This window comes from Agromyces albus, assembly GCF_004134825.1.
GTDB lineage: Bacteria > Actinomycetota > Actinomycetes > Actinomycetales > Microbacteriaceae > Agromyces > Agromyces albus.
Map to the genome: position 1 here is coordinate 57,672 of NZ_SDPN01000004.1, position 104,700 is coordinate 162,371.

Below are 104,700 nucleotides of genomic sequence, written 5' to 3' on the forward strand. Positions count from 1 at the left end.
ATGCCACCCGCGCGGCTCACGCGGAGAGCATCCGCGAGCTCATCCAGCGAGACAAGAATCACCCCTCCGTCGTGATGTGGTGCATCGCCAACGAACCCGCCTCTTCGGAGGAGGGCGCGCGGGAGTACTTCGAGCCGCTCGTGGAACTCACCCGCACGCTCGACCCGACGCGCCCCGTTACCTTCGCCAATCAAGGCGCTGCCCGGTTCGACAACGACCGCATCGTGGACCTGTTCGATGTCGTCTGCCTCAATCGGTACTTCGGCTGGTACGAGCACACCGGCGACCTCGCGGCTGCCGAGGGCGCTCTCGAGGAAGAGTTGCGCGGGTGGGCGGCGACGCATGACAAGCCGATCGTCATGACCGAGTACGGCGTCGACACCCTCGCGGGCCTGCACAGCGCGCACCCGGGCCCCTGGAGCGAGGAATACCAGATCGACTTCCTCGAGATGTACCACCGAGTCTTCGATCGAGTGGATGCCGTGGTCGGCGAGCAGATCTGGAACTTCGCCGACTTCCAGACCACGAGCGGGGTCTTCCGTGTGGACGGCAACAAGAAGGGCGTGTTCACGAGGAATCGTCGGCCCAAGTCGGTGGCGCGGGCACTTCGGGCACGTTGGATGGCGATGGTTGCGGCGCTCGACGAGCGCACCCCAATACCGAGTGACATTTAGGCAATCGGTTGACAACCTGAAAACCGAGTGCTTCACTGGTTTTCGATCAGCAGTGCCCAGTGTCCATCGACGAAGGAGTCAGACCATGCTCAAGAGATCACGGCTCAAGAGATCACGCGACGGGCGAGGAAGAGCTGTCGGAGCCCTGGCGGCCCTCGCGCTCATCCTGTCCACCGCAGCCTGCTCGCCTGCAGCGGAGTCCGGCGGCGAGGGTGAGGCTGCCACGCTCACCCTCGCAATCCAAGCCGCGCCGCCTTCCCTCGATCCGGCGCAGCTCGACGAGGGGGCCGGAACATTCGTCTGGTCGTCGCTCTTCGACACACTGCTCAAGGTCGACAATGACGGCACCATCCAGCCCAACGCCGCCGAGGCTTGGGAATACTCCGAGGATCTGCTGACCCTGACGCTGACGCTTCGCGACGGCCTGTCGCTCAGCACGGGCGACACGATCACGGCGGAGATGGCGGCCGCGAACCTCGAGCGCACGCGCGTGACCCCCGGTCCGCAGCAGCCGAAGCTCGCCAATGTGGAGTCGATCACGGCACCCGACGACAAGACGGTTGCGCTGAAGCTCACGCAGCCCGACCCGTCGCTGGTCAACTACCTGGCGCAGGCAACGGGCGTCGTCGCGGATGCCGCCACGTTCGACGATCCCGCCGCGGCGCTGCGCCCGGTGGGCTCCGGGCCGTACACGTTGTCGGACACCACGGCCGACGGAACGAGCTACGTGCTCGAGCGTCGAGACGACTACTGGAACGCCGAGGAGTACCCGTTCGAGACGGTGACCGTCAAGGTCATCCAGGACTCGACGGCGATCTTCAACGCGTTGCAGACGGGAGAGGTGACCGCCGCGGCAGTCCAAGCACCACAGCGGGAGCAGGCTGAAGGCGCCGGCCTCACCGTCACCGAGGTGAAATCGGCGGGCACCATGTTGCTGCTGCTCGCCGATCGCGAAGGCACGATCGTTCCCGCCCTAGCAGATGAGCGCGTTCGGAAGGCCATCAACCTGGCGTTCGATCGCGAGCTCTACGTCTCGTCGCTCCTCGGAGGGGTCGCGCAGCCGACCGAGCAGTCCTTCAACATCAATGGCGCCGCGTACGACGCCGCTCTCGAGGGCACCTACGACTACGACCCGGAAGCTGCGCGCGAGCTGCTCGCCGAGGCAGGGTACGCAGACGGCTTCACGCTGAAGATGCCGAGCACGGTCGTCTCGACGACCTTCGAGCCGGCGGTCACCCAGTCGCTCGCCGACATCGGCATCACCGTGGAGTGGGATCCGGTCCCGCCGCAGAACATTGCGAGCTCGCTCACGTCCGCGGAGTACGGCGCAGTCGTGTGGTTCGAGGGAACGAACCTCGCCGGACGAGAGATGGCCAACTACTTCTCACCCTCCGGCTTCCTCAACCCATTCCATTGGCAGACGCCCGAATTCGATCAACTGCTGAGCGACATCGCCAATGAGCGCGATCTGGACGCGCAGGCGGACCTCTACAAGAAGGCGACCGCATACACCGTCGAGAATGCCCTCAACGCTCCCATCGCGTCGATCGGAGCGCTGTGGGCCACGGCAGACGGAATCGAGCTCGCCACCGACATCAACGTGCCGAAGACCGTCCGCATGTTCGCGCCTCCTTCGGACTAGGGCAATCGACCGATGAGCGGGCGCCCGGTCGGGGATCGGGCGCCCGCTCATCGCCGGTATCGCCGCAGGGCGAGCGGATGCCGCGGAGCATCCGTCACACTTCGATAACGACGAAACCGAATTGTGGCAATCGGTTGTCAAACCGGATGGATGGTGGTTTACTGGCCGCTAGACCCGGCGAGTCCGACCGTTCGGCACAGGTTGTCAAGCGGTTGCGCAGATTCGGTTTTCATTCAAAGGAGTATGAACACATGTCGACTTTCCGTACGGATCGCCGGGCCCGCCGGCTGGCCGTCCTCCCCGCGGCCGCCCTCGCCGCGGCCCTGGCGATCACCGGCTGCGCCGGCTCACCGTCTCCTGCTGCGACCGACTCGGCCGCGCCGATCGAGGAGAAGGATCTGGCTGTCGCGGCGGTGTCCGCACCGAACTCGCTCGATCCCGCCCAGGTGGTCGACGGGCAGCAGATGTTCGTGTGGTCGTCGATCCTCGACACCCTCCTGCGGAAGAGTCCCGAGACCGGCGAGCTCGAGCCCGGTGCCGCTGAGGCCTGGGAGTACAACGAGGAAGGCACCGAGCTGACCCTCACGCTTCGCGAGGGGATGACGTTCAGTTCGGGCGACCCCGTCACCGCAGACGCCGTGGCGGCGACGCTGCTGCGTTCGAAGGCCACTCCGGGCAGCGTGCAGAGCCGCCTCGCCGCGGTGGAAGACGTCGTCGCGACTGATGACCTCACTGTCGTCATCACGTTCTCGCACTTCGACCCGCAGTTCCTCGACAACCTCGCTCAGGGGCCCGGCGCCATCGGCGACCCGGCAACGATGGACGAGGAGCGCACCGCGACCGATCCCGTCGGATCGGGTCCGTTCACGCTCGACGTCGCGAAGACCGTACCCGGCAGCAGCTACGTGCTCACGAAGCGCGATGACTACTGGGATGCCGAGAACGTGCCGTTCAAGACCCTGACGGTGAAGGTGCTCCAAGACCCGACTGCGTCCTTCAACGCGCTGCAGGCCGGCGAGATCAACGCTGCGACCGTGCAGTCGCAGCTCGTCGCGCAGCTCAACCCCGATCAGTTCACGATCACCCCGAACGAGGCCGTCGCCGTCGCCTACCTCAACATTCTCGACCGCGGGGGCGAGACCTGGCCCGCGCTCGGAGACAAGCGCGTTCGCCAGGCGATCAACCTCGCCATCGATCGAGAGGGCGTGCTCAAGGGCCTCTTCAGCGACATGGGGCTCGTGACGACCCAGCTGGTGAGCCCCTACGGCGCGATCTACGACGAGTCGCTCAACGAAACCTACGAATACGACCCCGAGGCCGGCAAGGAGCTCGTGGAAGAGGCCGGCTACGCGGGCGAGACCTTCAAGATTCCGAGCACGTTCCTCAGCACGACGATCGAGCCGGTCCTGACGCAGGCGTTCTCGGATATCGGACTCACGCTCGAATGGGTGGCGGTGCCGCCGCAGCAGGCGCAGTCCGCGGCTCGCTCGGGCGAGTACGGCCTGTACTACCAGATCCTCGGGTTCAACTCCGACTCGGCAGACCTCGCGACGACGATCGGCCCGGCAGGGTTCGGCAACCCTCGGGCCTACACCGACCCGACGCTCGACAAGCTCTTCGGCGAGATCGACTCGACCGTCGACTTCGAGGCCGCGCTGCCCGCCTACCAGGAGCTCAACGAGTACGTCGTCGACGAGGCGTTCGTCGCGCCGATCGTCTACATGGGAGCCAACTGGGCGACCGGCGATGGGATCACCTACGCGGGGAAGGCGAACACCCTCTCGACGATCCGCCTGTTCGCCGTCACCGAGTAGCCGCCCGGTGGGGGTGTGCCGGGAGGCGCACCCCCACCCCGAACCTCCGGAGCCAACGATGCCCGTTTACATCATCCGTCGTCTCGGCGCGGGCCTGGTGCTCGCCCTCCTGGTGACGTTCATCACCTTCCTGCTGCTCAGCACGTCGTTCGAGGACGTCGCGCGCACGATCCTCGGCCCCTCGGCCACTCCCGAGGTGACCGAGGCCCTCATCGCCGAGCGCGGGTGGGACAGGCCCGTCTTCGTGCAGTACGTCGACTGGCTGGTCAACGCCGCCCAGGGGAACTTCGGCGTTTCCGTGTACACCTCGCTGCCGGTCGGCCCGACCGTGCTGCAACGCCTGGCGGTCACGCTCTCGGTGATCATTCCGGCTCTCATCCTGACCGTGATCCTCTCGACGATCCTCGGGGTCTGGTCGGCGTCTCGCGGGGGTGCCGTCGATCGACTGGCGCAGGGCATCTCGCTCGTCGGCTACATCGTCCCGGGGCTGCTCCTCGCGATCGGGCTGGTGGTGATCTTCGCGGTGCAGCTCAAATGGCTTCCCGCCACGGGATACACGCCGCCGGGCGAGGATCCAGCCGCGTGGGCCCGCAGCATCACCATTCCGGTCATCGTCCTGGTGATCGGCGGCGTCGCCAACATGGCTGCACAGGTGCGCGGCCGCATGATCGACGAGCTCCGCCGCGACTACGTCCGCACACTGCGCACGCGAGGAACGTCGACGACGTCCATCGTCCTCCGGCACGCCCTGCGCAACGCAGCGAGCCCGGCGTTGACGGTCATGTCGCTCGAGTTCATCGGCATGTTCGGCGGCGCGCTCATCATCGAGAACGTCTTCGCCCTGCCCGGCTACGGCAGCTTCGCCTTCAACGCGTCGCTGCAGGGCGACATCCCCGTGATCATGGGCATCACCGCATTCGGGGTGCTCCTCGTCACTGGCGTCAATCTCCTGACCGACCTGGCCAACGGCTGGCTCAATCCGAAAGCGAGAGTCCATTGAGCAACGAACGGGGACCCATCATGGAGGCGATGACGGCGCCGAGTACCGAGCACATCCTCGCCATCGAGGATGCCGCGGCCACTTCTCGCATCCCGATCTGGAAGCGGCTCCTGAAAGACCCGCAGGCCGTCGTCACCGCCGGCATCCTGGTCATCATCTTCCTCCTCGGGATCCTCACGCCGTTCCTCACGCAACATGGGCCGAACGACGCCGACCTCTCGATGGTCAACGCGCCGGTCGGTACCCCCGGCTACCTGCTGGGCGCCGACGAAACCGGTCGTGACATCTGGACGAGGCTGCTGCACTCGATCAACACCGCGGCGATCTCCGCGATCATCGGCGCGGGCGTGGCGCTCGTGGTCGGCGTCATCGCGGGACTCATCGGAGGCTACTTCGGGGCGGTCACGCGAGCGTCGACCGAGTGGATCTTCAATCTCGTCATGACCTTCCCCGGCATCCTCCTGCTCATCATCCTGATGCCGGTCACCGGCGGCGACTACCGGTTCACGATGCTGATCTTCGGGGTGCTGCTTTCGCCCGGCATCTACCGGATCGTGCGGAACCTCGTCGTCGGGGTGAAGAACGAGCTCTTCGTGGATGCCGCGCGCGTGTCGGGGCTCGGCAATCTCCGCATTCTCCGTCGTCACGTGCTCTTCGTGGTCCGCGGCCCCATCATCATCGCTGCGGCCTTCATGGCCGGATCCGCGATCGCCGTGCAATCCGGCCTCGCGTTCCTCGGCGTCGGCTCCCTGGAGATCCCGAGCTTCGGCGCCATGATCGCGTCGGGCTTCCGCAACCTGTACATCGCGCCCACCCAGTTCCTGTGGCCCAGCCTCCTGCTCGGCGTCATCACGGCCTCGCTCGTGCTGCTCGGGAACGCGCTGCGCGACACGCTCGAAGGTTCGAAGCCCACGCCCGTCAAGGTGGGCATCGGCCAGAAGGTGGCGCCAGGCAATGACGTGAAGGCGCGGGATGCTTCGGCGCTGCTGGAGGTCACCGACCTCGGCATCGCCTACCGCGGCCCCAGTGGTCAGCCTCGCGAGGTCGTTCGCGGCGTGTCACTCTCCGTCGCGCGCGGCGAGGTGGTCGGCGTGGTCGGCGAGTCGGGGTCGGGCAAGACGCAGACCGCGTTCGCGACGCTCGGGGTGCTCCCGGCGGAGGCGATCATCACGCGCGGCTCGATCCTCTTCGACGGCAAGGAGCTCGTCGGGCTCACCGACGCGCGCATGCGACCGCTGCGCGGGAAGGAGATCGCCTACATCCCGCAGGAGCCGATGTCGAATCTCGACCCGTCGTACCGGGTGGGTTCGCAGCTCGTCGAGGGCGTGCGCTCGGCGCTGGGCGTGTCCAAGAAGGAGGCGAAGGAGCGCGTGCTCGCCCTCCTCGAGCGCTGCGGCATCAATGACCCGCATCGCACGTTCGACTCCTATCCGCATCAGATCTCCGGCGGCATGGCGCAGCGCGTGCTCATCGCCGGTGCCGTCGCGAGTCGGCCGCGGCTGCTCATCGCGGATGAGCCGACGACGGCGCTCGACGTGACCGTGCAGGCCGAGATCCTCGATCTCCTCCGCGACCTGCAGTCCGAACTCGACATGGCGATGCTCCTGGTCACCCACAACTTCGGGGTGGTCGCCGACATCTGCGACCGCATCGTCGTCATGCAGAACGGTGCCGTGGTCGAGGAAGGCCCGGCGATCGAGATCTTCCAGAATCCACAGGATGAATACACGAGGATGCTGCTCGGCGCGATCCTCGACGAGAGCGCAGTGCGAGCCGACCCGCCGGCGGCCGCACTGGCGGAAGGAGTTCTGCAATGAGCCTGCTCGAAGTCGCCGACCTGCGCGTCAGCTTTCCCGGCCGCGGCTGGAGGGCCAAACGCGTGGAGGTGCTGCACGGCGTCTCCCTCGACGTCAGTCACGGTGAGACGCTGGGGCTCGTGGGGGAGTCCGGATCGGGCAAGACGACGATCGGTCGCGCCGTGCTCGGACTCGTCAAGCCTTCGGGCGGCGAGATCACGTTCGGCGGTGAGACGATCACGCACCTGAGCGCCCGCGACCGCCGACGCCTCGCCAAGGACATCCAGGTGGTCTTCCAGGATCCGTACACGTCGCTGAACCCATCACTCACGGTCGGCGACATCCTCGCCGAGCCGCTCGTGGTGCAGGGGGCGACGGCGAAAGACGCTCGCGCCCGGGTTCGGACGCTGCTCGATCAGGTGGGACTGCCCGCGGATGCCGCAGAGCGCCTTCCCCGCGAGTTCTCCGGCGGACAGCGCCAGCGCGTGGCCATCGCGCGCGCGCTCGCTCCGGAGCCGAAGCTGATCGTCTGCGATGAGCCGGTGAGCGCCCTCGACCTCTCGACGCAGGAGCGCGTGCTCGACCTGTTCATCGACATCCAGCGATCAACGGGGGTCGCGTATCTGTTCGTCTCGCACGATCTGTCGGTCGTACGCCACATCAGCCATCGCGTCGCGGTGCTGTACCGGGGTGACCTCGTCGAGACGGGACAGGCCGCGCAGGTCACTTCGGCGCCCGAGCATTCCTACAGTCAGCGACTGCTCCTCGCGGCGCCCGTCGCGGATCCCATCCTCCAGCGCGAGCGGCGGGAGGAACGCCGCAGGCTCGCGGCTGCGTGATCCTCGCCGACCTCGGCGGCGTATCCGACGAAGTGCTCCCGCCGTCATCGACGACGGGGGCGCTTCGCAGGCCGTGACCCCGTGCGGCTCACGCTCGTGGAGCCGTTCGTGATCGAGGTGTCAGCCGACGTCGCCCTCTCAGGGCACTCGTTCCGCCACGCCGTGCGATTCGTTCGAATCCGTCCCGAGTTGCATTGACTAAACGGGCGTGGAAGTCGTGTCGGCTCTTCGGGCCGCGATTCCGTGAAGGAAGAGATCGATCCATCGGTCAAGGGTGTCGGTGGGTTGGCCGGCGGGGATGTTGCTGACGAGGAGATAGAAGTCCTCGATTGACAGGTCGGAGCGGACGGCGCGGTCTACGCGGGCTTGATCGATGATCGACTGCAGGGCGGCGCGGCCTCGTTGCAGGTCTGATGCATCGCCCTCGTCGGCGTCGAGAGCGGCTGCGGCGGCTTTCGCGGCTTGGTTGGTCGCGGTTGCGATGACGATGTCCCGTAGGAGCGCGGTGAGCTCGGTGTATGCGGGACTGCCATCGCGCACGGCCGCCGCTGCGGTCTCGCTACGATCCGCCATCTGCGCGAGGAACTCGCTCACAACCGACGCGACGAGATGCACCTTCGTGGGGAAGTGACTGTAAAGGGTGCCGACAGCAACGCCCGCAGCAGCAGCGATCTCATCCATGCCGACGTCGGGACCGTGGAGGGTGATCTGCGCTCGGGCAGCCTCCAGGATCTTCCCGCGATTGCGCCGTGCGTCAGCGCGCAACGGCTTTCCTGGTGGCTGAGTCACGGAGTTAATCCTGTCATGGCTGATCGGCCCGCTTGCAATTACTTGAACAATGGTTCAAGATATAAGTCGAACTACTGTTCAATATAACCGAAGGATCAGACCATGACCACTACCACCACCAAGAAGGTCGCACTCGTCACCGGGGCTTCCTCGGGAATGGGCCACGCATTCGCCATCCAGCTGCACGAAGCCGGGTTCCTGGTCTACGGCGTCGCCCGACGCACCGACCGCATGAACGACCTCCGCGCTCGCGGTATCAAGACCATCGCCATGGACATCACCGACGACGAATCGACCAGCGACGGTGTCCGCCAGATCCTTACCGAAACTGGTCGGATCGACGTTCTCGTCAACAACGCCGGCTACGGGTCCTACGGCGCCGTAGAGGACGTTCCTCTAGAGGAAGCGCGCCGCCAGTTCGAGGTGAATGTGTTCGGCGCCGCTCGTCTAGTCCAGCTCGTGCTCCCGTCGATGCGATCCCACAAAAGCGGCACCATCATCAACATCACCTCCATGGGCGGAAAGATCTACACCCCGTTCGGCGCCTGGTACCACGCCACCAAGTTCGCGTTCGAATCCTTCAGCGACGTCCTCCGCCTGGAAACGAAACCTTTCGGCATCAACGTCGTCATCATCGAACCCGGCGCGATCCGCACCGAATTCAACGGCATCGCCGCCGACAACCTCATCGAAACGTCCGGCAAAGGCCCGTACGCAGACAAGGCCGCGAAGGTGGCGAAGGCAGCCCGGGCTGAGAACACCGCCACGACGTCGCCCCCGGAGGTCGTGGCCAGAACCCTCGTCAAAGCCGCCACCGCACGCCGCCCCAAGACGCGCTATGCCGTCGGGTTCGGCGCCAAGCCCCTCATCTTCACCCGCAGCATCCTCCCCGACCGGGCATATGACGCAATGATCCTTCGCGCCGCCGGAGCCAGCTGACCACGCACCGCCCATCACGGGATCTGGATCGATGAACACTCCGCCGGCAACCGAGACGAGGGTCTTCCCCAGTCGCACACCGTGCCGGGTGCACTCAGGCCTCGGGCGACCCCGCTGTCGGAGCGCCGGTCGACTCGCGCAGCACGAACTCGGTCGGAAGTGGCGGCTCGGCATCGGCGTCGAGGTCGTCGCGGACCTCTGCGAGGAGCCGGCGCATCGCTGCCTCCCCGATCGCGGCCAGCGGGCTCCGGATCGTCGTGAGCGCCGGAGTCGTGAGATCTGAGCCGAAGATGTCGTCGAATCCGATGATGCTGAGCCGCTCGGGCACGCCGATGCCCTCCGCCCGGCACGCGCGCATAAGGCCCAGCCCCATGAGGTCGTTGTAGGTGATGACGGCCGTGACGCCCGAAGCGACGACCCGGCGAAGCGCGCTCGCTCCGCCATCGACCGTCGGTGCCGCGGCAGTGATCTCCACGATCGACAGGCCACGACCGACGGCGTTCTCGAAGAGCGCATCCCAACGGGCTCGGTTCATCCAGGATGCCTCGGGGCCGGCGAGGTACCCGATGGACCGGTGGCCGAGCTGCTTCAGGTGGTCGAGTGCCTCGATGATGCCGGGCGTGACGTCGGGGACGACCGCGGGGATCTCGCCCACGCGTCGGTTCGCGAGCACGAGCGGCTTCGTCGCGGAGAGCTCGAAGATCTGCTCGTCGCTCAATCTCGAGGCGACGAGGAGCACGCCGTCGACCGCGGGCTGAAGACGTTCGGCGGTCGAGAGCTCGATCTCGGCCGACTCCTGTGACTCGGCGAAGACCAGCGTGTGGTCGGTGGCCGAGGCGACGCGCTCTGCTCCGCGCACGAGGTCGAAGTACACCGGATTGGTGATGTCGGAGACGAGGAGCGCGAGGGTGCCCGTGCGCCCGGTGGGCAGCGCCCTGGCCATCGGGTTGATGCGGTATCCGAGGCTCTCGGCGGCGTCGCGAATGCGCCGCTCGGTGCGCACATTGATCCTGCCGGGCTTGTTGAGCGCTCTCGACACGGTGGAGGCGCTCACCCCGGTCAAGCGGGCGATGTCGTAGATCGTGGCAGGTGGTTTCCGGTTGCCATTCCCACGCTCGGTCGACGCTGTCTGCTCGTCCACTCGTCTCCTCGGGGTAGATGCTCTCGCCTGACCATCGTGGCACATGGGCGGGCAGACCACCATGGCAACCGATTGACAAATTCGCCGCCGACCGCTGGAATGGACACCATGTCATCCCAGCACCACCGTGACCCGGATCGGCTTCTTCCGGCCGACCCGCGCACCCGCGACGTTGCTCGCGCACTCTACGAACGCGTCGCCGCGGCCCCGATCATCTCGCCGCACGGGCATGTGCCGGTCGACTGGCTGGCGAACGACACCCCGTTCGCCGACCCGGCATCGCTCCTGGTCAGCCACGACCACTACGTCACCCGGCTGCTGCACGCCGCGGGAGTCGACCTCGCCTCGCTCGGTGTGGGAGGAGAGGCAGCCGATCCTCGACGAGTCTGGATGGCGCTCGCCGAACACTGGCACCTGTTCGCGGGCACCGCGTCGGGCTACTGGCTCGAGGAAGAGCTCTCGCAGGTCCTGCAGCTCGACGAGCCGATGCATCCCGCGAGCGCCGACCGGATCTACGACGAGATCGCGGCGAAGCTCACCACGCCGGCCTTCCGTCCGCGCGCCCTCTTCCGCAGTTTCGGCATCGAGGTCCTCGCGACGACGGATGACCCGCTCGACGACCTGCACGACCACGAACTCCTGCGACAGAGCGATCTGCGAGGACGGGTGATTCCGACCTTCCGCCCCGACCGCTACCTGGATCCCGACGCAGCCGGCTTCGCAGGGCACCTCGAGCGCCTGCTCGCCGCGACCGGCCAGCCGGGTACGTTCGAGGGGTATCTCGCGGCACTGGAATCGCGGCGGGAGCATTTCATCCGCCACGGCGCGGTCTCGGCCGACCACGGCGTCGAGGAGGCGTACACCCTCGACCTCGGCTCCGCGGAAGCCCAGCGGCTGTTCCAGGTGATCGCCGCCGGTGAGGGCGACGCGGATGACCGCCGCGCCTTCCGCGGCCACATGCTCCTGCAGATGGCACGCATGAGCGTCGACGACGGCCTCGTCATGACCATCCACGCCGGTGTGCTCCGGAACCACAACACCGCCACCTACGAACGGTTCGGCCCCGACTCCGGGCACGACCTGCCGGTGCCGACGGACTTCGTGCGTGGCCTGCGCCCGCTGCTCGAACGATTCGGGCTCGAGCGCGACTTCCACCTGGTGCTGTTCAGCGTGGACGAGACGACCCACTCGCGCGAGATCGCCCCGCTGGCGGGCTTCTACCCGAGCGTGTTCATCGGTGCGCCCTGGTGGTTCCTCGACGCGCCCGACGCGATCTCCCGGTTCCGCTCGGCGGTGACGGAGACCGCCGGCTTCTTCCGCGGGTCGGGATTCATCGACGATACGCGCGCCTTCCTCTCGATCCCGGCACGCCACGACACTGCGCGCCGCGCCGATGCGGCGTTCCTCGCCCGGCTCGTCGTCGAGGGGCGGGTGAGCGCGGCATCCGCCGAGCAGATCATCGACGTCCTCGTCGGGCCGCTCCCGAAGCGGGTGTTCAAGCTGTGAGCGAGAGAACTCAACCGCCGCTGCTGGCCCGAGCGTCCGTGGCCGAGGCCCTTCCGGCAACAGCTCCGCCGGTGCGCATCGTCCACCTCGGGCTGGGCGCGTTCTCCCGTTCCCACCAGGCGTGGTACACGGCGCACGCCGACGACGCGAGCGAGTGGGGCATCGCCGCATACGCGGGACGCAGCCGCGACCTCGCCGACCGCCTCACGGCGCAGGACGGCCTCTACACGCTCATCGAACGGGGGCCGGAATACGACCGATTCGAGGTGATCGGCAGCGTCGTCCGGGCGCACGCGGGCGACGACCTTGAGTCGCTCCTGCGCGATCTCGCCGCTCCCGATACGGCCGTGGTGACCCTGACGATCACCGAGACGGGCTACGTCTCGACACCCGACGGGAGTCCGGATCTCGACCACTTCGGCATGGCGCGGGATCTCGAGGTGCTGCGAGCGCTCGGATCCGATGCCGCAGTCGAGCCGACTGCGCGGCCGGTGACGGCGCTCGGCCGACTCGTGCTCGGTCTCGAACTGCGGCGCCGAGCCGGTGGCCCGGCGTTGGCGTTGGTCTCGTGCGACAACCTGCCCGACAACGGCGGCCGCTTGCGACGGGGGATCGAGGGCCTTGCCGCCGCGGCATTCCCAGCGCTACCGGATTGGCTCGCCGACCACGTGTCGTTCGTCTCGACCTCGGTCGACCGCATCACGCCGCGCGTTGAAGCCCGGGACGTCGCCGAGGTCGCTGCGGCGACCGGTCGACTCGACGAGGCGCCGGTCATCGCCGAACCGTTCTCGGATTGGGTGCTGTCGGGGGAGTTCCCCTCCGGTCGCCCCGCCTGGGAGACGGCGGGTGCCACCTTCGTCGCCGATCTCGAACCGTACGAGTTCCGCAAGCTGTGGATGCTCAACGGCGCGCACTCTCTCCTCGCCTGCGCGGGGCTCCTGCGCGGGCACGTCTCGGTCGCCGAGGCGATCGCGGATCCGGAGTGCCGGTCGGCGGTCGAGCGGCTCTGGGACGAGGACGCCCGAAATCTCCCGGCCGGCCTCGGCCTCGACCACTATCGCGATGCGTTGCTCGAGCGATTCTCGAATGCCCGCATCGAGCATCGTCTCGAGCAGATCGCGATCGACTCGCTCGCGAAGCTCCGCGTGCGAGTCGCACCGGTCGCCGAACGAGAGCTCGGCGCCGGCCGCACCGCCGAGGGGTGCGCCACGGTCATCGCCGCGTGGATGGCGGCGATCGAATCGGGCTTCTGCCGAGCGGATGCCGCGGAGCGCGAGATCGCGGATGCGCTGGCCTCGCCGAACCCGCGCGAGGGGCTGCTCGGCCTCCTCAGCGCGAAGCTCGCCGCAGATCCCGTGTTCGCGGCGAAGGTCGAGTGCGAGTTCGCACGGATCGCAGCGCCCGCCGAGGTCACCGCGAAGTGACGCTCGCAGTCGCCGGCGCGGTCGGCGGGCCCAGTCAGCCCTCGTCGACGTCCGGCACGAGCGAGCGCAGGTACGCCGCGACGGTCGCGTCGACGTCGATCGCAGCGCGATCGTAGAGCCATTGCGTCTGCAGTCCCTCCATCACCGCGATGGTCATCGACGCGAGCACGGGGGAGTCCTGGTCGGAGGCGAGCTGGCCTCGCTCACGCAGTTCGTCGAAGAGTCGGGTCAGGAACCGACGCACGTCGCGGTAGCGCTCCGTGAAGTACTCGTGCGCCGGATGCCCCGGGGCGGTCGCTTCCGCGGTGAGCACTGCGTTCAGCTCGACGAGTCCCGCCTGTCGCTCTTGGTCGAGCAGGATCGTGACCATGCCGCGGAGTACCGACAGGGGGTCGCCATTCGGACCGGCCGCGGCATGATCGGCGAGGTACTCCCCGCTCCGGTCGTCCTGCAGGGCGAGCACAGCCGTGAGCAGCTCGTCCTTGCTCGGGAAGTGATGCAGGAGGCCGGTGTGACTGATGCCCGCCCTTCGTGCGATCTCGGCCATGGATGCCCCGTGGAATCCGGATTCCCCGAACGTGCTGATGCAGGCCTCGAGGATCGTGCGCCGCACCTCGGCCGTCTTGGCGTACTGCCGTGCCATCCGACCTCCAGAAAATAGTGAGCTCTTTCGAGAATTATGCTACCTTGAGGTTTGGCAACCGATTGTCACTTCTGCAACGTAGCGAACAGGATCAGCGATGACGACCTTCCCCGACGGCTTCCTCTGGGGCGCATCCACGGCGCCGCATCAGATCGAAGGCAACAACGTCAACTCCGACTTCTGGGCGAACGAAGGCCGCGTGCCGGGTATGGAGCGCAGCGGTGACGCCTGCGACAGTTACCACCGCTATCGGGAAGACATGAAGCTCCTCGCGGATGCGGGGCTCACCGCCTATCGCTTCGGCATCGAGTGGGCGCGCATCGAACCCATCCCCGGTGAGATCTCCCGCGCCGAGCTCGCGCACTACCGTCGCATGATCGACAGCGCGCACGAGTTCGGGTTGACGCCCGTCGTGACCCTGCACCACTTCACGAATCCGCGCTGGTTCGCTGAGGAAGGCGGCTGGCTCGGCGACCGTGCGATCGACCGCTTCCGGTCGTACGTCGACGCGGCCACCGGCATCCTCGACGGCGTCGAGTGGGTCGTCACCATGAACGAGCCGAACATGCTCGCCATGATGACCGGCATGGCGAAGGCGATGCAGGCCCCGGGTGCTTCGAGCGAATGGCAGAGCCCGACCATCGACGAGGAGCGTGGCGACGGCGGCAGCGCGCGGCCACCGCTCCCGGCGCCCGAGCCCGAGATCGGCGCCCGTTTCGTCGAGGCGCACCACGCAGTGCGTGATCTCGTGCGGCAGCGCATCGGCGCGAAGGTCGGCTGGTCGGTCGCGAACCGTGCGTTCGTGGCCCGGCCCGGCGGCGAGGAGAAGAAGCGAGAGCTCGAGTACATCTGGGAGGACCTCTACCTCGAGGCATCCCGCGGTGATGACTTCGTCGGCGTGCAGTCGTACTCGAGCCAGTGGGTGGGCGAGCAGGGCATCGAGCCGTACCCGCCGCATCCCGACAACACGCTGGTCGGCACGGCATACCGGCCCGACGCGATCGGGATCGCCGTGCGCCACACGGCCGAGGTCACCGGCGGTGTGCCGATCGTGATCACCGAGAACGGCATCGCGACCGGCGACGACTCGCGCCGCATCGCCTACACCGAGGGTGCGCTTCGCGCACTCGGCGCCGCGATGGCCGACGGCATCGACATCCGCGGTTACCTGCACTGGACCCTGCTCGACAACTACGAATGGGGTCACTGGGCGCCGACCTTCGGCCTCGTCGCCGTCGATCGCGAGACCTTCGTGCGCACGCCGAAGCCGAGCCTGGGCTGGCTCGGCGAGGTCGCGCAGCGCGGCGGCCTGGTCGACGCGGCCGCCTGAGCGAGGCGGCTGACATGGACGACATGGTGGGCGCGGCGTCGGCTCCGCTGCGCTGGGCGATCATCGGCACCGGACGCATCTCGCGCAGCATGGTGGCCGACCTCCGCGAGCTCGGCGCCGAAGTCACCTGTGTGCACAGCCGGGATCCCGAACGGGCGACCGCGTTCGCGGCCGAGTTCGGGATTCCCCGCTCCAGCGGCGACCTCGACGACGTGTTCGGCGACCCCGACGTCGACGTGGTCTACATCGCGACGCCCTTCGCCACTCACGTGGAGCTCGCCCGCCGCGCCCTGGAGGCGGGCAAGCACGTGCTCGTCGAGAAGCCGATCGCGATGCGCGCCGACGAGGTGCGCGAGCTGTTCGCGCTCGCCCGGCGGCAGCGCCGCTTCCTCATGGAGGCGATGTGGATGAAGTTCAATCCCGCGTTTCTCCTTCTCCGCGACGAGATCGCATCAGGTCGAATCGGCGACGTGCGCGCCGTTCGTGCCGGGTTCGGGGTCCCGTTGCCCGAGGACGGCGGGAGTAAGTGGGATCCCGCGCGGAGTGGCGGAGCGCTGTTCGACAAGGGGATCTACCCGGTGACCCTCGCGCACACCCTGCTCGGGCGGCCCGACGTCGTGACGGCCGTAGGACGGATCCGCGCGGACGGACTCGACCTCGCCGAGCACTTCCTGCTCGGATACGGCGACGGCCGGCACGCCTACGGGTCGAGCTCGATCATCGAGTTCGCCGACCTGTCGGGCGCCATCAGCGGAACGCGCGGGTGGATCGTGCTGCCTCCGCTCTTCTGGACGACCACGACGCTCGAGATCCATGCCGGCGGGTGGGAGCAGCTCGTGGCCTCACCGGAGGTGGTGGAACTCCCGCGAGAGGGCAACGGGTACGTGCCCATGCTTCGTGCCGTCGCGGGCGCGATCGAGGATGGTCGCCTCGAGCACCCCGAGCATGACGAGTACGCGACCGTCGAGGTCTTCGAGACGCTCGAGCGGATCCTGCATGAGGTGCGTCGGTTCGCGGATGCCGCCCAGCCGGCTGGCCGCACGTCGTGAGCACGCTCCCCGAGGTCCCCGAACTCAAGACGACGGTCGAACGGCCACGGCGCTCTCACGACGAGGTGCCCTGGTGGCGCATCCTCCTCCTCGTCGCCGCAACGTTCGGCAGCGGGATGGCCATGATCGTGCCGATGGTGTACTCGCTCGCCGTGCGGCTCGACGAGCTGGCCCCCGGTCGTGCCGACGTGCTCGGCTACATCCTCGGCATCGGGTCGGCGGCGACGCTCGTGCTGGCGCCGCTCACCGGGGTGCTGAGCGATCGCACCCGGTCACGGTGGGGTCGGCGCCGGCCGTACACCGTGCTCGGTCTCGTGCTCGGTCTCGCCGCGGCGCCGATCATGGCGATCGCGCCGAACCTCCCGGTCCTCATCCTCGGATGGGTGATCTCGACCGTCGGGTGGGGAACCGCTGCCGGGTCGATCGGCAACTGGCAGGCCGATCGGCTCCCGGCGAGCCAGCGCGGGAAGGTCTCGGGGATGACGGGGCTCACGATGCAGGTCGCTCCGGTCGTCGGCATCCTGCTCGTCGGCGCCGTGCCCGGGCAGACGCTGCTCATCTTCCTGATCCCCGCGATCGTCGCCGTGGTGCTCGTCGCGCTGTTCGTCGTGTTCGCATCCGAAGCCGATAGCCGGCAGGCGCGGCATCCGGATCGCCTCACCGTCGGCGGGTTGTTCAAGAGCTACCTCTTCGCCCCTCGCGACGTGCCGGACTTCGCATGGAACTGGCTCGGCCGGTTCGTCTTCTTCCTCGGCCTGACCCTCACGACGAGCTTCACCGTGTTCTTCTACGCGCAGCGGCTGGAGGTGCCTGTCGCCGACGTCGCCGGCGTGCTGGCGCTCACGTCCGCGCTCAGCATCGGCACGGCGACCGTCGGTTCGCTGGGCGGAGGTTGGCTCAGCGACCGGATGCGGCGCCGCAAACCGCTCGTCTTCGGCGGCGCCGCGCTGTTCGCCGTCGGCACCGTCGTGGGCGCGTTCGCGCACGACCTCGTCATGCTCGTGACCGCCGCCCTCGTGACCTCGGTCGGGGTCGCACTCTTCTCGGCCGTCGGCCAGGCGCTCGTGCTCGACGTCCTGCCGCATCGCGAGACGCAAGCCGGCCGCTACATGGCGATCACGATGTTCGCGCAGAAGATCCCGGGCGTGCTCGCGCCCATCGCGGCGCCACTCGTGCTGGCGATCGGCGGGGGCGCCCAGAACTTCACCGCCCTCTACCTCGTCGCCGCAGCCCTGGCGTTGGCCGGCGGCACGCTGATCGCGCTCCGCGTCCGCGGCGTGCGCTGAGTCCGGGCTCGGTCACATCGGGCGTCGTTCCGAGAAGCGTCCCGGCTGCGCCATCCGCTCGGTGCCGTCGGGGAAGACGACCCTGGCAGTCGAGCCCGGTGGCACGTCGACCGTGATCTCGAGCTCGGCGTCGTCGAGCCGCCAGCTCGCGGCGATCGTCCCCTGCGGGCTCTCGAACGTGCCGCTCGCCCACGTGAGCGAAGCTCCGAGCACCGGGGCGACGACGAACGACTCCCACGCGATCGAGTCGGGCTCCTGCCGAAGCCCCAGCGTGTGGGTGTGCAGGAACCGGATGACCGCGCCCTTGCTGTAGTGGTTCAGGGACTCGTGTGCCGTGCCATCCGCATCGACGCCGTCCCAGTCCTCCCAGATCGTCGTCGCGCCGCGGTCGAGCATGCCGAGCCACGAGGGGGACGTGCGCTGGAGGAGCACGTCGTAGGCGACATCCGCATACCCGTGGTCGGCGAGCACGGGCAGCAGGTCGGCGGTGGAGAGGAAGCCGGTGCCGAGATGCATCCCGGCGGCTCGGATCAGTTCGACGAGGCGGGCGGCGGATGCGGGGCGGAGGTCGTCGGGGATCAGGCCGAAGCTGAGCGCACGCACGTAGCCGGCTTGCGTGTCGCTGGTGGTGCGGCCGTGGTCGTCGAGGTACTCGGTGCGCCACGCCTCCCGCACATGCGCGGCCAGTTCCAGGTACCGCGTCGCATCGTCCGGACGGCCGAGAACGCGCGCGATCTCAGCGAGCGTCGATGTCGACCGGTACAGGTAGGCGGTCGCTACCTCGCCCTTGTCGGCCATGAACCACGCCATCGGGTTCGACTGCACGGGGTCGATGAGCGAACCGTCATCAGCGCGCTGCTTCGGCTCCAACCACTCGCCCCAGTGGAACGATCCGTCCCAGAGGTACTGCTCGTGCGGTGCGGGCTCGGCTGACTGTTCGACCCGTGACGGATGCCTCGCCGAGCGCGCGATCCCGGCGGCCCACTCGACCCAGCGCACCATGGCGTCCCAGTTCTCTGCGAGGGCCCGGGTGTCGCCGTACGTCTCGTAGAGCAACCACGGCACGGCGACGATCGCATCGCCCCAGCCCGCGGATCCAGTCATCATGGCTGTCTGCGAGGCGAGGTCGACCTTGCTCCTGCGCCCATCGGGCGAGAAGTTCGCGATGCGCCCATCGGGGAGCTGATCGTCGCGCACCGACTGCAGCCACTTGCGACTGAAGCCCGAGATGTCGTAGAGGCGGGCGGCGGTCGGCGCGAACACCTGGTAGTCGCCGGTCCAGCCGAGGCGCTCCCTGGTGGGACAGTCGGTCGGCACATCCACGGCGTTGCCGAGGAAGCTCCACCTCGCCACCTCGTGCAAGCGGTTCAGGTCGTCGTTGCTGCTCTCGAATGCGCCGGCCGGCGCGAAGTCGGTGTGAACAACCTGCATCGACAGCGAGGCGGGGTCGAGGGGCACGTCGCCGCGGTCGATGCGGGCGTAGCGGAAGCCGTGCACGGTGTGGCGGGGTTCGAAGACCTGGTCGCCGCCCGATGAGACGACTTCGTCGCGCTGCCTGAACGGCACTCGAGGGCGCTGCGGGTTGAACCCGTCGAGGTGCGTGAGGGTGAGGTCGCCGTGGGGGTCGAGGTGCTCGCCGTAGTCGATGACGGTGCGAGTGCCGGCGGGGCCCAGGTCGGCGAGACGCAGCCAGCCCGATGCGTTCTGGCCGAAGTCGGCGATCCATGCGCCGCCGGGGCTGCGGGTGAGTGACACGGCAGGAAGTTCGGCGACCCGGCGCACGGGGGGAGCGGGCGACCAGCCGACGGGGGGCGCTTCCACCGCATCCACGAGCACCGGTCGCTCCGAGTCGTACGCCGCGGTCAGATCGGTCGTCTGCCCGTCCATGAGGTCGGCTCGCGTGATCGGACCGACGGAAGAGGTCCAGGTGACGTCGGTCCTCACGACCTGGTTCGTGCCGTCGGCGTAGTCGAGGTGCAGCTCGAGGCGGGCGCCGAGCACGGAGCCCCAACCGGCCGGCTCGCGGAAGGCGCCGACCTGGCCGCGATACCAGCCGTCAGACAGCACCATGTCGACGGTGTTCTCGCCTTGGCGGATCGCCGAGCGGACATCGGATGCCTGTGCGTACACGGTGCGGTCGTACGACGTCGCGCCGGGCGAGAGCTCCGCCGTTCCGGCGCGCACCTCGTTGACGAACGCCTCGTAGACACCGAGCGCGGTCGCGTATACCCGCGCACGTGTCACCGTCCCCTCCGCAGTGAACGTGCCACGTAGTCGGTACGCCGGACGGGTCGCGGGCACCAGGCCCTCCTGCTCGACTGGCGAGATCCACCGAGCAGACCAATCGTCATCGAACAGGCCCGCCTCGAAGGCATGCCATGGGCTCCAGCCGGCAACCGGCTCAGCTCGACCGATCACACGCCATTGGACTCGCTCGGTGCTCCGCAACGGCCGCCACGGCCACTCGATCAGCCGGTGCCCCTGCACCTCCACTGTCGCCTGGCGCGAATCGTCGATCCGAGCCTCGAGCTCGAACTCATCGCCGCTCGACCAGCCGGCCGGGAGCCGCCAGGAGAGGCGCGGCGTGGAGGCGCTCACCGGGAATCCATCGCCACCGCTGTCGATGCTCAGGTCATATGGTGCGGGTGCTGTCATGGCCGCTTCGCCTCCGGTGAATCCATCGGGCAGTTGCCCGGCCACTAGTATGGCAACCGCTTGCCAAAAAGTCCAAAGTCTGTTCTACTGAGTTCCGACCTCAGTCCACTCGATCCCGCAGCGCCGCGCAGGAGGCCCGCCAACATGCTGAAGCCCCGTTCCACCCCCACCAGGGACCTCATCAACCTCGACGGGCTCTGGCTGTTCGCCACCGACTCCTCCGTCGGTGGCTCCCCATGGACGGCGATGCTCGAGACGCAGCTGGAGGCGGCGGTGCCCGCGAGCTACAACGACCTCTTCACCGACCCGGCGATCCGCAACCACGTGGGGTGGGTCTTCTACCAGCGCCGGGTGAGGATCCCCCGCGGTTGGAGCGGCGAGCGGGTCCTCCTCCGCTTCGACGCCGCCACACATGCCGCTCGGGTCTACGTCGACGATGTGCTCGTCGGCAGCCATGTCGGCGGCTACACCCCCTTCGAGATCGACATCACGGATGCCGCGCCCGCCGGCTCGGAGGTTCGACTCACGGTGGCTGTCGACAACCAGCTCACGAACGTGACGATCCCTCCCGGCACCGTCACCGAGACTCACGACGGCCGCCGCCAGCAGCAGTACCTGCACGACTTCTACAACTACGCCGGTCTAGCGCGCTCGGTCTGGCTGCACAGCACGCCGACGACCCGGATCGAGGACATCACCGTCATCACCGACGTGTCCGGGGGCGACGGAATCGTCCGCTACGACGTCGAGACGTCGGCGTCGGCCGACGTTCGCGTCCGCGTGCTCGATGCGCACGGCGCCGTGGTTGCCGAAGGCGCCGGGGCGACGGGCGAGCTCTCCATTCCCGGGGTCACGCTGTGGCAACCCGGCGCCGCGTATCTCTACGACCTCGAGGTCGAGCTCGTCGACGGTGACACCGTCTTCGACAGTTACGCCCAGGCTTTCGGGGTGCGCACCGTGGAGGTGCGTGGCACCGAGCTCCTCATCAACGGCGAGCCGTTCTACTTCACGGGCTTCGGCAAGCATGAAGACACGGCGGTCCGCGGCAAGGGCCACGATGACGCCTACCTCGTCCACGACTTCCAGCTGCTCGAGTGGATCGGCGCGAACTCGTTCCGCACCTCGCACTACCCCTACGCGGAGGAAGTGCTCGAGTTCGCCGATCGACACGGCATCGTCGTGGTCGACGAGACGGCCGCGGTCGGGCTGAACCTCGGCGTGCAGGGCGGCCTCACGGGCGTCGGCCCCAAACCGACGTTCTCGCCAGAGACGTTCAACGACGAAACCAGGTCGGCGCACGAGCAGCACATCCGCGAGCTCATCGCGCGTGACAAGAACCACCCCAGCGTCGTGATGTGGAGCATCGCCAACGAGCCGGCGTCGAACGAGGACGGTGCGCGGGAGTACTTCGCCCCCCTCGTCGAGCTTGCCCGCGAGCTCGACCCGACGCGCCCCCTTACCTACGCCGCGGTGATGTTCGCCACACCCCAGAACGACCAGATCGCCGACCTGTTCGACATTCTGAGCATCAACCGCTACTGGGGCTGGTACGTCTTCACGGGCGATCTCGAGACGGCGGAGCACTACCTCGAACAGGATCTCCGCGGGTGGGCCCAGCGATTCGGCAAGCCGATCATGATGTCCGAGTACGGCGCCGACACCATGCCGGGGCAGCATTCGGTGTGGGACATGCCGTGGAGCGAGGAGTACCAGCGCGACTATCTCGCGATGAACCACCGGGTGTTCGACCGCATCCCCGAGTTCATCGGCGAGCACGTCTGGAACTTCGCCGACTTCCAGACGTCGGCCGGCATCCACCGGGTGGACGGCAACCGGAAGGGCGTGTTCACGCGCGACCGGAAGCCGAAGACCGCGGCCTTCTCCCTGCGCGAGCGGTGGAGCTCGCTCGACGGCCGCAAGCCCGGCGCGCCCGCGGCATCCGACCACTGACCTTCAGTTCGATCACGAGACGCGAAAGACCAACCATGATCATCGACAAGGCCGAAGTCATCGTCACGAGCCCCGACCGGAACTTCGTGACTCTGAAGCTCACGACCGACGATGGCCTCACCGGCCTCGGCGATGCCACGCTCAACGGCCGGGAGCTCGCCGTGGTGAGCTACCTCAGCGAGCATGTGGTGCCACTGCTCCTCGGCCGCGATGCGAGCCGGATTGAAGACGCCTGGCAGTTCCTCTACCGCAGCGCGTACTGGCGCCGCGGCCCAGTGACCATGGCGGCGATCGCCGCAGTCGACATGGCGCTGTGGGACATCAAGGGCAAGGCCGCCGGGATGCCCGTGTACCAGCTCCTCGGCGGAGCCTCGCGGAGCGGCCTGCTCGCCTACGGGCACGCCTCCGGCAAGGACACCGACGAACTCTTCGACTCGGTGCGGGAGCATCAGGAGCACGGATACCGGGCCATCCGTGTCCAGACCGGGGTGCCCGGCCTGAAGTCGATCTACGGCATCGCCTCGAACGCCACCTACGAGGCGAACGCCGGCGTGCGCTACGACCACGAACCCGCCCAGCGCGGCGGCCTTCCGAACGAGGAGGATTGGGACACCCGCAGCTACCTGCGGCACATTCCGACCGTCTTCGAGGCGGTGCGGAACGAGTTCGGGCCCGAGCTGCCGCTGCTCCACGACGGGCATCACCGGATGACGCCGATCCAGGCGGCGCAGCTCGGCAAGTCGCTCGAGCCCTACGACCTGTTCTGGCTCGAGGACTGCACCCCGGCCGAGAACCAGGAGGCCCTGCGCCTGGTGCGCCAGCACACCACGACACCGCTCGCGATTGGCGAGATCTTCAACACCGTCTGGGACTACCAGCAGATCGTCCGCGAGCAGCTGATCGACTACGTACGCAGCGCAGTGACGCACACGGGCGGCATCACCCACCTGAAGAAGGTGCTCGACTATGCGTCGCAGTACCAGATCAAGTCGGGCATGCACGGCCCCACCGACATCTCGCCCGTCGGCATGGCGGCGGCGATGCACCTCGGCCTCGCGATCCACAACTTCGGCATCCAGGAGTACATGAAGCACGGCGAGAAGACCGACGCGGTCTTCCAGCAGTCGTACACCTGGGCCGACGGCTTCCTCCACCCGGGGGAGCAGCCCGGCCTCGGCGTCGAGCTCGACGTCGACGAGGCCGGCAAGTACCCGTACATCCGGGCCTACCTGCCCTACAACCGTCTCGCAGACGGCACCGTCCACGACTGGTGACCGGCACCCCCACCACACGAATCACAACAAGGATCCCCTTCCATGAGCGCCAATGACGAGCTCATCCGCCAGGATGCCGAGCGAATCACGATCGCCGCTGCCACCTCGAGGCCGGTGACCGCCGTGCCCGCCGCCAGCCCGATGACCACGAACCGGCCCAAGGCGGTGCGCTGACCGTGACCGAATTTCCCGAGTCCCGGCACGCCGTGGTCGTGATGGGCGTGTCGGGCTCGGGCAAGACGACCATCGGTCGGTTGCTCGCCGAAGGCCTCGGCGCGGCGTTCGTCGATGCCGACGACCTGCATCCAGACACCAATCGCGCGAAGATGAGCGCCGGCGTGCCGCTCACCGATGACGACCGATGGCCATGGCTGGAATCGGTGGGCCGGGTCATCCGTGACGAGACGCTTGCCGGAGGCTCGATCGTGGCGTGTTCCGCGCTCAAGCGGGCCTACCGAGACCGCATCGCAGCGGCTGCCGACGACGACGTGAGCTTCATCCACCTGACCGGATCGACGGCGACGATCTCCGCCCGCATGCAGGAGCGGCCCGGCCACTTCATGCCTCCCGCGCTGCTCACGTCGCAGCTCGAGACGCTCGAGCCGCTCGAACCGCAGGAACGGGGCGCCACCTTCGCGAACGTCGGCGATCCTCGCGAGGTCGTGTCGCGAATCCGCGACCTGCTATGACGGCACTCGACGCAGGGCCGAGCCGCCGCCGGGAAGGTAGGCGCGCCGAGCCGTTTCGGCTGAGACCGCAGGCCAGTCAGCGTCGCCGACGATGCGCCGAACACGGTCGACCCAGTCTTCGAAGGCTCCCCCGATGCCGAAGGTGGCGCTGACGGGCCAGTCGCTGCCGACCATGGCACGCTCGGGCCCGAAGACGGCGAGCGCATGCTCGATCCAGCCGTCGGCGTGACGCGCGAAGGCAGCCGGGTCGGTGGACTCCGCCGTCATTCCGGAGAGCTTGACGAAGGTGTCGGGGCGCTCGGCGAGCGACTCGATGTTGCGCGCCCAGGCACCCCCGGCCGTGCTGCCGATTCCTTCGTCGACGGGCGGCTTGCCCAGGTGGTCGAGGATCACGGTGAGGTTCGGGGCCACGGCCAGCAGCTCGATCAGCGCTGGCAACTGCGCGTGCCGGATGCACGCGTCGAAGCGCGCGCCGTGAGCCTCGACCACTCGCAGCCCCTCGGCGACCGAGGGGAAGTCTTCAACTGGAATGTCCTGCAGCAGATGCCGGACGCCGACCACGCGAGGGAGTGCCGCAAGTGCATTCAGGTGGTCGGAGACCGCGGATGCCTCGAGCGTCAGGTCTGCGCCGGCGACGATCGCGATGAGCTCGGGCCACTCGCTCTCGTCGACCCATCGCGCCTCGTCGAGCGGGTCGGAACCGCCGGCCTCCACGAAGATCATGCCGGTCGTCGTTCCACCGGCGCGGTCGACCTCTTGGGGCAGCACCGGGCGGTCGAGCTCGGTCCCCGCGAGCCAGGCGTAGGGGAGTCGTCGCGGATCCCAGACGTGCACGTGGCAGTCGATGAGCGTCATCGTGTTCCCTCCATCATCGCTGACCGGGTCGTATGACTCGGGTTCGAAGAGGTTCGCGAGTTGGGCCCGCGTGGCGGCTCCCTGCCAGCCCATCTTCGCCCACCTACAATGGTCACATGAATGGCGTTCGCTCGTCCCCGTCGCCGCGTTCGGCAGGCCACCTTCCGCGGGCGCAGACCGATGTTGTCGTCGATGAGATCAAACGAATGATCATCGAAGGGGCATGGGCTCCGGGTGCCCGATTGCCGATCGAAAAGGAGCTCGCCCTCCAGCTCGGGGTGTCCCGCGGGCCTTTGCGAGAGGGTGTCCGTGCACTGTGCATGATGGGCGTGCTGGAAACGCGGCAGGGTGACGGTACGTATGTGACGTCGCTCGACGCGAGCCTGTTGTTGTCGCCGGTGAGTTTCATGGTTGATCTGCAAGCCGCTCACAGCAGTGTTCATCTGCAGGCTGTTCGTCGAGTGTTGGAGATGGAAGCGGCGGGGTTGGCTGCGTGTGCCATCGACGAGAAGGCCCTTCTCGAGGCCGACGAGACGCTCGACCATTTCGAGTCCCTTCTCAGCGCCTCGGAGATCGACCACGATGCGGTAATGGAGGCCGACATCCGATTCCATCGGATCGTCGCTCACGCCTCCGGCAATCCGGCTCTCGAGGCCCTCATCGAGGCACTGGCGAGCAAAACCGTGCGCACGCGGATGTGGCGAGCCATTGCCGAAGACGGTGCTACGCGCGCCACCCATGCGGAGCACCGCGCTGTTCTTCGTGCCCTCGCGGCACATGATCCGGAAGCCGCACGCTTGTGGATGGGCGCTCATCTGCTGGCTGTGGAAGAGTTCATCCACGAGCGTGAGGTTCGGGGACTTACCGAGGAAGATGCCGCCCTGCCGTCCTAGCGCGTTACAGGTCGCGGGCCGAAGGGAACTGCAGTTGGAGAGTGTCACCAAGAACCGGCAGTCATCCCAAGTGCTGTCTGCGATGGTGGCCCGTGCCTACGGACCGGAGTCGGTGCCTGCCGGCGACTCCTGGTACTCCGAGTTGGGAGACGGCTGGTTCAACATCGCCTACCGCATCACGCTCCGCGACGGGCGAGATGTCGTCTTGAAGGTCGCACCTCCGGCCGACGTCGAGGTGATGACCTATGAACGCGATGCGATGCGCACCGAGCTGAAGACCATCGAACTGCTCAGGCAGCTCGGCGACATCCCCGTTCCGAGGGTCGACTACGCCGACGTCTCGCGTGAAGTCTGCGATGCCGACTACTTCTTCATGGAGCACATCGACGCCGAGAACCTCGCTGCCAGGATGAGCGAGCTGCCGCCAGACGAGGTGCGGAGCCACATGGTCGAACTCGGTGCGATGAACCGGCGCATCAACACCATCGTCGGCCCTGCGTTCGGCTCGATCACCGGACCCGACCACTCGACCTGGGACAGTGCGTTCCTCCAGATGGTCGACGAGCTCCTGGCTGACGGCGAACGGCGCAGCGTCGATCTCGGTGCCACCTCCGACAGCATCCGGCAGCTCATCATCGGCAACATCGACAGCCTCCGCGAGGTCACCGTGCCACGCCTCGTCGAATGGGACCTCTGGCCAGGGAACGTGCTGATCAGCGGCGGGCGCATCAGGGCGGTCATCGACCATGAACGTGCGTTCTTCGGCGACCCCCTCATCGAAGTGGGGTTCGCCGGCACGCAATCAGCGCACTTCGGCGACTCCGACGCGTTCATGGAAGGCTACGGTCACCCCGAACTCTCGACCACGGAAGTCACACGCCGGAAGCTCTACCAGATCCACCTCTGTCTGATCCTGACCATCGAGACCGCCTACCGAGAGTACGGGGACCCGAACCATTACGAGTGGGCCCGCCGACAGTTGGCGGAAAGCCTCGCGGCCTTGTAGAGCCGCGCGTGGGGGCGTGCATCTAGCGAAGCGCTTGTGTTCCGATGACGGAGAGCAACGGCAGCTTCTCGTGACTCTCGCTGCCCGGAATGGCCGTGTAGACGAGCAGCCAATGTGACTGGTCGGGGTCGAGCAGCCTCTGGCACGTCAGCTCCAAGGCGCCGACTTCAGGGTGGATGAAGTGCTTGACGTCGTGGGGGCGGATCCCGATCTCGTGGTCCTCCCACACGCTTCGGAACTCGTCGCTGCGGGCGAGGAGCAGGTCGGCGAGGTGCGCGGCTCGGGAGTCGTGGCCACGGAGGGTGACGATTTCGCGCAGCCCCGAGACGTACATCCGGGTGAGGAACGGATGTTCTTCGGGCGCATAGAGCTGCCGAGCTGCCGGGTCGGTGAACCAGCGGTACCCTGCGCTGCGGGCAGGCCCGGTGTGTCGAGTCGTGTCGCCCGTGAGCGCGACACCCATCGGAGTCTGCCGCAGGGTCTCGCCGAGCTCGGTGACGATCTCCGCCGGAGTGTCGTACAGGCGATCGAAGATGCGCAGCAGGCCGGGGCTGATGTGCTCGCTGACCGCGCCGCGCGTGGGTGGGTTGTGTCCGGCGAGCCGGAACAGGTGGTCACGCTCATCGAGGGAGAGGTGGAGTCCTTGCGCAATGGAGGCGACCATCTGCACGGAGGGCTGGGGTCCTCGTTCCCGCTCCAACCGCGAGTAGTAATCAGTCGACATGTGGCAGAGCGAGGCGACTTCCTCCCGCCGGAGTCCGCTTGTCCTGCGGCGTTGTCCGCGCGGGAGGCCGACGTCTTCGGGTTGCAGCGATTCTCGGCGGCTGCGGAGGAACTCCGCCAATCCCGTCCTGTCGATCACCATGCGTGCCTCCCTCGGTGCTGCTTCCTTCTTACCGCCCGCGCATCTGTGCATCCACGGCTCACCGATCCCCCCTTCTCGAGGCCGGCCGGAGCCTGGCCTTCCGTATCAGGGGATCGAGCGGCCCTGAATAACGCCGCCGTCTTCAACGAGCGTGGAGGCGACCACGCGACGATCAGGAGTGAACATGCCACGAAAGAACATCGACATCACCGTCCCCGACCTCTCCGGGAAGCGCGCCGTCGTCACCGGCGCCAGCGACGGGATGGGGCTGGGAATGGCCGCGCGGCTGGCCGCAGCCGGTGCGGAGGTGCTGATGCCCGTCCGCAACCGGCGCAAGGGCGAGACGGCGATCGCCAGGATCAGACAGTCGGCCCCTGGCGCCGACGTCTCGCTCCGCGACCTCGACCTGTCCTCGCTCGACTCCGTCGCCGTCCTCGGGCAGACCCTGCGAGGTGAGGGCCTGCCGATCCACATCCTCATCAACAACGCGGGCGTCATGACGCCGCCCGACCGGCAGACGACCGCCGACGGGTTCGAGCTCCAGTTCGGCTCCAACCACCTCGGCCACTTCGCTCTCGTCGCTCACCTGCTGCCCCTCCTCACGGCCGGTCGGGCACGCGTGACCTCGCAGGTCAGCATCGCGGCCCGGCGAGGCGCCATCAACTGGGACGACCTGAATTGGGAACGCTCCTACGACGGGATGAAGGCCTACAGCCAGTCGAAGATCGCGTTCGGGCTCTTCGGTCTCGAGTTGGGGCGGCGCAGCAGGACCTACGGATGGGGCATCACCAGCAACCTGTCGCACCCTGGCATCGCCCCGACGAATCTGCTCGCTGCGCGCCCTGAAGTCGGCCGCGACAAGGAGACGCCGGGCCGGAGACTCATCCGCGCCCTCTCCGACCGCGGCATCCTCCTCGGGACGGTCGAGACCGCGAAGCTGCCGGCGCTCATGGCCGCCACCGGCCCAGCGTCCAAGCCCGGCGTCCTTTACGGCCCTCGCGGCCTCGGCGATCTCGGAGGTCCGCCCGCCGAGCAGCAGATGTACTCCCCCCTGCGCAGCGCCGACGACGCCCAGCGCATCTGGAAGATCTCCGAGCGACTCACCATGGCCGCCTTCCCGACCAGCTGACACCTCGAATCGCGCGATCGCCCGTCTGCGTCGGCCGTGGGGTGTTTCGAACTGCTCCTGTACCACTCGGTGGGTCGGTGGGTTGCCGGCCCCTGCCAACCGCCTCAGGGTGAAACCCAGGCGGGCTTCGGCCCGACCGTCAGTGGATCAATGACGATCAAGGAGTTGAAGGATGCGCACACGTCTGACCAAGAGGCTTGGAGCAGCGGGGCTGGGGACACTGGTAGTGCTCGCGATGGCCGCCTCGCCGGCGCACGGCTTCGTACTGCCCGCTGAACCCGTACCGCCCTCCGGGCTGACGGGTCTCGAGCCCACCGGATCCGACATGCCGACCGTCGGAGGCAATCTCGGCAACCAGCATTACTCCGGGTTGACGCAGATCGACAACCGCAACCTCCACGAGCTGGGGCCGACGTGGCGTACGCATGTGTCGGCGGTCGCGCCGGCCTCCGACGATGTCGGCCAGCAGACCACGCCCATCGTCGTGGATGGCGTCATCTATCTCGACACCCCGAGCGGTGGGGTGATCGCGGTCGACGGCGCGACGGGCGAGTCCGAATGGAAATGGGAACCCGCCGAGTTCGAGACGGCCGACACCCGTCGCGGCGTCTCCGCCGGCGACGGCAAGATCTTCACCCTTGCCGACGGCGATCGCGTCGTCGCGCTGGACCAGGGGACCGGCGAAGAAGTGTGGGTGGTCCAGCCCGCCGGGCCGAACGGTGAAGACCTGGGGAGCCTCGACCGAGTCGCGACCGTGTACCACGACGGCATCGTCTACGCCCACGCCGCCAACGGCGATCGCGCCGCAGTCGTGGCCCTGAGCGCGACCGATGGCAGCTATCTCTGGCACTTCTTCGGCGGCCCCGACAGGGGCACTATCTTCACCGACGTCAACGGCAACTCCGTCGATGCTGGCGCGACATGGGGACCAGTCCTGCCGGACGGCACGGATTGCGCCCTCGAAGGCGGATCGACGCCATGGATCCATGGCGCCGTCGACCCCGAGCTCGGCATGTACTACATGACGTTCGGAAACGCCCGCAGCTGCACCTCCTCGCAGAACGGCTCCCTCCGGCCGGGAGACAACCTGTTCTCGAGCACAATGGTGGCGGTCGAGGCCACCACCGGCGAGTACAAATGGCATTACCAGTCCATCCGCCACGATGTCTGGGACATGGACAACGTGCACCCGCCGACGCTCGCCGATGTCGAGATCGGTGGCGAGGAGCGCAAGGTCGTCTTCTACGGCAGCAAGTCCGGTCACCAGTTCGTGCTCGACCGCACCGACGGTCAGCCGGTCCTGCCCGTGGTCGAGAAGCCGATGATCACCGACTCGCGACAGAACCACGCCGAGACTCAGCCGTTCCCCGAGGAGCGCCTGTTGCCCGAGTGCGTCGTCTGGGAGAAGTTGGACCAGGAGAACATTCCGGGGGACCCCTGGCGTGCCGTCCCGAACTACAACGGCTACCAGCCCGACGAGGATGGCAACCTGGTCTTCAATCCGGACAGCTACGTCGCGGCGGACGAGCCGTTCCTGACCTATCCCGACGGCTACCCATCGGACCACCGCCAAGGCTGCATGTACGACCCCCAGTGGGACCTGCCGATCCTGTCGACCACCAGTCAGAACGGCGGCGCCGACTGGTCGAACAACTCCTACAGCCACCGCACGAACCTGGTCTACTACCCGTACGGCACCAACCCCGTCGCGCACTGGAACGGCGCCGCGGCCAACGGCCAGCGCGCCATGGGCCAGTACCAGACCGGCGGCATCCTCGCCTATGAAGCCTCCACCGGTCAGGTCCAGTGGCGCAACCACCTCGGCACAGACATGTCGCACGGCCAGGGCCCCCTGACTACGGCCTCCGACCTGCTCTTCGTCGGACAGATCGACGGTCGGCTCCTCGCGATGGACTCCACCGACGGCGAGGTGCTCTGGGAGTTCCAGACCGGCTCCGGCATCGCGTCGGCACCGATCACGTATGAGGTCGATGGCGAGCAGTACGTCGCGGTGTTCGCCGCTGGCTCGACGAATCCCTACGGGGGATCGGTCACCCAAGGTGACTCGCTGTGGGCCTTCAAGCTCGGCGGCACCTACAGCACGGACTCGGGCAGCCAAGAGGGACCGGACACGGCGCCCTTGTCCATCCGCCGCCCCGTCTCCGGCGCTGCCGTGGCGGGGGAGTCGGTCGGCAACACGGTCTACCTCGCGAGAAGCAGCCGAACGGCCGACACTGCGGCCGCGCGGGACAGCAAAGCGCAGGCGGCCATGCAGCCGACGCACCTCCGCGTGCCCGTCGGCACGACGGTCACCTTCCTCAACCCCGGGGCGGAGACATTCCCGAACTTCCCGAACCAGTTGCCGCATTGCGCGACACAGTTCTTCGAGGGCGAGTTCAACGTGAAGCTGCAGCCCGGAGAGAGCTACCAGCACACGTTCGATCGGGCCGGTGAATACTTCTTCAACGACTGCACCGACCCTCGGCCGACCGGAAAGATCGAGGTCTACCTCGACCCGCAGGATCAGCCGGGGGCGCTGACGTTCACCCCGAGCAGGCTCGATCTCAGCTCCGGAACGGGGATCTTCACGGGGGTGAACGGCAAGGTCACCGCGCACTTCGAGCTTCCGCCTGGGCACGAGTACGAGAGCGGCGCGATCCTGCGGGCCCCGCTCTCGCAGACGCCGATCCCTGCTACGACGGTGACGGCGAACAAGAATCGGCTGATCGTGGAGTTCGAGAAGGCCGACCTCGACAACAATGTGCCCGAGGGCGAGGTCACCCTGACCCTCGTGGCGAACGTCCTCCATGAGGGGGTGCAGAAGCAGCTGATGGCGACCACGACCGTGACGGTCGTCAAATAGGCCGCGCTCGGCCAGCGAATGGCCTGTCGCGCCGTGTCCCATTCGGCGAGACTCGGCCTTGCAGAGATCGGCCCCAAGACGCAGAGTCGCAAGGGCGGCCGCGTGCACGCGCACACGGCCGCCCTTGCATCAACAGAGAGGTTGGCAATGCATCCTGACTCCCTGACGTCCGCTGTTCGGGCACACCGCCCCTCGCGGAGCGCCGCCCGGGCGGTGGCGCCGTGACCGAGAAGGAGCCCGAGGAGTCCATCTACGGGCACACCAACAGCTTCTACACCGTCCCCAACCTCAATCAGGGCGTCCCGCGGGATCCCGGATTCCTGCGCGGCCTGTCGATGGTCGAGATTGTGATCGGGGTGGCATTGTTTGCCCTGCTCTTCTTCGGTGTGATGTACCAGGTGCTGGGCCGGTACGTTCCCGCCATCGGCTGGGTAGGTGCCGGCGAACTCGCACTCCTGTCCATGGTCGGAGTGACCTTCATCACCACCGGGTACCTCGTCGGCCGGAACGGACACATCGTGCTCGAGGTGTTCGACCGGGTGCTCGAGGGCACGAAGCTCTTCGTCGCCCTGCGAATCGTCTCTGCGGTCATCATGGTTGCGACGAGTCTCGCGCTCGCCTACGAGGCGTTCGTGAAGATCGAGAGCGAGTGGGTGCGAGCCAGCGCCGCGATGCACGTCCCGCTGGGCATGCTGTACGTCTTCGCGCTGATCGGCTTCCTTTCGGCCGCGGTGCATTCGGCGTGGAAGATCCCGTATGCGAACCGCCCCGAGCGCAAGCTCGACATCTCCGAGATGGAGGGCTAGGAGTTGGATCTCTGGCTCTACATCGTCCTGCTCGTCGTCCTTCTCCTGCTCAGAGTGCCCGTCGCGTTCGCCATGATCGCGCCCAGCATGCTCTACTTCTACAGTCAGGGTCTCTCCCCGGGGTACGCGATCTCGTCGATCGTCAACGGCATCAACAGCTTTCCGCTGCTCGCTGTGCCACTGTTCATCTTCGTCGGCACCATCGCGAACCACCTGGGCATCGCCACGAGGCTCTACGACTTCGCGAGGGCGTTGCTTCCTCGGCTTCCCGGCAACCTCGCCTATGTCAACCTCGGGACCGCGATCGGATTCTCCTGGATCAGCGGCTCCGCACTTGCGGATGCTGCGTCCACGAGCAAGGTCCAGATCCCGCAGATGCTCAAAGCAGGCTACCCCTACGGGTTCTCGGCGGGTCTGACGGCATCGGGTTCGCTGATGAGCACGGTGATGCCACCGAGCATCCCCGCCGTCCTGTTCGCAGCGACCGCCTCGATCTCCACCGGTGCGCTCTTCGCCGGCTCGATCCTTCCGGCGATCCTGATGGCAGTCGGCCTGGCGGTCTACATCTTCATCTGGGTGCGACTGCATCCGGCCGTCGCCGTGAGTCGCCCGTTCGATGGAACATTGTTCCGCAAAGCGCTCGTGCGCGTCATCGGACCCATGATGCTGCCGATCATCATCCTCGGTGGCATCTTCAGCGGGTGGTTCACCCCGACCGAGAGCGCCGGCATCGCGGCCGGCTACATGCTCGTGCTGGGGGTGATCTACCGGACCCTGTCGTGGAAGGTGTTCTGGCGAGCATCCAAGGAGACGGTCGTCATCTCCGGGGGCATCCTGCTGATCCTCGGTGCATCCAACCTCATGGGGCAGGTGCTGGCACGCGAGCAGGTGTCGCGAAACCTGGGTGAATGGCTCACGGCGCTCACCGACAACCCGATCGTCTTCCTGCTGCTGCTCAACGTGCTGCTGATCCTGCTCGGCATCTTCCTGGAGGCGCCTCCGGTGATTCTGGTGCTCGTGCCGATCCTGATGCCGATCATCGGCCAGTTCGGGATCGACCCGGTGCACCTCGGCGTCATCATGATCCTCAACCTGATGATCGGCTCCTTGACACCACCCGTCGGCGCCGTGCTGTTCGTCGTCGGCTCGATCACGCGGAGGCCGATGGGCGAGCTGTTCAGGGGCATCCTTCCGTTCCTCATTCCGCTGGGGGTCGTGTTGCTGTTGCTGACACTGTTCCCGGCCATCGTCACGATCGTGCCCACGTGGCTCGGCCTGCTGTGACGCCGCCCCTGAAAGGAGCCATCCGTGACCAGGAAGCTGTACGTCCTGAACGGCCCGAATCTCGACATGCTCGGTCAGCGCGAGCCCGAGCTGTACGGCAGTGCGACGCTCGACGACGTCCGAACCGATTGTGAGCGCGTCGCCGGCGAGCTGGACTTCGACGTGTTCTTCGCGCAGTCCAACGCCGAGCACCAGATCGTGGAGTGGTTGCACGATGCGTATCGCGAGAATGCGGCGGTGGTCATAAATCCCGCCGGATTCAGCTTTGGCTCGGTGCCGGTGCTCGACGCGCTCCTCATGCTCGACGCCCCGATCGTGGAGATCCACATCACCAACATCCATGCGCGCGACGCCGCTCATCAGCACTCGCTGATCTCCTCGGCCGCTCGAACCGTGATCGCAGGAGCGGGCGTCTTCGGGTACGAACTCGCGATCCGAGCGGCCGACCGGCTCACGTCGTAGCGCGCCGCGAGGAAGGGCGATGTTCCACTCGACGGGACTTCGCTTTTCGGACCGAGTGGATTCGGCAAGAGTCGGCACTGCCACCGGGCCGTTTCCTTGACAGAGTGGTCGACGATGCCCCGCCCCATGCAGAGTCGTCGCCACTCCCTCGTCGCAGTCTCGGCCATCGACCTGCACGTCAACCCAAGCACGAGGACGTGCGCACACAAGAGGAGAGTCACATGAGCACAGCCCGCTCGACGAGACGAGGCCGAATCGCCGCGTCGGTGCTCGCAGCAACCACGCTCGTCTTCACCGGCTGTGCCGGCGGCAGCCCGGAGAGTGAGACCCCCGGCACCGACGCCGAGAGCACGCCGGTCACACTCACCGTCGCGACCAGCCAGAACGAGCAGACGCCCAATTACTACTGCGGCGTCGAACTGCTCCAGGAACGACTCGAGGAGGCCGACCTGGGCTTCACCGTCGAGCTGTATCCCGCGAGCCAGCTCGGCCCCGACGCGGATCGCTTCCCCCTCGTCCAGGCCGGCGACATCGACATCGACCTGCAGGGTGCTTCGGCGCTCAGTTCCACGTATGAGCCGATCGGAGTCGTCGACGCGGCATATGCCTTCGACGACGTCGAGCATGCGTTCGAGTGGATCGACGACGGTTCAGAAGACCTGTTCACCTCATTCCAGGAGGCGACCGGTGTCAGCATCGTCGACGGATGGTTCTTCGGGAACCGCACGTTCACGACGAAGGACATCGAGGTCCGCAGCCCCGACGACCTCGAAGGCGTGCCGATCCGGTTCCCGAATTCGCCGGCATTCCTGGCGAACGCGGAAGCTCTCGGCGTCACGAACCCGGTTTCCGTCGCAGTCGAGGAGCTCTACACCGCGCTTCAGCAGGGCATCGCCGTCGGACAGGAGAATCCCATCGTCGCGACCCGCTCGTCGAGCTACGACGAGATCCTCAACGTGGCCGTCCTCAACAACCACAACGTCGGCATCCACTGGATCCTCGTGAGTGACAAGACGTACGAGAAGATGAGCGACGAGCAGGCTGCCCTCCTGGAGGAGACGATCCACGAGATCCGCTCGGAGAACCGCGACTGCGTCGACGAGGCCACCGAGGAGATCCTCGATGAGTATCGTGCGAACGACGCCTTCACGGTGATCGAGCAGGAGGACATCGATATGGAGGCGTTCATCAGCGAGGCGGAAGCCTACTTCGAGGGCTACTTCTCGGGTGAGACGCTCGAGATCTACCAGGCCATCCGAGACATGGCCGGCTGATCCCGGAATGAGGAGATGGGGTGGGTGCGATACGCACCCACCCCATCTCTGTTGCCGGGAGTCAGAGGGTCCGACCGGCGGCGCAGACACGACGACTCAGGGAGAGTGCAGCTGCGCGCACCACGGGAGAGACCCGGTCTGCAGCGAACTCCTCGGCGTGTGCGATCACCGAGATGGCCGCGACGGGAACGGCCCCGTGACCGAGGATGGGGCTCGCGACGCTCGCGCGCCCGACCGCGCATTCTTCGCGCTCGGTGGCGATCCCGCTCCTGCGCGTCTCAGTCAGTTCTCGCAGAAGGGACGAGGGCTCGCGGATCGTGCGTGGCTCGAGCCATCCGTCGGCGATGACGTCGACCACCTCCTGCGCAGAGAACGCGAGGATGGCCTTTCCAAGCGCTGTGGCATGAGCCGGGAGGCGCCCTCCGAGCCTTCCGGCCGATGTCGGCGTGTGCTGACCACGGACGATCGCGATCAACACCACGTCCGCTCCGTCCAGGACGGCGAGTTCGACGGTATGGCCGGTGAGATTGCGCAGTTCGGTCATCACGGGCAGGGCGAGCTGTCGGAGCCTCCGCGGCTGCTCGACCGTCTGACCCAGTTCGAACAGCCGGAACCCGAGGTAGAGCTTGTCCCCTTCACGGTCGAGGAAGCGCTGCCCGACGAGCTCGGCGGCGATCCTGGACACCGTGGACTTCGGAAGGTTCGCCCGCCGGGCCAGCTCGGAGACGCCGAGGCCGTCGTCATTCTCGCCGAAGGCATCGAAGACCGCCGCGACGCGGTCCAGCACACTGACCGCTTCCGTCCAGTCCGCGGTTCGCACGGCTGCCTATGCCGCCGCGAGACGGCGGGTGACCCGCACGCCGGCCGCGCGCACGAGCGGCGCGACGCGTTCGGGGTCCATTGCCCCGCTCGGTCCCGCGATGGAGAGTGCGCCGAGGACCACGTGGTCGGCCGAGAGCACGGGGCTCGCCACAGCAAGGATGCCGGGATAGGAGTCGCCGGGGTCCGTCGCGACGACGGAGGCCCGCACCTGGTTCAGCTCGTCCCTGAAGTGGTCGGCGGCGTCATCGCCGAGGAGCGCGCTGACCCGATCCACCACGCGCTGATCTTCGCAGAAGGCGAGGTAGGCCTTGCCGCTGGCGGTGGTGAGCGCGGGCGAGCGCATGCCGGCGCGCGTCGGAAGCATCGGCAGTCGCCCCGCCACGGTTGCGATCGACACCATGTCGGTACCCTGATTGACCCAGAGTCCTACGCGCTCGCCCGTGAGGTCCCAGAGATCCTTGATGACGGGGGCTGCGGCGCTGAGGAGCCGGCGAGGCAGGCTTGCGCGTGCGCCGAGTTCGTACAGCCGGAGGCCGAGGGTGACGCCTCCGGGAGTGCGCTCGAGGTAGCGCTGCTGAACCAATGCCGCCACGAGGCGCGAGACGGTGGACTTCGGCAAGGCCGTATGCAGCGCGAGATCGGTGATGGAGGTCGACCCGCCCGACTCCTTCACCGTGTCGAGGATCGCGATGATGCGGTCGAGCACCGAGGTCGACCCGCTCGGCCGGGACGGGGACGTGTTCCACTCGGCGAGACTCGTCATCGAAGATCCCCTTCCAGCAGGTTGAATCATCATCGATCGCCCTCAGCGATTCGAACGTACTAGTTAGTACGGATTGATGCAATGCTGTCTTGAGAATCGCAGTCGCCGCCGTCGGCGCCTGCCGGAGGTGTCATGCGCACATCGATCGCCACGGTCTGCTTGAGCGGCACCCTCGATCAGAAGCTGGTAGCGGCGCACGAGGCCGGGTTCGATGGGGTGGAGATCTTCGAGCCTGACCTCGTCGCGTCACCCGACTCGCCCGAGACGATCCGCACACGAGCGGAGGAGCTCGGGCTGTCGCTCGATCTCTACCAGCCGTTCCGCGACTTCGAAGGGGTCGGGCCAGACCTGCTCGAGCGGAATCTGCGACGCGCCGCGGCGAAGTTCACGCTCATGAACCGCCTCGGCATCGAGACGATGCTGCTGTGCAGCAACGTCGCGACTGCGCGCAGCGGCGACGAGCAGCTCGCGGCAGCGCAGCTGCGTGAGCTGGGGGACCTGGCGGAGCGCTTCGGCGTGCGAGTCGCATACGAGGCGCTTGCGTGGGGAAGATTCGTCGACAGTTACGAGCAGGCAGCGCGCATCGTCCGCCTCACGGATCACCCTCGCGTCGGGGTGTGCCTCGACAGCTTCCACATCCTCTCGAAGGGCCACAATCCGGAAGCGATCGAGACGATTCCGGCTGACAAGATCTTCTTCGTGCAGCTGGCGGATGCCCCACTGCTCTCAATGGACGTGCTCTCGTGGAGCCGCCACCACAGGCTCTTCCCCGGCGAAGGCGGCTTCGAGCTCGGTGCTTTCATGGGGCATCTGGTCCGAACGGGCTACGACGGCCCCATCTCGCTCGAGATCTTCAACGACACGTTCCGGCAGTCGGATCCCCGGGCGACGGCTGTCGAAGCGCGGCGCTCATTGCGCTGGCTCGAGCACGAGACCGCGCTCTGGCTGGGCGCCTCGCCCGGCGCTCGGGCCGCCAGGATGTCGGCCTCGGCGCTGCCAGCCGTCGAGCCGCCCGCGGAGGTCAACTACCTGGAACTGCGTGCGGACGCGGTCGACGATATGCGGGCGCTGCTCTCGCAACTCGGATTCCACGCGCACGGGCGTCACCGGACCAAGGCCGTCGAACTGTGGTCGCAGGGGGCGGCCCGCATCATCGTCGGTCGACCGGAATCGGATCGGCCCCAGCCCACCGTGGCCGGCATCGGACTCTCGGTTGTGTCGCCGGAAACGGCGATGCGGCGGGCCACGGAGCTGTTCGCTCCCGAGATCCTCCGCCGGGAGAGCGCGGGCGACGAGCCGTTGGTCGGCGTGCGCGCGCCTGATGGATCCGAGGTGTTCTTCGGGGCTGAGGGGGAGACCGAGCCGAACTGGGTGCATGAGTTCGGCGCTCCCGCAGGCGAAGACACCCCCGTGATCCAGCGGGTGGATCACGTCAATCTCGCACAACCGTGGCAGCACTTCGACGCGGGCGTGCTCTTCTTCCACTCCGTACTCGACCTGCGAGCACAGCCCTCGCTCGAGGTCGCCGCGCCGGTGGGCCTCGTGCGCAGCCAGGTGCTTCGAAGTGCCGATGGCGTCATCCGCATCGCCCTGAACCTGGTGCCGTCGGGCGCGGACCCGGATGCCATCCTGCCGCAGCACATCGCGTTTGCGGCATCCGACGTCCTGGGGCTGGCACGGACTGCCCGCGAGCGTGGATTCCGGCCCCTCGACATCCCCGCCAACTACTACGACGACATCGCAGCCCGATACGACATCGACCCAGCGCTGCTCAGCGAGCTCAAGGAGCTGAACGTCATGTACGACCGGGACGAGTCGGGCGAATTCCTCCACTTCTACACCCCACCGATCGGGACGGTCTTCCTCGAAGTCGTCGAGCGGCGAGACGGCTACGACGGGTACGGAGCGCTCAACGCTCCCGTCCGTCTCGCCGCGCAGTACCAGCAACGGCGCGTGGCGACGGAGGGAGTGTCGGCGTGATCCGTCATGTCGCCGTCTTCCGATTCGTTCCGTCGTTCACCGCCGCGGATCGTGAGCACTGGATGTCATTGCTGCGCGCGCTGCCCTCACAGATCCCCGAGTTGCGGAGCATGAGCGTGGGCGAGGACCTCTTGGCCGGCCCGAATTCGCACGAGCTCGCGATCGTCGCAGACTTCGACGACCTCGATGCGCTCGATGCATACTCGCGGCACCCGGCGCACGCCGAGGTCCTCAGCATCTCGGCTCCCGTCAAGGTGTCGCTCGCCACCGTGGACTTCGAGGTCCCTGACACACCATGAGGCCGCAGCGACAGCACAGCCAGTCGGATGCGTCCGCGACTCGCGCCCACTACCTCGTCGGCCTCATCGGCGAGGGCATCACCGCATCACTCACGCCGCTGATGCACGAGGCCGAAGCGGCCGCGCTCGGTCTCGAGTACGAGTACCGCATCCTGGATCTCATCCAGCTCCGCAAGCGGCCTGAGGATGTGGGGGCGCTCCTCGCCGAGGCCAATCGCCTCGGCTACGCGGCGATGAACATCACCCACCCCTGCAAGCGGCTGGTGCTCGATCTCGTCGACGAGCTCGACCCGGATGCCGAACGTCTGGGAGCCGTCAACCTCGTGGTATTCGAGGCCGGACGTCTCATCGGTTACAACACCGACTGGATGGGCTATCGCGACGGACTCATCGCGGGCCTGCCCGGTGCATCGTTCGAGCGTGTCGTGCAGGTCGGATGCGGCGGCGCCGGCGCAGCCACTGCGTATGCGCTGCTCTCGTGCGGCGCCGCCCGGCTCGACCTGTGCGACGTCGACCGTACCCGCGCGGAGGAACTGTCCGAGCGCATGCGCTCCCACTTTCCGACGCAGACCATCGCGCCTGTCGGCGCAGAGGGCGTCGCGGCGGCGATATCGCGCGCGACCGGGGTGGTGCACGCCACCCCGTTGGGAATGCTGCACAACCCGGGTGTCGCGTTCGACGTCAGCCTGATCTCGAAGGGGTCATGGGTCTCGGACGTCGTCTACCGGCCGCTGGAGACCGAGCTCATCCGGCGGGCGGCGCGGCAGGGGCATCCGGTGCTCGACGGAGGCCGGATGGCTGTCGGCCAGGCATACGCTAGTCTCCAGATCATCACGGGCGAGCAGCCCGATCGCGATCGGATGGAGCGGCATTTCCGCGCCCTCGTCGAAGCCGAGGAGTGGTCAGAGGGCGGCGAGTGACGCCCGCCGGACCGGATCGACGCCCCACACGGGCGCGGAATAGCCGCGGAACTGCGCAGAACTCGGACGTGCCGCGGCGGAGGGAGCTCTCGATGACCGACCAGCTGAGCGAGGTCCCCGATGAGGGGGTGACCCGACGCGCCGCGCGGAGCCAGGAGGACATCCTGGAGGTCGCAACGGCCGAGTTCGCCGCGAACGGGTATGCGGGGGCTCGGGTGGATGAGATTGCCGCCCGTACGCGCACGACCAAGCGGATGATCTACTACTACTTCGGTTCGAAGGAAGCGCTCTACCTCACCGTTCTGGAACGCGTGTACGCCCAGATCCGTCGGGTCGAGCGTGGCATCCAGATCGACGAGCTGTCGCCAACCGAGGCGCTTCGCAAGCTCGCCGAGGCGACGTACGACCACCACACGACGCACGAGATGTTCATCCAGCTCGTCAGCATCGAGAACATCCACCGAGCGGAGCACCTTCAACAGTCCGAGACGATCCTGCGGGAGAACGCCACAGCGATCACCCTGCTCGAGCAGGTGATCGAGCGAGGCGTGCGGGAGGGCATCTTCCGTGACGACGTCGATGCGCTCGACGTGCACATGATGATCAGCGCCTATGCGTGTTTCCACGTCGCGAACCGGCACACCTTCGCCGCCATCTTCAAGCGCGACATGCTCGATCCCGCGCTGCAGCCCTCGCACCGGCGTCTCATCGGCGACATGATCGTGGCGACGATGGCAGACCGGCGCAACCGGCGAACCGTCCCGTGAGAAGGGAGCCCGGGCCGGATACCGGGCACGGGCCCCCTTTCAGCGATCGTGCGAATCCCTCGATGCAGGCTCAGACCGTGCAGAAGGGCTTGATGCCCATGGCGCTCTCGAGTCCCTCCACCACGTGCTGCCTGAAGAGGTCGTCGTTCACCATCGCCGTGTCGGTCCATGCCGCTGCATCATGCCCCAGGGTCGTCAGCCACGCCTTGCCACCGTCGTAGTAGTGGCACCAACTCACGGCGTGCTCGGCACCGTGTCCGGGGTGGCCGGCCGTACGGCCGTTGAGGCTGGTCGCCTCATCGACTTCGAGCAGCACGTTGACGTAGCTGGGGTAGGGCTCGAGGTTGTACCACTCGTCCTTGAATGCCCACTCCGACGGCATGAAGGAGGTCGACACGTCGTCCCCGTCGATCGTCTCGACAGTGCCGTCGCGGTGCGGGGCGTGATCGTAGAAGTTGGCTCCGCCGAGGAGGCCCTCGTACCACGGCCAGTGATACTCCGCACCGAACGCGTTGTGGATCCCGACGAACCCACCGCCGCGGCGAACGTATTGCATCAGATTCGTCTGCGCGGTGTCGTCAAGGGTGTCGCGGTTGGAACTGAGGAAGACGACCGCCTGGTACCGATTCAGGTTGCCGAAGCTGGCAAGGTCTTCGGTGTAGTCGACGACGATGCCGCGCTCCTCCGCCCACGCCTTGAGCCCGGCCTGCGCGACGTTGTCGGCGTTCAGCGGCGGATTCAGACCGGCGCCGAGCGGCGTGCCGAGGTGGGCATGGCGCGGACCCGCGGTGCGGCTCCAGATCAGGATGCGCTTCTCCTCACCTTCCACCCATCCATTGCCCCACTCGTGATAGCAGACGGGGTCGGTGCCGCGGCAGACGCCGTAGTCCTTGATCTCGTCCTGATAGATCTGGCTCGCGGTCGCGGGCTGACCGCGCCCGCTCCCGTCCCGGTCGCTCTCGCTCGCGGGAGTTGCCGTCAGCGCGATGCCGGCGCCGAGAACCCCTGCGGCGATGACGGCGACTCCGGAGCGTACTGGTGATCTCACGTGATCTCCTTTGATCGTTCGTACTGTCTCCTCGGGACTGCCGAAGGGCGTGATCACCGGCCGGTGCCGTTACCGCATCCGTTGTCCAGCCCGCTCTGAGGGTGCCGGCGACCCGAGTTCGTGCGAATCTAAGCGCACGCGAAGCCCGAGGCAACGGCTGTTCCACCCAGTAGGCCGCGGGTCGCTGGGCCGCCCGACGGTCGGCAATGTGATCGACAGCATGGGGGCCCGAACCCGAGGACTGACGTGCGGCGTGAGACACGACATCGACGCCGGGGCATCCGTCGCTCAACCGGTGATCGCGAACACGATGCTCGCTCCGCCGAGGAACACGTCGAGGCCGATACAACGATCGCTCCGATCGGAAGAGGTCGTGAAATCAGCGGGCGATCTCGACGTGGATCTTGGGTCCGGATGCGGCATTCGAGCGCCGTTCGCCGGCGAGCACGCCGGCAACTTCGTCGAGGGCGACGGTCGCCGCGATGAGCGGGGTCGGGTCGACCGTGCCGCTCGCGTAGGAGCGGATGGTCGGGGCGAGGCCCGCGGACGCACCGAGGATGCCGACGGCCGTGAGGTCGCCGAGCACGAGCCTGCGCGAGTCGATGAGGCTCGGGCTGCCCGCGAGCCCGACGTACACGACGCGCTTTCCCGGCTCGACAAGCTCGAGTGCCTTCGCGGGCAGATGCAGGGCGTTGGATGCCTCGATGACGGCGTCCCATCGCAGCGCCGGAAGATCGTCCTCCGTCCAGACGCCGTCGAACTCGAACGTGCGGGCGAACTCGAGTGACCGGCCTGACCGGCCCATGAGGTGCACCTCGGCGCCGACCGCGCGGGCGAACATCGCGCAGAGCAGCCCGATGGTGCCGGGTCCGAGGACCAGCACGCGGTCACCCTCGCGGAGCCCCGCCGCCTCGACGCTGCGCCACGCGTTGCCGCCCGGTTCGACGAGCGCGCCCGCGGCATCCGTCACCGAATCAGGCAGCGCGTGGAGGTAGTGGGCCGGGAACGCGACCTGTTCGGCGAGCGCGCCCGGGCGACCGCCGCGGATGCCGAGCTCCGTGCGGAACTCGCACACGTGGTGGTATCCCGTGCGGCAACGGTGGCATTCACCGCAGCCGAGCATCGTGTCGCCGGTGACCCGGCGGCCGATCCAGGTCGCATCGACGCCCTCGCCCACAGCGGAAACCGTGCCCATCCACTCGTGGCCGATGCGGATCGGGTACGACGTTTGCCCGTCGTGCAGATACTGCATCTCGCCCGTGTAGAACTCGATGTCGGTGCCGCAGATGCCGGCGCGCGCGACGTCGATGACGAGCTCACCCGGGCCGGCAGTGGGCGGCTCGACGTCTTCAACCCCCGCCTGCTGCGGACCTGAGATGACGAAGGCCTTCATCGTTGCGTGCTCCTCGTTCGGCGGCCACCTCATACGCTGTGCTCACAACGATTCACAGGTGACCGAGAGTTGGAAAGCCGATGTCGTCCCAGCTTCGCAGTTCCGAGTGGTACTCGGGTGATGACCGCAATGCTTACATTCACCGGGCGTGGATGCGGCGGGGTCTGCCCGACAGTGCGTTCGCGGGGGCGCGCCCGCATATCGCGATCGCCAACACCGCGTCCGATCTCACGCCGTGCAACGCGCACCTCGACGAGGTCGCGCAGTCGGTGAAGAACGGGATCTACGAGGCGGGCGGCATCCCGCTGAACCTGCCGGTCGTGTCCCTCGGCGAGACCCAAGTGCGTCCGACCGCGATGCTGTGGCGCAACATGGCGGCGATGGCGACCGAGGAGATGCTCCGCGCGAACCCGATCGACGGGGTGGTGCTGCTCGGCGGGTGCGACAAGACGATTCCGGCGCTGCTGATGGCGGCGGCATCCGTCGACCTGCCCGCCGTCGTCGTGCCCGGCGGGCCGATGAGCACCGGCACCTTCCGCGGCGAGGCGCTCGGCTGCGGCACCGACGTCTGGCGACTGAGCGAGGAAGTACGCGCTGAGACGCTCAGCGAGCGCGACTTCCTGAGGTCCGAGTCGTCGATGATCCGCAGTCGCGGACACTGCAACACCATGGGCACGGCATCGACGATGGCCCTCGTCGCCGAGGCGCTCGGCACCGTCATCCCCGGCCTCGCCGGAACGCCCGCCGTCGACAGTCGCCTGCTCGAGGCGTCGCACGAGACCGGGCGGCTCGCGGTCGCCCTCGTCGAGGCCGACCGGCGACCATCGACCTTCCTCACCAAGGCGAGTTTCCACAACGCGATCGTCGCACTTGCCGCGATCGGCGGTTCGACCAACGCGGTCGTGCACCTGCTCGCGATCGCCGGGCGCCTCGGCATCGACCTGACCCTCGACGACTTCGACCGCATCGGCGCGAACGTGCCGCTGCTGGTGAACCTGCAGCCCGCCGGCCGCTATCTGATGGACGACCTGCAGCGAGCCGGCGGGTTCCACGCCGTGCTGCGCGAGGTGCGCGACCTGCTCGACCCCGATGCCCTCACGATCACCGGGCGCCCGCTCGTCGACTACCTCGATGACGCGAGGATCTGGGACTCCGACGTCATCACCCCGCGGGAAACCCCGCTGCTGCCGGCCGCGGGCATCAGTGTGCTGCGGGGGAGTCTCGCCCCGGGCGGCGCCCTCATCAAGCCCGCCGCTGCATCACCGCACCTGCTCAAGCACCGCGGCCAGGCCGTGGTCTTCGACAGCATCGAGGACTTCTATGCTCGTATCGACGACCCCGAACTCGACGTCGACGCCGACTCCGTGCTCGTGCTCCGCGGTTGCGGCCCGAAGGGCTACCCGGGCATGCCCGAGGTGGCGAACATGCCGCTGCCGAAGAAGCTGCTCGAACAGGGAGTGCGTGACATGGTCCGCATCTGCGACGGCCGCATGAGCGGCACCGCGTACGGCACGGTCGTGCTCCACGTCACGCCGGAGGCCGCGGCCGGCGGCCCGCTCGCGCTCGTGCAGACCGGGGACTGGATCTCGCTCGACGTTCGCGGCCGCCGACTCGATCTCGAGGTCCCGGCCGAGGAGCTCGCCGCCCGCCTGCCCAACCAGGCGACGCTCGACGGCTTCGCGAAGCCCCGGCGTGGCTGGGAGCGTCTCTACGTCGACCACGTCATGCAGGCCGACACGGGCGTCGACCTCGACTTCCTCGTCGGCTCGAGCGGGCCGAAGGTCAGCCGCGAGTCGCACTGAGGTGATGCCCCCTCAGAGAGCGGATGCGGCATCCGTATCCATTCTCGAGGCGGTGTGCGAAGAGCCCTAGCTGTCGACGATCCCGGCCAGGTCCCGGGCGATGCCGTCGAGGTGAGCGGTGGTGCCTCTCGAAGCGAACCAGTCCCAGAGCTCGAGCGAATGGTAGAGCCGGTAGAGCGTGGTCCGTTCCCGCCAGTCCGGCGGCAACTCGCCGTACCCGTCGAGCAGGCCCGCGAGCTTCTCCTCGTTCCCGCGGATGGAATACGCCTGCGTCTTGGCGAGATCCATCAGCGGGTCGGCGGCGATCGCATTCTCGACGTCGATGAACCCGGTGACGCGCCAGGTCGCCGGATCCACCAGCACGTTGCCCTCGTGAAAATCGTTGTGACACAGGGTCGGCGTCGTGTTGGACTCGAGGAGTTCGGCGTGTGTCTCGACGAACCGCTGGATGCCCTGGTGCAGTGCAGGATCACCATTCAGGTCCTCGAATTCCCTGAGTTTCTTGGCGAACTGGCGACGCATGTACTGCGTGTTGTCCGGCAGCGGATCGAGGATCTCGTCGGTGAGATAGCCGTACGCCGGTTGCTCGATGCGATGGATCGCCTTGAGGAGTCGTCCGAGTTGCTCGTACATCGCTCGCCAATCGGGCGGATCGGTTTCGGACAGCGGTACGCCGTCGAGCTTCGTGAGCGCGGTGAAGTTGTCGCCGACCTCGATGACGTGCGGGACCGCATCGGCCAGCTGGGTGGCGAGGAGGTTGTACACGTAGACCTCCTTGGCCTGTTTCCAGGCCCATTCGGGTGCGTAGACCTTGACGATCAACGGATCGGCGGCCGTTCGTCGTACCTCGAAGACGGTGTGCAGCTCACCGCCGCTGCGCGGGATGATCTCGCTGTCCGGAAACGCTCGCCTGATGGCATCAGTCATGATCTGACCAGGTTTCCACGTTGCAGCGGTGCGCGTCGATGGCGGTCATGCAGGTTCTCGTCGGGTTGCGGCGGTGCGCAGGTCGAGGTGCGCGGCGCGGTCAGCGAGATCAGCGGCGAAGACGCTCGCGATCGGTGGCGTCAGCGTGGCGGTGGACACCCGGATCGCGTTCCGGTGCCGCCCGTTCTCAGTCGCGAACGGATCCCCGGGGCGGACCAGCCAGCCGAGTTCGCCGAGGTCTGCCACGAGGTTCTGCACGGGTCGGTCGAACTCCACCCACACGTTCAGCCCGTCGGGTCTGGGATTCGCGTGGATGCCGTGTTCGGCGAGCGCATCGACGAGGAACGACGACCGCTCCGCGTATGCCTGCTTCGCCTGAGCCAGCAGCTCGGAGGTCACGGGGTCGGTGAGGATTGTGTGCACGAGTTGCTGGATCAGGTGACTCACCCACGTCGTTCCGGAGCTCAGCCGGGTTTCCAGACGGGCAGCGGTTTCGGAGTCGGCGGCGATGAACGCGAGCCGGAGATCGGGGCCGAGGAACTTCGACACCGACCTGACGAGCGCCCATCGGTTCGTCGACGGCGGCGTCGCGCGATGGTAGTCGAACGAGGAGACGGCCGAGAAGTGGTCGTCCTCGATCACCAGAACCTGCGGGTTGCGCTCGAGCACGGCGCGGAGCTCGGCTGCGCGGCGCTCGGTGAGGCTGGCGCCGGTCGGGTTGTGCGCTCGTGGTGTGAGGATGACCGCTCGAGCGCCGGCGCGGATCGCGTCGTCGAGTCGGTCGGGGAGCATTCCGTGGTCGTCAACCGGCACAGCGGCTGTCTGGAATCCGTTCAGTCGAAGGGTTCCGATGCTCGAGAGGAAGCACGGGTCTTCGACGGCGACGGCGTCGCCTCGGGTCAGGTGTGCCGTGAGCAGGCGTTCGACGGCATCGACGGCGCCATGGGCGAGGACGAGCCGGTACTCGCCTCCCACGTCGGGCGCGAGGTGCGCGTCGGCCCAGTCGAGCAGCCCTTCGTCGATGACGGGTGTCCCGTACAACGGGGGCTCGTACCGGACTCGGCTGAGCGCGCGGCTCGGGTCGGGCAGGAACGCAGGATCGGGGTTGCCGCTTGCGAGGTTGATGGCTCGACCTCCGCCGGCGGCGCCCTCCCGGTCGAGAACGGGAACCCTGGAGATCGTCGTTCCGCTCCGGCCGTGGGTTTCCGCGGTGCCGGCGGTAGCGAGCAAGCGGTATGCGGCGGCGACCGTGTTCCGGTTCACTCCGAGCGACTTGGCGAGCTCCCGGATCGGGGGGAGGGACTCGCCTGGTGCGAACTCGCCTGCGGCGACGAGGTCGCGCACATGCGCGGCGATCTCCGCGGCGGTCGTGCCGCTGATCGTGATCGCGCGTTCTGAGGCCACGCCGCGATTCTATCTTTGTCCTATGACGTTTGCTTTGTCCTAGGACAAACGGGTTACACTGTGGGCGTCAGTTAGGAGTCCACATGTTCACCGGCCTCAGCGCATTCCCACTCACCCCGATCGCCGACGAGCGCGTCGACGAAGATGCCTTCGTCCGGGTCGTCGCCAGACTTCGCGACGCTCACGTCGACTCCATCGGCGCGCTCGGTTCGACCGGCAGCTACATGTATCTGAGCCGGCCAGAACGCGCGCGAGTTGCCGAACTCGCCGTCGAAGCCGCGGGCGACGTGCCGGTGATCATCGGCATCGGCGCTTTCCGCACGCGCGATGTCATCGCCAACGCCGAAGACGCCCAGGAGGCAGGGGCCGCCGGTCTCCTCCTCGCCCCGGTCAGCTACCAGAAGCTCACCGCCGAGGACGTGTTCAGGTTGTACGCGGATGTCACACAGAGCCTTTCGGTGCCGCTCGTCATCTACGACAACCCCGGCACCACCCACTTCACGTTCAGCGAACAGCTGTACGCCCGCATCGCCGACCTGCCGCACGTCGCATCGGTGAAGATCCCCGGCGTCCCAGCGGAATCGGATGCCGCCACCGCGCACATCCAGGACCTGCACCGGCAACTCCCCGACGGGTTCACCATCGGGGTCAGCGGAGACGCATCCGCCGCGACCGGTCTCGCCGCCGGCTGCGACGCCTGGTACTCCGTCATCGGCGGGATTCTCCCGCAGCCCGCGTTGGACATCACGAGAGCAGCCCAGACCGGCGACACCGAACGCGCCCGAAGCCTCTCCGACCAGCTCACCCCGCTCTGGGAGCTCTTCGCAACCCACGGCAGCCTCCGGGTCGTCGCCGTCATCGCGCATCTCCTCGGCCTGACCGCGCCCCGCAATCTGCCCGCCCCGATCCTCGGCCTCGACCAAGCGGTGCACGACACGGTCCGTGCTGCACTTCACCGCATCGGCGTGGACGTATGACGGTGACGGCACCATGACTGGCGCTCAGTCGAACGGACCGCCGCTGGCACGCTACGTCATCGCGGCAACCCTGGCCCGAACGAGCGACGGAGGGGCCGTCGTCGCCATCGTGCTGCTGGTCAACACGAGTGGCGGACCAGGCTGGCTCGCGGGCCTGCTCGCCGCCAGCATCACCGCACCGCATCTGCTGGGGCCGTTCGTCGCGCGACGCCTGGACACCGCCGAAGACGGGCGGACGGTCATCGCCTGGTCAGCAGTCATCCACGCGCTCACCCTTGCAGGGGCGGTGCTGCTGTTTCCGTTCACACCTGCGTTGGTCCCCGCCGTGCTCCTCATCGCTTCCGGCCTGGTCGGACCGATGCTCACCGGTGGCATCAGCAGCCGGCTGCCACGAATCGCCGGCCCCGAACTCGCACAGCAACGCCGAGCCCAGGGCTGGGACGTCGCGACCTACGGGATCGGCGGGACCGTCGGCCCATCCGTCGTCGCGGCCATCTCCGCATGGGCGTCACCGACCGTCGCTGCGCTCACTCTCGCTGCAGGGGCACTCATGGCCGCCGCATTCATCAGGCTCCTGCCGTACCAACCTCGAGAATTTGCAGCCACCGACGTTCCCCGACCGGCACGGACGCTGGCGTTGATGCTCCGGTCGGCGCGCCTGCGACGCACCCTGTATCTCACCGTCGTCGTCGCGCTCAGCGTTGCCGTACTGCCGATCACCGCCGTCAATTCAGCCTCGATGCTCAACGTCGACGCAGCGTCCGCGGCTCTGCTCACGGCGGCCTACGGGCTCGGCAGTCTGACCGGATCGTTCGGGGTGATGGTCCGGCCCTTGCGCGGCAGCGCCGATCGGTTGATGACCAGGCTTGCCGCTCTCATCGTCGTCGCGCTGGCAGCGGTCATGCTCGCGCCCAGCTTCCCGATCGCTGCGATCACCTATGTGGTGGCGGGAACCCTGAACTCGTATTTCTTCGCCGCGACTCTCGCCGCTCGAAGCGAGTACTCGCCACGATCGGCACGCGCACAGGTGTTCGTGTGGGTCGGTGCGTTGAAGATCACAGCCGGATCGGCCGGCACTGCGCTGGCCGGCGCGCTCGTCGGCATCGACCCGGTGCTGCCGCTCGTGGCCGGTGCCGTCGTCACCGCTGCGGCGGTGCTGGTCTCAGCTGCTGAGCGCCGGATCGACCCCGGTGTCGGCGAGGCCGCGCAGTCGTAGCGGACTGACGGTCGCGAAGAGGTCGTGCGCTCGTGCTTCCCCGCAAGGCCCGAGTAGGTCGCCGCTTCGCGACGCTGAGTGTCGACCTTCTCGCGCCATCTGTCAAGTACTAGGTGTCGCCGAAATGCGGTGTTATCGTCGCCTGCATCGGCTCCCCTGGACCTTGGGAACCCGCGAGTCCGAACCGCTCGAAGAGCCCAAACCCGCTCGAACCCAGGGGAACATCATGGAACGAATCCACTACGGAAGCCACGTCTTCTGCACAGGAACCGAGATCGCGGGTGCTGTGCTCGACTACGCCGGCTTGCTCGCGGCGGCCGGCAGGTTTGCCATGGTCGACATTCCGATCATCGCCGTCGACGGCGGTCCCTCGAAGGCCAGGTTGCTGCTCGGCCCGTCGATGCCCATCGCGAGCGAGACCGTGTCAGCGCCGATGGTGGAGCTGCTCGATGACGGGGCCGTGGCAACGCTTCGCGACGCCGCCCTGGTGCTGTCGGCACCGCCCTTGGTGCCGACGCATGCGGCACCAGCGAGGATCGATCGTCGGAAGACATCGATGATCGACGATTGGCTCGAACTCGACGCGGACTGAGCCGCGCCGATCAGAGGCCGCGCCGATCAGAAGATGATGGTGCGGTCGACGAGCTGCCGCGCCACCAGGGCGAGTGGCAGTTGATTCGACCGGGCGTGGTTGCGCAGCAACGAGAACGCCTCTTCCATCGACACCCCGTGCGTGTACGCGAGGATGCCCTTCGCCTGCTCGATCGTGACCCGTGAGTTCAGTGCGTTCTGCAGCTGCTCACGTGCCACGTCGCTCGCCCTGAGCGTGCGCTCGTGAAGGATGCCGATGGTCGCGACATCCGCGAGCGCCCTGGCAGCCCGCAGATCGCGATCGCCCAGCGAGTCGCCCTGCTGCTGGAAGAGATTGAGCGCGCCGATCGTCGTCTCGCGCAGCCGCAGGGGAATCGCGTGCACCGCGGTGAATCCATGCTCGCGCGCCGCCGTGCGGAACGGCTTCCAGTCGGGCGGACCCTGGTCGAGATCTGTGACGGAGATCACCGTGCCGGTGCGGAAGCTCTCGATGCACGGCCCCGCCTCGGCGCTCAGCTGCATCGTCTCGACGAGCCGGCTCTCCTCGCTCGTCGACACGAGCACCTCGAGGTCACCCCCGTCATCGGACAGGAGCAGCCCGGCCGCTGCAACCTCGAATGTCGATACGCACGTGTCCACGAGCGTCTGCAGCAGGTCGACGACGTCGTAATCGTCGATGAGCGTGTCGGCGAGGGTCGCGAACATGTCGACGAGTCGTTCCTCTCGCGTGAGCTGGCTCATCGTTCCACCTCGATTGCGTTGTCGTTGAGTTCGAAGGTGAGGCGTCGCTCGATCAGGTCTTCGGCGATCTCGCGCATCGAGCGGCCCTGCGAGAACGCCTGGCCCTGGATCAGCAGGTGCGCGTCTTCGGCGGAGATCGCCAATTGGGCGATGACGAACCCCGTGGCCTGATGGATGATGCGGCGCGAGTTCGGGCCGTCGTCGCCGGAGTCGGTCGCGCCTGCCTCGCGCAGGGCGCGTCGCAGCACGTGCCGGCTCACGATCGAGGCGAACACCTCGGTGCGCTTCGCATCCTGCGATCCGAGTTCCATGGGTTGCACGGCGTACAGGTCGAGCGCGCCGATGCGCAGCGGGCCGATGATGAGCGGGAATGCGAACAGCGAACCGACCGGCTGCGCCGACACGGCCTCGGAGAATGCCGGCCAGCGAACCATCGCGGACCGGAGGTCGGGCTCGAGCACCGGCACCCCAGCCGCGAGCGCGTCCCAGCAGGGGCCCTCGCCGAGATCGAACTGCAGCTCGTCGATTCGGGCGGCGAGGGCGTCACTCGCGCTGATGGTCTCGGACCCGAGGAAATCGCCGAGGGTGGAGATGGCCGCGCCCGAGACGGGGATGATGTCGAGGATCGGCGTGGTCAGCGACGAATTGTCGCCGTCCATCTGTGACAGGGCGTCTGCTGCGGCGGCGAAGCGATCAGCCATGAGCGCCACCGATTATGGTCTCGGTGATACGCGAGGACTTGGTCACGTCGCGATCGTCCATACGGAAAACGTTACTCCGCGGATCGGTCGGGAAACCGGCAGGTTGCCGCGAATTCACCAACCCTGGGCATCTCGCCGACGTCAGCCGGCCGTGGCCTCCACCGACGTCGACGACGCCCTCACGTGCAGCTCGGGCAGCACCTGCACGCGCTGGATCGGGCGCTTCGGCCCCTCGGAGAGGCGCGCGAGCAGGGTCTCGACCGCGAGCCGCCCGATGTGCTGCTTCGGCGGCCGCAGCGCGGTGATCGGCGGCTCGCCGTTCTCGGCGATCTCGTCGTCGTAGGCGACGATCGCAAGATCGTCGGGAATGCGGATGCCGCGATCGAAGCAGCGGTGCTCGAGCAGGATCGCCTGCGGGTCGGAGTGGATCATGATCGCCGTCGTGCCCGTCGTGAGGCACCGATCGAGCACCTCGTCGAGGCGCGCGTCGCGGTGTCCGTTCTCGATGTCGTCGAGCACGGTGTCGACCGTGAGCGAGGAATCGAGTCCGAGCTCTGAGTGCGCACGAGCCCACCCCCGGCGCAGGTGACCTGAGGTGGGGGAGTGCCGCGCGATCGCGATGCCGATGCGGCGGTGACCCTGCTGGTAGAGGTGGTGCACGGCGAGGATCGCCCCGAACTCGTGGTCGGTCGTCACCCACTCGAGCTTCCGCAGCGCGAGCGCCGTCGGGGCGCGCCGCTCGGCGAGCACCACGGGGATCGGCAGCGAGTCGAGCCACGCGAGCAGCGAGTACCCGTCCTGCCCGCTCGTCTCCGGTGCGGCGATGAGGCCGTGGATGCCGCCGGTCTCCACGAGCGCCGCGATCTGCCGGCGCTGGTCGGCCGGGTCGTACGTGGAGCCGCGGAGCACGAGCTGCGAGCGGCTGAGTGCCGCGGTCGCCCGCGCGCCGTTGACGATCTGCGGCCAGTAGTAGCTGAGCGAGGGCACGACCATGCCGAGCCGGAAGCGGGATGGACCGGATGCGTCGGCCGCGCGCGCCACGCTCGTGTCGAGGGAGCTGCGCAGCGTCGCGCCGCCGTGCACGCGGGTCACGAGCCCGCGGTCGGCGAGCTCGGCGATGTCGCGGCGGATGGTGAGCTCGGTGACGCCCAGCAGCACGGCGAGGTCGCGCACGACCACCTTGCCGGCGCGGCGGATCTCGTCCATGATCCGTTCGCGTCGCTCGATCCCGAACGCCGGGGTCGCCCCGCCGTCGCGGCTCATCGCGCAGCCTCGGCGGTGAAGCGGATGCCGGAGGCATCCGGCGCCGGATACAGCACGAGCCGCGCGACCTGCGAGCCCCAGGAGCGCGTCATGACCGGATCGTCGAGCTGCCGCGCCTCGATCGTGTGGCGCTCGCCGTCGTGACGCAGGACGACATCGCGCACGCCCTCGACGGGCCGGTGCACCACGAGGCGACCGTCGCCCTCGTCGGAGAGCTCGCCCCACACGATGTACGTGATCGTCGTGCCGGCGGAATCGTCGAGTGCCCAGGAGTCGTCGACCGTCACGCGGCGGGCGCTCCGGTCGAGGCTCACGCGTCGCTGCCACGACTCGTCGGCGTCGAGCCCGTACGCCCCGCCGATCTCGACCTGCCAGGCGGCGACGTTGCCGTCGTCTCCGCCGGTGAATGCTCGCGCTGCGAACTCCGCGCCGACCCCCTGCAGAAGACCCCGGGGCGAGGCCGTGCTGTGCCACTCGCTGCGCATCGACCAGATGTCGTAGCGGTCGGGTCCGAAGGTGCGGGCGTCGTAGGTCGGTCGTCCGACATCGATCACCGCCGGCACGCCGTCGAGCGCGACGATCACGCTGCCGACGTCGTTGTGATTGTGGTTCTCCCCGTTGTGCCCGCCCTTCAGCGTGACGGCGAGGCCGCGATCGGAGCCGGATGTCTCGCGCGCGAGCGCGAGCTGCACCGACGGGAGCTCGACGCTCGCGGGCAGCGGCGGCGGCGATGGAGTCGCCGCTCGCCAGTCCTCGTCGAGCAGCGCGGTCAGGATCCTGCCCGTGCTCATGCCCGTGGAGACGACGGGTTCTCCCGGGCGCCGATGGGAGGCGGCGTAGGCGGCGACATCCGGCAGCTCCAATCGCCGCGCCCAGCGGTGCAGCACGTGCCAGGGGCGTTCATCGTCGGCGCGAGCCTGGGCATCGGCGATGTTCACGTACCACTCGGCCGACAGCTGCATCCGCTGCGGGAAGCGAAGCAGCGCGGCGAGGCCCGGCATTCCTGCCAGGTCGAGGGGAGCGCCGCCGATGCGGTCGAGCACGTCGAGCGCCTCGAGGGCCCGCGCTGCGCCGTTCCACCAGTACTCGTAGCCCTCGTCGATGGCGCCGTCGGCGGGCATCGCGGCGAGGTAGCGATCGATTCCCGCGACCGCCCGATCGATCAGAAGTCGAGCCTCTGCCGGCTCTGCGAGGGCCGCCGCCGCGACGATGACGTTGCCGAGAATCCATGGATTCCAGTTGTGCAGTCGCCCGTCGAGGCCCAGCCAGTGCCAGTCGTCGCGATCGAGGAACGGCCGGAACACCCGGAGCTCGGCCTCTTCGCGGAGCCGAGCGGTCAAGCCGGGGAAGCGCTCGTCGAGCGCGGGCCCGATCGCCGCGACCGCCCAGCCGATCGTCGCGACCGACTCGCCCGCGCCGAGGTCGAGGTAGGGTGACGACCGCGACGGGGTGACCGTGCCGAACCGTGCGAAGGCGTCGTCGTGCGCCGGCCAGCACCACGTCGACTGTTCGCAGAGCATCCAGAGCCCGTCGGCCGCCTCCGAGAGCCATCGCTCCTCGCCCGTGGCGGCGGCGAGGGCGACGGCACGGGTAAGGCGGTCGCCGTGTGCGAAGACCGGAGTCTCATACGCGACGCGGTCGCCCCGGAGCGGGTAGGCCGTGTACTGGGAGAACAGCGGGCGCGGCCACGGGGCGTCGAGCTCCGCGAGCGCCGTGGTGGTGAGGGCGTCGAGGAGCGCAGGGTCTGCGGATGCCCACGCCGACCGGCCCGATGCGAGGGGAGGGCGCAGCTCTTCGGCCCCGATCGCCGCCCAGGCTCGAACGAGGGCCCCGGGCTCGGCGACGGTCGTCGGCACCGTCTCGTCTCGGACTGTCACTGCCGCCTCCGTGATCATCTGTGATCAAGCGTGTTCGAATGGGTTCGTTTACTTTGACTGGGATCGAAGGGGAGTATTCACTATCTCTCAGCCCGCCGCAACACGGGGCACCACTCGAAGAGGAGACCACCGGATGACTCACGGATCGCGACCTTCCGCGTTCGTTGCGATGTGGCCCGACTCGTTCTCCGCCCTCTTCGACGAGAGCCGGCTCGCCCGGTTGCGCAGTCTTTGCGAGGTGCCCGACCCCGTGACATCCGGAGACCTCGACGACCCGGCCCTGGCTGATCGACTCGCCTCGGTCGAGGTGCTCATCACTTCATGGGGCACGCCCGCGCTCACGGCGGAACGCCTCGCCCGGATGCCGAACCTGAAGGCGGTCTTCCATTGCGCCGGCACCGTGCGGCCGATGGTGAGCGAGGCGTTCTGGGATCGCGGCATCCTCGTCACGTCGGCCGCCGAGGCCAACGCGATCCCCGTCGCCGAGTTCACCTTCGCGTCGATCGTGCTCGCCGGGAAGCGCGCACAGTACTTCGCTCGCGACCCCCGCGCGCACCGCCGCGAGTGGCGATCGCTGCTCGACTCGCCGCGCATGTCGAACTTCCAGCGCAGCGTGGGCGTCGTCGGTTTCTCGCGCATCGGCCGCCGGGTCGTCGCGCTCCTGCGGCAGCTCGACGGAGCCGACGTGCTCGTCGCCGATCCCTATGCGGATGCCGCGGTCGTCGCCGCCGCCGGAGCCCGTCTCGTCTCGCTCGACGAGCTGCTCCCCTCGGTCGACGTGCTCTCCCTCCACGCCCCTGCCCTGCCCGAGACGATCAACATGATCGGCGAGCGTGAGCTCGGGATGCTGCGTGACGGCGCCACGGTCATCAACACGGCTCGCGGCACCCTCCTCGACACCGATGCCCTCGCGGCCGAGTGCTCGAGCGGCCGGCTCGATGCCATCCTCGACGTCACCGACCCGGAGCCCCTTCCGCTCGACTCGCCCCTCTTCGACCTGCCGAACGTCTCGATCACGCCCCACATCGCAGGCTCCCTCGGCACCGAGACGTTCCGGCTCGCCGATGCGGCACTCGACGAGCTCGAGCGCTACCTCGACGGGCGTGCGCCGCTCTCCGCCGTCACGTTCGCCGACCTCGGAGTGAGCGCATGAGCGCCGCGACCCTGCAGCTGCCCGCCCTCGACCGGGAGCTCTCGCCGCACACCGGCTGGACCCGCGAGCACTGGGCCGCGCTCGCCGACCGCATCCTCTCCTCCTCGCGCCCGTTCGCGTCGCCGGGACACGCCCTCATCTCGTTCCCGGGTGCGCCGGGCGGCTACGGCAGTGCGGTCGACGGCCTCGAGGGCTTCGCGCGCACGTTCATGCTCGCCGCGTTCCGCATCGCGGGCTCGCCCGGCGACACCGGCGCGCTCGCCGCGTGGTTCAGCGAGGGGCTCGACGCGGGCACCGATCCGTCGTCGCCCGAGCGGTGGCTGCGCCCCGACGAGATCGGCCAGGCGAAGGTCGAGGCCGCGGCGCTCGCGATCGGCCTGCACCTCACTCGCGACGTCATCTGGCATCGCCTCGGCGCTCGCGTGCAGGGCAACATCGTCGGCTACCTCTCCACCGTCATCGGCCAGCCGTACCCGCCGATCAACTGGGTGTGGTTCCGCATCGTCGTCGAGCAGTTCCTCGCGAGCGTCGGCGGCCCCCATCGCCGCGACGACATCGAAGAGGACCTCGCGATCGCCGATGGCTTCTTCAGGGCCGACGGATGGTTCTCCGACGGCTCCTCTCGAGCGTTCGACCACTACACGGGCTGGGCGCTCCACCTCTACCCGGTGCTGTGGGCCGGCATGGTCGCCGGCGACCCGCAGCACGAAGAGCGCCTCGCCCGGTATCGCGCCCACCTCGACCGCTACCTCGACGATGCCGTCACCCTCATCGGGGCCGACGGGTCACCGCTCATCCAGGGTCGCAGCCTCGTCTACCGGTTCGCCGCCGCCGCGCCGTTCTGGGCGGGCGCGCTCGCCGGGTCCGAGACGCTCGCGCCGGGACTCGTGCGCCGCGCGGCGAGCGGCATCGTCCGGCACTTCGCCGACCGCGGGGCACCCGATGCCCGCGGCATCCTCACCCTCGGCTGGCACCACGAGTGGCGAGCCATGGCGCAGTCCTACTCCGGACCCGGCTCGCCGAACTGGGCGTCGAAGGGCATGCTCGGCCTCGCCCTGCCCGCCGACCACCCCGTGTGGACCGCGGTCGAGGAGCCGCTTCCCGTCGAACTCGGCGACGTGCAGCGAGTGATCGCCGCGCCGGGCTGGCTTGTCAGCGGCACGCGTGCCGACGGCCTCGTGCGCGTCGTCAACCACGGCACCGACCACGGCCACGAGGGCGAAGCGCAGACCGACCCGCCCCTGTACGCGCGATTCGGCTACTCGACCGCGACGGCACCCCTGCTGCGCGGCATGGGGGTGGCGCATCCGCTCGACGGCTCGGTCGCCGCGATGCGCGATGGCCTTCCAAGCCACCGCTCCGGCTTCGCCCGCGGCCCGCTCGAGTCGCTGCTCGGCGACGACGGGGAGGAGTTCGGCTGGGGGACATCCGTCGCCCGTGCGCACTGGATCGACGACGCGCCGACCGGTCCCGATCACGGCGACGGGAGGGCCGCGACCGCTGTGACGCGCGGCCCGCTCATCGAGACGTGCTCGCTCGTACGCGGCGCCTGGGAGGTGCGGTTCGTGCGTGTCTCGACGACCGGCGACGAGGACGTTCCCGCCGCCGTCATCCGCGTCGGGGGGTGGACCCTGTCGGGCGATGCCGCGCCGCTCATCGAGGGAGCCGTCGCGAGCTGCAACGGCCTCACGAGCGCCCTCGTGCCGCTCGCCGGATTCGAGGACTCGGGCGTGCGCGAAGACCTCGATGCGACGCCGCTCGGCGCCCACTCCGCGACGCCGTGGTGCAGCACGGCCGATCAGGTGACGGATGCCGCGTGGCGCATCGTCGCCGTCCTGCTCTCGGGCGACGCCAACCCGCCGTCGCCGGCTCCACAGGTCGATCTCCTCGGCGCCGACCGGTGCCGCGTGGAGTGGCCCGATGGAGCCGTGATCTCGATCGACCTTCCGGAGGTGAACCGAGCCCGAGTGCCCCGCCAACCCTGAATTTCGCGGCCGCCCGGTCGCGAACTAGCATGCCCCCGAATGAGGAGTACAACGCAATGAAGCGAACATTGGTCTCAGCGGCCGCGATCACCGCGGCCATCGGACTCGCACTCACCGGCTGCTCGGGCGCCCCCGCCCAGCAGGAGGACGAAGGTCCGGTCACCTTGAGCGTGTCGGTCTGGAACATGGAGCAGACGCCCGAGTTCCAGGCGCTCTTCGACGCCTTCGAGAAGGCGAACCCCGACATCACGATCGAGCCCGTCGACATCCTCGCCGACGACTACTCGGAGAAGGTCACCACGATGCTCGCCGGCGGTGACAAGACCGACGTGCTCACGATGAAGAACGTCACCGACTACGCGCGCTACGCGAACCGCGGCCAGCTCCTCGACGTGAGCGACGTCGTCGAGTCGCTCGGCGCCGACAACCTCGCCGGCATCGAGCCGTTCGACCTCGACGGCGAGTACTTCTCCGTCCCCTACCGCCAGGACTTCTGGCTGCTCTACTACAACAAGGGCCTCTTCGACGCGGCGGGCGTCGAGTACCCCGACCACATCACGTGGGACGAGTACAAGAGCATTGCCGAGCAGCTCACCGGCGAGACCGGTGGCCAGAAGGTCTTCGGCACCTACCACCACTACTGGCGATCGGTCGTGCAGGCGATCGCCGCAGCACAGACCGGTGGCGACCTGCTGAGCGGCGACTACGGGTTCATGGAAGACCAGTACTCGCTCGCGCTCGACCTGCAGACCGGCGGGAACGCGCTCGACTTCGGAACCGCGAAGACGCAGCAGATCAGCTACCGCACGATGTTCGAGACCGGCCAGGCCGCGATGATGCCGATGGGCACGTGGTACATCTCGGGAATCGCCGCGGCGATCGAGGGCGGAACGTCGACGGTCGATTGGGGCGTCGCGCCGATGCCGCAGATCGATGCCGGTGAGGAGACCGTGACCTTCGGATCGCCGACCGCCTTCGCCGTGAACAAGAACTCGGAGCACCAGGACGCGGCCAAGAAGTTCCTCGAGTTCGCAGCCGGCGAAGAGGGTGCCAAGGCGATCGCCGCGATCGGCGTCGTGCCGGCCTTCTCGTCCGACGACGTAACCGCGGCCTTCACGGCACTGCCCACCGACGACCTGTCGGTCACCACGTTCAGTGAGCCGAAGGACGTCGTGCTCGAGATGCCCGTGAGCGAGTACTCCTCGGACATCAGCACCATCCTCGATGAGGAACACGAACTCATCATGGTCGGCGACGCCTCGATCCCCGACGGCATCGCCACGATGGACGAGCGCGTCACGGGCGACGTCCTCGAGTGATCCCTGCGGGGACCCCGCCTTCCCGGCGGGGTCCCCGCACCAGCTCGCACCTGAACCAACCCCGGAGGAACCGCCATGGCGATCGCCGCAACGCGCGCACCGGTGCGCCCGCAGTCCAGAGCCCGAGCGCGGCGCAACGCGCTCGTGGGCTGGAGCTTCATCCTGCCCAACTTCATCGGGTTCGCGGTGCTGACCCTCATTCCCATGGGCGCCGCCTTCGTCATCGCCTTCATGGAGTGGGACTCGTACTCGCCTCCCGAGTGGGTCGGCTTCGACAACTTCGAGCGGATGCTGGGCAACCAGTCCTTCTGGATCGCGCTCGGCAACACCGCCTACTACGCCGCCGGCCACATCCCCCTCACGATGCTCGCCGCCCTCGGCCTCGCGCTCCTCCTGAACAAGCGGATCCGCGGCCTCGGCTTCTTCCGCACGACGATGTTCTTCCCGTACATCACGTCGCTCGTGGCCGTCGCGGTCGTCTGGAACATGCTCTTCAACCCGACCATGGGCCCGATCAACCAGTTCCTCGAGTGGATCGGCGTGCAGGACCCGCCGGGGTGGACGACCACGTCGGCCTGGTCGATGCCCGCCGTCATCATCACGAGCGTCTGGCGTGACATGGGCTACTACATGGTGCTCTATCTCGCGGGTCTGCAGGCCATTCCGCAGGAGTACTACGAGGCCGCCGACGTCGACGGCGCGAATGCCTGGCAGCGGTTCTGGAACATCACGATCCCGTCGCTGCGGCCGACGACGTTCTTCGTGCTCATCATGGTCACGATCGCGAGCTTCAAGGTGTTCGACCTGATCGTCGTGATGACCGACGGCGGCCCGGGCCGCGCGACCCTCGTGCTCTCGCAACTGATCTATGAAGAGGGCATCACGGAGAATCGCTTCGGATACTCGTCGGCGATCTCGCTCGCGCTCTTCCTCATCGTGCTCGTCTTCACCGTCGTGCAGTTCCGCATCCAGAAGAGGAAGGAGGACTGATGTCCGTCACCAGTACCCTCCCTGAAGTCGACCGGCTCGCCGACGAGCTCGCACCCCCGGCCGCCGGCCGCCGGCTGACCGCGAAGCGCCGCGGGCCGAGGTTGAAGCCCGCGAAGCGCGTCCTCCTCTACGTGCTGCTCGCGGCACTCACGCTGCTCATCTTCGTGCCGTTCTTCTGGATGGTCTCGTCGTCGCTCAAGCACAATAACCAGGTCTTCTCGATTCCGATCCAGTGGATCCCGACCGAGTTCGTCTGGTCGAACTACGTCGACATCTGGACGCGCATCCCGCTGCTGACCTACCTGAAGAACTCGCTGTTCCTCTCGGTCACGATCACGTTCCTGCAGGTGCTGACGGGCAGCTTCGCCGCCTACGGCTTCTCGAAGATGCGCTTCAAGGGCCGTGACGTGCTGTTCGTCATCTACATCGCGACGATCGCCGTGCCGTGGCAGGCCTACATGATTCCGCAGTACATCATGATGCAGAACGCCGGCCTCGTGAACACGCACCTCTCGATCATCCTGCTGCAGGCGTTCGGCGCGTTCGGCGTGTTCCTCATGCGGCAGTACTACATGACGATCCCCGATGAGCTGAGCGAGGCCGCCCGCATCGACGGCCTCAACGAGTACCGGATCTGGTGGCGGATCATCCTGCCCCTCACGAAGCCGGCACTCGCGAGCCTCGCCCTGCTGACGTTCGTGAGCACGTGGAACGACTACATGGGTCCGTTCATCTACTTCACGAGCAATGACCTGTGGACCGTGCAGATCGGGCTGCGGTCGTTCGTCGGCCAGTTCGACGCGGAGTACGCCATGATCATGACCGGATCGGTGATCTCGGTCATCCCGATCGTGATCGTCTTCCTGCTCGGCCAGCGGTTCTTCATCCAGGGCATCGCGACGAGCGGATTGAAGGGCTGACCGTGGGCACCGACGCCGACCAGCGCGCGAGCATCGATCGGCGGCCGAAGTCGGGCATCGCGCGAGTGCTCGCGCCGAGCCGCGAGACGTTCGAGAACGTGTTCGACACGGTCTACCAGGCGCTCGCGATCGCGTTCTCGGTGGCCGTCGCGGGCGTGCCGCTCGTCGCGGCCCTCACCGTCGTCGCCCAGCCGCTCGCGGCGTGGCCGTTCCTGCTGCTGTGCGCCGTGCCGCTCGGGCCGGCGATCACCGCGGCGTTCAGTTGCTTCGAACGCGCAAGGCGCACGGGTGACCTGCGGCCGATGCGCGACTTCTGGATCGCCTACGCCGGCACCGCCAGGCGTGCGCTCGGCGTCTGGGTCGCGACGCTCGTGCTGGGCGCGATCCTCGTGCTCGACGTCATGTTCCTGTGGGGCACGGAGTTCGCCGCGCTCGTCGGTCCGCTTCTCGCCGTGGTCGGCGCACTGCTCGTCGTCACGGCGCTCGGCTCGTTCGCCGGCATCGCGCGGCATCCCGAGTCGCGTGTGCGCGACATCCTGAAGGCCGCGCTGTTCCTCGCCGTCAGGCGCTGGCCGGTCTCGCTCGTGACCCTCGCCATCCTCGGTGCGTGGGCCACGATCATCCTGGCCCAGCCGGTGGTCGGAGTGCTCGGGCTCGGCGGCTTCGCGCTCTACCTGCTCTGGAGCAATTCCGCGGCCGGCTACGCGTCGCTCACGCGCGAGTCCGAGGCCACTCCGACCACCCGATAGCTCAGACCTGCTGCGGCACGACGTCGAAGGCGACGCGGCCGTCGGGGGAGACGCTCGCGTCGAGTGTCTTGTCCGAGAGGGCGACGGCGGCATTCTCGCCGAGGTAGACGCGGGCGCCGGCCTGTTCCACGATGGCGTCGCTCTCCTCGGGGGTGGGGACGATCTCGACGGCGAACTCCGTGCCGGCCGGATCCTCCGCGTTGATGCGGAGTCCGGTGCCGTCGGGGCCGCCGCTGCGATCGACGATCTCCTTGACGACCATGGTGGCGGTGTCGGTCAGTGTGAGCATGCGATTCTCCTCTGCGATCACGAAGTGTCCACCCTTCAGGATCGCCACAGACTCGGCAACCCCTTGAGATCGAGGCGCGGATGCCCCAGACTGGGCGCCCTTGGGGACCCGTCGGGTGGTATCGATACGCGTCCGGCTTCGCCGGGCGCTACTCAACCACCGGGGCCGCTGCGTAGCGTCGCACGAGTTCGTCGAATCCGAAGGTCGTGTTGACGATCAGGATTCCGGCTGCCGCGAAGGCGGGTGTGAAGAATGCCAGGCTCGGCCCGACGAGCGGGATGAGCGTCGCTGCATACGCGACCGCGATGAGCATGAGCCACGCGAGCGCGACATGCGGGCGGGATGCCACCGACCGCCCGGCCACGACGAGGAGTGCGGATGGGCGACCCGAGACGCCCGTCGCGACGGCACACGAGAGCGCCACGGCGAGCACGATCGCGATGACCGCGAGGAGGACCGCGCCGGCGACGACCACCGCCGTGTTCTCCGTGAGGATGACGTTGTAGGCCATGAGGAGGGCGAGGAGCGCGACGAGCCCCCAGTACCACCCCAGCGAGGTCGTCCCCGACGCGAAAGCCCGCCAGAACCGGCGGAACGCAGTCCCGGGGGAGCCGCGCTCCTGGAGGAGGGCCCGCGAGGTCGAGAGCGCGGCGAACAGCGCTGGGCCGAGGGGCAGCATCGAGACGACGCCTACGACGACGGCCAGGTGCGTCGGCTGCCATCCCACCAGTTGCTCGAACAGCACATAGGGAATCGCGCACGCGACCACGCTCACGGAGACCGCGACGACGTAGGCGACGTTCAGCAGTGCCCGCGCAAGGGGCCCGTCGTGCGCGAAGCCCTTCATCATCCCTTGACCGCTCCGATCGACATCCCCTTGATGAAGTATCGCTGGAAGGCGGCGAAGATGATCACCGAGGGGACGATGGCCAGGATCGCGCCGGTGTAGATGAGCTCCCACTGCGAGGTCAGCAGGCCCATCATGCGGCTGAGGGCGACGTTGATCGTTCCCGCCGACGAGGAGTCCAGGAACACGAGCGGAATGAAGAAGTCGTTCCAGAGGCCGAGCGCCTGGATGATGATGAACGCCGAGGTCACGGGCATCAGCATCGGGAAGACGATCGTCCAGAACGTGCGGAGCCGGCCGGCCCCGTCCATGTGGGCGGCTTCCTCGACCTCGGTCGGAACGCCCTTGATGAAGCTGCAATACAGGAGCACGCCGAAGGATGCCGCGCCTCCGAGATGCACGAGGATCACGCTCGTCAGGGTGCTGTACAGGCCGACGTCGTCCATCGCCGATACGAGCGGGATCATCCGCACCTGGAAGGGGATCATGAGCCCCGCGATGAAGAGGATGTAGATGAATCTCGACGTGCGTCCGCCGATGCGCTCGATGCCGTACGCCGCCATCGGCACCAGGGCGATCAGCAGCACGATCGTGCCGACGGTGATGACGAGGGTGTTCCAGAGCGCCTCGCCGTATTGGGTGTCCTGGAACAGCCGTACATAGTTGTCGAACCTGAACGACGTGGGCAATCCCATCGGATCGCGCGTGATCTCCGCGTAGTTGCGGAAGGAGTTGAGCAACGCGTAGACGACGGGGAACGACACCACGATGACGAGCACCGCGAGGACGACCATCGAGACGACTTCGCCACGGCCCAGCCGGACCCGCTCGGCCTTCCGGATGCTGCTGCGCGACGCCGGGCGCTGTGCTTTCGTGGATTGCGTGCTCATGCCTGGATCTCCCGTTTGCGCATGTACCGATTGGCCAGGACCGTGCTCACGATGACGACGATGAAGAGCACGATGGCCGCGGCACTGCCGTAGCCGGCGCGGTACTCGCCGAAGCCGACCTTGTAGATGAAGAAGGCCATCGTCTCGCTCACGAATCCGGGGCCGCCGCTGGTCAGCACCATGACCTGGTCGAAGATCGTCCAGCCGGCGATCACCGCGAGGGTCATGTTTACGGTGACGGCGCCGGCCAGCATCGGCCAGGTGACGAAGCGGAAGACCTTCGCGTTGCTCGCGCCGTCGATCTTCGCCGCCTCCACGAGCTCTTGCGGCACGGACTGCAGGTTCGCGAGGTAGATCAGCGTCGTGTTGCCGCCGAGCGTGAAGCAGACGATGAAGAGGAGCACGCCGACCACGAGATCGCTGTCGCCCAGCCAGTCCTGGGCGAGGTCGCCGAGGCCCAGGTCGCGCAGCAGCGTGTTCACGGAGCCGAAGTTGAAGTTCAGCATGTACTTCCAGATCGTCGCCGCGATGAATCCGCTGACGAGTGCAGGCAGGTAGACGATCGTGCGGAAGAACCCCTGCCCTCGGTTGAGCTTGTCGAGCAGCAGCGCGACCACGAGGGAGATGACGTTGATGATGACGGCCGAACCGAGGCCGAGGAGGAGCGTGTTCCTGACGGCATTCCAGAACCGCCCGCTGCCGAGGATCTCCTCGTAATTGCGCAACCCGATGTAGTCGTACGAGCTGTTGACGCCGTCCCAGTCGGTCAGGCTCAGCTGCAGCGACTGCAGCGAGGGGAGGATGACCATCACGAGGTAGACCACGAGCGCCGGCAGGATGAACATGAACATGCCCCAGCGCTGCCGGCGGAAGCGGCGTGAGACGACGCGTACCGGCGCGACGTCGGCGGCGGGGTGGTCACCACCGGGGCCTTGGGGTTGCGCCAGCGGTTCCAGCGGCCCATCGCCCGTCAGGCGCACGGCCGTGGCGACGGCCGTGGCCTGTCCCTCTCGATCACTCATTCGTCTCTTCGTTCCCGGTAGGGGCCTTCTCGGCCCGTCATACGGTGGCGGATGACCCGGTGATCCGCGTCGACCGGGCAGGTCGGCGGATCACCGGGTCGGTCCGTTCAGCCTGCGGCCGCGATCTTCTCGTACTCGGCCTGAGCCTTCTCGATGGCCTGGTCGATCGTCGTCTGGCCGTCCTGCATCTCGATTCGGGTCTGGCGGAAGAACGTGTTGAAGCTGCTGAAAGTGGCCAGCTTCGGCTCGTTCGAGTACCAGGTGAGGTTCGGGTTCTCGAGCAGCGCGAAGAAGTCCTCGGCGCCGGGGATCGACGTGTTGCGCTTCACCTTGTCGGCTTCGGCGATGTTCGGGGCGATCATGCCCAGCTCCTCGATGAGGTTCGCCGTGTCGACCGAGAAGTAGAACTCCAGGAAGTCGACGGCCGCCTGGTATTCCTTCTCGTCCTCGGCCGCCTGCGAGGAGATGGCGATTCCGCTCGCGGTGTCGCCGTTCACGGCGTTCTTGAGGACGTTGATGTCGCCGTCCTCATCAGGGATGATGAACAGCCCCGCCTCGAAGTCGGGATCGACCTTGTTGACGTCGAGGAGTCGCCCGAGGCCCGCCGACGAGGTCGCCATCACGGCCTGGCCGTTGACGAGGAGCGTCGTCGTCTGCGCGTCTGCCGTGGACTGCCAGCCCTGGAGCACGTAGGTGTCGGTGATGCGCTTGAGCTCTTCGAGCGGTGCCTTGAGGTCTGCGATGGAAGCCTCGCCGGCCTGAACCGCGTTCCAGAAGCCGTCTTCGTCGCTCCACTCGGCGAACACGGGCGCTGCCAGCGGCTTCCAGAGCTGGTCGCTCGGCCACACCTCGCCGGCGGCTGTGGCCAACGGCACGTCACCGTTGCTCTTGATCTCCTCCATGAGGTCGATGAAGTCGTCGTAGGTCTCGGGCACCTCGAGCTTGTGCTTCTTGAAGTAGGCCTTGTCATAGACGATGTTGATGCCGATCTCGCCGTTCAGTGCAGTCGTCGGCACGACGTAGACGTTCCCGTCGCTGCTCTCGCCGTAGACGTTCTCGTCGAGGAGCGAGGTGACCGACTCGGGGATCGGGGCGAGCTTGCCCGCGTTGATGTAGGTGAGGGTGTCGCGCATGTCGATGAGCGCCGGCCAGTTGCCCGTGGCGTCCATGGTCTTCACCGCGGTGGCGTAGTCGCTGCCGGCGGGCAGGGGGTCGAGCTGCACGGTCGCCGTGTCGCTCTGCTCGTTGAAGGCGTCGACGACGCCCTCGACGACGCCGTTCCAGGTCTCGTCACCGGTCGCGTACGTGAACCGGATAGTGGTCTTCTCGGCAGCTTCGGTCTCGGCTCCGCCCGAGGCGCAGCCGGTCAGGGCGAGTGCAGCGATGGCCGTCATCGCGAGGCCGATGCCTGCTTTCCTCCTCGCACCGCGCGCAGTGGGCTGCTCCGCCCCGACGCCTCGCGACGAGGGTCGCACCATTGCGTATGTCATGTCTTCTCCTTTGAGATCACGTCGCCCACTCGGGTCGCGGGCCACTTTACGTCACTGGAGAACGTTTGCCAACACTGTGACGACGCAATGACCGCCGAACCGCTTCCGCAGGTGACACTGACTATCGTCATACAGTGGATATCGGTGTCCGTAACGTTTCGTCGTGGACGAGGGGACGGCGCCGAAGGGGAGGGTGGATGGTGGCAGACGATTCGGGTTCGAAGCCCGTGACGCTGACCGATGTGGCGCGCCTCGCCCGGGTGTCCGTTCCCACGGCATCACGCGTGCTCAACGGCGGCGTGCGCGGGAAGGCGAGTGGCACTCCCGAGCTGCGCCGGCGCGTCGAGGAGGCCGCCCGCGCGCTGGGGTACTCGGTGAGCACCGCGGCCCAGGCGATCAAAGACGGGCGCGCCCGAACGATCGCGCTCATCGTCAGCGACATCGACGACTTCGGCTCGGCCACCGTGATCGCGGGCGTGATGCACGCAGCCGAGGAGCGAGGGCTCTCCGTCGCGGTGCGCACCACGCGCGACGACGCTCGGCGCGAGCTCGACCTGCTCACCAAGCTGCGAGGTGAGCGCCACCGCGCGATCGTGCTCGCCACGAGCCGCACGACCGACGCCGAGCGGGAGGCCGTGCTCGATGAGCACTTGCGCCTGCTCCAGGCGCAGGGCGCGAGCGTCGTGCTCATCGGCGACAGCGACCTGCCGTATCCGGCCGTGACCGTCGACAACCGCGGGGCAGCGGCGCGACTCGCGGTGGGACTCGTCGACGCCGGCCATCGCTCGTTCGCGGTGATCTCCGGTCCGACCGACCAGGTGACCTCGCGCGATCGGGTCGAGGGATTTCTCGAGGGGCTCGCGGAGCGGGGCATCACGGTGCCCGACGATGACGTGATCCACGCGCCGTTCTCGCGCGATGGCGGATTTGAGGCCGTGCAGCGTCTCGGTGATCGCGTCGGCGGATTCGACGTGATCGCCGCCATGAGCGATGCGATGGCGGTGGGCGCGATCGCATCGCTGCGCGACCGCGGCATCGAGGTGCCGAACGGCATCGAGGTGACCGGCTTCGACCACGTGCCGATGCTCGGCGACGTCCTGCCGCGATTCAGCACGGTCGAGATCCCGCTCGAGGCCTTCGGCGAGGCCGCGCTCTCCCTCGCGCTCGATGAGGCCGAGGGCGATGAACGGCCGACGCGCATCGCACTGCCCACCGAGACGATCGTCAAGGGCTCGGTCTACGCCGGCTGATGCCCGTCGGCGTGCGATGGTCGCGAGTCGTTGTAAGCTGCTGGGATAACGATATCCGCAAGGCCTCCGACTCGAGGGCCTCGTGACGAAGGAGTCAGCCATCTCGAACGAACTCATCGACGCCCCTCTGAGGGCGTCGACGCTGTCCTCCGTCGCGCGGCTGGGTTGGGACGAGGACAACGCCGTGTCGCTCATCGGCATCGACGACTCCACTTTCCTCGGTCGCCGCGGAGTCCCGCTCGTCGAGATCTTCAGCGCCGATGAGCAGCGAGCGCGCACGAGCCAGGCCTACGTGCGCTCCGCGATCGGGGCGCGCCTTCGCTACGTCGAGCACTCTGAGCAGGCGACCGACTCCGAGACATCCGTGTGCGTGACCCAACGCGACCCCGAGACCGGACTCGTCGTGCGTTCCTGGATCACGCGCCCGCGAACGGCGCGCGTGATCAGGGTGCGCACGACGATCGAGAACACGTCGAGCGCGACGATCGTGCTGACCGCGGCCTCGACCGCGACCTTCGGCTTCGGTGCGTCGGAAGCCGACCTCGACGAGGTGCTGCTCGCGGTCGCCGAGAGCGAGTGGCTCGCCGAGAATCGCTGGCAGGAGCATTCGCTGAGGGTGTGGCTGCCTCGACTGAACCTCGCCCTGCACGGGCAGGACGGTCGCGGTCACCATGGAATGACCAGTCACGGTGCATGGTCGACCGGCGAGCACCTCGCCGCTGGGATCGTGACGAGCGTGATGACCGGCGAAGCCCTCGGATGGCAGTTCGAGACGAGTGGAGGGTGGCACTGCGACCTCTCGCAGGCGCGAGACGGCGGAACGATCAGCCTCCTCGGCCCGACCGACCACCACCACCAGTTCGCGCACGAACTGCAGCCGGGGGAGACCTTCGAGACCGTCCCCGTCGCGGTCGCGACCTCCGGCCAGGGACGCGACGGCGTCGTCGCCGAGTTCACGCGGTACCGTCGCTGGCTCAGCGCCGGGGCGGTGGATCGCGAGCAGTTGCCAGTGATCTACAACGACTTCATGAACACCCTCATGGGACAGCCGACGACCGAGGCGCTGTTGCCGCTCATCGACGCGGCCGCCGAGGCGGGCGCGGAGGTCTTCTGCATCGACGCGGGGTGGTTCGCCGACCCCGCGATCGGAGACTGGTGGTCGACGGTCGGCGAATGGCGCGAGGCATCCGCTCGCTTCACCGGAGGGCTCGCCGAGGTCATCGACCACATCCACCGCCGCGGCATGAAGAGCGGGCTGTGGCTCGAGCCCGAGGTCGTCGGTATCGAGAGCGCGGCCGCTGAGCTTTTGCCCGACGACGCGTTCTTCACGCGCTTCGGGCGCCGAGTGCGTGAGCACGACCGCTACCATCTCGACCTGCGCCATCCTGCAGCACGGGCCCATCTCGACGAGACTGTCGACCACCTCGTGTCCGCGTTCGGAATCTCGTACCTCAAGCTCGACTACAACATCAACCCGGGCATGGGCACGGACTGGCGCGCGACCGCGCCGGGCGACGGGCTGCTCGGGCACACCCGTGCATTCCGCGCATGGCTCGTCGACGTGCAGGAGCGGCATCCGCACCTCCTGCTCGAGAACTGCAGTTCGGGAGCCATGCGCGCCGACTACTCGCTGCTCTCGGTCTCGCACCTGCAGTCGACGAGCGACCAGCAGGACTTCCGGCTCTACCCGCCGATCGCGGCATCCGCTCCCGCAACGATCCTGCCCGAGCAGTGCGGCAACTGGGCCTACCCGCACGTCGAGATGACCGACGAGGAGACGGCGTTCACGCTCGTCACCGGACTTGCCGGCCGGCTCTACCTGTCGGGATTCCTCGACACGCTGCGCGGTTCGCAATTCGAGCTGGTGCGTGACGCGGTTCGCGTGCACAAGCAGTTGCGCGACGCGCTCGCAGACCTCGAGCCCTTCTGGCCGCTGGGCCTCCCCGGCTGGGACGACGCCGCGATCTGCCTCGGTCTTCGCGGCCCCGACGCGAGCTACCTCATCGTGTGGGACCGCAGCGACGCCGCCGCCACGATCACCGTGCCGGGAGTCGCGGGCCCGGTTCGCGAGGTCTTCCCGCGAAGCCTCGTCGAGTGGAACACCGCCCCCGAGGGCGACGGCCTCCGATTCGAGACGGTGCCCGGACCGACCGCTCGCGTGTTCGAGCTCGGTGCAGGGGCATGAGGTCTGACGTGCCCGTCATCGCCACGAACCCGATCCTCCGCGGGTTCAATCCCGACCCCTCGATCGTGCGGGTCGGCGACGAGTACTTCGTCGCCACGAGCACCTTCGAGTGGTTCCCGGGGGTGCGCCTCCACCGGTCTCGCGACCTCGCGAACTGGGAGGTCGTCGGGCACGCTCTCGACGAGTCGAACGGCTTCGATCTCCGCGGGGTCCCCGACTCGGGCGGCGTGTGGGCGCCGAGTCTCACGTACGTCGACGGCGAGTTCTGGCTCGCGTACTCCGTCATCCGCACGATGGACGGCGACAACAAGGATCTCGACAACTACCTCGTGACGGCTCCGGATGTCTCGGGGCCGTGGAGCGAGCCGATCCATCTCGGTTCCCGGGGCTTCGATTTCTCGTTCTTCCACGACACCGACGGCACGCACTGGATCGTCGGCGTGGCGTGGGACCAGCGCCCCGAGCATCCGAGCTTCAGCGGCATCGTGCTCGAGCAGTACTTCCACGACCGGCAGCGAGTGTCTGGCGAGGCGGTGCAGATCTACAGTCAGCCGTCGCTCGTCGAGGGGCCGAACCTCTATCACTTCGACGACGGCTACCACCTGCTGCTCGCCGAGGGCGGCACGGGCTGGAACCACGGCATCACGGTCGCGCGTTCTCATTCGCTCACGGGTCCGTACGTGCGCGACGCGGCGCCCGCCGTGCTGACGAGTCGCGACGACCCAGGCACGCCCCTGCAGAAGGCCGGCCATGGTGAGCTCGTGGCCCTGCCCGGCGGCGGGTGGGCGCTCGTCCACCTCGCGAGCCGGCCCGCGCTGCGGCTCGGCGAGCGCTACTCGACGCTCGGCCGCGAGACCTGCATCCAGCGAGTCGTCTTCGATGACGAGGGGTGGCTCCGGCTCGAGGGCGGCGGGCACCACGGCCGGGTCGAGGTCTCATTCCCCGAACTCGAGTCGGCACCCGTGGTGAAGCCGCCGGCACGCGACGACTTCGAGGGCGATGCGCTCGACCTCCGCCGATGGTCGACCCTGCGCAGCGCCGCGGATCCCGCCGCCTTCGATCTCGGCAGCAGGCCCGGATGGTTGCGGCTTCGCGGCGGGCACTCGACAGCGAGCGTCTTCGAGCAGGCGATGATCGCGCAGCGCGTCGAGGAGCTCGATGCGACCGTCGAGACCCTCGTCGATGCCGAGCCGACGTCCGTGCGCCAGGCGGCGGGCCTCGTCGCGTGGTACGACCGGTCGGCGTGGATCTGGCTCCAGCTCACCTGGGATGCCGAGAACGGGCGGCATCTTCGGGTCGTCACCCGCGATCGCACAACGACGAGATCGGAGCCCTACGCCGTCGGCCCCGGTCCGGTCGGCCTGCGGATGTCGATCGCCGGCGGCGACCTCCGCTGCTCGGCGACCGCTGCCGACGGTGCGTGGCGTGACCTTCCCGGCGAGTACCCCGCGTACGCACTCTCCGACGACCACGGCGGCGGGCTGCGCTTCACCGGGATGTTCGCGGGCGTGCGCGCTGACGACCTCGATCGACAGGGCTGGTTCGCCGACTTCGACTACGTCGACGCCGGTTTCCGAGGCGCGTGAATGGCGCTCGGCAGCCCCTCCGCCTATCCTCGACCGGGGGTGGTACGACGGATTCGAGCTGAGGAGAGGTGAGCGTGTTGGAGATCGACGAGGAATCGCGCACCGGATCCCTGCGCCCGCGAGGCCGCCATGCCGCGCCATCCGCGAGTCCGACCACCGCCGTGCACCCGGTCCGCGCTCGCGCCGCCGCGCTGATCGGCGCCGTGATCGAGTGGGGTTCCCCGCGAGCTTCCGCCATCGCCGCATGGGTCATGCGGCATCCCCGGAGCGCCTTCGCCGGCGTCGTCGGGGTCGCCGTGGTCGCGGCCCTCGGTGGCACCATCGCCCTGCTGCAGTCGACGAGCCCCGCGCCCCCCGAAGGCAGCGCCTCCTCCGTCGTCGACCAGCCGCGGCCGACGTCGACCCAGGCTCCCACTCCGGCCCCCTTCGGACCGATCCTGCCCACGCCGAAGCCGCCGTCGTCGTCACCGACTCCGACGCCCACTCCCGAGCCCGGCGAGGAGCTCCCGGTGGCGGACGACGGCACCGCGGTGGAGCCGACGCCATCGCCCAACGATGACGTGCATCCCTCCGACAAGGCGCCCGGCGCGATCAATAAGCCCGACAAGGGGAAGGACTGACGCCACACCCGTGGGAGTCCGCCGCGCGACGGACTACCGTGGGAGGATGTCATCCCTCGATTCCACGGCGCAGAGCGAGGCGGCCGACGAGGCCCCCGTCACGCCGACATTCTCAGACCTCGGACTCTCGGAACCGGTGCTGAAGGCCCTGAAAGACATCGGCTACGAGACGCCGTCGGCCATTCAGGCCGCGACCATCCCCGCCCTGCTCGCGGGCCGCGATGTCGTCGGGCTCGCCCAGACCGGCACCGGCAAGACCGCGGCGTTCGCGCTGCCCATCCTCTCTCGCCTCGACGTCTCGCAGAAGACCCCGCAGGCGCTCGTGCTCGCGCCCACGCGAGAGCTGGCGCTCCAGGTCTGCGAGGCGTTCGAGAAGTACGCGGCGCACGTGCGCGGCGTTCACGTGCTGCCCGTCTATGGCGGGCAGGGCTACGGGGTGCAGCTCTCGGCGCTCCGCCGCGGCGTGCACGTCATCGTCGGCACGCCGGGCCGCATCATGGACCATCTCGACAAGGGCACGCTCGACCTCACCGAGCTCAAGTACCTCGTGCTCGACGAGGCCGACGAGATGCTCAAGATGGGCTTCGCCGAAGACGTCGAGACGATCCTCGCCGACACCCCCGACGACAAGCAGGTCGCGCTGTTCTCGGCGACCATGCCCGCGCCGATCCGCCGGATCTCGAAGCAGTACCTGCACGACCCCGAAGAGATCACGGTCAAGAACAAGACGACCACGTCGGTCAACACGACGCAGCGCTACCTGATCGTGTCGTTCCAGCAGAAGATCGACGCCCTCACGCGCATCCTCGAGGTCGAGAACTTCGAGGGCATGATCGTCTTCGTGCGCACGAAGAACGTCACCGAAGAGCTCGCCGAGAAGCTCCGCGCCCGTGGATACTCCGCGGCTGCGATCAACGGCGACGTCGCACAGGTGCAGCGCGAGCGCACGGTCAACCAGTTGAAGGCCGGCAAGCTCGACATCCTGGTGGCCACGGATGTCGCGGCGCGCGGCCTCGACGTCGAGCGCATCAGCCACGTGGTCAACTTCGACATCCCCACCGACACGGAGTCCTACGTGCACCGCATCGGACGCACGGGCCGCGCCGGGCGCAGCGGCGACGCGATCAGCTTCGTCACCCCGCGCGAGCGCTACCTGCTCGGCCAGATCGAGAAGGCCACCCGCCAGCCCCTCACGCAGATGCAGCTGCCGAGCGTCGACGATGTCAACGTCACGCGCCTGGCTCGATTCGACGACCAGATCACCGCCGCCCTCGGCCAGAGCGAGCGCATCGAGCGGTTCCGCGACATCATCGGCCACTACGTCAAGGAGCACGACGTGCCCGAGGTCGACGTGGCCGCCGCGCTCGCCGTCGTCTCCCAGGGCGAGACGCCCCTGCTGCTCTCACCCGAGGCCGACCGCCAGGCACGTCAGGAGCGCGACCGCACCGAGCGTGCCGAGCGCGCCGATCGCCCGGCACGCGGCGACCGGCCCGAGCGAGGTGACCGCGGCGACCGGCGCGGAGCGAGTGACCGGCCCGAGCGCCCCGAGCGACGCGCACGCCCGGGCGACACCCCGATGTCCACCTACCGCATCGCGGTCGGCAAGCGCCACAAGGTCGAACCTCGCCAGATCGTGGGCGCGCTCGCGAACGAGGGCGGGCTGAGCCGTGGCGACTTCGGCGCCATCCAGATCCGGCCCGACTTCTCGCTCGTGGAGCTGCCGGCCGACCTCGGCCCCGAGGTCTTCGAGAAGCTCGAGAGCACGCGAATCTCGGGCCGGCTCATCGAGTTGCGGCCCGACCGCGGCGGCCCCGCCCGGCACGCAGACGACGAGAAGTCCTACCGGAAGCCCCGGCACTAGGGGCAGGCCGGGCGACCGGCCGCGTCAGCCCGTGACGCGGCCCAGGAAGTCGATCGTGGCGGTGAGCGCCTCCTGCGCCTCCTCGGAGTCGAGATGGAACTGGTACTCGTGCGGCAGTGCGGGCTCGTGGTCCGCCGGCCAGAACAGTGCCGTGACATCCACGCCCTGCGCCTCGAGGGCGCTGCGCATCGGCACCGACTGGAGCCAGGTGAGCGCGTCGCCGTTGCCGCCCGAGATGAAGGTCGTCGGGAAGTCCTCGGTCACGAAGTCCACGGTCGACATCAGCGCGCCTGACGGGCTCTGCGACCAGTCCTGCGTGCCCGTGTAGCCCCAGAGCGCGATCTTGAACCCCCACGCGCCGATGCCCGTGAGCTCCGACATCGCGTCGAGGTCGTAGACGCCGCAGTTCAGGATGGTGCCCACGAGCTGGTCGGCGTCGAGCGCGGGGTCGATGCCGACGAGGTCGGCGTAGTCGGGGTTCGTCGACATTGCCGCGATCTGGCTGGCGAGCTGCGAGCCCGCGGAGTCGCCGGCGATCACGATGCGATCGGCGTCGATGCGATACTCCGCCGCGTTCGCGTCGAGGAAGGCGAGGGCGTCGTTCAGCTGGTGCACGGCCGTGGGATAGGTCGCTTCGGGGCCCACCGTGTAGTTGAGACCGACGGTCGTGTAGCCCTCGGCTGCGAGGATCCGCAGGTAGGGGTCGACGTTCGTCGAGTTGCCCGAGATCCAGGCGCCGCCGTGGATCCAGATGACGGTGGGCAAGGGGTCGTCGCCGCCCGCTGGGGAATACACGTCGAAGGTCATGCCGGCATCGTCGGCGTCGTCGCCGAGCGGTACGGCGAGCTGCTCGGTGAGTGCCGTGTCGGGCACGTGCTTCTGCATCTCGGCGGCGGTCGCGCGCCCGCCCTGTTCGAAGACCGCGCGGATCAGGAGCGCTGACGGCCACGACGTGAGCGTGAGGATCCACGTGACGATGAAGCTGATGACGGCGATGCTCGCGATCGTGCCGATGAAGCGGCGCTGTCCCCGCTTGAGCCAGATCTCGTTGCCCCACGATGGCAGCCCCGCGCGTGTTCTCCGTGACGACAACAGCAACCCCCTCGACCTTGTACCGCAACGACGTTCCCCCGCGTCGCTCCGCAACGACATCCTGTCCGAGAACCGGTCGCGCCGTCCGTGTGACGCACCGGGTGCGGCGAGACACGACTGCGGGTTCGCCACCCGGCAGGCCGCCGAGGGCCGGCGCCATCGAATGCCGACACAGGCATTCGACTTCGTCACACCCCGCGTTCACGTCGCGTTCAGGTCGAGATGTTCGGCTAGTCTGCAAGCCAGATGCCCAGTGCTGCGCATCGACAACCGAATCGATGGGACGAATCGTGACCACCCGTACGGCCGAGTACCCCCGGCCGGACCACTTCCTCCTCCACATCAGCGACACCCACCTGCTCGCCGGAGGTGGCCTCCTCTACGATCGCGTCACGAGCGAGCAGCACCTGCAATCGCTCTTCGACGAATTCGAGGCATCCGGTGGCCGGCCCGAGGCGATCGTCTTCACGGGCGACCTGGCCGACAAGGGCGAGCCCGACGCCTACGACCGCATTCGCCGCATCGTCGATCCGGTCGCCGATCGGCTCGGCGCGCAGGTCATCTGGGTGATGGGCAACCACGACGAGCGCAGCGCGTTCCGCCGGGGCCTGCTCGGCGAACGCGGCGGCTCACGCCCCGTCGACCGCGTCGACGACGTCAACGGCTTGCGAGTCATCACGCTCGACTCCACCGTGCCGGGCCATCACCACGGCGAGGTCACGCCGACGCAGCTCGACTGGCTCGCCGAGGAGCTCAGCATCCCGGCGCCGCATGGCACGATCCTCGCGATGCACCACCCGCCCGTGCCGAGCGTGCTCGACCTCGCGGCGAGCGTGGAGCTGCGCGACCAGGCGGGGCTCGCCGAGGTCGTCGAGGGCAGCGACATCCGCTCGATCATCGCCGGTCACCTGCATTACTCCTCGACGGCGACCTTCGCGGGCGTGCCCGTCTCGGTGGCATCGGCGAGCTGCTACACGCAAGACCTCAACGTGCCCGCCGGCGGCACGCGCGGGCGCGACGGTGCCCGGGCGTTCAACCTCGTGCACGTCTACCCGACGACGGTGCTGCACTCGGTCGTGCCGCTCGGCTCGTTCCCGACACTCGACTGGGTCGACGCCGACGAGAGCTCGCGCCGAATCCAGGCTTCAGGCGTCAGGATCGCGGATGCCACGACGCCGGCGCACACGCCCGAGCCGCCGTTCACCATGCCGATCCCGGTGCTCGCCGGCTGACCCCGCCCCGCGGCGGGTCAGGCGGTGAGGTTGGGGTGTGCGGCGGCGGCGTTCGCTGGCGTGAGTGTCGAGGCATCCATCGCCTGCTTCTCCCACGGCGCCGCGAACGGGAAGTACCCCTCGAGGAAGTCGATGACGGCGCTCGTGCGCTCTTCGACGTCGATCTCGGGGAAGCTCCCGTCGTTCAGGCAGAACATGTCTTGATTGCGGCGCTTCAGGAGCTGCTTCATCGCGGGCAGTGCCTGGCGCAGCGTGGTCTCGATGTACTTCACGCGCGCGTCGGTCTGCACGACGGCATGCCCGGCGAGCAGCGCGTAGTAGTGGTAGAGCGAGTTCGTCACCGAGATGTCGGTGGCCGAGCGGAAGCGGCTCGCGGCCGTGCGCCGGAACTCTTCTGGGAACGCCTGCTCGAGCTCGGCCATGACGCTCTTGCGCAGCGGAGCCGCGCAGTGCTCGAGGTGACGCGTGGTGACCTTGCCGAACCGGTCGCGCAAGAGCGCGCGGTTGACGCGCGCGGCGTTCTCGAAGCCGCTGCGCCCGGGGTGCGTGCCGCCGAGTCCGATGCGGGTCGACGCCTCGACGAACTTCGTGATGCCGCCCGGCGAGAAGAACAGCGACGGGCTCACCGGCCGGCCGAAGAACATGTCGTCGTTCGAGTACAGGAAGTGCTCGGCGAGGCCCTCGATGTGGTGAAGCTGGCTCTCGACGGCGTGCGAGTTGTGCGTCGGCAGCACCGAGGTGTCGGCGAACATCTCTTCGCTGCGAACGAGCGTGACCTTCGGGTGCTTCGCGAGCCAGCTCGGTGCGGGCGAGTCGGTCGCGATGAAGATGCGTCGCACCCACGGCGCGAAGAGGTGCACCGAGCGGAGCGCGTACTTCAGCTCGTCGATCTGGCGGTAGCGCGCCTCGGAGTCGTCGCCCTCGCCCACGACGTAGCTCTGCATGCGCTTCGCGCGCTCGCGCACGAACTCGTCGCTCGAGCCGTCGACCCAGGAGAAGACCATGTCGATCTCGAAGTCGACGTCGCTCGCGAGCGGCGCGAACATGTGCTCGAGGGTCGGCCACTCGCGGCCGTGCAGCTGCACGACGTCGTCGGTGGCCTCGGACCGGAGGAGCGTTCGGCGCATGAGCGCGTTCTCGACGGGCGCCTCGATGGTCTCGTCGCCGAAGCGCCAGAACTCGAGCTGCACCGCGGTCTCCTTGCCGTAGCGCAAGCGCCCGGCGGGTTCGACGCGGGGCCGGTGCACGCGCAGCACGGTGGGCTTGCGGTGCGAGGAGAGGCGACCGTCGGCGAGCAGCACCGGGTGCGAGTCGGCCGCCCGTTGCGGCTCGATGGTCGCCGCGTAGAACGGCTCGTTCACGAACGCCTCGGCGAACGCGCGGGCCACCGCCTTGCGCTCGGCGCGATCGACGGCGATCACGAGGCGATCGTCGTTGCCGCGCACGAGGAGGAACGGGATGCCGGCCGCGTCGAGGGCGTCGCCGACGGCACGCAGGTCTTCGACCATCGACTCGTGCGGCGTCATGTGGCCGTTGCGCAGCGCGTACTGGCCCTTGCGGATGACGAGGTCGTCGCGATCGAACCGTGACAGGCGCGGGGCGGATGCCACGAGCACGAGTTCCGACGCATCGCTCAGCCGCATCGGCGGGGCGGGGGAGGGTTCCCTCCTCGCGAACGCATGCCCATCGTGCGGCTGCCGGTCAGGTGTTCGATCGCGGTGGGGTCTCGTCACGGAGCGGTTGCCTCCAGGGGTGGTGGTGTGGGCGCGAGATGCGCAGTGCTCTGATTGTACGGCCGCGAGGCGCTCAGGTGAGGCGGATCGACAGGGTACCCGATCCGGAGCCGCAGTGCGGGCCCTCGGGCGGGGGAGTGTACAGCGTCACTGTGAGTCAGCCAAGGACTAGTCGCCTCCCTGTGCTACCGGCGTAGCCTTGAGGTATGTGGTGGACCGTGATCGTCTTCCTGCTCGTCCTCTGGGCGATCCTGTCGATCGTCGGGTTCGTCTTCGAGGGCCTGTTCTGGCTCGCACTGGTCGGCGCCGTGCTCTTCGTCGGCACGCTCATCATCGGCATCATCCGCCATCGCGGTCGGAGGCCCTCCGTCTAGCCCCGCCTGCGTCCGCGTGCCCAGACCCCGCGTGCGGCGAATCGAGAGGAGTCATCATGACCCCCGAAATCGCCAATGTTCGTCACACGCGTGTTCGTCAGACACGGTCCGCGCCAGACGGATCCAAGGTGTCGCCGACGAGCGACTTCACCGAGCTGGCCCGCCGCATCAAAGATGCCGGGCTCATGCGCCGGCGCTACGGCTACTACTGGACGAAGCTCATCGGGGTTCCCCTCGCGGTGACCGGCGCGCTCGCGTTGTTCGTCTGGATCGGCGACAGCTGGTGGCAGATGCTCACCGCCGTCGGATTCGCTGTGCTGTTCACCCAGATCGCCTTCCTCGGGCACGACGCCGCGCACCGCCAGATCTTCCGCTCGGGGCGATGGAACGACTGGGCGAGCCTGATCATCGGCGACCTCTTCGTGGGCATGAGCTACGGCTGGTGGCAGAACAAGCACACACGCCATCATGCGAACCCGAACCAGATCGACACGGATCCCGACATCGACCTGCCCGTCGTCGCGTTCACGCCCGAGCAGGCGGCGCGGCCGCGGCCGGCGCTGCTGCGCTGGCTCATCGCGCATCAGGGCGCCTTCTTCTTCCCGATCCTGCTCCTCGAGGGCCTGTCCCTGCACGCCTCGAGCGTGCACCGCGTCTTCGCGCGGGAGCACGTCGCCCGGCGCCCGGTCGAGATCGCGTTCCTCGCGATCCGCATCATCGGCTACCTCACGATCGTGTTCCTCGTGCTCTCTCCCGACAAGGCGGCGGTCTTCCTCGCGATCCAGATCGGCCTCTTCGGCTTCTACATGGGAATGTCGTTCGCCCCGAACCACAAGGGCATGCCGCTCGTCCCGAAGGGGACGAAGCTCGACTTCCTGCGACGGCAGGTGCTCATGAGCCGGAACGTCCGCGGCAACCGGGTGATGGACTTCGCCATGGGCGGCCTCAACTACCAGGTCGAGCACCACCTCTTCCCCTCGATGCCGCGCCCGCACCTCCGGCGCGCGGCCCCCATCATCCAGGAGTACTGCCGCGACCACGACGTGCCGTACACGCAGGTGACGCTCCTGGAGTCCTACGCGATCGTGTTCCGATACATCAACCGAGTCGGCCTGGGCGAGCGGGATCCGTTCGAGTGCCCGCTCCTGGCGCAGCGCTCGAGCATCTGAGTCCGTGTGGCGCCGGATGACGCGCACTTACGTCGCGCGTCAGGCCTCGTGGCGGCATCCGCCCGCCGTGCCTAGCGTCGGAGCATGTCGCCCGTCGTCTCTCTCGTCGCCGTCTCAGGCAGTCTGCACTCGCCGTCGAAGACCACCGTGCTCGTCTCCGAGATCCTCGATCAGTTCGCCGCGGCGCTCGGCGACCACGTGGAGGTCGAGACGCATCTCATCGAACTGGGCGAGATCGGGCGGGAGTTCTCGGGTGCGTTGCGCCGCGAGGAGTTGAGCCCCATCGCCGAGGCGGCCGTGCGCCGGATCGAATCCGCGACGCTGCTCATCGTCGCGAGCCCGGTCTACCGGGCCTCGTTCACCGGAATGTTCAAGCACGTCTTCGACTTCGTCGGGCAGTACTCGCTCATCGACACCCCGGTGCTGCTCGCCGCGACCGGTGGCAGCGACCGGCACTCGCTCATCATCGACCATCAGTTCCGGCCCCTGTTCTCGTTCTTCCAGGCCATCACCCTGCCGATCGGCGTGTACGCGAGCGACGCCGACTTCGTCGACTACCGCATCGAGGCGCCGGCGCTCCGCGAGCGGATCGGACAAGCCGTGAGCCGGGGGCTGCCCGTCGTGCGCGCGGCGATCCTGCCCGACACCGTCTCGGAGTACGTCGCCACCTGGTGAGCGGATGCCACCGCCCGACGTGCGAGGGGGCCGGCGCACCGGGCCCACCCAGGCGCCGCTCCGGGGCGCTTCCGCGGCCCGGGCGTGACGGCAGATGACGCGGCGTTGAGGCGTGTGACGGCCGGTTCCCTCGTGTGACAGGCGCCGTCGCGGCATCCGCTGGCCATCCCTAGCGTCGGGAGCAAGGGAGGTCGACATGACACGACTCATCATCGGCGCAATGGTCCGCGCGATCGGCGCCTACCCGAGCGGCTGGCGGTATCCGGGGGCGCACCGCGATCCGCGCGGCGATGCCGCGGTGCTCCGACGGGCTGCCGAGGTCGCCGAGGCGGCGCGCCTCGACTACCTGTTCTTCGGCGACTGGCTCGCGACGGGCCACGACCTCGAGTTCCGCGACCCCTACCTGGTCGCGCGCATCGACCCGATCAGCGCCATCACCTACCTCGCCGGCGTGACGCAGCGCATCGGTCTCATCGCCACCGCGAACACCACGTATGCCGACCCGTACTCGCTCGCCCGGTCGACCGCCTCGGCCGACCTCCTGAGCGGTGGCCGCGCGGGCCTCAACCTCGTCACCGGTGCCGAACCTAGGGCAGCGGGCAACCACGGCCGCGACTTCCACGTGGCGAATGAGACCCGCTACGACCGGGCCGTCGAGTTCGAGCTCGTGCTGCGCCGGCTCTGGGACTCGTTCGATGACGACGCGATCGTCGCGGATGCCGCGAGCGGCGTCTACCTCGATCCCTCACGCCTGCACGCCACCGACTTCCACGGCGCGCATCTCAGCGTGACCGGGCCGCTCAACGTCGCCCGCCCGGTACAGGGTCACCTGCCGATCGTGCACGCCGGCACTTCGCCGCGTTCCCGGCTCTTCGCCGCGCAGAGCGCCGACCTCGCGCTCGTCGCCGTGTCGGGAATGGCGCAGGCCGCGGTGATCCGCGAGGAGCTGCGTGCGCTCGCGTTCGAGTCGGGCCGCGACGATCGCACCCTGAAGGTCATCGCGCCGGTGTTGCCGATCGTCGGCGAGACCCGCGAGCACGCGCAGTCGATCGCCGACGAGCTCAGCGAGCTCGTGCAGATCGCCGAGGACTGGCCCGACGGGCCGCCCGAGGCGTTCCCGACGAATCGTTCGCTCGCGCAGCTCTCGACGCTCGTCGGCGTCGACCTCACGGGGCTCTCGCCCGATCGCGCGGTGACGCCGTCGCTGATCGCGGGCTTCAGCGCCGCGGGGCAGGAGCTCGTCGAGATCGTCGGAGAGCGCACGGGTCGCAGACCCCTGGGGGAGCGCCCGCCGACGCTGCGCCACCTCGTGGTCGCGGCATCCGTCAACGCCTCGATGATCGTCGGCACGGCTGAGGAGATCGCCGCGGAGTTCGAGGCGTGGGGCGACGCCGGTGCCGTCGACGGGTTCAACGTGCTGTCAGCCGTGCAACCCGCGCAGTTCGAGGCGTTCGCCCTCGGAGTCGTGCCCGAGTTGCAGCGGCGGGGTGTGTTCCCGACCGAATACGAGGGCGAGACGCTCCGCGATCACCTCGGTCTCGAGCGCCCGGAGAGCGTGCACGTGACGCCCGGTGACCTCGTATTTCCGAGCGTTTCGCGCCGTGACGGCGTCAGTCGTTGATCGATTGAGACCGCGCGGCGGCATCCGTAGCTTCAATCGGACCGCCCTCACCAAGGGCGCTTCTGCTCCATTCCCGACCGAAGGAATCCCAGCTCATGCCAACGCAACGACCACGCCGTATCGCCGCCGCCGGCCTCGCGGCACTCGCCATCACCGCCCTGCTCGCCTCCTGCGCAGCGCAATCCGGGAGCGCGGATGCCGCCGCGACCGGTGAGCCCGTGACGGGCGGCACCCTCACCTACCTCGAGCACCAGCCGCACACCACGCTCTACCCCCCGCAGGCCGGCTTCTACCCGAACGGCGGCATCGTGAACAACATCACGGCGCGCCTCACCTGGCAGGACCCCGAGTCGCTCGAGATCGAGCCGTGGGTCGCCACCGAGTGGACCGTGAACGCGGATGCCACGGAGTACACCTTCGAGCTCCGCGACGACGTGACGTTCTCCGACGGCACGCCGCTCGACGCGGCCGCCGTTGCGAAGAACTTCGACACGTACGGCCTCGGCAACACCGAGCTCGGCCTCACGATCTCGGAGGCGATCAACAACTACGCCTCGAGCGAGGTCGTCGACGCCGACACCGTGACGTTCCGGTTCTCGGCGCCGGCGCCCGGATTCCTGCAGGCGACGTCGACCATCAACTCGGGCCTGCTCTCGCCGGAGACCCTCGACCGCACACTCGAGGAGTTCGGTGCAGGCTCGTCGACCGAGATCGTCGGCTCGGGGCCGTTCGTCGTCGCCGAGGAGGAGATCGGCACCTCGCTCCGACTCGAGGCGCGCGAGGACTACGACTGGGCACCGCCGTCGTTCGAGCACCAGGGCCGCGCCTACCTCGATGCGATCGACATCGTCGTGACGCCCGAGGACAGCGTGCGCATCGGCTCGCTCCTCGCCGGCCAGGCCGATGCGATCCGCTACGTGCAGGCCTTCGACGAGGCGCAGGTGTCGGGCGCCGGTTTCGAGATCGTCGCGGCTCCCACCCGTGGCGTGAACAACTCGCTCGGGCTGCGCTTCACGAACCCGCTCCTGAGCGACATCCGGGTGCGGCAGGCGCTCGTGCACGGTGTCGACGCCCAGGAGATCGTCGACACGATCTTCACGGAGAACTACCCCGTCGCGACGTCGGAGCTCGCCTCGACGGCGAAGGGGTACACCGACGAGTCGGACGCCCTCGCCTTCGACCCCGAGCACTCAGAGGAACTGCTCGACGAGGCCGGCTGGACTGCCGGCGCCGACGGCATCCGCGAGAAGGACGGGCAGCGACTCTCGCTCACCGTGTACGAGGCGAAGCCGCAGCCGCTCTCGAAGCAGACCCTCGAGCTCGTGAGCCAGCAGCTCGCGAAGATCGGCGTCGAGCTCGAGGTGAAGTCGGCGGATGCCGGCAGCTACGCGACCGACATCCTCGACCCGCTTGCAACCCCCCTCTACCACTCGATGGTCGGACGCGCCGACAACGACGTGATCAAGAGCCAGTACCACACGAAGAACCGCAACACGCTGCTCTCGAACGACGCCGAGCTCGACCGGCTGCTCGAGGCCGTGGCCTCCGAGCCCGACCCCGCGAAGCGTGACGAGGCATCCGCCGCCGTGCAGGACTACCTGACCGAGCAGGCCTACGTGATCCCGCTCTTCGAGGAGCCGCAGGTCTATGGAGCGGCGCAGTACGTGCACGGCTTCACGACCGAGGCCGTCGCCCGTCCGCAGTTCTACGACACCTGGCTCGACAAGCAGTAGCCGGCACCCCGGTGCAGCGGATGCCGGGACACGACCCCGCGCATCCGCTGCACCACCTCCCACCCCACCGACCCCACCCTCGTCGGAAGGAGCACACCATGGCCTACCTCGCCCATCGCACCGCGCAGGCGCTCATCGTGCTCGCGATCGCGTTCACGGCGACCTTCGTGCTGCTGCAGGCGCTGCCCGGCGACGCGATCCTCATCAAGTTCGAGAGCCCCGAGCTGGGCCTCTCGCCCGAGCAGATCGCCGACATCCGCGCGAGCTACGGCGCCGACGTGCCCCCGCTGCAGCAGTTCCTGCACACGGTGGCGGGATTCGTGCAGGGCGACTTCGGGTACTCGGTGCAATACGGCACGCCCGTGCACGAGCTCATCGGTTCGGCCCTGCCCGACACGCTCGCGCTCGCGGGGCTCGGGTTCGTCACCGCAGTGCTGCTCGCCGTCGCCCTCGCGTTCCTCTCCACACTGGCGCCGTTCGGCTGGCTCCGCCAGGCGCTGCGGTCGTTGCCCGGCCTGCTCGTCTCGGTGCCCGTGTTCTGGCTCGGCATTGTGCTCATCCAGGTCTTCTCGTTCCAGTTGCGACTCGTGCCGGTCATCGGCGCCGACCCGGTGCAGGCGCTCATCCTGCCCGTCCTCACCCTCGCCATCCCCATCTCGGCTCCGCTCGCGCAGATCCTCGCCCGATCGATCGACGAGGTGCAGCTCGCACCCTTCGTCGCCGTCGTGCGCGCCAAGGGCGCCGGGCCGGCCCGCGTGCTCTGGCGGGATGTCGCCCGCAACGCGCTGCTGCCCGCCGTCACGATCGCCGGCGTGCTCGTCGGCGAGCTCATCGGCGGGGCCGTCGTCACCGAGACGGTGTTCGGCCGCGCCGGCATCGGCCGCCTCACCGAGCAGGCCGTCGCCAACCAGGACGTGCCCGTGCTTCAGGCGATCGTCATCCTCGCCGCGCTCGTCTTCGTCGTCGTGAACCTCGCGGTCGACCTCGTGTATCCCGTCCTCGATCCGAGGCTGAAGCGGAAGGCGGTGGCGGCATGAGCGCAGACATCCGAACCGGTCTCCTGCTGGCATGGCTCGTCGTCGCGATCGTGATCGCATGGGCGATCGTGCCCTGGCTCTTCACCGGACAGGACCCGATCAGCGGCGTGCCGGCGGAGAAGCTCCAGGGGCCGAGCCTCGCACACCTCTTCGGCACCGACGCGATCGGCCGCGACCTCTTCACGCGCGTGGTCCACGGCGCGGTGCACTCCCTCTCGGGCGCGTTCGTCGCGGTGACGGTGGGGCTCGTCGCGGGCACGCTGCTCGGCGTTCTGGCGGGGTCGCTCGGCGGCGTCGTCGACGCGGCGATCATGCGACTCGTCGACGTGCTGCTCGCGATCCCGGGCCTGCTGCTCGCGCTCTCGATCATCATCCTTCTCGGCTTCGGCACCGTGAACGCCGCGATCGCCGTCGGGGTCGGCTCGATCGCCGCGTTCGCCCGGGTGTCGCGCTCCGAGGTCGTGCGCGTGCGGCAGAGCGACTACGTCGAGGCGGCCTTCGGCTCGGGAGCGCGCCTGCACTCGGTGCTCGCGCGCCACGTGCTGCCGAACTCGCTCACCGCCGTGGTAGGACTCGCCGCCCTGCAGTTCGGCACCGCGATCCTCGCAATCTCGACCCTCGGCTTCCTCGGCTACGGCGCTCCGCCGCCGATGCCCGAGTGGGGCCTGCTCATCGCCGAGGGCCGCAACTACGTGGCGACCTCATGGTGGCTCACCGTGCTGCCCGGACTCGTCGTCGTGGTGGTCGTGCTCTCAGCCAACCGCATCAGCCAGTCCCTCGGGAGGTCCAGATGAACGCGCTCCTCGAACTCGAGCACCTCGACATCGCGTACCGCACGCCGGCGGGCGTGCGGCGCGTCGTGCACGACGTCTCGTTCGCCGTGCAGCCCGGCGAGGTCGTCGCCCTCGTCGGCGAATCGGGCTCGGGCAAGACCACGACCTCGAGCGCTGTGCTCGGGCTGTTGCCGTCGGGCGGTCGCATCGAGTCGGGTGCGGTGCGACTCTCGGGCATCGACCTCGCGGGCTGGAACGATCGTCGACTCGAGAGCGTGCGCGGTGCCCGCATCGGCTACATCCCGCAGGACCCGGTGTCCTCGCTCAATCCCGTGCGCCCCATCGGCGCGCAGCTCGCCGATGTCTTCCGCATCCACCGCCGCGGCGATCGTCGCGCCGTGCGCGGGCGCGTCCTCGAACTCCTCGAACGGGTCGGCCTCGATGATCCGGCCCTGCGGGCCAAGCAGTACCCGCACGAGCTCTCGGGCGGCATGCGCCAGCGCGTGCTCATCGCGAACGCCATCGCACTGGGGCCCGAGCTGGTGATCGCCGACGAACCGACGAGCGCTCTCGACGTGACGGTGCAGCGGCGGATCCTCGACCTCATCGACGAGCTGCGTCGCGAGCACGGCACTGCCGTGCTGCTCGTCACACACGACCTCGCGGTCGCCGCCGAGCGCGCCGAGCGCGTCGTCGTCATGCAGCACGGCCGCATCGTCGAGCAGGGCACCACCGAGGCAGTGCTCGACGCGCCGGCCGAGGAGTACACCAGACGATTGCTGGCGGATGCCCCTGGGCTTGCCGAGCACGAGTTCCGCCACCCCCGGCCGCCCCTGTACCTTCGCGACGCCGACGTCGCCGCCGCCGAGAACCCGTTCGCGCTCGTGGCATCCGGCCTCACCAAGACCTACGGGCTCGGCCGCGGGCGGGAGCCGTTTCGCGCCGTCGACGACGTCTCGTTCCGCGTGCTGCGGGGCACGACCCACGCGATCGTCGGCGAGTCCGGCTCGGGCAAGACGACGACCGCGCGCATCGTGTCGCGGTTCGTGGCGCCCGACGCAGGTTCGGTCGAGGTCGGCGGCAGCGAGGTCACCTCGCTCACGGGCGCCGCGAAGCGCGAGTTCCGGCGCCGCGTGCAGCTCGTGTACCAGAACCCCTTCGCGTCGCTCGATCCGCGCCAGACGGTCGCCGAGATCGTCGCCGAGCCCCTGCGCAACTTCGGCGTCGGCGACCGGCGATCGCGTGCCGCGGCGGCGGCTCGCCTCATCGATCGCGTCGCCCTCCCCGCGCACCTCGCGACGCATCGCCCGGCCGAGCTCTCGGGCGGCCAGCGCCAGCGCGTCGCCATCGCCCGCGCGCTCGCGCTCGAACCCGAGCTCGTCGTGCTCGACGAGGCGGTCTCCGCCCTCGACGTCACGGTGCAGGCGCGCATCCTCGAGCTCCTCGAACAGCTGCAGGGTGCACTCGGCCTCAGCTATCTCTTCATCTCGCACGACCTCGCCGTCGTGCAGCGCATCAGCCACTCGGTGTCGGTCATGCGCCACGGCCGCATCGTCGAGAGCGGGCCGACCGAGCAGGTCTTCCGCGCACCACAGCACGAGTACACCCGGGAACTGCTCGCGGCCGTTCCCCGACGGCCAGCGCCCACACGAGAGGTATTCGCATGACTCGCATCGGTTTCTTCACCCGGCTCCTCGACGAGGCATCCGCCGCCGAGCGGTACCGCATCGCGACGGAGCAGATCGTCGCGGCCGAGCGCCACGGCTTCGACTCGGCATGGGTCGCCCAGCACCACTTCCACGCGGCGGAGGGCGGGCTGCCGTCGCCGTTCGTGTTCCTCGCGCACGCGGCCGCGTCGACCAGTCGCATCCGGCTCGGCACGGGCGTCGTGACACTGCCGCTCGAGGACCCGGTACGGGTCGCCGAGGACGCCGCGGTGCTCGACCTGCTCTCAGGAGGGCGCGTCGAGCTCGGCATCGGCTCGGGCTCGACGCCCTCGTCGTTCCGGGCCTTCGGCGAACGCTCCGAGGATCGGGCTCGCGTGTTCGCCGAGAAGCTCGATGCTCTCGTCGCCGCACTCGCCGGCGGTGAGCTGGGCGACCCCGCGAATCACCTCCAGCCGCCCGGCCGGGATCTGCTCGGGCGAGTCTGGCAGGCGACGTTCTCGGCATTCGGCGGCACACGCGCGGGCCGGGCCGGGCACGGTCTCATGCTCTCCCGCACGCAGCCGAGGCCCGCGGATGCCCCGCGCCGCACGCTCTCCGAGCTCCAGTTGCCCGTGATCGACGCCTACCGCGAAGCGTTGCCCGGCGGGGTGCCGCCGCGGATCCTCGCGTCCCGCACGCTCTTCGTCGCGGACTCCCGCGACGAGGCGCGGCGCTTCGCGGAGCGCGGACTCCGCCGCGCCGCCGCCGGATTCGCACGAGCCGGGCAACCGCCGCTCGGCGACACCCTCGACGAGCTCATCGCGAGCTACGACACCCACGTCGGCACGCCCGTGGAGGTCATCGAATCGCTCGCTCGCGACTCGGCCGCCGCCGAGGCGACGGAGGTCGCGTTCCAGGTGCACTCGGTCGATCCGCCGCACGAGCTCGTGCTGCGCTCCATCGAGCTCATCGCGACCGAGGTCGCTCCGGCGCTCGGCTGGGGCGCCGGGCTCGGCGACCGAAATGCCGCACTCGCGGCATCCGGCCGCCCCTGATCTCGCAGTAGCAAGCCCCCGAAACCCGTACGCATTCGCCCACTCAGAGAGAAGGAAGCACTCATGACCGACATCATCGACCGGCTCGCCGGCGTGCGGCCGGGCGGGAGCGTCGACGCACTGCGCCGGCACCGCCCCGCGACCCGCGACAACGCCGAGGCGAGCTACCACGCCCTCTTCACCGTGATCGACGAGACCCACGCGAGCCTCGCTGAGCGCGCGGCCGTCGCCCAGTTCGTCGCCGCCCTGCACGCCGACGACGTGGCGACCGCGCACTATGCGGCGCTCACTCGCGAGGCGACGGGCGACCGGCTCGACGACGTGATCGACCGGCTCGCGGGCGCCGCGCGCACGACTGGCCCGTACGGCGATTACCCGGCCGACGGCCCCCTCACCCGCGAGAGCGTGCCAGGGCCGCGGTTCGCGGTCGACGACGAGGTGCGCGCCACACTCGGCGGCCGCCTCGGCGCGGCCCTCGAGCATGCCCACCTGCTCGTGTTCCGCCCGCGCGAGTCCTCGGTCGCCGCGCTCGCCCGGCTCGCCGACGCGGGCTGGTCGACCGACGGCATCGTCACCCTTTCCCAGCTCGTGTCGTTCCTCGCGTTCCAGCTGCGCGTCGCGGCCGGGCTCCGCTTGCTCACCACGGAGGACGCAGCATGACCGCACACACCATCGACGAGGCGACGGATGCCGCGACCGGCACGCCCGCCCGCACCATCGAGCACCCCGGCGCATCCGTGCCCCGCGCTTTCACCCAGGCGGAGCTCGGCTGGCTGCCGTGGCTCGAGCCCGCCGACGAGGCGACGCTCACCGAGCGCCAGTACGCGGGGCTCGTCGACCGATCGCGGGTGAAGAGCGACTACTTCCGGCTGCTCGCACGCGACCCCGACATTCTGAGGGCGCGCACGCTCACCGACAAAGACATCTTCTACAACGCGAGCGACGGGCTGCCGCGCGCCGAACGCGAGCTCGCAGCGGCCGCGACGAGCCGGTTCAACGGCTGCATCTTCTGCGCCTCGGTGCACGCGCGGTTCGCGACGCATCACTCGAAGCGGCACGACGACGTGCAGCGGTTGCTCGACGAGGGGGTCGATGCGGCGCAGGACGCCGCGTGGCGCGCCGTGATCGATGCGGCCGTCGCGCTCGCCGCCACCCCGCCGAGGCTCGAGCCGGCGCACCTCGACGCCTTGCGCCGTGCGGGGTTCGGCGAGCAGGCGGTCTCCGACGTCATCCACTCGGCGGCGTTCTTCAATTGGGCGAATCGGCTCATGCTCTCGCTCGGCGAACCGGAGGAGGCTCCGCCGCTTCCGTGACCGAATGTTTCGCGGCGTGACACCGTGCGGCGTCTCACGGTTGAGGGGTTGCCGCGGCATCCGTAGCCTCGTGCCACACGAGTTGCGAGGAGTGCGCACCATGATCGGCATCGAGGAGCCAACGACGGCGACGCTGTCGGAGCCTCGACGAGTGCTGACGGATGCCGCGGCCACGTCAACGCCCGCGTCGCCTGCGCCTGCCCCGCCCGCATCGCCCGGACCGCTCGCCGTGCTCGCCGACGCGGGGCTCGAGGTGCCGGTGCTCGGCGGCGGATTCGTGCGCCATGTCAACCTCGACGTCGCCGCGTCGGCGCCCGCACTCGTGGCCGTCACCGCGCACGTCGCACGAGTGCTGCCCTACTACTCGAGCGTGCACCGCGGCGCGGGCTACCCGTCGCAGCTCTCGACGTCGCTCGTCGAGGAGGCCCGCGGCACGGTCGCGCGCCACGTCGGTGCCCGCGACGACGACCTCGTCGTCTTCACGCGAAACACGACCGACGCGCTCAACCTGCTCGCGAACGCCGTGCCGGGCGACACCGTCGTGCTCGACCTCGAGCACCACGCGAACCTGCTGCCGTGGCGTGCCGATGCGCGGCGGGTGGTCGTCGCCCGCCGCACGATCGCCGAGACGCTCGACGCGCTCGACGCCGAGCTCGCCCGATGTCCGGCCGCGCTGCTCACGGTCACCGGCGCCTCGAACGTCACCGGCGAGGTGCTGCCGATCGCGAGGCTCGCCGAGCTCGCCCACGCGCGAGGCGCGCGACTCGCGATCGACGCCGCCCAGCTGCTGCCGCACCGCAGGGTCGACATCGCGGCATCCGGCGTCGACTACCTCGCCTTCTCGGGACACAAGGCGTACGCGCCGTTCGGAACCGGTGCGCTCGTCGGCCGCGCCGACTGGCTCGACGCGGCACCCGCCTACCTCGCGGGCGGGGGAGCGGTCGCCGCCGTCCGCGTCGACGGCGCCGACTGGAAGCGCGGGGCCGACCGCCACGAGGCGGGCACGCCGAACGTGATCGGCATCGCGGCGCTCGCTCGCGCACTCACCGAGCTCGAACGGCTCGGCGAAGCGGCGCGCGCGCGTCACGAGCGGGCCCTCACCGAGCGCCTGCACGCGGGGCTCGCCGCGCAACGCGGCATCCGGGTCATCCGCGGCTTCGACGACGCCGACGACCGGCTCGGCATCGCGACCATCGAGCTCGAGCGCGGCTCGGTGGGGCGGCTCGCCGCGGCGCTCGCCGCCGAGCACGGCATCTCGGTGCGCGCGGGCCGGTTCTGCGCCCACCCCTTCTTCGACCGGGTGGCGACACGGGCCAATGGGCTCCGCGCGAGCCTCGGCGCGGGCACCTCCGCCGACGACGTCGACCGCTTCCTCGCCGCGCTCGCCACGCTCATCGCCGACGGACCGGCGCACGCCTACGAGCGCTCGACGGCCGGCTGGTGCCCCGTCGACGACGATCGGCCTCGCCCGGCGTTCGACTGAGGCGCGGTCGGTTCCGCGCGTCTCGCTGAGACCGTCGCGCATTCGGGGGCATTCCCACGGCGTCATCCATGCGCCACACTGAGCGCATGGACTCAGTGTTGACCTCCATCGGATTGCCCGTCGCCCTCGGCATCATCATGTTCGGCCTGGGCCTCTCGCTCACGCCCGGCGACTTCTCGCGCATCGCGAAGCATCCGAAGGCCGTGGTCGTCGCCCTCCTATGCCAGATCGTCGCACTGCCGGCCCTCTGTCTCGCGCTCGTGCTGCTCTTCCGGTTGCCGCCGGTGCTCGCTGTGGGCATGATGCTGCTCGCGGCGTCGCCCGGCGGCACCACTGCGAACCTCTACAGTCACCTGTTCCGCGGCGACGTCGCCCTGAACATCTCACTCACCGCGATCAACTCCGTGCTCGCCGTCGTCACGCTGCCCCTCATCACGAACCTCGCGATCGGCTATTTCCTGCCCGGGAACGACGAGCTCGGCCTGCAGCTCGCGAAGACCGTGGAGGTGTTCGTGATCGTGCTCATCCCGGTGGCGCTCGGCATGCTCGTGCGGTGGTGGCGGTCGGGCTTCGCCGACCGCATGGACAAGCCCGTGCGCATCGCGTCCGTCGTCATCCTCGTGATCGTCATCGCCGGGGCGATCGTCGCGAACCGCGAGCTGCTCTTGGAGAACGCGGGCCGCCTCGCCGGCATCACGATCACCTTCTGCCTGCTGAGCCTCACCGTCGGCTACCTCGTGCCGCGGCTGCTGCGCGTCAACCGCACGCAAGCGGTCGCGAGCTCGTTCGAGATCGGCATCCACAACGCGACGCTTGCGATCGTGATCGCCCAGACGGTGATCGGAAGCGTCGAGATGAGCCTGCCCGCCGCGGTGTACGGCGTGCTCATGTTCTTCATCGCGCTCGCGTTCGGCTTCCTCATCCGCGAGAGAGGGAGGGCCGAGACGGATGCCGCGGCGATCGCCGTGCCCACGATGCGGGGGGCCGCGCAACCACCGGGGGGATGAATCACGCGGCAGCGGAGCATCCGCCGCCGGCAACCAGGACGGGAGATGGCAACCGAGGACGACCTGGAACGTCGCCGAGACGAGTTGCGGCGGATCGTCTACGGCGCGCCAGGCGAGCCGCCCGCTGCGGTCGCGGCCGAGCTCGCCGCCGTGGAGCGGGAGCTCGCGGCACGCCAGTGCTTGTCGATTGATGCGGTCGAGGCAGTCGACCGGGTCGACGCGGTCGACGACGCGGAGAAACCTGCAGCTTCACCCCAGCCACCCCGTCGGCTGTCGCGGGGATGGTCGTTCCTCGTCGCGGCGGCAGCCATCCTGCTCGTCGCCGTCGGGCTGGCGGTGCTCGCCCCGGTGCGGGAGGCGCTCTCCCCGCCGCGCGGCCTCGAGGTGTTCGACCGGCCGCCGACCGCTGAAGAGCGTGACCGCGCTCGCGAGGTGGTCGTCGGCGCTCACCTGGAGGCGAGGGGAGCAGTGGTGCTCCGCTCGCTCGGCCACGTCGTCGGCTACGAGTTCTGGGCCATGCTCGACGGCGACCAGGTGTGCCTGCTCTCGCGGCGGGAGTTCTTCTTCGACTGGTTCGCGACGTGCACCTCGCGCGAGCGGTTCGACACGTACGGGCTCACGAGGTGGATCTCGGTCGACGACATCCGCCACGGGGCGAGGCCGTCCCGGGCGCTGCCCGACGACATCGTCGTCGCGAGCTGGGGCCCGCGATCCTCGGAGGTCGAGTGGCGCGTCGCCCCCGGTTCGTAGACTGGAAGCAGCGCACGAGGGGAGATGCATGCAGCCGCTGGTCGAGAGCGACATCCGCTCAGCACTCGGCAATGCGAACGAAGCCGAGCTCGCCCAGTTGACGCTGCCCGTGCACTTCTTCGTCGCCGAGTGGGCGCACCTCGACGCGTTCGGCTGGCGCGACCCGAGGATCGCAGCCCGCGGCTACCTCGTGACGGAGCTCGACGGTGCGCCCGCCGGTGTCGTGCTGCGTGCCGCCGAGCGGAGCGGCTCGCATCATCGGGCCGCCATCTGCAACCTCTGCCACACGCAGCAGCCCGGCGACCAGGTGGTGCTCTTCTCGGCGCGACGGGCGGGTACCGCCGGCGCGCGCGGCGACAGCGTCGGCACGTACATCTGCAGCGACCTTGCCTGCCAGGAGACCGTGCGACTCGGCCGGCCCGCCGCCCCGTCCGAGGTGCAGCCGAGCGCGATCGAGCTCGAACGCATCGAGGGGCTCGCGAGACGCACGCGAGCGTTCGTCGCCGACGTGCTCGCGGTGCGCTGAGCGGTCAGTGCCGAGCGCCGGATGTCGCACTCCGCACTCCGGGGCGGCCGGCGCTCAGGCCTCAGCGCGAGGCATCCGAAACCAACGGCTCGAGCGTCGGCCGCTTGGCCGTGCGCCCGTCACCGGAGGAGCGACCAGTCAGTCGACGCCCGATCCACGGCAGAACGAACTCGCGGTAGTAGGCCGCGGTGTTGCGGCTTCGGGGCCCCGGCGGCGCCGCGGCGACTTCGGCGACCCCCCACTCCGGCGGCACCGGAAGGTCGAGCGCGGTGAGCACATTGCTCGCGACCCTGGCGTGCCCGAGCGAATTGAGGTGCAGCTTGTCGGCCGACCAGTAGCGGATGTCGCGAAGGACCAGGTCGGAGAAGTTGTCGACGAAGGTGACGCCGTCGAGCTCGGCGAGGTCGTGCAGCGCTGCCGTGAGGCGCACGCCGCGGGCATCGAAGACGCGTCCGAGCGGAAGGTGCTCGGTGGGATTCGCCCCGCTCAGCATGAGCACGTGGATGCCCTCGCCCCGGATGCGATGCACCGCCTGCCGGAATCGGTCGGCCACGGCCACCTCGGGCATCCGCGGCCGGAGCATGTCGTTGCCGCCGCCGTTGAAGCTGATCACCTCGGGGCGCAACGCGATCGCCGCCTCGAGCTGCTCCTCGATGATCGGGCCGAGCTTGCGGCCGCGGATCGCGAGGTTGGCGTAGCCGATCGGCTCGCGTGCTGCAGCGGCGAGCCCCAGTGCGACGAAGTCGGCCCACCCCCGCACGCCGCCGTCGGGCAGCTCGTCGCCGACGCCCTCGGTGAAACTGTCGCCGATCGCGGCATAGGAGTGGAACATGCGTCAACGCTAGCGTGACGGATGCCGCGGCATCCGTGCGCCTCCCGAACGTCCTGCGCCGCCCGCGCCGGCGACGGCACGATCGCGCAGCTCAGCGCTGCGTCTGCTGGTGCTCGAGCTCGCAGTCGGCGCCCGGGTAGAGGAGCGTCTCGTGGCCGTCGTCGAAGCGCACGAAATAGGGCGGGCCGCCGTCTTCGCCGCGCACTTCGAGGATCTCGCCGTGGCGGTCGGCTTGGCCGACCAGCTTGCCATGGATGACGAGGCGTTCGCCGACGACTGCATGCATCGCATTCCCCTCCCGCTCATTCCAGCGTACGCCCGGGCCTCGTGGCGCGGAAGGGTCGAGCAGGCGGGCGGATGCCGCGGGTCGCGGATGCCGCGGGAGCGGGTGCCCTCGCGTCAGCCGACGGCGAGGAGGGCCGCCCACAGGTCGGCGCGCGCGTGGAATCCCGAGAGGTCGCGGCCGAGGAGTCGCTCGGCGAGCGCGATGCGGCTGCGCACGGTGTGGCGGTGCACGCCGAGCCGGCGCGCGGTGGCGTCGAACTGGCCGCCATGCTCGAGCCACGCACGGGTCGTCGCGACGAGGTCGGTGCCGTTCGCGGCGTCGTGCTCGGCGAGTGGAGCGAGGGTCGCGAGTGCGACCGCTCGGGCGTCGGTGCGGGCGAGGAAGGCGAGTACGCCCTGTCGGCTGATCTCGTCGAACGCGACCACCCCGGATCCCGACTCGCGGGCGCGCTCGAGCGCGCGCATCGCCTGCTCGTGCGCGCGCGCGATGCCGTCGGCTGCAACCGGGTCGGACACGCCGACGGGCAGCTCGAACTCGGCGGCGAGCTCGTCGGCGATCGCGGCGTCGCCGGCCTCGAGCACGAGCACGACGCGGTCTTCGTCGCGTCCGAAGAAGAGCCGCCCGCGGCGCTCGTCGACGCGCAGCTCGAGCAGCTCGATGAGGCGATCGACGTGCTCGGCTGGGGCATCCGTCACCGCGATGCGCAGTGGAGCAGCGGGCAGCGGGCCCCACATCTCGGCGGCGACGCGCTCGGCGAGCGCCGTGTCACCCGCGAGGATGCCGCGCAGGAGCCCCGATCGCAAGTGACCTCGGGCCCGGTCGAGGTCGCGGTTCTGCTCGAGCGCGAGCCCGGCGAGTGCGATGACCGACGTGACGACCTCGCGTCCGGCCTGGTCGAGCTCGGCGGAATCCCCGATCGCGAGGACGCCGCGGAGCGCGCCGCCGCCGCCGAGCGTCTGCAGCGTCATCCGGTGCTGATCGCCCGTGGACTCGCCGGCGACGAGGGTGCGGCTCGCACGCTGGCCGCGGCGCAGCATCGACCGGGCCTCGCCCACGACCTCGCCGAGCGCAGGCTGGCCGAGCGCGCCCGATGGCGCCTCGCGATCGAGGGCGCCGGTCGCGTCGATGAGCCCGACCCACGCGCCGATGCGGTTCGAGAGTTCGGCGAGCGTGGCCGAGAGGCCATCGGGCCGCAGTGCCGCGAGCGAGATGGCGCGCTGTGCTGCGAGAGCCCAGGTGTGCCGTGCGTAGGCGTCTTCGGCGAGCAGGTCGGCGACGGTGCGCACGATCGCGATGAAGGGGGTGGGATACGGCACCTCGAAGAGCGGCAGCCCTTGTGCGTCGCAGGCCGCCACGAGGGCCTCGGGCGTGCCGGCCCGGATGACCTCGGTGCCGAAGCCGAGGGCGGCGATGCCCTTCTTGCGCAGCCGCTCGACGTAGGCGTCGGCGAACGTCGCGCCGGCGTCGGCCTCGAACTGGGTGCCGGTCGTGAGGAGCACGTGGCCGGCGTCGAGAAAGGGGGTCGGATCGGCGAGGTCGGAGCTGTGCGCCCACGTCACAGGAGCGGCGAGTGCGCCGGCCGCCAGCCGGTCAGCCGGCGTGAGCAGTGTGAGCGCGAGCTCGGGGCGGTCGAGCAGGGTCTGCACGGTCGGCTGCACTCGTGCTCCTTCCCGTCGTCGCCGTTGTACGCGGTGTCCAACTACCTGCACCAGAGTGTACACGCGGGCGCTGCGGCATCCGTCAGCACCGACCTAGCATGAGCGGCATCCGTCACCGTCGTCATCATGCATCGGAGCAGCCCATGACTCTCGTCGACAGCCCCGCCATCACCACCGGCGGTCCCGCCCTCGCGCAGGAGCGCCGGCTCGTCACGGCCATTCCCGGCCCGCGCTCGCGAGAGCTCATGGCGCGCAAGGCTGCGGCCGTCGCCGCCGGGGTCGGCACCACGATTCCCATCTCCGTGGTCGCCGCGGGCGGCGGCGTCATCGTCGACGCCGACGGGAACTCGCTCATCGACCTCGGCTCGGGCATCGCCGTCACGGGAGTGGGCAATGCGAACCCCCGGGTCGTCGAGGCGGTCACCGCGCAGCTCAACGCGTTCACGCACACGTGCTTCACGGTGGCGCCCTACGACTCGTACGTCGCCGTAGCCGAGAAGCTCAACCAACTCACGCCGGGCGACCACGTGAAGCGCTCGGCGCTCTTCAACTCGGGCGCGGAGGCCGTCGAGAACGCCGTGAAGATCGCCCGGCACTTCACGAAGAAGCAGGCCGTCGTGGCCTTCGACCACGCCTACCACGGCCGCACGAACCTCACGATGGGGCTGACGGCGAAGAACATTCCGTACAAGAGCGGGTTCGGGCCGTTCGCCTCCGAGGTGTACCGCGCGCCGCTCTCGTACCCCTTCCGCGATGGCGGCCTCGATGGTCGGGAGGCGGCGGCCCGCGCGATCACGCACATCGAGAAGCAGGTCGGCGCTGAGAACCTCGCGGCGATCATCATCGAGCCGATCCAGGGCGAGGGCGGCTTCATCGTGCCCGCCGCCGGCTTCCTCCCGGCGCTCGCCGAATGGTGCCGCGCCAACGACGTGGTCTTCATCGCCGACGAGGTGCAGACCGGCTTCGGCCGCACCGGCGCCTGGTTCGCGAGCGAGCACGACGGCATCGTGCCCGACCTCGTCGTCACGGCGAAGGGCATCGCCGGCGGCCTGCCCCTCTCGGCCGTCACTGGCCGGTCCGAGATGATGGACTCCGCGATGGCGGGCGGCCTCGGCGGCACCTACGGCGGCAACCCGCTGGCGTGCGTCGCCGCGCTCGCCGCAATCGAGTCATACGAGGAAGACGGCCTCATCGAGCGCGCCCGGGAGATCGGGGCGGTGCTCCTCGGCCGCCTGAACGCGCTCCGCACGGCCGATGCCCGCATCGGCGACGTGCGCGGCCGCGGAGCGATGGTCGCGATCGAGCTCGTCGACCCAGCCACCGGGGCACCCGACGCGGCCCTCACCTCGGCGGTCGCGAAGCACGCCCACGCGAACGGGGTGCTCGTACTCACGTGCGGCACGTACGGAAACGTGATCCGCTTCCTGCCGCCGCTCACGATCTCCGACGAACTGCTCATCGACGGCCTCGGCGTCGTCGCGGAAGGGCTGAAAAGCGCATGACCGCCCTCGGTGCGACGCCATCGCGGCCCGCTGTACGCCTCTCGGTGGCGCACCGACGAGGCGAAGTCCAGACTGGAAGAGCGGATGCCGGGCCGCGCGCCACACCCTTCAACCGAACGGCTCGCTTCACACGGAACGGAACGCACTGATGACCGACACCATGCAGGAGACCACGATCCTCGACCGGGTCGCCGACGGACTCTTCATCGGCGGCGAATGGGTCGCCGCCGAGGGCGGGAAGACCCTCGCGGTCGTCGACCCGGCGACCGGCCAGACGATCAAGGAGATCGCGGATGCCTCCGTCGCCGACGGCATTCGCGCGCTCGACGCCGCCGTGGCCGCCCAAGACGCGTGGGCCGCGACGGCGCCGCGCGAACGCGGCGAGTTGCTGCGCCGCGCCTTCGACCTGCTCCAGGAGCGCAAGGAGGACTTCGCGCTCCTCATGACCCTCGAGATGGGCAAGCCGCTCGCCGAGGCCCGTGGCGAGGTCGTCTACGGCGGCGAGTTCCTCCGCTGGTTCAGCGAGGAGGCCGTGCGCATCACGGGCCGCTACGGCCTGAATCCCGAGGGCACCGGCCGGATGATCGTCTCGCAGCGCCCCGTGGGCCCGTCGTTCTTCATCACGCCGTGGAACTTCCCGCTCGCCATGGCGACGCGCAAGATCGCACCCGCGCTCGCCGCGGGTTGCACGGTCGTCATCAAGCCGCCGGCCCTCACCCCGCTCACGACGATCGCCTTCGTGCAGCTGCTCGAGGAGGTCGGCCTGCCCGCCGGCGTCGTGAACGTCATCGCGACGAGCACGTCGTCGAAGGTGTCGGGCCCGATCATCGCCGACCCTCGGCTGCGCAAGCTCTCGTTCACGGGCTCCACCGAGGTCGGGCGCACGCTGTTGCAGCAGGCGGCGCAGGGCATCCTGCGCACGTCGATGGAGCTCGGCGGCAACGCCCCGTTCGTCATCTTCGAAGACGCCGACCTCGATAAGGCCGTCGACGGCGCGATGATCGCGAAGTTCCGCAACATCGGCCAGGCGTGCACCGCGGCGAACCGCTTCATCGTTCACGAGTCGGTCGCCGACGAGTTCGCGAAGCGAGTGGCCGAGCGCGTGCAGGCGATGAAGGTCGGACGCGGCACCGAAGACGGCGTGAACATCGGCCCCCTCATCGACGACAAGGCCGTCGACTCGACCGACGCGCTCGTGCAGGACGCCGTCTCGCGCGGCGCCACCGTGCTCACCGGCGGCAACCGCATCGACGGCGACGGCTCGTTCTACGCGCCGACCGTGATTGCCGGCGTCGCTGCAGGCAGCCGCATGCTGAAGGAGGAGATCTTCGGGCCCGTGCTCGGCATCTCGACCTTCGCCGACGAAGACGAAGCGGTGCGCCTTGCCAACGCCACCGAGTACGGCCTCGTGTCCTACGTGTTCACGCAAGACCTCGCTCGCGGCCACCGCCTGATCGAGCGCCTCGCCACCGGGATGATGGGCCTGAACACGGGCCTCGTCTCGAACGCGGCCGCGCCCTTCGGCGGCGTCAAGCAATCGGGCATCGGCCGCGAGGGCGGTTTCGAGGGCATCCACGAGTTCCTCGACACGAAGTACACGCTCATCCCGGTGAGCTGACCCCGATGGCCGCTGCCCACCGCTCTTCCGGTTTCCTCATGTGAGCCTCGCCTCACATGAGGCAGAACTCACATGAGGAAACTCACAAAGGCTCTCGGCGAGGACCGCGTTCCGCCAGGCCGGCGGCACCGCCCGCCCGCGGCCGGGCCGCGGCGTCGCAATAGACTGTCCGGGTGCCACTGAACCCTGAGTTGCAGGGGCGGGTCTTCCCGCCCACCGAGCCCTATCTCGTCGGCCGCGAGAAGGTGCGTGAGTTCTCGCGCGCCGTCTTCGCGACGAACCCGGTCAACTTCAACGTCGAGGTGGCCCGCGCCGCCGGCTACGACGACATCGTCGCACCGCCCACGTTCGCCGTCGTCGTGCAGGAGCTCTCGCTCGCCCAACTGCTCGCCGACCCCGATGCGGGCATCGACTTCTCCCGCGTCGTGCACGGAGACCAGCGCTTCACCTCGACGCGGCCCATCGTTGCAGGCGACGAGCTCACCGCGACCCTCACGGTCACGAGCGTGAAGTCGCTCGGGCCGCACTCGATGGTCACGGCCCAGTCCGAGATCACGGATGCCGCGGGCGAGCACGTCGTCACGAGCATCTCCACCCTCGTCGTGCGAGGAGACGAATGATGACCATCACCACCGTCCCCGACTTCCCGTCGCTCGCTGTCGGCGACATCGTCGCGGAGCGCTCCTTCCCGCTCACCCGCGACTCGCTCGTGCGCTACGCGGGCGCCTCGGGCGACTTCAATCCCATCCACTACCGCGACGACATCGCTCACGCCGTCGGCCTGCCGGGCGTGCTCGCCCACGGCATGCTCACGATGGGCCTCGCGGTGCAGGCGGTCGTCGACTGGTCGGGCGATCCTGGTCGCATCGTCGACTACCAGGTGCGGTTCACCCGCCCGGTCGTGGTCGACCCCGAGAGCGGTGCGGTCGTGGCGGTCATCGCCAAGGTGGGCCAGCTCGACGACGACGCTCGAGCCGCGCGCATCGACCTCACGGTGAAGGTCGGCGACGAGACGGTGCTCGGCAAGGCGCAAGCGCGCGTCATCCTCGGCTGACATGGCGAGCGACGCCCGATTCGCCGAGCTCACGACCTTGCACGTCGGTGGGCCGATCGAGCGCCTCGTCACCGGCACCACGCAGCGCGATCTGGTCGACCTCGCCCGCGAGGCGTGGTCCTCGGGCGCGCCGTGGCTCGCGCTCGGCGGCGGCTCGAACCTGCTCGTCGGCGACCACGGGTTCGCGGGCACCGTTGTGCGCGTGGCCACGCGCGGCATCGAGGTGCTGCCCGGCGGCGGCGACGAGGCATCCGTGCTCCTGCGGGTGCAAGCCGGTGAGTCGTGGGACGATCTCGTCGCCTTCACAGTCGAGCGCGGGTACTCGGGCATCGAGGCGCTCTCGGGAATCCCCGGCTCGGTCGGTGCCGCTCCCGTGCAGAACATCGGCGCCTACGGGCAGGAGCTCGAGTCGACGCTCGTGGCGATCGAGTTCCTCGACGAGTTCGCCGACGTGCCGCGCCGCATGACCGCCGCCGAGCTCGAGCTCGGCTACCGCACGTCGGTGCTGAAGCGCGGGCTGCCCGGCATCGTCGTCTCGGTCGAGCTGCGCCTGCACGACACGTCGGCTGAGCGGGCGGTGCTCGGCGAAGCCCTCGGCCAGCCCATCGCCTACGGGCAGCTCGCCGACGCGCTGCACGTGCAGCTCGGCGACCGGGTGCCGATCGCGAGCGTGCGCGAGAGCGTGCTCGCGCTGCGCGCGGCGAAGGGCATGGTGCTCGACGACGCAGACCTCGACTCGGTGAGCGCCGGATCGTTCTTCACGAATCCCATCGTCTCCGAACGCGTTTCGCGCACCCTGCCCGGCGCGGCGCCGCGCTGGTACCTCGAACCCGAGGAGCCCGATGAGGTGGTCCCGCTCGCGGGCGGCGGCCCGGCCGAGTCGCCGCTCGACGCGTTCCTCGCGCACACGGCCTCGTTCGAGTCATCCGACCCGGTGACGGATGCCGCAGACGGCGAGCCGCTCGTGAAGCTCTCGGCCGCGTGGCTCATCGAGCAATCGGGCATCCACCGCGGCTTCACGCTGCCGGGTTCGCGCGCGGCGATCTCGTCGAAGCACACGCTGGCCCTCACCAATCGCGGCGGTGCGACCGCCGAGGAGATCGTGCAGCTCGCCCGCTTCGTGCAGCACCGTGTGCAGGCCGAGTTCGGCATCGTGCTGCACCCCGAGCCCGTGCTCGTCGGGATCGAGCTCTAGCAGCATCCGCGAACCCGACCTCTGCCGCGAGCGAGGCCGCTCGATAGGCTGGAATGCGTGATCAACGAGGATTGGCTGCCGCACCGGCGCGCCATCGACGGCGAGCTCGCCGGCTACCTCGTGCCCGCGGCGGGTGAGCCGGGGCGATTCGCACCGGTGACGATCATCGGCACGATCATCGAGCCCGAGACGGGGCCGCTTCCCGAGGCGGAGGCGAGAGCGCTCGTCGAGGCGCGGGGGCTCGAGGAGCTCCACGGGCGCTGGTGGGCGGAGCTTCCGGCGCCGCTCCTGCCCGGAGTGCTCGATGCCTCCAATCCCGTCGCCGGCTGGGAGTGGCGCCTCGTCGTGATCGTCGAGGCGGATGAAGAGCGGTGCGTCATCCGGCCGCAGGACCCGGCCCGTGAGGAGCTCGAGTCGAGTGCGGTGCTGCCCGTGCCCGTCGGTGAGTTGCTGCGCCCAGAGTGAGTTGCTGCGCCCAGAGCGCCCGGCTCAGCGGCGAGCGCGCTCGCCGCGGCGGATCAGGGCGACGAGCCCGAACACCATGACGAGCACGCCGAGCGCGAGCAGCGCGTAGAGCCCCGCTGCGAGCGGGCTGAGGTTGGCGAACGCCGAGCCGACGGCATCGCGGCGGGCGGGCTCGGCGATGACCCAGAGCGTCGTCGCCGCGAGGGCGCCGTAGAGAAGGCTCCAGACGAGTGCGCCCCAGCGCACCGTCGGTCGGGCGATCGCGGTCGACCGATCGGATGCGTCGGCGCCCGTCGAGCCGGCCCCGTCACCCGTGAGCGTCTCCGTGAACGATTCCTGGCCGAAGACCGAGGTCGCCGCCGTCGCCGACGTGTTCGGATCCTCCGAGCCCGTTCGCGCGTTCGTCTCGCTCATCGCCCTGCCTCCTCGTGGATGGTCACGTAGATCGTGCCCGATTGCTGTTGACGCACGGTGAGGGTCGCGTCGCTCGACGCACCGGGGTCGCCGCCGAGCGTGAAGATCCGCCCTTCACCGCCGAGCGCGGGCTCGGATCTCGCGGCCCCGGTGTTCGAGTAGCTCACCACCTGCACTCGGCCCGCATCGCGCGCGTCGAGAGTGACCCGGGTTCCGTCGAGGATCGTGAGATGCACGTCGCCGACGCCTTGCGTGAGCTCGATCTCGGGAGTGCCCGGAGCCGCCTCGAGCTCCGCGAAAGCGGTGAGGTGCGCGTCGCCGATGGGTTGCACGAAGGTGCCCGACCTCACCAACGGAATTCCGAACGACGGCGGAATGATCGTCACGGCGGATGCCACGCTCGCACCGAGCATCACGACGGTGGTCACGGTCGTGGCGAACGCGAGGAACCCGCTCCGACGGCGGCTCACGGCCGCCACGAACATGCCGAGTGCGAGCGTGAGGGTCGCCACGGCGAGCGACACCGCGACGATGTGACCACTGAGATCGGCGGAGCCGACTGCCCAGATCGCCCCGACGGACCCCGCGATGACGGCGAGGCCGAGCACGGTGAACACATAGGCGGCACTCGCTCGCGGCCGCTCCGCACGTCGCACCCGGCGAGCCTCGTCGGCCTGCGCGGCGAGCGCGAGCGCCTTCGCCTTGTTCTCGGCGGCGGCCTGGGCGCGGGCGGCACGATCGGCGTCCTGCTGGGTGCGCTTCCACTCCTCGTGCGACGTGCGCCAGGCCTCGTGCTGGGCGCGCCACTCCGCGAGGGCTGCGGCGTCGGCGCCCTCGGCCGGCACAGGGGGCTCGGGCGTCGTACCGGCGGCACCGGCGGCAACTGATGGGACGACGGATGCCGCGGCAGGCCCTGCAGCCACGGGAGGCGCGGCGTACACCGCGGTCGTCGCCGTCGCGGCATCCGTCGCCGTGGGAGCCGTCCCCGGAGCGGCGGCGGCACTCGCGGAAGCCATTCGCGGCGCTGCACCGCCGCCCGGGGAGGTAGAGGAGGCAGTGGAGGTGGAGGAGGCAGGGGAAACGGGCGAGGTCTGTGCGGCCCGGCGAATGAGCCAGGCGACGAGCGCGATGGCGCCCGCGATGACGGCGAGCACCCAGAGCACGCGGAACGGGGTGAGCACGTCGACACCGCCGAACCAGATCGACGGCCACTCGGGCCACCAGCGCCAGCCGAGCCACCCGTCCTGCACGATCGGAAGCATCCCGATCACGCCCATCACGGCGATGCCGACGATCGCCGGGTCGACGGTGCCGCGCAGCAGTCGCTCGAGGTGGATCTCGCCCTCGGCATCGGGCAGCAGCAGCCACGCGATCGCGTAGAGCAGCACGAGCGGGGCGCCGAACAGAGCGATCACCACGACGATGCCGCGCACGATGAGCGGGTCGATGCCGAGGCGGGCGCCGATGCCGGCGCAGACGCCGCCGAGCCACCCGGCGCGGCGCGGCAGGCCGAGTCGGTGAAGCCAGGCGTAGAACCCGGTGCCCGGCGCGGGTGTCGCCGCGCCGGGAGCACCGGAGGATGGAGCCGACCCGCCCGCCCCGTTGCCAGGCGGTCCGGCCGCCGCGGAGTCCCCGTTCACGTCGTCCGGCGCTGGGCCTGCCTCGGGGGCGGTGTGGTTCGTCTCCATGCCTCGATGCTGGCAGTGCTGACGGATGCCGCGCCATGGGGTGGATCCCTGATTCGACCCTGACTCGGGCGGCCCCGCCCGGGGTCATCGCGCGCGCGTCTGCTTGGATGGCTGGCATGGAGTCGCCGCCCCTGCCCCGCATGACGCGGCCGCGGTCGTGCGTGGCCACCGGCGTCGCGGCCGGCCTGGCCGAGCACCTCGGCTGGCCCGTCGGCGTCGTGCGCGCGGCATTCGTGGTGCTCTCG

General features: G+C 68.8%; 94 protein-coding genes (1 of these 94 cut by a window edge). 66 read left to right on the forward strand and 28 right to left on the reverse strand.

Annotation, left to right across the window (positions count from 1 at the left end; translation table 11 throughout):
• From uidA (ESP51_RS03485) to ESP51_RS03510, 6 genes are all read left to right on the forward strand, one after another.
• Positions 1-674, forward strand: the 3' portion of a protein-coding gene (gene uidA / locus ESP51_RS03485; protein ID WP_129519503.1) for a beta-glucuronidase. 1,126 nt of this gene lie to the left of the window's left edge; only the last 674 of its 1,800 coding nucleotides appear in the window; its start codon lies beyond the left edge, outside the window; it ends in the stop codon at positions 672-674.
• 85 nt (positions 675-759) lie between these two features.
• The gene (locus ESP51_RS03490; RefSeq protein ID WP_129519504.1) at positions 760-2,316 is read left to right on the forward strand and encodes an ABC transporter substrate-binding protein; all 1,557 of its coding nucleotides are present in this window, start codon (positions 760-762) and stop codon (positions 2,314-2,316) included.
• A 251-nt stretch (positions 2,317-2,567) separates the two neighbouring features.
• Entirely contained in the window at positions 2,568-4,130 is a 1,563-nt protein-coding gene (locus ESP51_RS03495; RefSeq protein WP_164990385.1) for an ABC transporter substrate-binding protein, read from the forward strand.
• A 58-nt stretch (positions 4,131-4,188) separates the two neighbouring features.
• The gene (locus ESP51_RS03500; RefSeq protein ID WP_129519506.1) at positions 4,189-5,130 is read left to right on the forward strand and encodes an ABC transporter permease; all 942 of its coding nucleotides are present in this window, start codon (positions 4,189-4,191) and stop codon (positions 5,128-5,130) included.
• Between the two features lie 29 nt (positions 5,131-5,159).
• Complete coding sequence (locus ESP51_RS03505; protein ID WP_129519507.1) at positions 5,160-6,947, forward strand: dipeptide/oligopeptide/nickel ABC transporter permease/ATP-binding protein; 1,788 nt, start codon at positions 5,160-5,162, stop codon at positions 6,945-6,947.
• On the forward strand, positions 6,944-7,765 hold the full coding sequence (locus ESP51_RS03510; RefSeq protein WP_129519508.1) for an ATP-binding cassette domain-containing protein: 822 nt from the start codon (positions 6,944-6,946) through the stop codon (positions 7,763-7,765). Before ESP51_RS03505 ends, ESP51_RS03510 begins: the two co-directional genes overlap by 4 nt.
• Before the next feature lie 198 nt (positions 7,766-7,963).
• On the opposite strand, the gene ESP51_RS03515 is transcribed toward ESP51_RS03510, so the two are convergent.
• Entirely contained in the window at positions 7,964-8,530 is a 567-nt protein-coding gene (locus tag ESP51_RS03515) for a TetR/AcrR family transcriptional regulator (protein ID WP_206737187.1), read from the reverse strand.
• Positions 8,531-8,656: 126 nt separating this feature from the next.
• Between ESP51_RS03515 and ESP51_RS03520 the strand changes: the two genes are divergently transcribed.
• Positions 8,657-9,493 (forward strand): oxidoreductase, encoded by an 837-nt coding sequence (locus ESP51_RS03520; protein ID WP_129519510.1) that lies wholly within the window; start codon positions 8,657-8,659, stop codon positions 9,491-9,493.
• A gap of 94 nt (positions 9,494-9,587) precedes the next feature.
• Here ESP51_RS03520 and ESP51_RS03525 read toward each other — a convergent pair whose 3' ends face one another.
• The gene (locus tag ESP51_RS03525) at positions 9,588-10,634 is read right to left on the reverse strand and encodes a LacI family DNA-binding transcriptional regulator (RefSeq protein ID WP_164990386.1); all 1,047 of its coding nucleotides are present in this window, start codon (positions 10,632-10,634) and stop codon (positions 9,588-9,590) included.
• 108 nt (positions 10,635-10,742) lie between these two features.
• On the opposite strand from ESP51_RS03525, the gene uxaC reads away from it, so the two are divergent.
• Both uxaC and ESP51_RS03535 read left to right on the forward strand, forming a co-directional pair.
• Positions 10,743-12,140, forward strand: a complete 1,398-nt coding sequence (gene uxaC / locus ESP51_RS03530; RefSeq protein WP_129519512.1) for a glucuronate isomerase — start codon at positions 10,743-10,745, stop codon at positions 12,138-12,140.
• A 71-nt stretch (positions 12,141-12,211) separates the two neighbouring features.
• Positions 12,212-13,564 carry a mannitol dehydrogenase family protein gene (locus ESP51_RS03535; protein ID WP_241842953.1) on the forward strand — a complete coding sequence of 451 codons (1,353 nt, stop codon included), beginning with the start codon at positions 12,212-12,214 and terminating at the stop codon, positions 13,562-13,564.
• A gap of 34 nt (positions 13,565-13,598) precedes the next feature.
• Here ESP51_RS03535 and ESP51_RS03540 read toward each other — a convergent pair whose 3' ends face one another.
• A complete protein-coding gene (locus ESP51_RS03540) occupies positions 13,599-14,207 on the reverse strand; it encodes a TetR/AcrR family transcriptional regulator (RefSeq protein ID WP_129519514.1) in 609 nt (202 codons plus the stop codon).
• A 97-nt stretch (positions 14,208-14,304) separates the two neighbouring features.
• On the opposite strand from ESP51_RS03540, the gene ESP51_RS03545 reads away from it, so the two are divergent.
• The 3 genes from ESP51_RS03545 to ESP51_RS03555 are packed head-to-tail and all read left to right on the forward strand — an operon-like array spanning position 14,305 to position 17,872.
• A complete protein-coding gene (locus ESP51_RS03545) occupies positions 14,305-15,537 on the forward strand; it encodes a glycoside hydrolase family 1 protein (protein ID WP_129519515.1) in 1,233 nt (410 codons plus the stop codon).
• 14 nt (positions 15,538-15,551) lie between these two features.
• Positions 15,552-16,586 carry a Gfo/Idh/MocA family protein gene (locus tag ESP51_RS03550; RefSeq protein WP_129519516.1) on the forward strand — a complete coding sequence of 345 codons (1,035 nt, stop codon included), beginning with the start codon at positions 15,552-15,554 and terminating at the stop codon, positions 16,584-16,586.
• Positions 16,583-17,872, forward strand: a complete 1,290-nt coding sequence (locus ESP51_RS03555; RefSeq protein ID WP_241842954.1) for an MFS transporter — start codon at positions 16,583-16,585, stop codon at positions 17,870-17,872. Before ESP51_RS03550 ends, ESP51_RS03555 begins: the two co-directional genes overlap by 4 nt.
• Positions 17,873-17,884: 12 nt before the next feature.
• On the opposite strand, the gene ESP51_RS03560 is transcribed toward ESP51_RS03555, so the two are convergent.
• Positions 17,885-20,527 (reverse strand): family 78 glycoside hydrolase catalytic domain, encoded by a 2,643-nt coding sequence (locus ESP51_RS03560; RefSeq protein WP_129519517.1) that lies wholly within the window; start codon positions 20,525-20,527, stop codon positions 17,885-17,887.
• A gap of 144 nt (positions 20,528-20,671) precedes the next feature.
• Between ESP51_RS03560 and uidA (ESP51_RS03565) the strand changes: the two genes are divergently transcribed.
• The 4 genes from uidA (ESP51_RS03565) to ESP51_RS03575 are packed head-to-tail and all read left to right on the forward strand — an operon-like array spanning position 20,672 to position 24,440.
• A complete protein-coding gene (uidA, locus tag ESP51_RS03565) occupies positions 20,672-22,477 on the forward strand; it encodes a beta-glucuronidase (RefSeq protein WP_129519518.1) in 1,806 nt (601 codons plus the stop codon).
• A 35-nt stretch (positions 22,478-22,512) separates the two neighbouring features.
• Complete coding sequence (manD, locus tag ESP51_RS03570; RefSeq protein ID WP_129519519.1) at positions 22,513-23,751, forward strand: D-mannonate dehydratase ManD; 1,239 nt, start codon at positions 22,513-22,515, stop codon at positions 23,749-23,751.
• Between the two features lie 42 nt (positions 23,752-23,793).
• Positions 23,794-23,925 (forward strand): hypothetical protein, encoded by a 132-nt coding sequence (locus tag ESP51_RS21155; protein ID WP_277871059.1) that lies wholly within the window; start codon positions 23,794-23,796, stop codon positions 23,923-23,925.
• Positions 23,926-23,927: 2 nt separating this feature from the next.
• On the forward strand, positions 23,928-24,440 hold the full coding sequence (locus ESP51_RS03575; protein ID WP_241842956.1) for a gluconokinase: 513 nt from the start codon (positions 23,928-23,930) through the stop codon (positions 24,438-24,440).
• On the opposite strand, the gene ESP51_RS03580 is transcribed toward ESP51_RS03575, so the two are convergent.
• Positions 24,435-25,388, reverse strand: coding sequence for an amidohydrolase family protein (locus ESP51_RS03580; protein WP_129519520.1), 954 nt, complete (start codon positions 25,386-25,388; stop codon positions 24,435-24,437). The two genes, ESP51_RS03575 and ESP51_RS03580, sit on opposite strands and share 6 nt — an antisense overlap.
• Before the next feature lie 23 nt (positions 25,389-25,411).
• On the opposite strand from ESP51_RS03580, the gene ESP51_RS03585 reads away from it, so the two are divergent.
• The gene (locus ESP51_RS03585) at positions 25,412-26,188 is read left to right on the forward strand and encodes a FadR/GntR family transcriptional regulator (protein WP_129519521.1); all 777 of its coding nucleotides are present in this window, start codon (positions 25,412-25,414) and stop codon (positions 26,186-26,188) included.
• Positions 26,189-26,222: 34 nt separating this feature from the next.
• Complete coding sequence (locus ESP51_RS03590) at positions 26,223-27,194, forward strand: phosphotransferase family protein (RefSeq protein WP_129519522.1); 972 nt, start codon at positions 26,223-26,225, stop codon at positions 27,192-27,194.
• A gap of 22 nt (positions 27,195-27,216) precedes the next feature.
• On the opposite strand, the gene ESP51_RS03595 is transcribed toward ESP51_RS03590, so the two are convergent.
• Positions 27,217-28,056 carry a helix-turn-helix transcriptional regulator gene (locus tag ESP51_RS03595; RefSeq protein WP_129519587.1) on the reverse strand — a complete coding sequence of 280 codons (840 nt, stop codon included), beginning with the start codon at positions 28,054-28,056 and terminating at the stop codon, positions 27,217-27,219.
• A 187-nt stretch (positions 28,057-28,243) separates the two neighbouring features.
• Between ESP51_RS03595 and ESP51_RS03600 the strand changes: the two genes are divergently transcribed.
• The 6 genes from ESP51_RS03600 (at position 28,244) to dctP (ending at position 35,877) form a co-directional block, all read left to right on the forward strand.
• Positions 28,244-29,188, forward strand: a complete 945-nt coding sequence (locus ESP51_RS03600) for an SDR family oxidoreductase (RefSeq protein ID WP_129519523.1) — start codon at positions 28,244-28,246, stop codon at positions 29,186-29,188.
• A 325-nt stretch (positions 29,189-29,513) separates the two neighbouring features.
• A complete protein-coding gene (locus ESP51_RS03605; RefSeq protein WP_164990387.1) occupies positions 29,514-32,051 on the forward strand; it encodes an outer membrane protein assembly factor BamB family protein in 2,538 nt (845 codons plus the stop codon).
• Positions 32,052-32,272: 221 nt separating this feature from the next.
• Positions 32,273-32,857 (forward strand): TRAP transporter small permease, encoded by a 585-nt coding sequence (locus ESP51_RS03610; RefSeq protein WP_129519525.1) that lies wholly within the window; start codon positions 32,273-32,275, stop codon positions 32,855-32,857.
• 3 nt (positions 32,858-32,860) lie between these two features.
• A complete protein-coding gene (locus ESP51_RS03615; RefSeq protein ID WP_129519526.1) occupies positions 32,861-34,141 on the forward strand; it encodes a TRAP transporter large permease in 1,281 nt (426 codons plus the stop codon).
• 24 nt (positions 34,142-34,165) lie between these two features.
• Positions 34,166-34,603 (forward strand): type II 3-dehydroquinate dehydratase, encoded by a 438-nt coding sequence (locus ESP51_RS03620; RefSeq protein WP_129519527.1) that lies wholly within the window; start codon positions 34,166-34,168, stop codon positions 34,601-34,603.
• Between the two features lie 221 nt (positions 34,604-34,824).
• A complete protein-coding gene (gene dctP / locus ESP51_RS03625) occupies positions 34,825-35,877 on the forward strand; it encodes a TRAP transporter substrate-binding protein DctP (RefSeq protein ID WP_129519528.1) in 1,053 nt (350 codons plus the stop codon).
• A gap of 61 nt (positions 35,878-35,938) precedes the next feature.
• Here dctP and ESP51_RS03630 read toward each other — a convergent pair whose 3' ends face one another.
• Both ESP51_RS03630 and ESP51_RS03635 read right to left on the reverse strand, forming a co-directional pair.
• Complete coding sequence (locus ESP51_RS03630) at positions 35,939-36,664, reverse strand: IclR family transcriptional regulator (RefSeq protein ID WP_206737188.1); 726 nt, start codon at positions 36,662-36,664, stop codon at positions 35,939-35,941.
• Between the two features lie 39 nt (positions 36,665-36,703).
• Positions 36,704-37,462: an IclR family transcriptional regulator gene (locus ESP51_RS03635; protein WP_164990388.1), complete on the reverse strand. Its 759-nt coding sequence runs from the start codon at positions 37,460-37,462 to the stop codon at positions 36,704-36,706.
• Positions 37,463-37,594: 132 nt separating this feature from the next.
• Here ESP51_RS03635 and ESP51_RS03640 point away from each other — a divergent pair, with 132 nt between their 5' ends.
• The 4 genes from ESP51_RS03640 to ESP51_RS03655 all read left to right on the forward strand — a co-directional run bounded on the left by ESP51_RS03640 (position 37,595) and on the right by ESP51_RS03655 (position 41,428).
• Positions 37,595-39,442: a bifunctional sugar phosphate isomerase/epimerase/4-hydroxyphenylpyruvate dioxygenase family protein gene (locus ESP51_RS03640; RefSeq protein WP_129519531.1), complete on the forward strand. Its 1,848-nt coding sequence runs from the start codon at positions 37,595-37,597 to the stop codon at positions 39,440-39,442.
• The gene (locus ESP51_RS03645; RefSeq protein WP_129519532.1) at positions 39,439-39,741 is read left to right on the forward strand and encodes a Dabb family protein; all 303 of its coding nucleotides are present in this window, start codon (positions 39,439-39,441) and stop codon (positions 39,739-39,741) included. The genes ESP51_RS03640 and ESP51_RS03645 overlap by 4 nt, the downstream gene beginning before the upstream one ends.
• The gene (locus ESP51_RS03650) at positions 39,738-40,661 is read left to right on the forward strand and encodes a shikimate dehydrogenase (protein ID WP_129519533.1); all 924 of its coding nucleotides are present in this window, start codon (positions 39,738-39,740) and stop codon (positions 40,659-40,661) included. Before ESP51_RS03645 ends, ESP51_RS03650 begins: the two co-directional genes overlap by 4 nt.
• Positions 40,662-40,753: 92 nt before the next feature.
• Positions 40,754-41,428 carry a TetR/AcrR family transcriptional regulator gene (locus tag ESP51_RS03655; protein WP_129519534.1) on the forward strand — a complete coding sequence of 225 codons (675 nt, stop codon included), beginning with the start codon at positions 40,754-40,756 and terminating at the stop codon, positions 41,426-41,428.
• A gap of 70 nt (positions 41,429-41,498) precedes the next feature.
• On the opposite strand, the gene ESP51_RS03660 is transcribed toward ESP51_RS03655, so the two are convergent.
• Together ESP51_RS03660 and ESP51_RS03665 are read right to left on the reverse strand one after the other, a co-directional pair.
• Positions 41,499-42,476 (reverse strand): ThuA domain-containing protein, encoded by a 978-nt coding sequence (locus ESP51_RS03660; RefSeq protein WP_206737189.1) that lies wholly within the window; start codon positions 42,474-42,476, stop codon positions 41,499-41,501.
• A 379-nt stretch (positions 42,477-42,855) separates the two neighbouring features.
• A complete protein-coding gene (locus ESP51_RS03665; RefSeq protein ID WP_129519535.1) occupies positions 42,856-43,869 on the reverse strand; it encodes a zinc-dependent alcohol dehydrogenase in 1,014 nt (337 codons plus the stop codon).
• An 80-nt stretch (positions 43,870-43,949) separates the two neighbouring features.
• Between ESP51_RS03665 and ESP51_RS03670 the strand changes: the two genes are divergently transcribed.
• Positions 43,950-45,671: an IlvD/Edd family dehydratase gene (locus ESP51_RS03670; RefSeq protein WP_129519536.1), complete on the forward strand. Its 1,722-nt coding sequence runs from the start codon at positions 43,950-43,952 to the stop codon at positions 45,669-45,671.
• Positions 45,672-45,737: 66 nt separating this feature from the next.
• Here ESP51_RS03670 and ESP51_RS03675 read toward each other — a convergent pair whose 3' ends face one another.
• Positions 45,738-46,598: a phosphotransferase family protein gene (locus ESP51_RS03675; protein WP_129519537.1), complete on the reverse strand. Its 861-nt coding sequence runs from the start codon at positions 46,596-46,598 to the stop codon at positions 45,738-45,740.
• Positions 46,599-46,643: 45 nt separating this feature from the next.
• The gene (locus ESP51_RS03680; RefSeq protein WP_206737190.1) at positions 46,644-48,002 is read right to left on the reverse strand and encodes an aminotransferase class I/II-fold pyridoxal phosphate-dependent enzyme; all 1,359 of its coding nucleotides are present in this window, start codon (positions 48,000-48,002) and stop codon (positions 46,644-46,646) included.
• Between the two features lie 83 nt (positions 48,003-48,085).
• Here ESP51_RS03680 and ESP51_RS03685 point away from each other — a divergent pair, with 83 nt between their 5' ends.
• The 3 genes from ESP51_RS03685 to ESP51_RS03695 all read left to right on the forward strand — a co-directional run bounded on the left by ESP51_RS03685 (position 48,086) and on the right by ESP51_RS03695 (position 50,787).
• Positions 48,086-48,979: a dihydrodipicolinate synthase family protein gene (locus tag ESP51_RS03685; RefSeq protein ID WP_129519538.1), complete on the forward strand. Its 894-nt coding sequence runs from the start codon at positions 48,086-48,088 to the stop codon at positions 48,977-48,979.
• A gap of 13 nt (positions 48,980-48,992) precedes the next feature.
• A complete protein-coding gene (locus ESP51_RS03690) occupies positions 48,993-50,195 on the forward strand; it encodes an MFS transporter (protein WP_206737191.1) in 1,203 nt (400 codons plus the stop codon).
• A 226-nt stretch (positions 50,196-50,421) separates the two neighbouring features.
• Entirely contained in the window at positions 50,422-50,787 is a 366-nt protein-coding gene (locus ESP51_RS03695) for a hypothetical protein (RefSeq protein WP_129519539.1), read from the forward strand.
• 26 nt (positions 50,788-50,813) lie between these two features.
• Here the strand turns inward: ESP51_RS03695 and ESP51_RS03700 are convergent, their stop codons facing one another.
• From ESP51_RS03700 to ESP51_RS03715, 4 genes are all read right to left on the reverse strand, one after another.
• The gene (locus tag ESP51_RS03700) at positions 50,814-51,527 is read right to left on the reverse strand and encodes a GAF and ANTAR domain-containing protein (protein WP_129519540.1); all 714 of its coding nucleotides are present in this window, start codon (positions 51,525-51,527) and stop codon (positions 50,814-50,816) included.
• Entirely contained in the window at positions 51,524-52,228 is a 705-nt protein-coding gene (locus tag ESP51_RS03705; protein WP_241842957.1) for a GAF and ANTAR domain-containing protein, read from the reverse strand. The genes ESP51_RS03700 and ESP51_RS03705 overlap by 4 nt, the downstream gene beginning before the upstream one ends.
• A 141-nt stretch (positions 52,229-52,369) precedes the next feature.
• A complete protein-coding gene (locus ESP51_RS03710; protein WP_206737192.1) occupies positions 52,370-53,491 on the reverse strand; it encodes a substrate-binding domain-containing protein in 1,122 nt (373 codons plus the stop codon).
• A complete protein-coding gene (locus tag ESP51_RS03715) occupies positions 53,488-55,368 on the reverse strand; it encodes a heparinase II/III family protein (protein WP_241842958.1) in 1,881 nt (626 codons plus the stop codon). The genes ESP51_RS03710 and ESP51_RS03715 overlap by 4 nt, the downstream gene beginning before the upstream one ends.
• A gap of 133 nt (positions 55,369-55,501) precedes the next feature.
• Here ESP51_RS03715 and ESP51_RS03720 point away from each other — a divergent pair, with 133 nt between their 5' ends.
• The 6 genes from ESP51_RS03720 (at position 55,502) to ESP51_RS03745 (ending at position 62,484) form a co-directional block, all read left to right on the forward strand.
• Positions 55,502-56,521 (forward strand): hydroxyacid dehydrogenase, encoded by a 1,020-nt coding sequence (locus tag ESP51_RS03720; protein WP_129519542.1) that lies wholly within the window; start codon positions 55,502-55,504, stop codon positions 56,519-56,521.
• Positions 56,518-58,506 (forward strand): DUF2264 domain-containing protein, encoded by a 1,989-nt coding sequence (locus ESP51_RS03725; protein WP_129519543.1) that lies wholly within the window; start codon positions 56,518-56,520, stop codon positions 58,504-58,506. The genes ESP51_RS03720 and ESP51_RS03725 overlap by 4 nt, the downstream gene beginning before the upstream one ends.
• Positions 58,507-58,562: 56 nt before the next feature.
• Positions 58,563-59,825 (forward strand): ABC transporter substrate-binding protein, encoded by a 1,263-nt coding sequence (locus tag ESP51_RS03730; protein ID WP_129519544.1) that lies wholly within the window; start codon positions 58,563-58,565, stop codon positions 59,823-59,825.
• Between the two features lie 75 nt (positions 59,826-59,900).
• On the forward strand, positions 59,901-60,815 hold the full coding sequence (locus tag ESP51_RS03735; protein ID WP_129519545.1) for a carbohydrate ABC transporter permease: 915 nt from the start codon (positions 59,901-59,903) through the stop codon (positions 60,813-60,815).
• Complete coding sequence (locus ESP51_RS03740) at positions 60,815-61,735, forward strand: carbohydrate ABC transporter permease (RefSeq protein ID WP_129519546.1); 921 nt, start codon at positions 60,815-60,817, stop codon at positions 61,733-61,735. Before ESP51_RS03735 ends, ESP51_RS03740 begins: the two co-directional genes overlap by 1 nt.
• Before the next feature lie 2 nt (positions 61,736-61,737).
• Positions 61,738-62,484 (forward strand): YesL family protein, encoded by a 747-nt coding sequence (locus tag ESP51_RS03745; protein WP_164990389.1) that lies wholly within the window; start codon positions 61,738-61,740, stop codon positions 62,482-62,484.
• A 1-nt stretch (position 62,485) separates the two neighbouring features.
• On the opposite strand, the gene ESP51_RS03750 is transcribed toward ESP51_RS03745, so the two are convergent.
• From ESP51_RS03750 to ESP51_RS03770, 5 genes are all read right to left on the reverse strand, one after another.
• A complete protein-coding gene (locus ESP51_RS03750; protein ID WP_129519548.1) occupies positions 62,486-62,773 on the reverse strand; it encodes an iron-sulfur cluster assembly accessory protein in 288 nt (95 codons plus the stop codon).
• A 148-nt stretch (positions 62,774-62,921) separates the two neighbouring features.
• Entirely contained in the window at positions 62,922-63,623 is a 702-nt protein-coding gene (locus ESP51_RS03755) for a hypothetical protein (protein ID WP_129519549.1), read from the reverse strand.
• Positions 63,620-64,510 (reverse strand): carbohydrate ABC transporter permease, encoded by an 891-nt coding sequence (locus ESP51_RS03760; protein WP_129519550.1) that lies wholly within the window; start codon positions 64,508-64,510, stop codon positions 63,620-63,622. Before ESP51_RS03760 ends, ESP51_RS03755 begins: the two co-directional genes overlap by 4 nt.
• Positions 64,507-65,532 carry a carbohydrate ABC transporter permease gene (locus ESP51_RS03765; protein ID WP_129519551.1) on the reverse strand — a complete coding sequence of 342 codons (1,026 nt, stop codon included), beginning with the start codon at positions 65,530-65,532 and terminating at the stop codon, positions 64,507-64,509. Before ESP51_RS03765 ends, ESP51_RS03760 begins: the two co-directional genes overlap by 4 nt.
• Positions 65,533-65,639: 107 nt before the next feature.
• Positions 65,640-67,022 carry an ABC transporter substrate-binding protein gene (locus ESP51_RS03770; protein ID WP_241842959.1) on the reverse strand — a complete coding sequence of 461 codons (1,383 nt, stop codon included), beginning with the start codon at positions 67,020-67,022 and terminating at the stop codon, positions 65,640-65,642.
• A 197-nt stretch (positions 67,023-67,219) separates the two neighbouring features.
• On the opposite strand from ESP51_RS03770, the gene ESP51_RS03775 reads away from it, so the two are divergent.
• From ESP51_RS03775 to ESP51_RS03795, 5 genes are all read left to right on the forward strand, one after another.
• Positions 67,220-68,272: a LacI family DNA-binding transcriptional regulator gene (locus ESP51_RS03775; protein WP_129519552.1), complete on the forward strand. Its 1,053-nt coding sequence runs from the start codon at positions 67,220-67,222 to the stop codon at positions 68,270-68,272.
• Positions 68,273-68,354: 82 nt separating this feature from the next.
• Positions 68,355-70,457: a glycoside hydrolase family 36 protein gene (locus ESP51_RS03780; RefSeq protein ID WP_241842960.1), complete on the forward strand. Its 2,103-nt coding sequence runs from the start codon at positions 68,355-68,357 to the stop codon at positions 70,455-70,457.
• A complete protein-coding gene (locus tag ESP51_RS03785) occupies positions 70,454-72,043 on the forward strand; it encodes a glycoside hydrolase family 43 protein (RefSeq protein WP_164990390.1) in 1,590 nt (529 codons plus the stop codon). The genes ESP51_RS03780 and ESP51_RS03785 overlap by 4 nt, the downstream gene beginning before the upstream one ends.
• 74 nt (positions 72,044-72,117) lie before the next feature.
• Complete coding sequence (locus ESP51_RS03790; RefSeq protein ID WP_129519553.1) at positions 72,118-72,663, forward strand: hypothetical protein; 546 nt, start codon at positions 72,118-72,120, stop codon at positions 72,661-72,663.
• Between the two features lie 46 nt (positions 72,664-72,709).
• Positions 72,710-74,524 carry a DEAD/DEAH box helicase gene (locus ESP51_RS03795; RefSeq protein WP_129519554.1) on the forward strand — a complete coding sequence of 605 codons (1,815 nt, stop codon included), beginning with the start codon at positions 72,710-72,712 and terminating at the stop codon, positions 74,522-74,524.
• 24 nt (positions 74,525-74,548) lie between these two features.
• On the opposite strand, the gene ESP51_RS03800 is transcribed toward ESP51_RS03795, so the two are convergent.
• Positions 74,549-75,616, reverse strand: coding sequence for an alpha/beta hydrolase (locus ESP51_RS03800; protein ID WP_241842961.1), 1,068 nt, complete (start codon positions 75,614-75,616; stop codon positions 74,549-74,551).
• Between the two features lie 290 nt (positions 75,617-75,906).
• On the opposite strand from ESP51_RS03800, the gene ESP51_RS03805 reads away from it, so the two are divergent.
• Positions 75,907-76,848: a phosphodiesterase gene (locus tag ESP51_RS03805; protein ID WP_277871060.1), complete on the forward strand. Its 942-nt coding sequence runs from the start codon at positions 75,907-75,909 to the stop codon at positions 76,846-76,848.
• A gap of 17 nt (positions 76,849-76,865) precedes the next feature.
• On the opposite strand, the gene ESP51_RS03810 is transcribed toward ESP51_RS03805, so the two are convergent.
• Positions 76,866-78,491, reverse strand: a complete 1,626-nt coding sequence (locus ESP51_RS03810; protein WP_129519557.1) for a stealth family protein — start codon at positions 78,489-78,491, stop codon at positions 76,866-76,868.
• 296 nt (positions 78,492-78,787) lie between these two features.
• Between ESP51_RS03810 and ESP51_RS20510 the strand changes: the two genes are divergently transcribed.
• From ESP51_RS20510 to ESP51_RS03880, 15 genes are all read left to right on the forward strand, one after another.
• Positions 78,788-78,955 carry a hypothetical protein gene (locus tag ESP51_RS20510; RefSeq protein ID WP_164990391.1) on the forward strand — a complete coding sequence of 56 codons (168 nt, stop codon included), beginning with the start codon at positions 78,788-78,790 and terminating at the stop codon, positions 78,953-78,955.
• A 56-nt stretch (positions 78,956-79,011) separates the two neighbouring features.
• Positions 79,012-80,124 carry a fatty acid desaturase family protein gene (locus ESP51_RS03815; protein ID WP_129519558.1) on the forward strand — a complete coding sequence of 371 codons (1,113 nt, stop codon included), beginning with the start codon at positions 79,012-79,014 and terminating at the stop codon, positions 80,122-80,124.
• Between the two features lie 84 nt (positions 80,125-80,208).
• Positions 80,209-80,799, forward strand: coding sequence for an FMN reductase (gene msuE / locus ESP51_RS03820; protein WP_129519559.1), 591 nt, complete (start codon positions 80,209-80,211; stop codon positions 80,797-80,799).
• A gap of 196 nt (positions 80,800-80,995) precedes the next feature.
• Positions 80,996-82,420 carry an NtaA/DmoA family FMN-dependent monooxygenase gene (locus ESP51_RS03825; protein WP_129519560.1) on the forward strand — a complete coding sequence of 475 codons (1,425 nt, stop codon included), beginning with the start codon at positions 80,996-80,998 and terminating at the stop codon, positions 82,418-82,420.
• 95 nt (positions 82,421-82,515) lie between these two features.
• Positions 82,516-84,153 (forward strand): TIGR04028 family ABC transporter substrate-binding protein, encoded by a 1,638-nt coding sequence (locus ESP51_RS03830; protein WP_129519561.1) that lies wholly within the window; start codon positions 82,516-82,518, stop codon positions 84,151-84,153.
• Between the two features lie 98 nt (positions 84,154-84,251).
• On the forward strand, positions 84,252-85,190 hold the full coding sequence (locus ESP51_RS03835) for an ABC transporter permease (RefSeq protein WP_129519562.1): 939 nt from the start codon (positions 84,252-84,254) through the stop codon (positions 85,188-85,190).
• Positions 85,187-85,984 carry an ABC transporter permease gene (locus ESP51_RS03840; RefSeq protein ID WP_129519563.1) on the forward strand — a complete coding sequence of 266 codons (798 nt, stop codon included), beginning with the start codon at positions 85,187-85,189 and terminating at the stop codon, positions 85,982-85,984. The genes ESP51_RS03835 and ESP51_RS03840 overlap by 4 nt, the downstream gene beginning before the upstream one ends.
• Positions 85,981-87,630 (forward strand): dipeptide ABC transporter ATP-binding protein, encoded by a 1,650-nt coding sequence (locus tag ESP51_RS03845; RefSeq protein WP_129519564.1) that lies wholly within the window; start codon positions 85,981-85,983, stop codon positions 87,628-87,630. The genes ESP51_RS03840 and ESP51_RS03845 overlap by 4 nt, the downstream gene beginning before the upstream one ends.
• Positions 87,627-88,664, forward strand: a complete 1,038-nt coding sequence (locus ESP51_RS03850; RefSeq protein ID WP_206737193.1) for a putative FMN-dependent luciferase-like monooxygenase — start codon at positions 87,627-87,629, stop codon at positions 88,662-88,664. Before ESP51_RS03845 ends, ESP51_RS03850 begins: the two co-directional genes overlap by 4 nt.
• A 63-nt stretch (positions 88,665-88,727) precedes the next feature.
• Entirely contained in the window at positions 88,728-89,324 is a 597-nt protein-coding gene (locus ESP51_RS03855; protein WP_129519566.1) for a CMD domain protein, read from the forward strand.
• Positions 89,321-89,977 carry an alkylhydroperoxidase domain protein gene (locus ESP51_RS03860; RefSeq protein ID WP_129519567.1) on the forward strand — a complete coding sequence of 219 codons (657 nt, stop codon included), beginning with the start codon at positions 89,321-89,323 and terminating at the stop codon, positions 89,975-89,977. Before ESP51_RS03855 ends, ESP51_RS03860 begins: the two co-directional genes overlap by 4 nt.
• 100 nt (positions 89,978-90,077) lie before the next feature.
• Positions 90,078-91,460 carry an aminotransferase class V-fold PLP-dependent enzyme gene (locus ESP51_RS03865; RefSeq protein ID WP_129519568.1) on the forward strand — a complete coding sequence of 461 codons (1,383 nt, stop codon included), beginning with the start codon at positions 90,078-90,080 and terminating at the stop codon, positions 91,458-91,460.
• A gap of 86 nt (positions 91,461-91,546) precedes the next feature.
• On the forward strand, positions 91,547-92,467 hold the full coding sequence (locus ESP51_RS03870) for a bile acid:sodium symporter family protein (RefSeq protein ID WP_129519569.1): 921 nt from the start codon (positions 91,547-91,549) through the stop codon (positions 92,465-92,467).
• A gap of 45 nt (positions 92,468-92,512) precedes the next feature.
• The gene (locus ESP51_RS03875; RefSeq protein WP_129519570.1) at positions 92,513-93,217 is read left to right on the forward strand and encodes a hypothetical protein; all 705 of its coding nucleotides are present in this window, start codon (positions 92,513-92,515) and stop codon (positions 93,215-93,217) included.
• A 28-nt stretch (positions 93,218-93,245) separates the two neighbouring features.
• Entirely contained in the window at positions 93,246-93,743 is a 498-nt protein-coding gene (locus ESP51_RS03880; RefSeq protein WP_129519571.1) for an FBP domain-containing protein, read from the forward strand.
• A gap of 61 nt (positions 93,744-93,804) precedes the next feature.
• Here the strand turns inward: ESP51_RS03880 and ESP51_RS03885 are convergent, their stop codons facing one another.
• From ESP51_RS03885 to ESP51_RS03895, 3 genes are all read right to left on the reverse strand, one after another.
• On the reverse strand, positions 93,805-94,575 hold the full coding sequence (locus ESP51_RS03885) for an SGNH/GDSL hydrolase family protein (RefSeq protein WP_129519572.1): 771 nt from the start codon (positions 94,573-94,575) through the stop codon (positions 93,805-93,807).
• A 91-nt stretch (positions 94,576-94,666) separates the two neighbouring features.
• Complete coding sequence (locus ESP51_RS03890) at positions 94,667-94,861, reverse strand: DUF1918 domain-containing protein (protein ID WP_129519573.1); 195 nt, start codon at positions 94,859-94,861, stop codon at positions 94,667-94,669.
• A 113-nt stretch (positions 94,862-94,974) separates the two neighbouring features.
• Entirely contained in the window at positions 94,975-96,519 is a 1,545-nt protein-coding gene (locus tag ESP51_RS03895) for a PucR family transcriptional regulator (RefSeq protein WP_129519574.1), read from the reverse strand.
• Positions 96,520-96,662: 143 nt separating this feature from the next.
• Here ESP51_RS03895 and gabT point away from each other — a divergent pair, with 143 nt between their 5' ends.
• From gabT to ESP51_RS03925, 6 genes are all read left to right on the forward strand, one after another.
• Positions 96,663-98,021 (forward strand): 4-aminobutyrate--2-oxoglutarate transaminase, encoded by a 1,359-nt coding sequence (gene gabT / locus ESP51_RS03900; RefSeq protein WP_129519575.1) that lies wholly within the window; start codon positions 96,663-96,665, stop codon positions 98,019-98,021.
• A gap of 148 nt (positions 98,022-98,169) precedes the next feature.
• Positions 98,170-99,639 (forward strand): NAD-dependent succinate-semialdehyde dehydrogenase, encoded by a 1,470-nt coding sequence (locus ESP51_RS03905; RefSeq protein ID WP_129519576.1) that lies wholly within the window; start codon positions 98,170-98,172, stop codon positions 99,637-99,639.
• 173 nt (positions 99,640-99,812) lie between these two features.
• Complete coding sequence (locus ESP51_RS03910) at positions 99,813-100,259, forward strand: MaoC family dehydratase N-terminal domain-containing protein (protein WP_129519577.1); 447 nt, start codon at positions 99,813-99,815, stop codon at positions 100,257-100,259.
• Entirely contained in the window at positions 100,259-100,693 is a 435-nt protein-coding gene (locus ESP51_RS03915) for a MaoC family dehydratase (RefSeq protein ID WP_129519578.1), read from the forward strand. The genes ESP51_RS03910 and ESP51_RS03915 overlap by 1 nt, the downstream gene beginning before the upstream one ends.
• 1 nt (position 100,694) lies before the next feature.
• The gene (locus tag ESP51_RS03920; RefSeq protein ID WP_129519579.1) at positions 100,695-101,888 is read left to right on the forward strand and encodes a UDP-N-acetylmuramate dehydrogenase; all 1,194 of its coding nucleotides are present in this window, start codon (positions 100,695-100,697) and stop codon (positions 101,886-101,888) included.
• A gap of 57 nt (positions 101,889-101,945) precedes the next feature.
• Entirely contained in the window at positions 101,946-102,353 is a 408-nt protein-coding gene (locus ESP51_RS03925) for a hypothetical protein (RefSeq protein WP_129519580.1), read from the forward strand.
• Positions 102,354-102,377: 24 nt separating this feature from the next.
• Here the strand turns inward: ESP51_RS03925 and ESP51_RS03930 are convergent, their stop codons facing one another.
• Positions 102,378-102,767, reverse strand: a complete 390-nt coding sequence (locus tag ESP51_RS03930) for a hypothetical protein (RefSeq protein WP_129519581.1) — start codon at positions 102,765-102,767, stop codon at positions 102,378-102,380.
• A complete protein-coding gene (locus ESP51_RS03935) occupies positions 102,764-104,455 on the reverse strand; it encodes a PspC domain-containing protein (protein ID WP_129519582.1) in 1,692 nt (563 codons plus the stop codon). The genes ESP51_RS03930 and ESP51_RS03935 overlap by 4 nt, the downstream gene beginning before the upstream one ends.
• Positions 104,456-104,595: 140 nt before the next feature.
• Between ESP51_RS03935 and ESP51_RS03940 the strand changes: the two genes are divergently transcribed.
• Positions 104,596-104,700 (forward strand): PspC domain-containing protein (locus ESP51_RS03940; protein ID WP_241842963.1); only part of this gene is annotated, 105 nt, incomplete at its 3' end.

Excerpts from the sequence above, each read along its gene's own strand:
- ESP51_RS03640 (WP_129519531.1), top strand. The coding sequence starts at position 37,595 with ATGCGCACATCGATCGCCACGGTCTGCTTGAGCGGCACCCTCGATCAG.
- ESP51_RS20510 (WP_164990391.1), top strand. The coding sequence starts at position 78,788 with ATGTGGTGGACCGTGATCGTCTTCCTGCTCGTCCTCTGGGCGATCCTG.
- ESP51_RS03580 (WP_129519520.1), bottom strand. The coding sequence starts at position 25,388 with ATGGGCTGGCAGGGAGCCGCCACGCGGGCCCAACTCGCGAACCTCTTC.
- ESP51_RS03725 (WP_129519543.1), top strand. The coding sequence starts at position 56,518 with ATGAGCGCCGCGACCCTGCAGCTGCCCGCCCTCGACCGGGAGCTCTCG.
- ESP51_RS03605 (WP_164990387.1), top strand. The coding sequence starts at position 29,514 with ATGCCGACCGTCGGAGGCAATCTCGGCAACCAGCATTACTCCGGGTTG.
- ESP51_RS03795 (WP_129519554.1), top strand. The coding sequence starts at position 72,710 with ATGTCATCCCTCGATTCCACGGCGCAGAGCGAGGCGGCCGACGAGGCC.
- ESP51_RS03835 (WP_129519562.1), top strand. The coding sequence starts at position 84,252 with ATGGCCTACCTCGCCCATCGCACCGCGCAGGCGCTCATCGTGCTCGCG.
- ESP51_RS03675 (WP_129519537.1), bottom strand. The coding sequence starts at position 46,598 with ATGACTGATGCCATCAGGCGAGCGTTTCCGGACAGCGAGATCATCCCG.
- ESP51_RS03855 (WP_129519566.1), top strand. The coding sequence starts at position 88,728 with ATGACCGACATCATCGACCGGCTCGCCGGCGTGCGGCCGGGCGGGAGC.
- ESP51_RS03935 (WP_129519582.1), bottom strand. The coding sequence starts at position 104,455 with ATGGAGACGAACCACACCGCCCCCGAGGCAGGCCCAGCGCCGGACGAC.
- ESP51_RS03860 (WP_129519567.1), top strand. The coding sequence starts at position 89,321 with ATGACCGCACACACCATCGACGAGGCGACGGATGCCGCGACCGGCACG.
- uxaC (WP_129519512.1), top strand. The coding sequence starts at position 10,743 with ATGTCATCCCAGCACCACCGTGACCCGGATCGGCTTCTTCCGGCCGAC.
- msuE (WP_129519559.1), top strand. The coding sequence starts at position 80,209 with ATGTCGCCCGTCGTCTCTCTCGTCGCCGTCTCAGGCAGTCTGCACTCG.
- ESP51_RS03510 (WP_129519508.1), top strand. The coding sequence starts at position 6,944 with ATGAGCCTGCTCGAAGTCGCCGACCTGCGCGTCAGCTTTCCCGGCCGC.
- ESP51_RS03740 (WP_129519546.1), top strand. The coding sequence starts at position 60,815 with ATGTCCGTCACCAGTACCCTCCCTGAAGTCGACCGGCTCGCCGACGAG.
- ESP51_RS03755 (WP_129519549.1), bottom strand. The coding sequence starts at position 63,623 with ATGATGAAGGGCTTCGCGCACGACGGGCCCCTTGCGCGGGCACTGCTG.
- ESP51_RS03710 (WP_206737192.1), bottom strand. The coding sequence starts at position 53,491 with ATGAGCCGCGACGGCGGGGCGACCCCGGCGTTCGGGATCGAGCGACGC.
- ESP51_RS03505 (WP_129519507.1), top strand. The coding sequence starts at position 5,160 with ATGACGGCGCCGAGTACCGAGCACATCCTCGCCATCGAGGATGCCGCG.
- ESP51_RS03870 (WP_129519569.1), top strand. The coding sequence starts at position 91,547 with ATGGACTCAGTGTTGACCTCCATCGGATTGCCCGTCGCCCTCGGCATC.
- gabT (WP_129519575.1), top strand. The coding sequence starts at position 96,663 with ATGACTCTCGTCGACAGCCCCGCCATCACCACCGGCGGTCCCGCCCTC.
- ESP51_RS03670 (WP_129519536.1), top strand. The coding sequence starts at position 43,950 with ATGTCGTCCCAGCTTCGCAGTTCCGAGTGGTACTCGGGTGATGACCGC.
- ESP51_RS03650 (WP_129519533.1), top strand. The coding sequence starts at position 39,738 with ATGAGGCCGCAGCGACAGCACAGCCAGTCGGATGCGTCCGCGACTCGC.
- ESP51_RS03735 (WP_129519545.1), top strand. The coding sequence starts at position 59,901 with ATGGCGATCGCCGCAACGCGCGCACCGGTGCGCCCGCAGTCCAGAGCC.
- ESP51_RS03550 (WP_129519516.1), top strand. The coding sequence starts at position 15,552 with ATGGACGACATGGTGGGCGCGGCGTCGGCTCCGCTGCGCTGGGCGATC.
- ESP51_RS03810 (WP_129519557.1), bottom strand. The coding sequence starts at position 78,491 with ATGCGGCTGAGCGATGCGTCGGAACTCGTGCTCGTGGCATCCGCCCCG.
- ESP51_RS03885 (WP_129519572.1), bottom strand. The coding sequence starts at position 94,575 with ATGTTCCACTCCTATGCCGCGATCGGCGACAGTTTCACCGAGGGCGTC.
- ESP51_RS03770 (WP_241842959.1), bottom strand. The coding sequence starts at position 67,022 with ATGACATACGCAATGGTGCGACCCTCGTCGCGAGGCGTCGGGGCGGAG.
- ESP51_RS03720 (WP_129519542.1), top strand. The coding sequence starts at position 55,502 with ATGACTCACGGATCGCGACCTTCCGCGTTCGTTGCGATGTGGCCCGAC.
- ESP51_RS03875 (WP_129519570.1), top strand. The coding sequence starts at position 92,513 with ATGGCAACCGAGGACGACCTGGAACGTCGCCGAGACGAGTTGCGGCGG.
- ESP51_RS03920 (WP_129519579.1), top strand. The coding sequence starts at position 100,695 with ATGGCGAGCGACGCCCGATTCGCCGAGCTCACGACCTTGCACGTCGGT.
- ESP51_RS03560 (WP_129519517.1), bottom strand. The coding sequence starts at position 20,527 with ATGACAGCACCCGCACCATATGACCTGAGCATCGACAGCGGTGGCGAT.
- ESP51_RS03845 (WP_129519564.1), top strand. The coding sequence starts at position 85,981 with ATGAACGCGCTCCTCGAACTCGAGCACCTCGACATCGCGTACCGCACG.
- ESP51_RS03495 (WP_164990385.1), top strand. The coding sequence starts at position 2,568 with ATGTCGACTTTCCGTACGGATCGCCGGGCCCGCCGGCTGGCCGTCCTC.
- ESP51_RS03685 (WP_129519538.1), top strand. The coding sequence starts at position 48,086 with ATGTTCACCGGCCTCAGCGCATTCCCACTCACCCCGATCGCCGACGAG.
- ESP51_RS03915 (WP_129519578.1), top strand. The coding sequence starts at position 100,259 with ATGACCATCACCACCGTCCCCGACTTCCCGTCGCTCGCTGTCGGCGAC.
- ESP51_RS03775 (WP_129519552.1), top strand. The coding sequence starts at position 67,220 with ATGGTGGCAGACGATTCGGGTTCGAAGCCCGTGACGCTGACCGATGTG.
- ESP51_RS21155 (WP_277871059.1), top strand. The coding sequence starts at position 23,794 with ATGAGCGCCAATGACGAGCTCATCCGCCAGGATGCCGAGCGAATCACG.
- ESP51_RS03700 (WP_129519540.1), bottom strand. The coding sequence starts at position 51,527 with ATGAGCCAGCTCACGCGAGAGGAACGACTCGTCGACATGTTCGCGACC.
- ESP51_RS03655 (WP_129519534.1), top strand. The coding sequence starts at position 40,754 with ATGACCGACCAGCTGAGCGAGGTCCCCGATGAGGGGGTGACCCGACGC.
- ESP51_RS03765 (WP_129519551.1), bottom strand. The coding sequence starts at position 65,532 with ATGAGTGATCGAGAGGGACAGGCCACGGCCGTCGCCACGGCCGTGCGC.
- ESP51_RS03880 (WP_129519571.1), top strand. The coding sequence starts at position 93,246 with ATGCAGCCGCTGGTCGAGAGCGACATCCGCTCAGCACTCGGCAATGCG.
- dctP (WP_129519528.1), top strand. The coding sequence starts at position 34,825 with ATGAGCACAGCCCGCTCGACGAGACGAGGCCGAATCGCCGCGTCGGTG.
- ESP51_RS03490 (WP_129519504.1), top strand. The coding sequence starts at position 760 with ATGCTCAAGAGATCACGGCTCAAGAGATCACGCGACGGGCGAGGAAGA.
- ESP51_RS03865 (WP_129519568.1), top strand. The coding sequence starts at position 90,078 with ATGATCGGCATCGAGGAGCCAACGACGGCGACGCTGTCGGAGCCTCGA.
- ESP51_RS03830 (WP_129519561.1), top strand. The coding sequence starts at position 82,516 with ATGCCAACGCAACGACCACGCCGTATCGCCGCCGCCGGCCTCGCGGCA.
- ESP51_RS03850 (WP_206737193.1), top strand. The coding sequence starts at position 87,627 with ATGACTCGCATCGGTTTCTTCACCCGGCTCCTCGACGAGGCATCCGCC.
- manD (WP_129519519.1), top strand. The coding sequence starts at position 22,513 with ATGATCATCGACAAGGCCGAAGTCATCGTCACGAGCCCCGACCGGAAC.
- ESP51_RS03705 (WP_241842957.1), bottom strand. The coding sequence starts at position 52,228 with ATGGCTGATCGCTTCGCCGCCGCAGCAGACGCCCTGTCACAGATGGAC.
- ESP51_RS03730 (WP_129519544.1), top strand. The coding sequence starts at position 58,563 with ATGAAGCGAACATTGGTCTCAGCGGCCGCGATCACCGCGGCCATCGGA.
- ESP51_RS03600 (WP_129519523.1), top strand. The coding sequence starts at position 28,244 with ATGCCACGAAAGAACATCGACATCACCGTCCCCGACCTCTCCGGGAAG.
- uidA (WP_129519518.1), top strand. The coding sequence starts at position 20,672 with ATGCTGAAGCCCCGTTCCACCCCCACCAGGGACCTCATCAACCTCGAC.
- ESP51_RS03540 (WP_129519514.1), bottom strand. The coding sequence starts at position 14,207 with ATGGCACGGCAGTACGCCAAGACGGCCGAGGTGCGGCGCACGATCCTC.
- ESP51_RS03545 (WP_129519515.1), top strand. The coding sequence starts at position 14,305 with ATGACGACCTTCCCCGACGGCTTCCTCTGGGGCGCATCCACGGCGCCG.
- ESP51_RS03815 (WP_129519558.1), top strand. The coding sequence starts at position 79,012 with ATGACCCCCGAAATCGCCAATGTTCGTCACACGCGTGTTCGTCAGACA.
- ESP51_RS03690 (WP_206737191.1), top strand. The coding sequence starts at position 48,993 with ATGACTGGCGCTCAGTCGAACGGACCGCCGCTGGCACGCTACGTCATC.
- ESP51_RS03585 (WP_129519521.1), top strand. The coding sequence starts at position 25,412 with ATGAATGGCGTTCGCTCGTCCCCGTCGCCGCGTTCGGCAGGCCACCTT.
- ESP51_RS03500 (WP_129519506.1), top strand. The coding sequence starts at position 4,189 with ATGCCCGTTTACATCATCCGTCGTCTCGGCGCGGGCCTGGTGCTCGCC.
- ESP51_RS03665 (WP_129519535.1), bottom strand. The coding sequence starts at position 43,869 with ATGAAGGCCTTCGTCATCTCAGGTCCGCAGCAGGCGGGGGTTGAAGAC.
- ESP51_RS03635 (WP_164990388.1), bottom strand. The coding sequence starts at position 37,462 with ATGACGAGTCTCGCCGAGTGGAACACGTCCCCGTCCCGGCCGAGCGGG.
- ESP51_RS03825 (WP_129519560.1), top strand. The coding sequence starts at position 80,996 with ATGACACGACTCATCATCGGCGCAATGGTCCGCGCGATCGGCGCCTAC.
- ESP51_RS03520 (WP_129519510.1), top strand. The coding sequence starts at position 8,657 with ATGACCACTACCACCACCAAGAAGGTCGCACTCGTCACCGGGGCTTCC.
- ESP51_RS03750 (WP_129519548.1), bottom strand. The coding sequence starts at position 62,773 with ATGCTCACACTGACCGACACCGCCACCATGGTCGTCAAGGAGATCGTC.
- ESP51_RS03930 (WP_129519581.1), bottom strand. The coding sequence starts at position 102,767 with ATGAGCGAGACGAACGCGCGAACGGGCTCGGAGGATCCGAACACGTCG.
- ESP51_RS03905 (WP_129519576.1), top strand. The coding sequence starts at position 98,170 with ATGACCGACACCATGCAGGAGACCACGATCCTCGACCGGGTCGCCGAC.
- ESP51_RS03890 (WP_129519573.1), bottom strand. The coding sequence starts at position 94,861 with ATGCATGCAGTCGTCGGCGAACGCCTCGTCATCCATGGCAAGCTGGTC.
- ESP51_RS03760 (WP_129519550.1), bottom strand. The coding sequence starts at position 64,510 with ATGAGCACGCAATCCACGAAAGCACAGCGCCCGGCGTCGCGCAGCAGC.
- ESP51_RS03840 (WP_129519563.1), top strand. The coding sequence starts at position 85,187 with ATGAGCGCAGACATCCGAACCGGTCTCCTGCTGGCATGGCTCGTCGTC.
- ESP51_RS03785 (WP_164990390.1), top strand. The coding sequence starts at position 70,454 with ATGAGGTCTGACGTGCCCGTCATCGCCACGAACCCGATCCTCCGCGGG.
- ESP51_RS03695 (WP_129519539.1), top strand. The coding sequence starts at position 50,422 with ATGGAACGAATCCACTACGGAAGCCACGTCTTCTGCACAGGAACCGAG.